Below are 115,343 nucleotides of genomic sequence, written 5' to 3' on the forward strand. Positions count from 1 at the left end.
ATGGGATTTAAAGGGCTATGACCCGTTGCGTACTCCCATCGTACCGAGGCGCTCGTTTTTTTGCAAAGCGGTAATTTAACGCTCTACAGGAATGCTATCGTACCCGTTAGCCATACATGCAGCGCAAGCGCCGCACCACAGATTATAGAAGTTATACCGATCTTCCATGGGAGCTTAACGATGTTCGGCAATATCTGCCTTCTCTAAAATTACTAATGAATAAACAGCGGCACCACAATTTCCACCCATTGAACTTTGTTTTATTACTTTCCAGCCATCTTCAAGTAGTGTATTTAATTCATCGAGATTATTGTTCTTTCCAGCATAGTATACAACGATGGCTTTTTGCATTTTTCAAGTCACCTTCCTTAATAATTGATGGTTACACGTGATATCTTTCTACAATTGAAACCTGCCCGTTACGTTAATGTTTTTCCACTTCCACGGAAACCATTTTCCTCTCAATGACGAAAAGACTGGTTCTTTTATCTTTTAGTGCAAGCAGCAATTCTTCCTTAGTTTGATCACTTAGCGGATTCATATGGATCACCTCAAAATCATTATAACAATGCAGCCTCGACCTGGTGATTATTCAGCTATCGTACCCGTTACTTTAATAAGCCTCTTGTTTTTTTGTTATTTGAGAAACCCTTAAGCTCTGTTCTTAAGAGGCCGATATCGTAATTTGCATCAAGACCATTTTCTCCTCGTAAATCATTTAGCTCTGACAGCTTAATAATAAGTTGCTCAGCAAAGAGTTGGATGTTTCCCTGGAAAATAAATGCTTTTTATATGCAGACTGCTTTGTCCCCAAATCACTCTATCTTTCTTATAATGAACATCAATATAAAATCCCCCGCAACCAAAAATGCCACAAGAGCAAGTGAACATAGGAAACTTCCCACTTCTCGTTAGAGAATTAAAGAACTCCGTGACAACAAATACTTCACCCTCATCTTCATTAAGCCGAACCTCATTGACATAAATGTCCACACACTTCTAACCGCCTTAATATGGTATTCCAATATATTCAAGGCATTTACCACGTTATCCTGCCCGTTACTTCAACGAAAAAGGAACAGTTGCCTGCCGCGGCGATCTGTTCCTTGTCTCTGCACTATAGTACCCGTTAGCGTAACGATATCAATCTAAGTGGTACGGATTATGATTAATTCGTTAAGGTCCTTCTTTGGTTTATGAATTCTTCCCCTCATGATAGTTTTCCCATAGTGGACCGATGTATTTTTCTAATGTATTTACAACGTCATCTCTTCGGCTCTCTTCGACATTTACAGTGTCATTAGAAATATCATTTCTAATTCGTATGAGCACAAATAAAGGGGGTAATGCAGCCTCACGGAGAGCCTTTATCAAGTGTTCTTCTTGTGGAGTTATATCCATAGTGTATCGTTTTCCTTTCTAATTAGATTTCTGCATATAAACTAATTATAAACCCTGGCTCTGTGTCTGGGGCAAGAGGAGGTAAGCTATCCATTCACTATCGTTTCTCATGGACAAAGTCCATTTTAGCTCCTTCAGTTAGAACGGTCAGCACGCGGGCGGTCATCTCGTCCACGCTGATCTCCTCGTAACTTTTGCCCCACTGAACCGCTGCCCCGAAGATCGCCCAACTCGTCATGAGCGCCATCGTATCGACTGGAACTTGCCTGTCGGCTCGAGCCGTCTGGATCTGCACAAGCCAGTGCCTCAGCAATTCAGCCAGCTCGTCTCGGACCGATCGTTCAAACAGCGGATCGACGGTATCGACTGGACTGCAGCGGCCATAAAGCGACCGTACGTGCTCCAGCACCGTTTGAACCAAAATGCTCAAATGCTCCGTACGCCAGCCGGAATCCGCCGGCAGCTTCCGCTCCAGCAGAAGTCGGAACTTATCTCTGATGGACTGTTCCAGCAGCGCGAATTTGTCTGGAAAGTGTGTGTAGAATGTCCCTCGGTGCAAATCCGCCCGATCGGCGATATCCTGGATCGTCATCGCAGTAAATCCCTTCTCCCGCATCAGCTTTTCGAACGACTGCTTTAACAGACGCTGTGAACGATTGCGCCGTCTATCCGTTTCCTTCTTTTCACTTTCCATAGCATGCACCATCCCTTGCTCTACGAATTCGAACAGTTATCCCGGCTGGCCCGACAAAACAGCCGTTTTGTCAGGTAACCGACATTCAGGCACCACTGTCCGTTGTTTCCGGGCTATACTTTTCCTACTATTGTAATGAACGGAGTTGAATTATTCAATTCAACGAAATGAAAAGAAAAGAGGGAGTAAACATGGCAATAGGAATGCCTGAGACAATGAGAGCGATCCGCTATTATTCCTTCGGAGGGCCTGACGTACTGCGTTTGGAAGAAGCGCCCGTTCCGAACGCCGGCATAGGCGAGGCCATCATCCGCGTTCATGCCGTCGGCGTCAATCCCGGCGATTGGCAGATCCGTTCGGGTTTGGCCGGCGATCGGTTCGAACTGCCTTATACCCCCGGCTGGGACGTCTCAGGAATCGTTGTGAGTATAGGGGATGGAGTGACCAGCTTCCGCCCGGGCGACGCCGTCTACGGCATGACCACCAATAGCGGGGGATGCGCGGAATACGTCGCCGTGCCGGCCGGAAATCTAGCACTGAAGCCTAGATCGATCAATTTCGCAGAAGCGGCGGCTTTACCCCAGTCCGGCTTCACAGCTTGGCATGCGTTGTTCGTCCAGGGGAAGCTGGAGTCGGGTCAGACCGTGCTGATCAACGGCGCCGCCGGAGGAGTCGGTCACCTGGCTGTTCAGTTGGCCCGATGGAAGGGCGCGAGCATCATCGGAGCCGCTTCCGCCCGTAACGAGCCGTTCCTGTGCGAATTGGGCGTCGATCGGTTCGTAGACTATGCGGCTGCTCTGCCGACGGCCATCGCACGGAGCGCGGACCTTGTCCTCGACACGGCCGGCGGTAACCAAGGGGATTGGCTGCTCGATACGTTAAAGCCAGGAGGCCAGCTTGTGCCCATTGCATGGGGGAGCTACTCGTCTGAGCAAGCGACGAATGCGTCGGTTACCGTCCACGAAGTGCAGTATCCACTGATAACATCGGCTTATTTGGAGGAGTTGACCCGACTGATTGACACAAAATGGCTTAACGTGACGATCGATTCTATATTTCCTTTTGAGGAGACGGCCAACGCGCACATTAAAAGTGAAAGTCACCGGGCACGCGGCAAAATCGTAATCCGCGTTTTTTCTGAACTGCAATAAAGCAATACGAGCAAAGGCTGCCGGTCATGCCGGCAGCCTTGTCCTGGATCTTTACTCAGCTATCGTACTCATAGCTTAATGACATTGTTCCGACTGCACAATCGCCAAGCGATTCGGACGCTTTCGACAGAAGGCAGGACAATTGTGCTAAATCAGGTATATCCCCTTCACGCAATTTGATCCATTTCCGTTCGGCTGGTCCTTCAAAGCCTTTTGGAAACTCAACGCCAGCTGCATTCATAATCATGAACGCAATTGCATCCTTCGAAGGCGAAATAACCGCTGCAAATTGCCCGTTTTTTAGAAAATGCGGCTTCTTGTATTGAATTTTTTCTTCCACTCCAGGAATCGTCTCATGAACCATCTGCCGCAGCTTGCCGCTCAGTTCAATTTGCCATTGCGGATTCAGATTTTCAATAAATGTGGTCACTTCTTGATTCATTTCATTCATTCTCCATTTGTAAGCTATTGAGCCTGCTGAAGCATTGCCAAGTATTCAGCATAGCGTTCCATGGATGCAATTGCGCCTTGCTCCGCACCGGATGCAATGGAACCTTGAAGGGCTTCAGCAGATGCGTATTCCGTGCGCATAGTCAGTTTGGTTAGGCCCACATCAAGTTGTTCGAACGAGTCGAATATGAGGGATTCATGCTCGTTATACGGGGCCATATCAAAAATCATGGTGTAGTTCAGCCGTTCAGGCTTGGCAATCTCGCGATATGTGCCAGTGAAAGGAAACTCGGTCCCGTCTTGGCCACGCTGAACATATCGATAGGTACCGCCAACGCGCAAATCGATCTCGCAAGCGAAAAGAGGTACTCCGCCATATCCCCACCACCGGGCCACATGCTCCGGCTTTGTCCAGGCATCCCATACCAGCTCTCGCGGCGCTTGAAAAATGCGTTCGACGATCAGTGCTTGACCTTCTACTCGAGTTGTTGCTTTTGCTGCATGTTGATTCATATTAATCTCCTCCTAATAATGGTATGGGTTCTCCAGGGGGAACCGAATACAGCAGAATGAAAACGTAACGGAAGATGTAATGAGCACCGCTCTCTTGGAGCGTTGGAAGTCACGCGTAAGCACCAATTTTTCGACTTAATTTTCTGCCATCAAGTCCTGCTATTCCGGAAATTGAAGTAGTGCCTGAGAATTACTCTTCTTCTTTGGAAGCATCCAGAAATTGGGTGAATATGGCAACAATCAAATCCGTATTCTCCATTAAGGTCACATGAGTCGCACCGGGCAACACAGCCAACTGAGCTTTGGGAAGGCCAGTCAGGTCTCCAGCTACACCACCTCCAAGCAGCTTAAACATCTCCAATGCATGTTCGGGACGAACATTGTCAGAATCCCCAATGACAGTGAGTACGGGAGCTTTAATTGATTTGATCAGAGGTGTCCAATCTAGCTTTACGCTACCCATCGCCTTGATTTTTTCAACCAGCTTGGGGAAATCTTCCGGACGCGGCGCCAGCTTTTTATATTCCTCTTCAATTGGGGTGCCTACGAAAATTTCCGGCGTGATGAAATCCATCATTCCATTAACCTCATCATACATGCCGTCGCTCTTAAACGTCGACGAGGCTACTACAAGCTTTCGAACCTGCTCCGGATGCCGGGCAGCCATTTGAATTCCGACTGCACCACCTAAGGAATGGCCGATTATATCGGCATCCTTAATCCCGATTTGATGCAGGAGCTCAGCCACATCGTCAGCCATCTGCTCGCTGCTTAACGGACGTTCAATGTCAGCGGTACGTCCGTGACCTTGCATTTCGAGGGCAATCACCTGCCGGCTCTCGGAAAGTTTGGGAATGAGTGTGCCAAACGCGGAGTCAATAGACATAAATGCGCCATGGAGCAAGACTACCGGATGCCCGCCCGTGCCATGGATTTCATAATACATGTTGAGCCCATTCACTGTGGCGTAATGACCGCGTTTCTCTTTTAATTGCTGCGACTCGACAAATTGAATGGTTTTATGTAACCACAATGCTGCTTCTCCCCGAGTCATGGCCTCGTTATTTCGGTTCTCGAAGAAGGCGGGATCGCTTAAGTCTAACCCTTTGATGCCAACGGCTTTTTTCAGCAACTCCGCATATAGCTGCCTGGACAAATCAGCGTTTGGATTAACGTCACTCGAAAGCTCCAATCCGTTCACACGTGCGATTACAAAGGAATCGCTATACCATGCGTGATTGGAAATCGTATGAAAGAAATCTGTGGCGACCGGCTTTTTACCCGATCCGGTCTGATCAAGTTTCAGATTCAAGCCTTTCACAATTAAATTGACACCTTGTGCAACACTGGCTTTCTCACGCGGTGCAAACTGGCTACTTGTGATGCCGGATACAATACCTCGATCCTTTAGCTGAAGAATGGCTTCTCGTTCAGCATCATTTAAATCGGTGAAAGCAGACACGGGACTGCTGGCCAATGCTCCAAGCAACACGACGGCAACGATCAGGAATGCCAACCTCTTCAAACCAACTCACTCCTTTTTCATATGTTTTCGGTTCTTGCTTTGAATATACCCGTAAAGGTATATTCCTGTCAAGGAATATTATATATTGAAATTGACCACTCTCGCCTTGAATGCGCCTGAGCGCGAAAGCTGGCCAAGAATTATATATCCTAGGAGCGTACGTCCAGGCTTATGCCATGTTCAATTGGGTCTCGGACGGCTCGACGCGTTGGGTTCTGCCGAATGCGAAGTAATAGAGGCCTAAGCTGACAATTTGCAAAATCGCCAGCACGAGCCACATATTGCTGAAGATCACGCCCCGGGTTGCAGAAATGTAGAACGGATTCCAGGACGGAATCTCCAATCCACTGAGGCCCGCCAGCTTGCCGTAGATCCCAATCGCCACATGCCCCTCTCGGGGCACCACAGAGTAATGAAAATTTTGGTGCGCCATTTTATACTATATTTACGGCGGGGAGCCCAGTACCGCGCATCGCCGCCCGAAAAGGGCGAACAAATCTTAGCCGAAGTTGGGACTGACGTCTGCAGATATTCCCTAATACTGTTATGGGAATTAATTAACCACTTCGGCAATCGGACAATGTTCTTGTCTGACAATTAAAAAAGCCCGCTATTTAAGCGGGCTTCATTCAAACAATGTTCTTCCTTTTCGACAGATTTGCTAGCTGTCGGAAGACAAGAACATAGATGGATTTTCAGAATGGGCTCAAGGCTTATAGATGGTCTTTGTCATAGATAACTACCTCGGTCGTCGGCCACGTGCCGAGCCCTATACTGTCGTCCGGGTTATTGTCCAGCAGCCGAATCTGGAACGATTCCCGGAACTCCTTAAGCGCATCATCGGTGATTGGAATTTCCAATATTTTAATTTTCTCTCCAGCCCCAAACGTGATACTCCCAGTCGTTGCGGACATATAATCACTGCCACCAGCCGTTCCGGGGATAAGCTCGTAATCAATGGTGGCCGGTATGCTTACATCGCCTGAGCGCCTCACCTTGATCTGGGCTTTCCCTTCCTCTTCAATTGCATAGTAAGCACCATCTTCGAATTGAAATTGCATGTGTGGATCGTCACTGTAAATGAACACATCTGTTTCATTAAATTGTCCAAGTGTAGCCCCGCCAGACGGATTACTCAGGGCAAATCTGAAATTTTCGGGATTTTCATATTGCATATCATCCCTAATTGGGATATCGATCCGTTTCGTATGCTCGTCCTCGGCAAACGTCAGCGTTCCTTTCACCGGCGTGTAATCTTCATTCTCTGTAGCCGGTTCAGCATATTTGGAAGCTTTCCCATGCCGGGTTTCATAGTCGACGGTTACGCCTCCTTTTCTCCCGCCTCGATAGACAGTAAGGGAGACATAGCCCGCTTTCTCGTACGCCGAGTCGAAGTAGTAAAAAGGGGCATTCTGATCATCAGCCGGCAGCTGTACGAACTGATCGAAGGGCCATATCGTTACCGAACCTGGAACAGTAACCGAGCCCTGAGTATCATTGTCAAAAATCAATAGAGTTATTATAGACGATTCTTCGCCATTCGAAATAGTAAGACTAGCGGTACCTTCCTCGGTTTCCTCTACGATGGAATCGTCGATAAGAGTTACTGTAACCATCTTCGTTGACTCGCCCTGAGCGAACCTCACGAGTTCCTGTGGATATGTAATGTCCTCTCCCCATTTGCTGCCCCAGATAGACATACCGAACTGGATATAGACTGTATCCTTCGTGTCTTGCCGGGTCAGGATGACGTCGAATGTGCCAGCCCCCTCGTTTACGGCATAAAAGGTATACTTGAAGCTGACTTCTTGATGATGTGCCCATCTCCCGTCAGGAAACTTGTCAGGATAAGAGGACATTTCAGAACTTGCAGATTGAGTTTCTTCCTCCTGTCCGGTGCCTGCTGCGTCACCTTTCGCGGGGAACAGCAGTGTACAGGTGAATAGAAACACCAACATGAGGCAGATACTTCTCATCAGTTTTTCGTTGGTTGACATAGCTACTCCTCCTTTAATTTCGTTTATCTTTTGGATACGATTCGTATCATTATTCATATATTTTCCCTTTGAGGGCAAGTGAACTATAACAAAGCTATATGGACGGGGAAATCCATATTCAAATCTTTATTTAAAGAACCGTTTTAAAGTATTCCATTACATGGTCATGGAACTTGACCATTGTTCAATCACAGGGCTAAATGGGCTCAAGACTTACAAATGGTCCTTGTCATAGATAACTACCTCGGTCTCCTTCCAACCGAGCACTTTACTGTCGTCTGGATCAACGTCTATCAACCGGATCTGGAACGACTCCCGATACTCCTCAAGCGCATCATCGACGATTGGAATTTCCAATATTTTTGTTCTATCTCCATCCTTGAACGTGATGCTTCCTGTTGCAGCGGCCGTATAATCACTGCTCCCAGCCGTGCCCGGGATAAGCTCGTAATTCACTGTTGTCTGACCACTTATTTTAGAGCGAATTACCCTGATCAGAGCTTTCCCTTCTTCTTCAATTACATAGTTGGTTCTATCGGTGAAATGCAATTCCTCATAAGGATCGTCGCTATCATCAATAAATACATCTGTTTGTTTCCATTCACTTATTGTAGCCCCGCCTGTCGGATTGCTCAGGGCAAACCTGAAATTTTCGGGTCCTTCATGCTTCCTATCATCTATAATTGGGATGTCGATCCGTTTAATATACTCGTCTTCGGCAAACGTCAATGTACCTTTAACTGGCGTATAATCCACATACTCCGTAGCCGCTTTCGCATAAGCAGAAGTTAGTCCAGCCTGGGTTTCGTAATCGACGGTTACGCCTCCTCTTCCTCCCATGCCTCGATAAACGCTAAGAGTGACAAAGCCTGCTTTCTCATAGGCTTGGTCAAAGTTGTAAAAAGGGGCCATCAAATCATCAGCTGGCAGCTGCCAGAACTGACGGCTAGGCCATATCGATGTATATCCTGGGTTTGTGCTCCAGCTTGGGTCTTCATTGTCCCAAATGTCGATAATCATACTTTTCGACGATCTAAACTCCTCCCATTCGTTCCCAAGATAAACGAGAACCTCCTCGGTGCGCTCTACGACAGAATCGTCGATAATAGACACGGAAACCGTCTTAGTCTTTTCGCCAGGAGCGAACGTCACTATAAAAGGATGAGTTATGTTGCCGAACATATATAATTGAGCATAGATTGCTTCCGTCGCCTCTTCCCGGGTCAGAATGACGTCGAATGTGCCAATTCCTTCACTTACAGCATCAAAGAGATACTTAAAGCCGATTTCATTTTTACTGGCCCATCTTCCTTCGGTTGGAACGCTCACTGCGGAGCTTGCAGATTGAGTTTCTTGCTCTACCTGCCCGGGGTCTTCCGCATGACCGTACTCGGGAAACAATGTTAGGGCGAATAGAATGGCCATCAACCCGCAGACGTTTCTCATCCGTTTACCATTGAGTGACACGAATTCTCCTCCTCTACTTTTAAAAAATTTGATGGCCCCACTGAATGTCGGGCAGGGACTATACTTCTGCTCCTTCATCTATGGAATCGTTGATAACAGGCACGTCGATCCGCTTCCCACCATTCCCCATCTGCAAAGGTCACAGCACCTTTCACCGGGATAAAAACTTCATTCGCTGTCGCCGGATTCCTGCCATAAACCGGCACGGTTACGGCTGCAGCCTCATAATAGACAGCCACTTCCCCGCGGGAGTTTCCCATCCTTTGAATATACACACTTGCAAAACTATCTCTCTCTCCTACTTCCGGACTTATCGCTATGAGTCACTGCGCTTGATTCCGTTCCATTCTATCATGGATGTCCGCCTCACTTATCTTTAAATTTCTTCTTAGTCTCCACGATTCTTTGTGACTGAACAGAACGGTAATCATTCAAAAAAGGAATTATAACTGATACATTTTGTATCTATCGACACATACATTTCCAGATTTCGGAAGTGCTCCGATATTCCGATTATCCCATGAAGTCCAGTTTTTGTTAACTTACTTTAGCCTCATCTAATTGCAGAATGAAGTCGATTATTGTCTTCTCCCCGCAAGCACAGTGCCAAAGCGAAACTCACAAAGGTTTTGCTTCGCAGTACACGATCACCGACTTTCAGTTCAACCTTCTACTGGCCAGCTTATATGTTTTCACCAATTTAACAGATTGTGCATTTTGTTAACTTCAAGCTAAAAGCATGCTTTCTGACACAAAAAAATGCAGTTCTTTTCCCCGGATATGAATAACTCCATAAATCTCAAACCCCATACTTTCATAATGATCCAATGGCCACTTTGTAAGTTTAAACTTTTCCGTCCTATCATAAAGCGGTCAAAATTGATAGGGGTTATCTGACTTATCTTTTCCCCAGTATAATATAAAGCTGCAGGATGTTCGGTCCTTTTGTCAAGGATCTGAGGTCGTTATCCGGTCGCCGTCGTTGACGGTCAGCACCGGCTCATGCGAGCCGATCGTATTCCAATACCTGCTTGGCGCCAACAGATGTACAGCCATTCAATCACCTCAGTTTCAAATTGTTTTTGATCCTTTAAGTATACTCCCATTAAGAGTAGGCAAAGCCCTACATAATCGGGCTTTGCCTGTTTTAAATATACACACATCTACCTTTATCGTTGATTAGGAAGCTTTTGGATAATATCAGAATAAACATTGATTTTTGTTTTTAACTCTACCGATTTGCCATTTTCATCACCGTAAATAGCTCTTGCTGTCCCGTCTCTATTTTCAATAAACAGGACGTTACTATTGTGATAGGCCTCAAAGAGGGGATCGGTATCAAAAATAAAATTGGGAGGAATATCCCCAGCTGTATGGGATAGATCACCACCCGCATATTGACCGATAGCCGTTGCCTTCTCATCTTTAATTTCAATAAGAGTCCAGAATCGACCGTCCTGTAACATGTATACATCTGCTCTTCCGACAGGAAAAGAATACTCATGGTAGGCCCCAGAGAAACCAAGCGGTTTAAAATCATACGTTATCGGCAAAGAAATGGCTGCTTTACGTGCAGCTTGTAAGTCCTCTTGCGTAATCTGTTTCATATCAAATTTATAACTGTCGGACTTCACAAAAACCATTTTGCGAATGGCTTCATAATCTACATGATAGCCTAAGGCCTCACTCACAAATCGAATAGGGACAAGCACACGTCCATCCTGATTTTTTGCGGCCTGATCCATTTGTATCTGTTTATTACCCTTATATGCCACCTTACTGCCTACAGTAATCTTCAAGTATTCTCCGTTTGTATTCTGTAAAGTCACTACCTTTGAAGAAGGATTCCAGCTGTAATGAATCACTATAGACGCTAAGGATCGGATAGGAATAAACAAGCGGTTATTATCCATAATCGGGTGTACATCCATGGAGATGAATGTACCATTTACATTGACCTCGACTGGCCTCTCCTCATAATCTTTTGGAGCTGCATTAGAAACATGAGGATAGCTCACTAAAATCAAACTTAGTACCATAATAAAGGCTAAAACCATTTTCTTCATTAGTCATTTCTCCTCTTTATACCTCAGCTTCTCAAATAGACGTATTAAGCTGCAATGAAGTTGTGCTAATCTGCCCATTCGTTTATAAACCAAGATGGGCTTAATAGACGTTATTGCCAACGTGCAGATGAAGCCGAAAAAGCCCCAATTGTTATTTTAGAATCCACGGAACACTATCACCAAGCCGTTATCCAGTATTTAGAGGAGCACAGCATCTTATTCTTAGTCGTAAATCCTCTCATTTCACATCAAGCCAAGAAATCATGTCTACGCAAAGTAAAAACAGATGCGGTTGATGCCTTTTCGGCTATGTGAACGGTATGACAAAGAGGAATTTGAGAACCACAAAAAACGTGGCGTTCAATTATTGAATCTCAGACATGTAACACATCAGTACGACTCTCTTACACAAATGTATGTACAAGTAAAACTGCAGTTCCAAGCCGTGTTAGATCAGGTTTTCCCGCACTACAGAGGTATCTTCGGTGATCTCTATTCAAGAGTTTCGCTACTACTTCTTAAGCAATTTATCATTCCTACAGCCTTTGCAAGAAAGCTTTAACGACTTAGCTTAATTAGCATATTTATCATTCAAACGAAAAACCTCCCAGCATTTGCAGAGAAGGTTCTGTAGTACGCCTAATTTTAGTATACTGCCTTCGCCAAATAAATTTAAGAGAAAAATGTAGACAAGATTAGCTGGTTCTAACGCAGTGGATGGACTATTCGTATCCAGGTGCACCGGTGTATTGGGCTGTCCGTGAGCGACCGTAAGTTACTGTCGTTGGCGTTTATTTCCTTCGCTTTGACGGACGATCTCGTCAACGACGTGCTCGATCGGTGCGGTGGCGTCGATTATAATTCCGTTTTTCGGAATGTCTTCTTTCGTTTGGTGCAATCGCGCAATGAGTTCCCGTTCCGTTTTCTTTCCGCCCCACTCATTTTCCGGTCGCTCGTCAAGCCGCCGGTTCAATGTGTCAAGGTCGATCTCGAGGACAAACACGCCGTCAAATAGATCTATGAATTTCGAAAAGTTCCTAGAACCACCGCAGAAAAATGCTACCGCCTCCTCCTGGTTGGCGACCAGCGCTTTTACTTTATCTACATGCCAAATGTGGTGCTCGTGCGTGACGCCATCCGTCCGTGTACCCGTTTCCGGATCGCCTTGATAAGCCAATTCACGGTCACCATTAATGGCATGGTAGCCGCGCCGCTGCAATTCTTTGCAGACCGAGGTTTTGCCGGTACCGGAAACCCCTTCAATCAGATAATTCCTAATGCCCATGGCTAGACCCTCCGCGTTTTAATAAAATGGACAGTAATACAAATACACCCATGCTAAAATAAGAAGATACTGTTTTTGTGAACCCTTGCGGCCCACGCTCAAAGGACTGAAAGTTGGCTACACTATGCACAAGAATGAATACCCCGAGCGGTATGCCCCCAAGCAGTGAATGCAGATTACGCCAGTAGTAAGAGTTCTTGCCATTACTCAATTCCTCATTTTGATAACTGGTATCCGGAGCGAAATAAACCCAGCTTATCCGGGTTCCGGATAATATAAATGTTGTGAATCGTATGTCCTTCGGCATGAATCATCACGACAGATTCCGCTTGCTCTCTTACACGGACAACGACCCCGGCCTGGCCGTTAATCCTACTTACCTCCAATTGAATGCCACCCTCGTAATGGAGCGACTTGCGGAAAAAACCCAAAAGGAATTTGGAGACGGCCTCGCGGTATTCGATCGGGCGAACAGCGGCGAACACTTTCCCTCCCCCGTCTGAGATGAGCGCGACATCGTCCGCAAGCATGGAAACGACCTGCTCTGTGTTATCCTGCTCAAGCGCGGCAACGAATCGGCGGATCCATGCTTCTCTATCGGTCTCGGCATGGACCGGTTCCCCTTCGCCGATTTCCATCTTTCCTTTCGCGCGGCTGAAAAGCTTGCGGCAATTGACCTCGCTTTTACCGATGATCTCGGCTATACCGGCATAATCGAAGCCGAGCGCCTCACGCAAGACGAACACCGCCCGTTCTGCTGGGGACAGTTTTTCCAGCAGTACCAGTGTTGCATAAGACAGCAGCTCGTCTTGTACTATAAAATCGAGCGTTTCGTCTTCCGAGGTCGGGATGGGCTCGGGGAGCCATTCTCCGAAATACCGCTCCCGCCGTTTGCAAGCCGATTTGTATAAATCGCGGCAGCGATTGACGACCATTTTGCACAAATACGCCTTAGGTTCTTCGGCGAGACCAGACGGATGTACATCACACACCTTCAAGAACACGTCCTGCACTACGTCTTCTGCATCAGACCACGTACCTGTCATCTGATAAGCAAGCGTGAGCAACAGTCCCTTATAATGCATGTACAATTCCTCCATCGGTGTACCGTCTCCTTTTCACGTTTTAACCTGTCTTTCATTTCGTCAGCAAGCTTGCCGTGTCCCATGTATACTTTTTGATCTTCCAGCCCAACTTACCCGTGATGACGATATCGAGTCCCCATTTGTTCACCCAGGTTAATCCTTTGTCGGGACCGAGCCCGATGCTGAAAGATTTCATATAGCTTTTATGCACCGGCGCCTGGCGTCCTTCAAGATCGGCCAGCAATATTTTTTGGCAAGTTTGCAACATCGGATTGAGTTGCAGCCCGAGCGTCCATATGCAGAGGGGGACTCGAATTTCCTCATCTGTGACAGCGGGTCTAAACATCAGTACCTTGCGCAGATGAAAAGGGTTTTTGTCAATCAGGACGAGCCGAAGAGGATGCTTGATTGCCTGATCCATGAATAGGTTGCGGTTTCCTTCACGGCGTAAATCCCCGCATAACCGGCGCCAATGACGACGCAAGTCAATGTTTTCATAAGAGCCACTCCTTCTGTTTGTTTGCACCTAGAACGAGGCAGAGGCTTCTGATGGACACCTATCTGAGAAAGTCATAAAAAATCCCTCGAGGGGGATTTTTCGCATCACCATGCAGCGGCAAGCTTGTAAGCTTTCGCTATGGCCGTACGGACGATTTCTTTCGCATTCTCAGGTTTATTTTCATGCCCTTCCACAAACAGAGCTTCTACATCGCTTACCCCAACAATACCCAAAACCATTTTTAAATAAGGATGGCTATGATCCATCACCGTAAAAGGCCCTTCGGAGAAAATGCCGCCGCTCGCTTGAATATGAATCGCTTTTTTGCCTTTTAAGTGTCCGACTGGACCGCTTTCCGTGTAATGGAACGTTTTTCCAACAATGACAAAGGAATCGATAAATGCCTTGAGACGTGGCGGGACTCCCCAATTCCACATGGGAGAGACAACCACATATTTATCGGCACGCGTCACCATTTCGGTTACTTCGTTCAGGGCGTGAAGTTTTTGCTGTTCGACGGGACTCAGCTCGGAGAAGTCCATGTTCAACTTTCGAATTTTTCCCCATGCCATTATGACATCGCCGTCGATCGTCTGAAACGTTTCTTTATAGATATCGAATTCTTTCACTTCATCGTCCGGGTGAGCTTCCCGATAGGCTTGAAGAAAAGACTGGCCTACTTGAAGACCGACTGAATGTTCCGGAGACTTGGGATTCGCGGTAATATATAATAATTGTGCCATGTTGTTTCCTCCTATGCTTATCGTACGCCGACGTTAATCGACAAGGTTTAGTTTTTCCAATGAAAAGTAAAGTAATGTGCGGCCGCTTCCTCGATCCCGATTAGCGCGAGCCAACACTCCATCTCGGCTTAACAAGGCCGTGCTCTGGACCCGCAGGATCTTGTATTTCAAGGCCCAGGTAAAGTGAAGATGGCCTGCAAATGCTATAGCTACCTGATATTTGACGGGCCGAAGAGGCGGCGGATAATATCTCCTACGGCTCCTGACGGCTCGCCCATACGCGGCAAGGGAAGTTTCCGTCATTTTTAACCGTGAGGATGCGAAGCGGCCATTCCTTCGTTCTACAGTTTTACAGTCCGAAGCGCGAACGGAGCAGCTCCTTATAGCGCAAGCCGTCAATGTGCTCCTTCGTCACGGTTCCGTCCTTCCATTCCGTAAATGAATCTTCCGTTAACGTAACGTTACCACCGGCCGTCAATTTCGTGGCGAGCGGACGTTTGTTGAACTTCGATCCGGGATGCTCCGCAACTATCTTCCGAATGTCTTCGCTTTCCGATAGGTCGGTGATCGGCTTCCCGGAATCAAAGGCGTATCCGATATGCCAGTCCGAATCCTTATGCATTATCTTCACTTCGAGTTTGTAATCTCCAAGACTGCCGTCCTCCGGCCGGATCCGAAACGAACCGTTCCCGGAAACGACGGCTTCCCCGGTTAACGGAACGGGCTTCAGCGGCAAATTCGCCCCAAATCCCGTATCGACGAGATAAAGCCGTCCTAAGTGGGCTAGAAGAACGGCGATATGACTCCTTCCCCATGACAAATAGTTTTGTGCTTCCCGGTCATAGATGATCCCTCTTGTCAGCACCACGTTAAATCCGTTTTCGACAAGGAACAGATATAAGAGCGAATTCAGCTCGTAGCAAAGTCCCCCTTCTTTCTCAAGCAGCAGCTTGTTAATCAAATATGGCTTCGTAATCGGAAATGCCAGACCGTTCAGCACGCGCAAATTTTCAAAGGGAAACGTTCTTGCCGTTTTCTCCAGAAGGCGATCCAGCCCATCGAAATCGAGCACTTCGTCCGCCGGCAGTCCGATTCTTTCGCGAAATAACAAATTAATCCCGTTCATAGGTTGTCCTCCGATCAATGAATGCGATTTTCGTTCCATACCTTAAGCATAATGAATACGTAGGAGACGGACCATCGCGAATATCGCGAACTGTACCAATACAGTTTGATGAAGGCGAAGGGAGTCCGGCGCATATAATCTATATCCTTCAAGGGTATATTGAAGTTCCGCAGCGGCATCATAAAGACAAAGATGTACTTTTTGGCCCGCTTAAACTGCTGCAGCACCCTTGGCCGACCCGTACCATAACGCATGAATATTTTCAGAAAATGATAAAACACATTCAGACTGAACTAAGCGGTATCATCGGATGGGTCTTTTCTGGACATTTTTACGCTACAGCCAACATCATTGCGGCGTATGCCGATTGACCTTGTAATTCAATCTCATCCTCTTCACTCCTCAGAATTTTATTTAAATTTGAATTTCCGGGAGGCAGCCGCTCTTTCCCGGTTTTCGTCATCTTAAACGAAATAGGGCCGATGTCTGTGACACGTCGTATCATTCCCAAATCGAATTAGGCGGCATCCGGAACACAGACCAGTGGCATTGCGGCAAGGGAACGTCCGCTGGCGCGGCATTGTCACATATGAGGCGGCTACATCGTTGTATATTCATCAATTCAACAGGAGATGGTGATTAAAGGATATGTCTGATAAGGCAAGCAAACTGGTTTGTCATTGTTATTGGCGCTGGGATTGCCGGTTTGATGGCATTTTGTCCGATTATCCGCTGTCTAGAAATGGAAGCATTCCAGGTGTTAACTCCATTCTGGACAGAGTGGTCTTCCCCCATGATCGGTTGGAACTTTATCAGCTATTGAGGGCAGCACTCATCATTGGAGAAGTATTCGAAATTCATAGCTTGCAAAAAATCAAAAAAACGGAGGTAGATTCAAGTGAAAATTTTAGTGGCGGGAGCAAGCGGGGTCATCGGGAAATCGCTCATTCCGATGCTGGTACAAGCTGGACATGAAGTGACCGGATTAATACGCAATCCGGAACATGCTGCAAGAATGAAGGAAGCTGGGGCTTCATTTATTCTTGCAGATGTATATGATCGCGATGCCCTGTTCGGAGCACTTGCCGGGGCATCTCCGGAGGTAGTCATTCACCAATTAACCGCATTGCAGGCCATGAATATGGAGGACAATGCACGAATCCGCAAGGAGGGAACGAGAAACCTCGTGGACGCTTCGCTCGCAGCTCGCGTTCGCCGAATGATTGCACAAAGCATCTCTTGGACATATGCACCTGGGGAGGGGCCGGCGACGGAGGATTGTCCACTAGATCTTGAGGCGCCCGCGCCACGCATATCAACTGTACGAGGTGCTCATGCACTGGAGACCGCCGTGGCGGAAATGCCGGAGCATGTTATACTTCGGTACGGCTTGCTATACGGTGACGGAACCTGGTATGCTCCGAATGGTTTGATCGCGGAGCAGGTGCGCCGGGGGGGGCTTGCCGCTACAAACGGCGTCAGTTCCTTCGTTTATACGGAAGATGCCGCAGCAGCCGCTGGGCTAGCACTGGGCTGGCCGTCAGGAGTGTACAACATTGTGGACAGCGATCCGGCAGCCGGCACTAAATGGTTGCGCGTCTACTCGGAATGCCTTGGTGCTCCGGAGCCAAGGATAGAGCCGGGAAGTGCAAGAGGCGAACGCGGAGCACTGAATGCAAAAGCACTTCAGCACGGCTGGAAGCCGAGGTTCGCTTCATGGCGCGAAGGATTCCGCCATACTCTTCGAGGGAATTCATAAGCGGCGGTTTCTGTGTAATGAAGCAGCTGTACAAATGAATGGGTTCAAATCAAAGCAGAGGTTTTCGACCTCTGCTTCTTCTTATTAGATATTTGCAAATCCTGTTGTGCAATAGTTTGAACTTCTCCTCGGTTTGCTAGCCGCTTTAATGCCCACCTTATCGTCGGAATTTTGTGCTCGCATTTGAAGATTCTGCCTTGTTCTGATTGTGAAAGGCCGTACCTTATTGGTACGGGCCTTTATGTTATTACGTTACTTAATGGCGTATTCATGCGCTTCAGTCGATCACTGCCTGATAAATCATTGTCCAGAAATCATGAGCGATCAGGCTGGTCTTAGGAAGCTGCGCCCCTCTGAGCTGAATCATTAGCGTCGCCACTAGCTCCTCACGCGGATCTGCGATCCAAGTCGATCCCAGAGCCCCCGGCCAGAAAAACGAGCCTTCGCTAGGACCGATTCCGATTTGCCTGGTCCTGACTGAGACGCCATACCCGTATCCTTTGTTCGTCCACATCATCGACCCGTCGTAATCGGTCTCGTCGAAGAAGGGATGCGCATGCTGTTCGGGAGTGAGATGGTCGGTTATCATCGCCTCCACGGATTTGCGTGACAGAATGCGTACCCTGTCCAGCTCCCCATGGCCAAGCAGCATTCGTCCGAAACGCTGGTAATCATCCGCCGTGGAGAGAAGGCCGGCTCCCCCGGATAGGAAGAGAGGAGCTTCCGCCCAACCAGTCGATTCCGGACGGTCCAGTGCGAGGAGGCCTCCCCCCTCCTTCGGCGCGTATGCGACTGACAGCAGGCCACGTTTTTCCGGCGAAATCGTGAAACTTGTGTCTCTCATCCCAAGGGGTTCAAAAATCCGTTCATGGAAAAACTCATCCAGCGTTTGACCCGTTACCCGGGCAATTAATACGCCAAGAACTTCGTGTGCAATGTGGTAGAGGAAGCGGGTGCCCGGCTGATAGAGGAGCGGCAGCTCGGCCAGCCGTTTCATCCAGGAATCAGGATCGAGATGCTCCTCTGCATTCTGAACCCCCAGCGGCTTTACCAATGGAGCGGGAAGCAGCTTCATCACCTCGGACTGCAGCTGGTGATCCCCCCAGCCGATACCGATACGTGAGGTAAGCAAGTCGTGAAGCGTGATAGGGCGGGACGATGGCAAGACGTCGTCCAACCTTCCGTTCGGATCGCGCAGAACAACCCGGTTGGAAAGCTCCGGAAGCCATTCATTCACCGGATCATAGAGACGAATCTTTCCTTCTTCGATCAGCATCAATGCGGCTGCAGCCGTGATCGGCTTTGTCATCGACATGATTCGGAAGAGCGTCCCGTCGAACGGGAATGCGTGCCTCTTTGTCCTGCCAGCCGATCGCATCGGTATAGGCTTCCTCGCCTTTGCGATGAACAATGGCGACCGCCCCGGCGATCTCTCCGCGATCCACATAACCCTGCAAGACGCCGCTTAGCCGGCGAAGACGTGTTGCGGAAAAGCCCGCTTTTTGCATCGATATCTCTCCTTAGAACAGTATTACTTTGATAAACCATCACAAAAAGTATTCACGCTGTTTTCTATAAATTCCTCTTTGGTGTCACTGATAAATTGAGTATTCCATAATGCATTAGAAGAAAAATAACCGTAATACATGGTTAACAACACCATGGCTTGTTTAGAAGCATCAGTAATGACCATTTTGTTCTGATCCTGCATTACCAAAAAGTAATCTGTTAATAATCTTTGCAATTGCTTTGTATTTTCAGCAATAAGGTTGATTAATTCGGGCATAGTCGTTCGTTCTTGAATGGCAATTAAAAAAATTTCTCTATTATTCTCCATTAAGTCAAGATACGACTTTGCAATAAGTTTTAGGTCTTGTTCCAACTCGTGTATGACTTTTTGTTCAAATATTTTTTTTAAACTAGGGGCATATGAATATTTTTTAACGGCTGCTTCGAGCACCCCTTTTTTGGTCTTAAAATGGCGAAATACCGTCATCTCGCTTACTTCCGAGGCGATGGCAATATCCTTTATTGTTACTGATTTAAATCCCTTTGCTTGCATTAATTGAAGAGCAGCATCAAGAATTCGATCAGAAGTACCTATCTCTTTTTCATGCATAAAGACGCGCCCCCATTCTTTATAATAATTCTCTTTACTCTACTCCTATTCCATATAACTTCCTCCATTTACTGGCGTATACGTACCTGTAGTGAATTGACTGTCATCGCTTGCCAGGAAAGAAATGACCCTTGCCACATCATTGGGTTGAGCCAAGCGACGAAGTGGAGTGAAATTGCTTATCGATTGCTTCATTTCTTCGGACATAAACGCAGTAGCATCTGTTTCAACTACCCCTGGAGCAACCACATTAGAAGTGATCCCATAGGGTCCGAATTCACTGGCGATATACATAGCGAAAGTATCAAGGCCCCCTTTAGCTGTGCCGTGAGCAATCATGTTGGGGGCAATATGCTTGCCTGAGCCAGAGGAGATATAAATAATGCGCCCATATTTTTGTTCGACCATAAAGGGAATAACAGCCTGCGTCATGACAAATACTGATTTTAGTTCATTATTTAACTTTTGGGAAAACTCATCCCATACCATATCAGCAAATGGCTTTGTTACAAAAGACATGTTTGCATTATTCACTAAAATATCAATTCGTACACCAAAAGCTTCTTTCGTTTTCTTTATAAGCTCAGCAACTTGGTTCTCATCACGAATATCTGCCTGAACAGCTATGGCCTCACCGCCATCTGTTCGAATAGCGTCAACCACTGCATGTGCTGCATCATGATTACGAACATAATTCACTACGACTTTTGCTCCGCGTTGTGCTAGTAATTTAGATGTTGCACTTCCAATACCGCGCGCTCCTCCAGTTATAATAGCCACTTTTCCCTGCAAATTCATTTGCACCTCTCCTTTGCATGTATGTTATCGATAACTAACATCATTATAATGATTGCTTAAACTTACTGTCAAATTACAAACATAGCCAATAACCAAGATCACTCCATTTTGCTCAGTTTGCCTCAGGCAACGGCGCCATCCGTCGAGCAATTCCCTGCGCTTCTTATTCTTACAAAAACTTTACCATTCTATGATTTTCCATTTACAGTGCTATGTTATTGTAATGCAGTTACGAACAGAAACTGTTCAAAATCAGAATGAGGAGGGTTTTTATGAAAACTCACACGAATCGCGTAAAAATCGCAGCACTTCTTTTGTCAGGATCGTTTATGTTAGGCGCATTCGGTTTGCCGGCATCTGCTGCGAACGTACAGCAGCCCGCACAGTACGAACAAAGCTACGAAATCACTAATCCTTATGGAAATACGAAAACTGCCAATATCTGGTCGCCAAGGGCAAGCAACCCAGCCTTTGCTCAGCCCGGTCAGTCTTTCGATGTTGAGGTTAGATCTACAGCAGCTTTATCCACTACCGGATGGACAGCTGAATTGCAGAATGACCTGAGATCATGGAACGCTACGGTTACTGTCAAAACAGGGAAAGTTTACTACGGCGGTGAGGATGGCTATATTTTTACGGTTACCGTTCCTGAGGATATTTCTCCTGAGCTTTTCACTCTAGTACTTAAAAACAGCAGCAATGATACTCTTACCTCCAGTCGTTCCATAAAGGTAGAGCAGAATTTAGAGCAGGACTTTTATATTTTACATACATCTGACGAGCATGTTATGAGGGTAGATGCAGTAAAGTCAAGCGGAAAGTCTCATCCTACCGGCGGCAACGGAAGCTTTGATCAGATAAACTGGGCTGCTTCTGTTATCAATATCATTAATCCCCGTATGGTCCTCCACACCGGTGACAATATCCAGTTTTATCATGAAGCGAATCTTCATAACGGAATAGACGCACCTACCTGGGCAGGAGACCTTACCGGACCTCAAATGCTCAGCGGCTATATGCAAGCCAAATCAAATTATACTGTGCCCACAGTTATGGTCGGCGGAAACCATGATACAGGCTACAGCGACTATAAGGATTCCGCGAGATGGTACGACATTTATGAAAGCATTGTGGGTGCGACTGCGTTTTCAATACGTATGGGATCATTCTATCTGTTAGCAAGTGAGTGGACCCGGGATGGCCATTTACAATATTCAAAAGATACATTCAACAACAGCTTTAACGATCCAACCATAAAATATCGTCTATGGGCCTCCCACTTCTATGGTAATGAAGGCAGTCAAACCCTTGACTATAAATATACGATCCCTACGGCAGACAAACCAAGTGATCTTGCACTTGTAGGTCATAACCACACAGCAAAAAAATTGCAAACAACTCCCTTCCCCGTATTTTCTGCAAGCGCCGGACAAAATTACGAAGAGCATGGCTTTTACAATTTCAAAAAGCAGACCGACGGATCCTGGGTATCCCCTCAGGCAAGCCAATCATCAATGGTTATGGGTGTTGACAGGTTCCGGATGTACAATATGAGCGAAACTGCAGATACCTCCGTTCCAACGACCTATGAGCCTACCGAATTTGCTGTTACAGAGTCCTTTGCCAACGCAAATGACGGCACAAAAAACCAAAACAGCGTGGTCGTAACCAATAATATAAAACAAAACTTCTATGACGGCAGGGTGCGTTTCCTTATGCCTAGAGGCGAATATTCTGTAGAAGGTGGTACAATTCTATCACAATACAACTATGATACAGACAAAACTGCCGTTTTAGTTAAAATCGATATAAAGGAAGCTACAACAGAACCATCCAGATTAGAAGTTACTATTAACAAAGAAGCGAGCGTCCAATTCGTATCGGCTGTCACCTATGAATTGGAAGAATCCAAAGGTGTCAACGTCAAGCTGGTCCGGGCGGGCACAAGCAAAGGAGCGGTTACCGTATCCTATTCCACCCAGTCCAAGACGGCAATGAAAGGCAGCGACTTTATTGATTCGTATGGTACAGTGACGTTCGCAGATGGTGAAACCAGCAAGATCATTCGCATTCCTATCGTGGACGATTCTTTGGTGGAGTACCGGGAAACATTCGGGGTTAAACTGAGCAACCAGGGTCCTAATGACAATGCGAACGTGGGAGCCATTGCGGAAACAGAGGTTGTCATTTACGATCAAGACCATCTAAAAACAACAAAGTAAGCTGTTCCGAACACGCCTCAAACGAGAGGCGTGTTTCTTTTTTTTGAGACTCGATACTCTTGGTATTGAAGAATGAGGGTGATGAGAATCTTTAAATTAATCGAATAATTGTTTGGAGTACCTCTCAGCTTCTAATCAGCTACCATCCACTCAACAGACTGCTGTTAAAATTGATTTATGTTCGATGATTTTACTGCTTTCAAAAAATCCTCCGGTGCTTTTGCAAATTGTAACTTTTCAAAATCCTTTTGAAACATATTTGCTTTTAGAAAAGGCAAGCTTTCTTCCAAGTCATTTTGTCTATACCCGATTACTTGATCTGTCAAAAAAGCAAAGCCAAAATCTGAATATAGTTTTATTGCTCGAAAGCTGGGTGGCTGTGTATGAAGATAGACGGGATAATCATTCACTGCAAAACTATTCATGACAATAGAAAGCAACGCTCTGCCTATGCCAAATCCTTCTTCTTTTTTCAGAACCTTAAACCAATGTATCGTAGTGATTTTCTCGTACGATTTCCATCCAAAGCATGTTGCGATAGGAGTATCGTTCTTATCACAGACAAATAAACACTTCTGGAAAAATAAGCTTTCTCTATCTGCATAGACATCATTAAAATAACTTTTCATAAAGCCATAATATTCTTTGGCGGACTTCGCGTCATCAAAAGGCATCTCTTTCCAAATATTTATCTCGTTTCTTCTACATGTTCTTACATGATACTCATTTGACAATTCAGTAAGGGCACTGGGATTCAGTGCTTTGCACATCATAAATAGGCTTTTATCGGCGATTTCTTTTTCCAAAATACAACCTCCTTTATCTGGATTTATTACTACGTACACTTTATTATGACATGAGGAATTTACCTTTTATATCATTGGAATTGGTACAACCAAGATGACTGATAATTAATAACTAGAGGGGAGCTTAACGACGGCTGTACCAGTTGTTTCATTTAGCAGTTGTTTCATTTCATGTAGCGATATTCCAGGAGATTCTTCAAATTTGAGATTTTCTGCAGCAGCTTCTCCCCGACATTGGTTTCCCTCACCAGCTTCCGCTCCAGTTCTTTGTCCACCAGCCTTTTTACAGACAATACGTCCGTTCCGTTACATAATACATCTTCTTTTGAATTAAATTTCTGATGGGCAACGAGCTGCATGCCAAAGGAATTATACAACAAGGTATATCCGGCGATGCCCGTTGTGGATTGATAGGCTTTGGAAAAACCGCCGTCAATGACAACCATTTTCCCGTTAGCTTTAACGGGGTTCTCTCCACGAATTTCTTTAACTGGCGTGTGGCCGTTAATGATATGTCCATGATTCGGATTCATATCAAACTCCAGCATGATTTTCCGGCAGATCTCCTCATTTTCACGCAAATGGTAATAAGGGTTCTTTCTTTCTTTGTAGGTTTCTTTATCTTGGATAAAGTACCGTTCAAAGGTGGTCATTTCTCTCTTTCCAAAGAGCGAGGAACATTCCCCTGTCCAGATGTACCATACCATATCCGTAGCCAGATCATCCGTCTCTTCCGGATGCGCAAAGGCATAACGTAAATAATATTCAAAAACATCGAGCAGCTGACGGCCCGAATACGTCTTGTCTTCAATCTGCATTTCTTCCATGTTTCCTTCTTCATCCAAAGGAATACAGCCGTGAAATAACAAATTCCCGTTGTATTTTAAATAAAGGCTGCCCTTTTTCATAAGAAAATTCATGTGTCTGGCCAGCTTTTCGGAATGCTGAACGGAGAACAGCAGTTTTTCCATCACCTGCTGTTCTTCCTCCAGCAATTGTTCAGGCTGCTGCGGATTTACGGTTGCGAAACAGGTGTTTTCCAGCGGGTAAGTTTTTCCGCCGATCTTGATTTCAGTTTTGTCGTAATCGATCTGCTCAAGCAAAAGCCTTTTAGACATATTAAAGTATGAGCGTCTCTTGATAATCGGGATTTCAAGCTTAAACTGGATCATGGCAATGGCTTGATGAATTTTGGTAATCTGCAGGATTTCCTGCTCCGAACCGTTATGGTCGGTCTGCAGCTTCGGTCTAAAGGCCGGATTGTCATCATAGTATTTCTCCGCCAAGTTGAGCAGTGGGCGAAGATTGATTCCATATACGTCTTCGATGATGTCCATATTGTCGTATCTGGCGCAGATCCGGATAATATTCGCAAGGCAGACCAGGGAACCCGCATAGGCGCCTATCCACAGGACATCATGGTTCCCCCACTGAATGTCTACAGAATGGTAGTTGATCAGCGTATCCATAATTTTATCGGGGTCCGGTCCGCGGTCATAGATATCTCCGACCACATGAAGATGGTCAACCACCAGGCGCTGGGTCGTATAAGCAAGGCCGATAATGAGCTTGTCCGCCTGGCCCAAGGAAATAATTTGCCGGTATATTTCCTCATAATAAGGGTCCTTATTGTTGGTCGAATCCGTCTTGTATAGAAGCTCTTCTATAATATATACAAACTGCTCCGGCAGAGCTTTACGCAATTTCGCGCGCGTATATTTGGAAGAGGCATAAGAAATGAGCTTAAGCATTTGTTCAATCGTTTCTCTGTACCATCGGTTCAAGGCTTGTTTATTGCACAGGTCTCCTTTAACCAGCTGTATTTTTTCTTCCGGATAATAAACTAACGCAGTAAAATCATTGATTTCATGATCCGTCCAAACCTCACGGAACAAGGCTTTGATTTTCTCTTTTACGGTACCCGAACCGTTTCTTAGTACATGCTGAAAAGCCTGGAACTCCCCATGCAAATCACTGACAAAATGCTCAGTTCCCTTGGGAAGATTGGAGACCGCTTCAAGGTTGATGATTTCTGTTACAACTTTTTCTTCCGTATCATATTTCTGGGCCAATAAATCTAGAAACTGCGCATCCAAAACAGATGTCCCCCTTCAAGGAAATATGGTGATGTATAAGAGGTTTTTTTAATGGGACTAGCCGCGTACCTTTAAGCTTAGTGTAAACAGTAAAGGGAAAAACAATTAGGTTTCCGAGGTTCCCTTTGGTACTCTTACTAACAGCTATTATAACTGAAACTTCCCTCGTTATCCTGCCCGTTACTTCAATGAACTAAAAAGAGGAGCTGCCCGAAGCAAACTCCTCCACTATCGTAATCCGTTAGTTCAACAAAAAGCCCTGTACTGATACAAAGAATGAAAAAAGGAAGACAACAACCAGAAGCCAACCATATGTTTTTCGCTCTTTTTGAAATTCCTCTAACCCCATCACCAACATCATTAAACTCAAAAGTAATATCATAAGTGGTTGAAACTCAAAATTCTTTGTAATGAGTCCATAAGCAGCAATTATAACAATAACTGGTGATAAAACAAAACGTAATATCTTTAACAAAAAATACCCCCTTTTTTCTTATTGCACTTATCTGCCCTTTAGCTTGAGGCAGCTGCCGCCGGCAAACTGACCCATGATTCGTTGAACTAACGAACCCGTTAACTTAACGAAGTCGCTTTAATGTTGGCACTTAGTCTATTGGTTTTTTATTTCGTATTAATCGTTGCCATCTTCTTTTCATTATCCCAACTAACTGTTGCCCCTACAGCTTCACTTATGAATCTAAGATTCACATAAACAGTTCCTTCAGGAGAGTCAAACGGACCTTGAGTTAAAGTATATTCCTTTTCATTGACAGTTGCTTTAAAGCTCCCCAGAGTCATTTCAATTGTTAAATCATCTTCTCTTGCTGTGATATTCTTTGTTTTGGAATCCCAATTAACATTCATCTTTAAAGTTTCAAATAGTGGACGGAATGGCACCATCGTATTTCCATTTATCACAATCGGTTTTGCATCAAAGCTAAGGGGTTGTCCATCTACTATAACGGAACCGTTAACAGGAGGTGTTTCTGCATTAGCGATAGAAATTGAAAAACATGCAACAGCCGCCGTGATAACAAAAATTTTGATAAATAATTTTGATTTCAATATTCATCCTCCAATTTGTGGTTATTTGGTTATATAGATACTTCAATAAAATTGACGTTCCTATGCTCCTAAATTGTTGCATTTTCCAAAAACAAATTCGGTTTGCTTCATTGAATTTCATTAATAACCGGATGATTGTATGAAGTTAACCTGCCTATTTGCACGGAATAGGAAGCCGGTTATTTCGACTACCTCAATGTGATTTGTATTGAGCTATCGTACCCGTTAGCCATCCATGCCCCTCTCGGGGCACCACAGAGTAATGAAAATTTTGGTGCGGCGTTTTATACTACATTTACGGCTGGTGTGGAAGGTCGTTATGCTATGGTGTCACGAACCCATCCGTTAGTCTGACTACGACAATCACGGTGCACCACGGTATGTTTTGTCGCTACATAGTTATTAGGGCCTCGCTTATGCGGGGCTTTTTCTATTTTTATTTCGATATCCATAGAAATAGTTAGCATTAATGGCTAGGGCCTTATCTTGAACCACATCTAGATAATACGGACTGCTGAGATCATCGACCTGCTTCTCCAAATCTGCCACTCGCTGCTCCAGCGTTCGATTATCCGTGCCTTCACCGAAAGCAAGGCTTGATGTGACGAGTAATGAAATCGTCAAGACGGTCACCAAAAATTTCTTCTTCTTCAACAACATTCACTCCACCCGCCATTCTTATATGTTGGATTCGAACTGGCCAGTTCCAGTTCCTAACCAAGTATGCAATACCACCGAGAACTTGTTAATCCTGCAAAAGATTCTTTTATTTTGTCGAAATTGAGCGAAACGGCAGCGAAATCCATAAGAATTGCAAGTCAAATAAACAAGTTGCCAATCTGCGATTGAACTGAACGGGATATAGGTTCTGCCACCGATAGCGGCTACGGACTGCGCGGATTGGTAGGTTACGCCATTATGGATCATCTTGGCGCTCCCCATCACCAAGACCAACTTATCCGTGGCGGACGCCGGTTCCATGGGCTCGAGACCCTCCGCCACGCGAAAGCGCGTTTGCCGGCAGTTCATTTTGACTACATTGGCAAGCAAGACGATACACTACTTGTAATAGTTTATAAATACTGGAAAATATTTTTTTTGTATACCCCATACAAGGGGCAACAAATGAAGCACGAAAAAGCCGCTATCCGAAGATACCAGCTACAACTTGATTTTCCGATTAGGCAGATTCGAACGATTTCCGGCTTCAACGTACTGTCCGATTATCCCGTTCAAGTAATTCTATAGTTGAAATTAAAAAACAAGGTAAACGCCATTTGGCAGTAACCGTGTTTTCTGAAAAAGTAGCTGCCGCGCGGCAAGCTCCTCACTAACGTATCTTTTAGCTGTCCTGTAATTGTCCAAGAGGAGTATACTATATCATATTAACGCGAAGACGTGTTAAATTAGATGGACATAGAAACGGCTGTCGAGACACTCTCGACAGCCTGACAAGCAGAAACTGCTTGACTTTTACTTGTTTGAAAAAAAGTATGACCTCAATTTCGTTAGCGTCCTTTTATTACAGGCATTACATTCAGTCCGGGTCACTGCTCGCTCTGAAGATTCAGCTGTTTCCGGTACACGACCTTGGAAATCGCGATGCTGATTTCGTACAGCAAGAACAGCGGTACCGTTACAACCAGATCGGATAAAATATCCGGAGGCGTAATCGCAACAGCGACGATTAGGAGCAAGAAGTAAGCGAGTTTACGCGCTTTAGCAAGGCGATGCGGATTCAGAATGCCAAGACGGGTCAGAAACATAACGACCGCAGGCATTTCAAACAGCAAACCGAACGGCACGGTCATATGAATCATGAACGTAAAATACTTATCCGCTGTATACATCGCATTAAAATCAGCCGCTGCCATCTGATTCATGAAGGAGAGCACCATTGGAAATAGAATAAGATAACCGAAGCTGATGCCAATCATGAACAATAATGTCAATCCTGGAATGAACAAGAGAGTTGCTCGCCGAGCTTGCTCGGAAAGAGCCGGCTTCACAAACTTCCAGATTTGATAAGCGGCTATCGGGATCGTAACCGCGAGTGCAAACACGCCCGCTATCATAAAATAGACCCACATCACATCAGACGGTCCAAGAATAACCAGCTTCTTATCCATTCCGCGCACGAGCCATTGATAGATATCCCGCACATAGAGGAAGGAAGCAACCATTGCGACAAGAAACGCAAGCAAGGTTCGAATAAGCCTCTTCCGCATCTCTTCAAGGTGTTCCATTACATTCATCTGTTTATTGCTGTCCGTACCCATGCTACTTGCCAACCTCAATAGATGTCTTCGAAGACTCGGTATCGCTCTTTCCTTCATCAGCAGAATCGCCATTAACGAGTCCGCGCGTAGCACCTTTAAACTCATTTAGCGTTCTGCCGACAGCTCGTCCAAGCTCAGGAAGTTTGGACGGCCCGAATATAATAAGCGCTATCACCAATATCAAGACAAGACCGCCAATTCCAATGTTTCCAAACGGCATAACCATTCATCTCCTCAGACTATTATAGGTCAGCCACAGCTTTTTTGGATGCTGTGGCTGGCGGTTTTCTAATCGGGCTTAAATCCAGTGCGTTCTCTATACTGTGACCGCAGCATCGTAAATTTTCTGCAATCCCGGTTTGCCCTTTTCCATCAGGAAGGAAGCTCGGGTGAAAATCCCGGCGCCGGGACGGGTAACAAACGGAACAATCTGGTAATCCGCCTGAAAACTTTCATGCGTAGCGGTGCAGCGCACATAACCACGCTGGTTATTATAGAACTTGATATGCGGATTTTCCGCAAGTATGGCTTTTTGGGCATCGGTAATATCGACGCCGTCCCCTCCGGAGGTTATGGAAGTGCCGACAAATTCGGCTCCAAGGATCCCGGAATCCGGATTGTTGAAATCCGCCTTGATATCGCAAGCCCAGTTTGAGTGAACATCCCCGGTCAGGACAACAAGATTGGAAAGGTTCTTCTGTTTGGCGAAGCCTAGAATCCGGTCACGATTGGCGGAATAACCATCCCATCCGTCCATGCTGAACTCTTCCCCCTCTCCAATCAGGTAGTCCCTCTTACAGAAAAACACCTGCTGGGGAATAATGTTCCACTGCGCTTGCGATTGATTGAGCCCTGAAAGCAGCCATTGCTCCTGCTCTTCGCCCATAATCGAGCGTTCCATACTCGTGGATTCGGGTGTTGGGGGTTTGAGTCCGTCTCCACTCGCCTGATCATCACGGAATTGGCGGGTGTCCAGTACATGAACATTAGCCAGGTTACCGTAATTAAAATGTCTGTACAACTGCATGGTGAATCCGCTTGGCAGGGAAGCGCTTCTTAAAGGCATATTTTCATAATAGGCCTGGAATGCCGCAGCCTTGCGGGCCAGGAAAGGTTCGATCGGCTGATTGGCCTCAGGGATCAGACCGGCGTGATTGTTCTCGACTTCATGGTCGTCCATCGCAACTACCCAAGGGAACTTGGCGTGTGCGGCTTGCAAGTCGCTATCACTTTTGTACAACGCGTAGCGGTTGCGGTAATCGTCAAGTGTAATGATTTCGGGACCGTTATGGTACCGTGGGCTTGGAGTATTCTGGTTGGGGCCGGGCCCCTCATAAATGTAATCGCCCAGATGAAAGACGAGGTCCAATTCATCCGCCGCCATATGCCGGTAAGGGGTAAAGTATCCCGTTGGGTAGTTTTGGCAGGAAGCAAAAGCAAATGTCATTTTCGAAACGTGAGATCCGTATGCCGGCAGCGTTTTCGTCCGGCCTGTGGGACTGATTTCCTTTCCGGCTTGAAAGCGGTAGTAATAGACTTGGTTCGGTTTCAGTCCATCCACCTCGACATGCACAGAATGCCCGAGCTGGGCTCTGGCAAAGCCTGCTCCTTCACGCACGACCTTGCGGAATTTGTCGTCGATGGCCACTTCCCATTTGACAGGAACGTCGCTGCCTGTCATGCCTCCGCCATTCAGCGGGTCTGGTGCAAGCCGGGTCCACAGCACAACGCTATCCTGCCAAGGGTCACCGGACGCCACCCCTAAAGTAAATGGGTATGCTGAAAATTTCGGCGCTGCATCGACAAAACCCCCTTGAAGTGAAGCGGCGATCGTCAAACCAAGCGATGCGATTGCGACCTTTCCTGTTGCCTGGAGAAAATCGCGGCGATCCATCTTGCCTTCCCGAAAGCGTTGTTCCAGATCCTTGAATAATTTTTCCTTGCTCATTACATCGACCCCTTTTCATTTGTATTCAATCTTCTTCCCTTGTCCACTTCATCGACTCCTTGAATTAATAACGTTTATGATTTCAATTGTCTGCTTCAGAAATAAAGGTCACGCGTGTTGAACCTCTTTGGCGGTTTCTGCATGACGTATTTTGCCAATCTTTAGAACACGGTTCGGCTCCCGTCCATATCCTTTAATTTCTAACCTGTCTGGGTATACCCTGACTATTGAATACGCATTAGTCTTGGCGGTTTCTACCATACCTTTGAAGTTTACGAAATAGATTCCGTTCTGCTCCGCATAGTTGCCTTCATGATTATGACCATTGAAGTAGGCAACTACATTTCCGGAGGACTCCAGCACCTTGACCAGAGCTTCGTAATTCCAAGCGTTGTGAACATTCAGTGGAGCGATCGGGTGATGACCGATAACGATTACCTTTTCTCCAGCCTTGACAGACTTTGCAAGTATATCCTGCAGCCATATCATTTGAACCGAATCCACACCACCATTCCAAGTCTGGGCGTTGTCCGCTCCACTCCAGGTCAATACATCTAACACCGTCTTGGCCTGTTGGTGTTTCTCAGAATTTACAGGATTTGCGTATAAGCTGAGGTCATTCGTGTCAAGCACCACAAATCGCCAACCCTCATAGCTGAAATCATAATAAAAATTAGGCATGCCTAGCAGGTCGGCCACCTTTTTGGCATCCATTGCATAGTCATGATTTCCAAGCAAATGGTACTTTGGCCCTTTAACCTGATTGTAGACAGGTAGAATTTTTGAAAAACTGGAAGCGTTTTGGTCAATGATGTCGCCGAGATGGATGGTGAACGTGACATCGTTATCGTTGAAGGTTCTAACCGCTTCCGCAAGCTTGCCAAGTGAAGCCCGGTAATAACGTGTTGAACCGGACGGCGTATCGATATCGGCATATTGAGCGTCTGCCACGAGACCAAACTGAAAAATGAACTTCTTTTGGGAAAGAGTATTGGAATGATCGGGATCGTCTGAAGCTGCCAATACACTCCCAATCGGGTTCAACATGGATAAAGCGAAAGCAGCTCCAGCCAGCTTGGTTGTCTTTTGCAAAAAGGTACGGCGATCTATTTCTTGATCAAAGACAAAGACATTTTCAAGCTTTTGCTTTTTCTCTTCCTGTACTTCTCTATCATTTTTCATTTGTTCTCAACACTTCCTGTTCATCGTAGTTTCAAGATTCCCAGGACAAAAGAATAGAATATGCCATTTTAAGGGCTCCTCGCCTATTCCGATTAAGTTATCGATTCCTCCCTTTCAATTATTTTGGTCATAAAAAATCAAGGCGAGTACAAAACAGACGCCCCCCTCCTTCCATCTGGGTAATATGGCTATTCTTTCCTGAGTTGGCTTAATAATAACGTTTGTTTATTTGTACAATTTCAACTCAACTTGTAGATTTTGTAAATATATGCTCGAGTTGGTTTTCATTTTTCTTAGCATCTATCAATTTCTGCCTGCCCTTTGAACATATGCAAGGACCGATTACTTTTTCACAGAACATTTGTCATGAAATAATTGATAGATTTCTGAAACAATTGTTATAGAGAGGCATCTCCGAACAAAATATAATGAATTTAATACAACGTTGTATGTTTCCAATTGACAAGGAGGGCGGCAATTTTGAAAACGTTATCACTTTTGATCGTAACAATTGCTATGACATTGACTCTGGCGGCTTGCAGCAAAAGTGGCAACAAGCCGGTAGACCAGCCTTCAGCGACATCGGACGGCTCGGCGGTAGACGCGGACAACACGGCCTGGGATCCCTACACCCCTTATAAGGAAACCGTTTCCTTTACGAAGGGGGTCATCAAAGGCTCGGAAAACTTCCCGGAAGGCGACGATTTCGCCAACAATGACTTCACCCGTTACGTCAAAGATCAGATGAACATTGAAACGAAGATCGCCTGGGAAGTGGATGCAAACAATTACTCTCAGAAGATCGCACTTTCGATCGCCTCGCAGAATATTCCCGACATGATGGTGGTGGATCGAAAAATATTCAAGCAGCTCATCGACAACGACCTGATTTGGGATATGACGAAAGCGTACAACACCAGCATTTCTCCATTTCTGAAGGAGCAATACGATACCTACGGCGACCGTCTGTTCGATGAAGTGACGGTAGACGGCAAGCTGATGGGCATACCGGCGACGAATATCGGCTATTGTCAAAATGTGCTCTGGATCCGCAAGGACTGGCTGGACAAATTGCATCTCGACGCTCCCAGGACGCTGGACGACGTCATCAATGTCGCCAAACAATTCGTAGAGCAGGATCCCGGGGGCAACGGGCCGGGCAAAACGATCGGCCTGTCCGCGGCAGGCAACGTTTACAGTGGCTACAATTCAAGGTTCGGCCTTGATACGATCTTCTCCGTTTTCGGCGCTTATCCCGGTTCCTGGGTGAACGTGGACGGCAAGCCGGTTTACGGCTCGGTGATGGACGGCATGAAGCCGGCCCTGTCGCTGATGCGCGATCTGTACGTGCAAGGCATTCTGGACAAAGAATTCGCTATCCGCAAAGACAGCGATCGCGACGCCCTGCTCGCTTCCGGACAGCTTGGCATGTATTTCGGTGTCTGGTGGCCGGCGGGCGGGCAGACCGATGCGGTCAAGAACAATCCCGACGCGGACTGGATTGCGGTCTCCGCACCCGTCAACAACGAAGGGAAGCTGACGACAATCGAGAACGATCCACTGGCTGGCATAGTTGTCGTAAGCAAGAAGTTCGCTCATCCGGAAGCGATCGTGAAGGCGCTTAACGCCGGCTACGACAGTCTACGGGGCAACGGCGAGGCCGGCGCTGCATCCTATAAGCAATGGAACGAGCATTCGCCTGGCATGGGCTGGGGTACGATGTTGATTCCGATTGCTGTCGATTATCATAATTCTATCGGTATATTGCTGGCCGATTTGAACAAGGCGCTTAAAGCGGATGATCCCAGCCTCATTTCGCTCAAAGGCTTCGAGGGCGCCTTCGAACGGATCAAGGCAAATAGGGAACAGCCGAAGAAGGATATTAACGCCTATATGGAAGAGCAGGCGCGCATTGTCGGCACGACGGCTGCGGTTGACGGTAACCTGGAAGTTATACCAGCGGCATTTTTCGGCCAAACGGAGACAATGGCAACCAAATGGTCCAACCTTCAGAAGATGGAAACTGAAATGCTGATCAAAATTATTATGGGCGAGCGGCCGGTCGAGGATTTTGACAGCTTTGTCGATCAATGGTACACAGCGGGCGGCCGGGAAATTACAAACGAGGTCGCCTCCGAGATGAAGCCATAGGGAATGACCGAAGGAGGACCGTTATGACGAGACCGAATCGAAAAGCAAGAAATACTGAGGTGCTCAACTACCATTTGATGGTGCTTCCCGGAGTCGTCCTGCTGATCATCTTCAGCATCATTCCCTTGTTCGGGCTTGTTATCGCCTTTCAAAATTATATTCCCGCCAAGGGCATACTCGGTTCGAGGTGGGTCGGTCTGGATAATATCCGGTACATGTTTCAAATTCCCGACGGCATCCGCGTATTGAGCAATACCAGCATTATCGCCGCGGCGAAAATCGTGGCTGGCATTATCGTTCCCGTGGGCTTCGCGCTGCTGCTTAACGAGGTGCGGAACCGCACATATAAGAAAACGATTCAAACTATTGTCTATATGCCGCATTTTCTGTCTTGGGTCATTGTGGGGAGCATCTTCGTCTCGATGTTTTCGATGGACGGCGTCATCAATTCGGCTGTTGCCGCATTCGGCGCCGAGCCAGTTATGTTCATGGCCAGCAACTTCTGGTTCCGCCCCATTCTTGTGGCGACGGACGTCTGGAAGGAATTCGGCTACGGCGCGATTATTTATCTGGCGGCCCTGACCGCCGTCGATGCGAACCTGTACGAGGCTGCCGCCATGGACGGCGCCTCGCGTTTCAGGCAGCTAATCCATATTACGCTGCCCGCGCTTGTTCCCACCGTTATTCTGATGTCGGCACTCAGTCTTGGGAACATATTGAACGCCGGCTTCGACCAGGTATTCAATATGTACAACCCGCTCGTCTATGAGACCAGTGATATTATCGACACGTACGTCTACCGGATGGGACTGGTCGATATGCAGTTCAGCCTCGGTACGGCCGTCGGTTTAATGAAGTCGGTCGTCAGCTTCGTACTGATCTCCGTATCCTATTTTCTGGCAAACAGATTCGCTGGCTATAAAATCTTCTGAGGACAAGGGGGCCGTTCATATGGTGCATTCGGAATCGCTGTCAGAGAAGCTGATGAACGCCGTCGTCTATATCGTGCTGACGATTGTAACGGTGGCTTGCCTCTTCCCGATCGTTCATACGATAGCCGTTTCGTTCTCGGACAAAGCGGCGGCCGTTGCAGGCATGGTTACGGTCTGGCCGGTCCGGTTTACGACTGCCTCCTATCATGCCATACTGGAGGACGAGCAGTTCTTTCGCTCGTTTGGCGTCTCAATCTTCCGGGTTTTGCTTGGAGGAAGCATCAATCTCATCCTGAGCATACTGATGGCTTATCCATTATCCAGAAGCAAGCGGTATTTTCCGCAGCGCAACCTTTATATCTGGTTTCTGGTGTTTGTCATGCTGTTTAATGGCGGCATCATTCCGAATTATTTGCTCATCGACAAGCTGAATATGCTGGACACGATCTGGGCGCTTGTTCTGCCTGGCGCCGTGCCGGTGTTCAGCGTCATTATCCTGATGAATTTCTTCAAAGGATTGCCCGGCGAGCTGGAAGAAGCGGGCCGCATCGATGGCGCCGGCCCATGGAACATGATGATGAAGATTTTCGTTCCGTTGGCCGCGCCTTCGATCGCCACAATTACGCTGTTTTCCATCGTGGGGCATTGGAACGCCTTTTTCGACGGGATCATTTATATCAACACGTCGGCCAATTTGCCACTCCAGTCGTATATGCAGCAGCTCGTTGTCGAGCTCAGGGAAACGAGTATGCTGTCGATGGAAGAGCTGCAGCGCATGAACGAAATTTCCAACAAAACGTTTAATGCCGCCAAGGTGTTCGTGTCCATAATCCCGATCCTGCTCGTCTATCCGTTCCTGCAAAAATATTTTGTTACTGGCCTTGTGATGGGTGCTGTAAAAGGGTAGCATTCCCCGTCCGACCTGCCGGTCCAGCACCGTACCGCTTGCGGTATGCGCAAAGCCGGCTGGAACGGGAAAGCACGACGCGACGTTGGACGCTGCCCGCTATCTGTTTCATTTTTACAACAACCTTTAGCTACAAAAAAAATGCAACTGCCGCGAAATTGCAGTACGCTGGTCTTGAGCGGATTTCGTCATTTTCTCCCGCTGTATGAAAGCGACTTCATTTTTGATTATGAAGTTAAACTATTTTCACAAGGGAGGATGTCTATGTATCGTGTTCTGGTTGTGGACGATGAATGGACGGAACGGGAAGGACTGGCATTTCTGATTAAGCAGCAGGAGCTTTGCTTCGAGATTGACAAGGCGTGCAACGGGCTGGAAGCGTTTGAGCTGCTGCAGCGGTGGCCGGCGGATGTCCTCATTACGGACATTCAAATGCCGCTGATGAATGGGCTGGAGCTGTCGGAGAGAATAAAGGAATTGTACCCGCAAATGATCATCCTGATTTCCAGCGCATACGACGAATTCGAATATATGCACAGAGCGATCAAGGTGAAGGTTGAGGATTATATTTTGAAGCCAGTCGACGTCAATCAATTTGTACCCATCATTTCCCGTGTACGCTCGAAGCTGGACGAACGGAGCCGGGAGCGCGAAAATCGGCGCAAGCTGTTCGAAGATTATAACGGCGCATCCTTCTTCATAAAAGAGAAGCTGATGCTGCAGCTGCTAGACGATATCCCCCCTTCACAGCGATTCAATGATTCCGATACAGGAAAAAGCGAGAAAAAAGCGATTTCCCAGGCTGTTGCCTTAATCGAAAATCATTACTGCGAAGAAATCGGCCTGGAATGGGTTGCTGGGCGAATTTACCTCTCCCCCGGCTATTTAAGCGGTCTGTTTAAGAAGGAAACCGGCAAAAGCATTATCCAATACATCACACTTTGCCGCATGGAGAATGCGAAGAAGCTGCTTCTGGAGACGAATATGAAGATTGTCGACGTATGCCAGAAGGTCGGCTATAACAACGCCTCCTATTTCACGCTGATCTTTCGCAAATATTTTGGTGTTACGCCCAATCATATGAGAGAAAAAGGGGAACGGGCATGAATCCGTTTGTTCGTTTCTTCCTTAATCTCCGCTTCAAAAACAAATTGCTGCTGTCCTACCTCGTCGTTGTGCTCATTCCGGTCGTGACCTGGGTCATCTATTCGTTTATCCAGACGAATCGATTTATTATCGATCAGTCAGAAACAACCTTCCAGAATATTTCGGTCACGACCCGAAGCAATTTGGAGCAAAAGCTAAAAAAAATTGAAAACGCCTTCGAACTGATGACGTCGGACACGACGATGATGAGAATCATCAACGGGAAATACGCCAGTAATTACGATAAATATTATGATATCACCTTTAAATTCGATCCGATGGTCAACGCCTTGAAAATGATGAACAGCGAGATCTTGCAAATCAGCATTTTCACTAACGGCGATATTAAAAATGCCAGGGAAAACTTTATCGATCTGGAGGAATCGATCGATGAATTCGAATTTTTGTCCGTCGTCGATACGATTGATGCCGTCTGGATTTTCAAGGACGGCCATCTGAGCGTGGCGCAGCAGGTGCTGTCGCTGGACGAGCCGGGCCAGTCTGCCATCGTCTCTCTGGACATCGACGCGAACTATATACTCAGCAACAATGTTTCTTCCGAGCTGAAAAATTACGGAATGCTGATTATGGATAGCGACAATGACGTCGTCTATCGGGAAGACCGTCTGGAGCATCCTGTCGCAAACGGCCATGCCACGGTTGCAGAATTAGAGAAAATGAGCCAACGCAATGATGATTTCCTTCTCTTTCATGAAAAGGTAGATCCGGAAGGCTGGGAATTGTATATGTACACCGATACCCGCTCGTCGATGATCTCCTTCGGCAGCGCCTTCCGCTCCACCATAACGATTACCGTTGTTGTCGTTACGCTGATCTTTATCGTCATCATGCTGTTCTCCCGTACGTTCGTCAGGCGCATCGCACGGCTCAACCGTCTGCTTGCCGGAGTCGTATCGGGCGGATTCGAAGCGAGTATCGCTTCCGGCTACCGGGATGAGATCGGGGAGATGACCAATAATATCGGCGCGATGGTGAAGCAGACGAAACAATTGATTGACGAATTGCACGTCAGCCATGCGCAGCAGCGGGAAGCCGAAATCAAAGCGCTGCAATCACAGATCAATCCTCATTTTTTATATAATACGCTGTCAACAATCAACTGGAAGGCGATACAAAGCGGAAACGAGGATATTTCCAAAATAGCCGTCTCCCTCTCGGCTTTTTACCGTTCGACGTTAAACCGCGGGCACATGGTGACAACGGTCAAAAACGAGCTGGCCCATGTCCAGGCTTATCTCGATATCCAGTTAAGTTCGTCTCACCATTCTTTCGATGTAGCTTACACCATCGAAGACAAGATTCTGGAATATCACATGCCCAGCATCGTCCTGCAGCCCATCGTCGAGAATGCCATCGAGCACGGTCTCGCGTCCAGGATCAGCAAGGGTGACCGGGGCGCTATCCTTATCAACATTTACGAGCAGGGAAACGATATTTTGCTCGAGGTGATCGACAACGGCAGCGGCATGAGTGACGAAACCGTGAGTGATGTGCTGGTTAACGGCAAAAAGGGGTACGGCCTCCAAAATGTCGATCATCGGTTGAAACTGTTTTTTGACCGGCAATACGGTCTGACGTTCCATAGCTTGAAGCCATACGGCACAAAGGCTGTCATTCGCATTCCGAAATATGTCCATTTCTAGAGAGATGCGGCAAGCCCGGCACGCAAAGAAATCCAATCATAATCCGAATACGAAAGGAATGGATCATTATGAACCCTCTATTGGCAGGAAACTCACTGGACACGCTGTTCCAATTGAAAGATTGCAAGAGCAAAAGAATTTCAAGCCATGACAAATCGGGTGGGAACAAGGACTGGATCGATATCGCTCCAGGTGAAACGCGAATCTTCGCCGAAATTGATGAAACGGCCATCATTCGTCATCTATGGTGTACAGTAGGAACGAGTGATCCGCTGTATACACGGAAAACGGTTTTGCGAATGTATTGGGATGATGAAGCCGCTCCTAGTGTTGAGGCTCCCTTGGGTGATTTCTTTGGAATCGGTCACGGTCTGATTAAAAATTTCGTCTCCGAGCCGCTGATGATGAGCCCCCAAGGAGGTAAAGGATTTAATTGCTTTTTCCCGATGCCGTTTAAAACATCCGCGCGGCTGGAATTGACGAACGAATGCAAATCATCCGTCAGCCTCTACTTCTATGTGGATTACGAAACTTACGACGACCTGAGCGGAGATGTGGGGTACTTCCATGCCCAGTGGCGCAGAGAGCGGGACACGCAGGGCTGGGCTGATCCCGGCGTCAATATTCTTACCCGGAAAGCGAACAAGCCCGGTTATCCGGACTGGTTCCCCGAGGCGTGGCTGACGCCGAATCTGGACGGCAAGGACAATTACGTCATTCTGGAAGCGGTGGGCAGAGGCCATTATGTCGGCTGCAATTTGAATATAGACTGTACCGAAATGCAGGCTAATGACTGGTACGGTGAAGGGGACGACATGATCTTTATCGACGGCGATTCGTATCCCACCATTGTCGGCACAGGGACGGAAGACTATTTCAATACGGCATTCGGTCCCAGCGAGGAATATAACGCTCCCTGGCATGGCATCACGGTAAACCAGGGCGATGCCGAATGGCGCTGGAGGGGAAAAAACGCCATGTACCGGTTTCATATCAAAGATCCCATCCGCTTCTCCTCATCCATTCGCGTCACCATAGAGCATGGACATGCCAACAAGCTTTCCCATGATTATTCCAGCACGGCTTACTGGTATCAGACGGAGCCGCATAAGCCTTTCGCTACGTTCCCTCTCGCGGCACTACGACTTCCCAAAGATGCGGAAGATATGTGAGAAGAATTCAGGAATGTGAAATCCTTTGCAGACTGGTATAGGGACAATAAGCGGTAATTGCGGTTCCCGGCCTCAGCAGCTAATTTATTCGAAACGTCGGCAAGTATGTGGGTCAGTTTGATTCACGAACTTTGAGTCGTTCGAAGAAGTAAAGGAGCTGCCGCAGCAGCTCCTTCGTCAATATCTTTTAGCAAGCTATCGTGCTCGTTCGTGTATTATTCCTGTATTTTCGCTGATTCGTAATCATCTACTATTATATTAATAATTTTATATGATTCTTCTGCTATTGCCTTGCTTGTATTTTTATTACCATTGTAGGTTATTAAAGCCTTCCATAAAGCCCATCCTCTTGCTCTGTTCCAGGTTTCTTCATCCATCTTTAATACATTCTTGAATATCCTTCTACTATTAGCGTCAAAAAATGTCCATGCCATTGCCGCATCGCAAGCAGGGTCCCCTGCACCCAATATTCCGAAATCAATAACTGCACAGAGTTTCCCATCCTTAACCAGCAGATTTCCTGGTGCTATATCGCCATGAACCCAAACTGGAGCTGATTCCCATTTAGAATCTAATGCCAGTTGCCATATTTCGTTCAATACGTGTTCATTAAAAGTATCTCTATTATTCTCAATTGCATTTCCAGACTCTTCATCGTATACAGCTATAGCTCCACCTCTATAAAAATTATGCTTCCCGGCTAATGGACCTCCACTAGCATCAATAGATTGTAATTCAATTAAAAATGTCCCTAAGTCTCTGGCAAATTGATTTAAATCATTAATATTCTTTTGAGCTGCTGTCTCTCCCTCCAACCACTTGTTGACAGACCAAGGGTATGGATATTCTTCACTTGGATTACCCTTAGCTAAAGGTGCAGGAATGGGTAAAGAGAGTTTTTCAGATAATATTGGCAGCCATGTTTGTTCTTTCTCCACTTGAGGAACATAGGATACTGCACTTGGTAACCTTACACTCATATGTTCGCCTAAATGAAAAGTTCTATTATCATTACCGCTAACTTTTACAGGCCTGACATCTAAATCAGACCATTCTGGAAATTGTTCATTAATTAATTTTACAACCAAATCGACGTTTATATTATTCATTAAACACCTCTCAAACCACCCGAAATTTTATAAGAGTATAAAATTTTATGAAAAAAAAGACATCGTTCATACGTCTAATTAATTGAAGGACAGACATATAGGAATGAGTCGCTACCGGTGATCCTTATAACGGTTCGGTCTGGTCGCAGTCCGTATTGCTTCTCGTTCCTCGACGGACAGCGGTACAGCAGCGGCCGATACGTTGTGCCGCAGCTGCTCCAGACTACTTGCGCCGGGAATTACCACACTCACCGTTGGATCGCTCAGCACATACCGAATGGACGTCTGCGCCAGCGTTCGCGTATCGCCAGCGAGCCCAAGGAGACTCCGGCGCAGGGCGGGCAATTCCTCGCGGCTGTAATCGAGATAGTCCCGGTCCGCCTTGTCCTCCCCGCCCGCTGCGAGGATGCCGCCAGCGAGTGGTCCGCGTGCGATTAAGCCGATCTCGTGCTCTGCAAGCAATGGAAGAACTTCCTCCTCGGCACGCCTGTCAAGCATGCTGTACTGGTTCATTACGCTTACGATGCCGCTGCGCCGGACGTATTCCCTGATTACATTCGGACGTATGGACGATATCCCGTAGTGGCGGATCAGCCCGTCCCGTTTAAGCTCCTCAAACGCTTCGATCGTTTCCCCGATCGGATCCCCAATCGTTCCTCCGTGCAGCTGGTACAGATCGATATAGTCAGTCCCAAGCCTTCTTAGGCTCTCTTTGACCGCTGATTGAATATAAGCTTTGGAAGGGTCCCAGGGCCAACCCTCTTTGCCCGGCTCCCGCCGGTTGCCGACTTTGGTCGCTACGATGACATCGGCGCGGCGGTGCCGGATCGCCCTGCCAACAATCTCCTCATTGCGCCCCTCATCATAGAGGTCGGCGGTGTCGAGGAAATTCACGCCATGCTCCAATGCTTCGTGGATGATGGAGACGGCCTTGGCCTCGTCCGAACCCAGCGACATGCACCCGAGACCGATCTCACTAACGTATAGATCCGACCTCCCCAAGCGATTTCGTTTCATCTGCTTCCCCTCCTTTGTGCGGATATTTCAAGTATACCAATTCAACAGGCTTAACGCCGTTGCCTGGCTGAAATAATATTAAAAAATAGTCGGTACCATTCCCCCATCCATACGGATCGGAGAACCCTTAAACGCGGATGCATATGGACTACATACAAATGCAGCCAGTCTGCCTATTTCAAGAGGCTTGATAAATCGCTGTATTTCAGATTGAGGCAGGTTTGCAGCCATAAATTGTTTTTCTTTTTCTGCAAAAGTCATATCTTCATCAGGGTATATACCCTCGATTATTTGATGCACAATTTCAGAGAGTGTTGGTCCCGGCATGATCGTATTGACTGTGACCTCTCTTCCTGTCGTTAATTTGGATAAGCTTTTTGACAATGATAACAGCATCGATTTTGTCATACCATACTGAGGCATTAGTCCTGAAGGCATAACTGCTTCTTCGCTCGCAATAAAGATAATGCGGCCATAATCATTTTTCAACATTTTAGGCAAATAAAATTTTGATAATCCATTTGCAGCAAGAACATTGGTACGGAAGTATTTTTCCCATACCTCATCGTCAACGTCCTCATATTTCATCATTTCATAAATCCCCATATTATTAACTAAAATATCGATATTGGGATATTTTTCAAATAGTGCTTCTCTTTGCGCAATATCCACAATATCGGCTGCGGCATTTTGAGGAGAGGTAGCCGGAAAATCTGACTTCATTTCATGTACAATTCGTTCTGCCTCTTCATAATTTCGTCCATTTATGAGTACATTAACACCTTCTTTGGCTAGTTCAATGGCAATTGCTTTACCTATCCCTTTTGTTGATCCTGTAACTAAAGCAGTTTTATTGGTTAATTCCATATCCATAATATATTTCTCCTTTATTTGGTATTTAAAACTTTATTACCCTTATTTTGATATAGGGTTAATAAATTTACGTAGGACAGTGATTATATTACCTTCTCCGGATTGTTCAGTAACTAGCATACTGCGCCAAAGTTCTTGTTTGACACGCCAAATGATAAAACTCAGTCAATACGGGTTCTCTGCCGTTTTGGTTAGGTTGTGAATTCTATATTAATGAATGGGCGGCATTCCTTGCCGTCCTTCTGATATTGAGTTTGTACCTGAATGTTCAGTACGGTAATTTGAAGGAGTGTCACCTTCCCAAAGGCGGAAGGCGCGGTAGAACGAGTTCTGGTCTTCATATCCAATCAAGAAAGCCACTTCTTTAATATCGAGCGAGGGGTCTGCCAAGTACTCTCGTGCCTGCTCATGTCTGGCTTCTGTCAACAGCTGCTTGAAGCTCGTATTTTCGTCAGCAAGCCGGCGCTGCAAGGTACGATCGCTCATATTGAGCTCCTTCGCAACAGCCTGAATGTCAGGGCGCCCTCTTGTGAGGCTGCGTTTCATGATCCATTTGACCATCTCGGCAGTTGAGCGGCTGCTCTGCTGTTCATTGAGCGACCGGTCCAGAACGGGAGTCAGGATCTCCAGCAGCTCTTCGTTGTACGAGACAAAGGGGAGGTCCAGATCTCTTCGATGCAGCGTCAACCGGTTACATTTTGCACCAATTCGGATACGGCAGCCGAAGTAAGCTTCAAGAGCCTGCACATCGCCCATGGAGTGCGAAAATTCGACGGACTGAGCCGACAAAGGCTGACCTGTGCCCCGGCGCCCAAGCTCCAGAAGATATGCCAGCGTGATACCAATCAGCATCGGCGGACCGGGTTGCCCGGTATGCAGCCATTCCAGTTCGATTGTACAGTACTCGCCCTCCTCGGTGATACGCAAGCTTTCGGGGGGACATAGTTGTTTGTACCTGACCATTCGGTTTAGAGCGTCGCGATAGTCACGAGCGTGGTAAGTAGCCAAGACAGACGGAGGGTACTTTGCTGTTTCAAAGACAGTCGCAAGCTTGATGATTCCTTTGGCAGTGTCGCCAATGAGATCGGAATATGCCTGCCAGATCGCGAAATATTGGGCGGTGGTGACCAGTGGTTCACTAATAATAGTGAGCGGCAGTCGTGCTTTGCGAGCTACTTCGTGCGCGGAAATCCCTAATTGACATAATCCTGCCCAAAATCCCGGCGGGAATTTAATACGGTCAGAGGTATGAGACTTCATATATACGGGCCTCCTTTAGCTAGTCATTAGTTTTGCCCTTAAAAATGAAAAAACCGCGATTTACGCGGCAATTGATAAGATAATGTTCTGTTCTTGTTTCTTGCGGCGAAGCAGCTTAACATCTTACATATTTGCGTTTGAAGCCAAGCTGTCCTTTATCGACTGCCTTTTGAATATTTTCGGAAGCGAGCAGAAACTTGCTTTTGGTCTTGTCCCGTTTGACTTCTACCGGACCTACTGCCTTTGCAGTCTCGAACGCCTTAGCATGAAGCGGCAAATAGGATACCCCGACTGTATAAATAAAATTATTCATAGCATATTTTGTTCGTTCGGGAGAATCTTGAATCGCAGTTTGCGCGATTTCAAGCATATTGGCAAGCTTGCTCTCGGAAAATTCACCATCGGGTCGATTTCCCAAAAGCCAGCAGTAACAGCTCCAGCCCGCTGACATTCTCAGCTCTTCGCCGCTTGCAATCCATTTATCGGCAACTTGTTGTGCAATATCTGTTTCTGCCAAGGTTACGGCCACCACATAATCGGAAAGCATATAAAAATATGCCGCATCTATCCAACGCTCAAAGTCAGCTTCAGTCATTTCTTTTGGATCGGAAATTACGCTGGCGAAGTACATGGCGTCGTAATTCCCTGTGGCGTAAAGCTGCTCAGCCAAAGACTGATTTTTTTTGATTTTCTTGGCGATGGGCTTCATTTCGCCTGTAGCCACACCAAAAAGCGGTTCGTGCGCGCCATTGGATACGTATATTTTCTTGGTTCGTTCCTTGCTGAGAGCTTCAAGCTCCTGCATAACCATTTCAAAATTCATTGTTTAACACTTCCTTATTTTGAAGGATTTCATCAAGTTTATCATATTCACATACTGCACAGCTATAGTGAAGCAAAACCGGCTGCGTTCGGGAAGCCATCGTATTTGCATTTGCAATCCATCGTCCCTATTGCTGACAAATATAACCGAATGTTGGTTTAGAAATCCGAATCCAATCCGATCAAACAGGGAATAATTAGTTTGGGTTACTCATTCATTTGGAAGAAGGAAGATGTCAATGCCAAATTATGTTTGGTACCTCTCTCTCGTCATTATAAGCATCATCATAGACGTATTTATGGTGATAAAAACAAAGAAAATCCAATTAATCAGTTTACTTTTCGGGATGATTGGAGTCGGTTATTCCGTCGAATTTTTTATCTGTATACTTTTTGACAGCTATCGTTACATCCCCGATATTCTTGATAATTCTTATGACGATAATATTCTTGGCGCATTTGTATCTAATGCGTTTTCTTTGCCTTCTGCTTCGATAGTGATAGCCGGTTTTTATTTAAACTTTGGATGGATTCTGCTGTTCTCCGGAATATTTTTCGGAATAGATTGTCTTTTCCTCAAGCTGGGTATTTATGAGCATCACTGGTGGAAATCTATATATACACTTATTGCCCTCCCGTTTTATTTCGGGTTCGCAAAAATTTGGTTTCGTAAAATAGAAAGGTTCCTCCACCCTCCTCTATACTTTGCAACGCTATTCTTCATCATTTTCAGTCTTCGCGTATCCATGGATTATGTAATCTACGCAATCATAAAGAGTCACCTTTTTTTAACCGGGTGGTTTGAGGACCCCTATCGCGATAATACCGTATTCGCTGCTGTTCAGTGTTTTTTAATTAGTATTTTAATCGTTGTCCTATTTACGCTTAAACTGCACCTATCCGTTAAAATAGTCCTCCTCTCCCTGATAACTGGACTTAATTCTTTAATATTGATTTCGTTGGGTATTTTACATATAAAGTCTTGGGATGTGTATTTTACATTTTTGGAAAATCTGCTTGCATTCCTTATCCTGTTTCCGTTCAGTCGGTTATTATCATATCCTAAAAAGAAGCTCCCGTAATCCGGCATCGGAAAACAAGAACCTGATGTCATTATTGAAATAAAGTACATGCTCCCTGATCCGGAGAACGGACAATAAGACACCTTCTCACATAATGAGACTGTGTCTTATTCGGGTGTGCCGTCAGTTTCCCTTTGATTCTGCTATGGCAGCTTCTCAAATCTATTTTCCTGGGCGTCAATCAACGCCATTTTATAGTTCAGCTTTTCTAATGTTTTCATTAACTTTTGTATTTGTTCTTCTACCTTGTATTTCTGGTGGGCCAGCATGCCTTTCCTTTGCTGCAGCGTGCTGTCCCCAGCCCTATAAAGTTCATTGTATTGTTTGATTTCCGCTAAAGGCAAACCTGTTGAACGCAGGGCTTGCACCGTTTCAATCCAATCGATGTTCGTGTCATTATATACCCGCCCCCCATTCATATCCCGGTCAACATGGGGCAGCACGCCTTCTTTCTCATAAAAACGCAAGGTATGCGGAGTGATGCCCGTTTTATCTGAAACCTCTTTAACTGTATAGAGCATACAATATTTTCACCATCCATATTAGAGTTACTTTAATGTATTTTACATTATGAAGGTCGTTTTTTCAACTAAATACCTGTAATTTATAGGGTTCAAAAAAAAGGTTGACTTAGAGTCACTTCTACCTAGTAAGCTTATATAGAGTTAGGACAAACGCTGCAGCGTTAACAAAGCGGGGTGATTTTAGTTTTCAGTTGACACTTCCTTCATGGGAATGGAAGGGCGAAGCCGTCATTCTGTCGTTGCATTCGCATTTCAGATTTTTTCTATTGTTTCGTCACATCATAACGATATTATACTGTTCTTGACAAGGAGATGCTTCAATGACAAAAACTGTATTCATCACGGGCTGCTCGACTGGATTGGGAAAAACAACAGCCAGAAAGTTTGCTTCCGAGGGATGGAATGTAATTGCGACAATGCGTAAGCCGGACGAAAGTATTGCGGCAGAAAATCCCGATCGGATTTTTGTAACAGCGCTGGACGTAACCGATCCTGTCAGCATTGAGACGGCAATTGCGGCGGGAGTCGCCCGGTTTGGGCGGATAGACGCCGTTGTGAACAACGCCGGTATCAGCGTTGTTTCGATTTTTGAGGCGACACCTATGAAGATGGTGCGCGACATTTTCGAAACCAACGTATTCGGCGTCATGAACGTGATTCAGGCGATCTTACCGCATTTTCGCGAGCAGGGCGGCGGAGCTGTCGTCAATATCAGCTCGGGTGTGGGCTACGCGTCGAGCCCGCTGCTGACGGTCTATACGGCGAGCAAGCATGCGATCGAGGGGTTGTCGGAGTCGCTGTCCTTCGAGCTTGAATCGCAAAACATCACGGTAAAACTTGTTGAGCCGGGAGCCATTAGAACCACAAACTTTACCCCAAGCACTCTGTCTGCCTCCCAGGATGCTCCCACTCCTCCTGAATATAAGGTGTATGTTGACCGGATGATGAATGCCATGATGAATTATCCGTTCGAAGATGCGAATGAGGAACATGTTGCCGCTATTGTCTTTGAAGCAGCAGGCGACGAGTCTGTCCGGCTCCGGTATGTCTCAGGTCCCGACGCAGAAGAGATGGCGAGGCTGAGATGGTCGACGTCGGAAGAAAATTACATGACAGTCATGCGTGACCTGATGGGCCAGACAGCGTGGCGCAACAGTCTTGGCAAGCAAAGCCTTGAACAGCCAAACACTTGAAAGAGGTCTCTTAGATGATTCGGGCCATCTCCCGGTTCAAACGCAATGTCCCATAAGCATTTACAAGAATAAAGCTGAATCCAATTATAGGGTTCAGCTTTATTACATAGAGCGCTTTGAGTATTACAACAAATATTTCATATTCCTCCAATTGTAAACCTTAACTTTTTCCAGTTGATTTTTTGCGGCATTATTCATTGCTTTGGCAATGTTTTTTCCTTCGGTACCTTTATAATGATTCAGTTTCCCAAAGAAAAACGGGTCAATTATCGTCCATATTCTCATTATGATTCTTTCTAACGGGCGATTTTCCTTTCGTTCGCCCATAATCATTGATGGACGAAAAAAGTGCGTATGATCAAAATCCAGCGCTCTAATATCCCGTTCGATTTCGCCTTTGGTTTTTACATAAGAAATCCGCGAATTGACATTTGCCCCGACCGCTGTAACCACGAAAACAGATCTTGCTCCTTTTTCTTTGGCGATTTGTGCCGCTAGAACCGGATAATCGTGCGTTTCGCCAAGTGTAATGAATATTTCATCTGCTTCCATATGTTCTTTCAAGCCAGGCAAAGAATAGTAATCACCGATCAATCTCTTTAATTTGGGATGATTGATATTCAAGTTTCTACGAACAACAGCGGTTACTTGTTCATAATCAGCATTATTTCAACAGCTCATCAAGAAGGTATGAACCTACGAAACCGGTTGCTCCGAAAATAATTGCTTTTTTCATCTTTGTCCTACCTCCTGCTCGCTCCATTCCCATAGTTTGGATGAAAGCTGTTTATCCTGTGCCTGGGAGGAAACAGGAGCAACCTTCTTTTTCTGAAAGTATTTGCCGCTAATTCTCTCGACACCGGGACTGTCCGCTAAAAATATAGCGGTTTGCGCTCCCTTTATGGGGCTTGAGACAAGGGGTTCATTAAACCATGTAGTAATTTTGCCCATGTCCCGTTTTCCCCACTCACGCCGATGTTCCTGGAAACCGTTCCGGAATCCAAACAATTGGCCGCAGCACGACTCCACTTTCAATTGATAAATGAATGCAACGTCACTGGCAATCGCCGTCCCATATTGTACTGGACGGCTATTGCACAGCACCTGTCCAGAGCATTGCCGCGGCGAAAATGCAAGACGCCGGGCGAAGTTCCGGTCGCCCAACAGTCGTTTACTTGAGAGATAAACCCGCCAGCAGAGATAGATCGCTGCCCTCGAAGTCTGTCGACTTGCTGACTTCTTCCCACTCGGCGGCAGCCTTCGCGTGCGATTGCATCCCCATCTCAAAGCCAAAGAGCGCGTCGCTCCCAAGTATGAGATGGCTTGGAAGTTCCTCACGGCGTGACAGGTCAAAGATGACCTTGGCGATCTTAACCGGGTCGCCGATCTCATTCCCCCGGTAATTTCCCAGCATAGTCAGCATGGCGCCGACACTGGCATCATAGTCCGGTATCAGACTAGGCGTGTTGCTCATGGCTGTCTCGGCACACTCTGTCCGCATGCCGCCGGGTTCGACCGAAATAGCCTTGACGCCAAAGGCGGCGACCTCGGCTGCAATAGACTCCGTGAATCCACTAACCGCGAACTTCGCGGCGTTATAGGCAGCCTGGCCGGGACCGCCGATCCGGCCGCCTACAGATGAGATGTTGATGATGTGACCGGACCGCTGTTCACGCATGACGGGGATGGCGGCCCGCATCAGATTGACGACGCCGTAAAAGTTCGTGTCGATCAACGACCTGAATTTCTTTTCAGATACCTGTTCAAAAGGAGCAACATAACTAAAACCCGCATTGTTAACCAATACGTCCAGACCGCCAAAGACATCGACCGCAAGCTGCACGGCATCCTGCGCTGCTTTTGGCTCAGAAACATCAAGCGTTGCCAGCTTGACGCGGTTTCCATAGCCTTCCTTAAGGTCGGCTAGACTTTCGATATTCCTCGCAGTTGCCACCAAGCGATCTCCATTCTTGAGTACAGCTTCCGCAATGGAACGTCCTAATCCGCGACTACTGCCCGTGACCAGCCAGACTTTATCCATATTCATCTAACTCCTTCATTTATTTGAGTGTGTTCTCACTCATTTAAAAGCTAAAAAGAATGCACGCGTTACCGGCGTGCGATGGCCCCCCACAATGCCTCCCAACCCATTGACTTGTATTGATCGAGTTTGACAGAATCCTCCGAGGCCTTCTGCAGAACCATGTCGGCCAAAGCATTGATGACCCCGCCTAAAAAGGAGATAGGCTGCTTCCGGAGAATACCCTCCTTGAAGCCATCCTCCACTACCGTCTCGAGGTTGTAGAACATCTCTTCGCTTTCATTCTGGCTCGCCTCGGTGATTCTCTCCGAGACGCTAAGCTGCCGCAGCGCCTTCCGCTTGTCCGGGCTGTTCGCTCCCCAGTCGATGAAGCTGCTCCAGAGATGCCCGATCTGCTCCCGGATGCTTGCATCAGCCGGATAGTCAGCGGCGAGGAAGCCCATTAGGTCAGACTTCAATTCCAGATAAAGCTGGTTAAGCAGGTCGTCTTTGGTCGGGAAGTAGACAAACAGAGTCCCCTCCGCAACACCTGCATTCTTGGCGATCCTGATCGTGGATGCAGCAACGCCTGACGATGCCACTTCATTCGTCGCAGCTGTCAGTAAAGCCTTTCGTTTCTCTTCGCTAAGGGGGCGGGCCATGGTTGACCTCCTTCATTTCAAATTATTGAGTGAGAACACACTCAATTATAAGACCCGTTAAATCAGTTGTCAAGAATGGCTATCAGAGCCACACTGGGGAATGCTGTTTCGATGAGGGGAATAAAAAAACCGGCCACTCGGGCCGGTTCATGAAAAGTTTTCTACCTGGCATGCCTTCCGGATTACCGGCGGTCGATCAGGATGCTTTGCTGCAGCAGTTGCTGCACGAGAGTCGCGGCTTCCGCTCTCTTCAAGTCGCTCTGTGGCCTGAACATGCCGTCTGCTCCTGCTGCAAGACCACTGAGGACGACGGTGGCGACCGCTTGTCTGGCCCAGCCGCTGATCTGCGCGCTGTCCCCGAAGTCTACAAGCGCTATATCCCCGTCGTCTCCCGCTGTGCCTGTCTCCAGGCCAGTGAGCTTCATCGCTCTGGCCAGCACTGTAACGGCTTCCTCGCGCGTTATCGTCTTTTCCGGCCGAAACAATCCGTCCATGCCACCCTCCATGAGGCCGTACTGCCGCGCCAGACTGACCGCTTCCGCGAACCAGTCGCTCTCTTGTACGTCCTTGTAGCCAGGCGCGCCGGCCTGCCCGGTCAGCCCGAGCGCCCGGACGAGCATCTCCGCATACTGGACGCGGGTTACGGCGGCTTCGGGATGAAACAGTCCATCCGACTTTCCGTTTACGACCAGACGTGAGCCTAGATCGCTGACGGCCGATTCGGCCCAATGCCCCGCCATATCGGGGAATGCGGCATCATGATGAATCAACGAATATGTGCTGCCCGTCATGCTGCTTACTACAGCGAAGGTATGCCCATTGCGGATGATCTTGCGCGTTGGCGCAGGATGGACGGAGCCGTCCGCATCCAGTACGACAGCCGTCGACAGCAGGCTTGGATTCATCCAACCCGGCAGGGCGATTTCCCGCTCTACATAAGCGTCGAAGCTGTCCGCATCTACCGTCTTGCCGCCGTAGGAGGCGGTGACGCGGAAATCAAGCGGCTGGGCGATCGTCATAAAGTTCGCTTCCTTGCCCGCAGCGTTCAACGCCGCGATTTTATCCGCGCTGCTCCTGACAATATCCAGCCGCAGGGCGAATTCCTCCGGCGGCGGCGTTTCCCCGAGCAGAGCGGTCAGCCGCTTGAATGACAGATGCGCCGCCGGCAGCCGATAGCTGCCTTCCTGTGCCCGCAGTTCAAGGATGGCTGCTTTGTCCTCCAACGCCTCAAGCGCTTCTCCCGACAGCTGCAAGGACGCTTGATCCGCTGCCGAATCCAACTCGACGGCCACAAGCGGATTCGCGGCCGTTTCTTTCGCCAAATCGGCGATGAGCTTGGCCGTGTCCAGCATCACGGTGATGATCGCGCGGCCTTCCGAATCCTCTTTCGTTATAGTCGCCGCGCCGCTTGGCCGGCCGTTCACGGTCAGATACGAGAAGGCAGCGGAATTGTCCTCGTCCCTGCTCTCATCTCCTGCGCCTGCGGTATCCGGGCTATCATCTTCAGGCGGCTGCTCTGCCGGTGGAACATCGTACACAGCTGCTCTTGTCACCATGATATTGTACGCTTGCGCCGTACCGTCCTCAGCCAAGACATTCAGCTCGATCCGGCTGCGGCCAAGATCGACCGGCAGCGTTCCGCTTGCCTGCCCGTCAGCCAGCGGGAACGGACCGCTGATAAGTCTCCTGGAATCGTCATACATACTGACGGTCATGCCTGCACGACTCTCATACACCGATGCCGTAACCGTCAATCCGGAGACGGAATTCGGCAGGGAAATTGCATAATCCGTCGTATTTCGCCCAAACGCCGGGCTGATCGGCAGAAATTCCGCTCCCGCGTAAACATTCAGCCCCTTGAGCGTGGCGTCGGCGCCCGGAACCGGGTCAATGGCTTCCCGGGCAGTCGTGAACGTCCACGCCCCCGGGCCGGTAATGCCGGCATAATCGTTGCCCGCTGCGTCCTTGAATGCTCCGGGTTCCACCTTAACGTTATAGGCCGTTCCGTAGGAGAGCCCGGAAGAGAGCCGTATCGTTGCCGTTAGACCGGTTATTGTTACCCGGTCCGGGTTGGAGGCGTCAACGGCTTCCACTGGACTGTCATCCTCTGCTCGGCTGACGACAATCGTCCTGCCCGCCACTGCGGAGATCGGCTCGTCGAATGTCAGCGACAGCTTTGTCCCGTTGCTCACACCTTCGGCACTGCTGCCAGGCACCGTGGAGATCACCTTCGGCGGCTCCGTGTCGGCCGCAGAATTGGGCGTCCACTGCGCGTACAGGGTAATATCAGCGGCATCGAACGTCAGCTGGGAGCCTGGCATATAGGGCGTGCCGCTGCCGTCCGCTGCTGTATTCCAGCCGGCAAACATATACCCGCTCCTGTACAGCAATCCCATATTTCCCTGTATGGTTGTCGACATGCCCTGCTCATAGCTGCTTCCGTCCGAAGGAGCGGCGCCCCCGGTATTCCCGTTGCCGTCATACGTCAGCGTATAGGCCGGAATAGAAGAGGTTTTCACTCGCAGCATCTTATAGGCGCTTTTGTTCCCTGCAAGATCCTCGGCAATGACATTGAAATAATAGGCCGTATCCGGCTGCAGACCCGCCATCTTGAAGGAGCCGCTGTCTACCAGATAGGATCCGGCCGCTTTTCCGTTGCTCTGGGCATGGCTTGCGGTGTCGATGTTGCCGCTGGCGGAGATGTAAGGGATATAGCGGATGCCGATCTGCTTCGTCATATTGTCGGCGGCTCTCGTCCAGCTCAGCGTCACTCCGGACGTCGTAACTCCGGTCGCGGCAAGCATGCCGTCCGAAGGAGCCGGCGCCGTAAGGTCAAAGTTGGCCTTGTTCTTGACGGGATAGGTTTTGGGCGCAGAGGTTCCGTCGCCAAGCATGCCGCCATCGTTGTAACCCCAGGCCCATCCTGATCCGTTGCTGTCCATGGCGATGCTGTGAAATTGCCCCGCTGCTACCGCCGCTATGCTGCTTAACCCGGGTATCTGGGTCGGGGCATTGCGCTTGACATTATCTCCGCCGCCAAGGCCGAGCTGATAGTAATTGTTCAGCCCCCAGCCCCACACCGTGCCGTCCGCTTTCAGCACAAGGTTGTGAAAGAAACCGGCGGAGATGGAGACGACGCCGTCGACTCCGGCGATTTTCACCGGACTTCTCCGTTCCGTATAGGTGCCGTCGCCGACCGCGCCGTTCGTGTTCTGTCCCCAGGCCCAAACGAAGCCGTCGGCATCGAGCGCAAGCGCATGGTTGTATCCGGCGGAAATCGCCACGATGCCGCTCAAGCCCAGGACCGGCGCAGGAGTCTCCCGCTGCTGGTCCGATGTCCCATCGCCCAGCTGGCCCTGCTTGTTCCAGCCCCATGACCATACTTTGCCCTCCTCCGTCAACGCCAGACTGAAGGAGCCGCCCATCGCAGCGGCTTTAATGCCGCTCAAGCCGGGAACCTGAACCGGCGTATTGCGCTGGTCGGTCGTACCGTCACCCAGCTGACCGCCGTCGTTCGCGCCCCAGGCCCAAACGCTGCCGTCGGTACCGACGGCAAGCCCATGAAGACCCGGGCCTCCTGCCACCGCCTTGATATTTTGCAGTCCAGGCACCGTAACCGGCACAAGGCGGTTATTGGTTGTGCCGTCGCCCATCTGGCCGGTGTCGCCCATTCCCCAGGCGCGCACCGTTCCGTCATTCATGACCGCATACGAGCTGTCGTACGTGGAGCCGATCGATTTGGCGCCGGATATGCCGGCGACCTGTACGGGAGAGGCATTGCTTTTGGCCTCTCCATTGCCGAGCTGGCCATCGGCGCCCCTGCCCCAGGACCACACCGTTCCATCGCTGGCGATACCTGCGCTAAAATAATCCCCTGCCGCCAGTTGGGGAATGAGCGTCCCCGTTTCCGCTGCGGCCGCTTTTTCGCCGTAATACTCGAATGCGCCCGATAGCAGCAGTAATACGAGCAATAGGCTGACTCTCCGTTTCATCGTACACTTCCTTCCGTATTGCCGATCTCACCTGCATCTTACCAAACCGGTGCAGAGCGATAAATTAACTAAAGTTAATCGGCGGCAAAATTTACGGAAGGACTTAATTGGTATACAACAAACAGCGAATCCTGCCCATTATTCGAATCAGCCTCCGTCTGACGGGTTAACGAATTTATAATTGAGTCTGCGGCATCTGGATACAGAAAATAAGAAAAAGCCGCAGAAGGTATGCGGCTTTCGGCTTCTGCGGAGTCTGAGTCCTATCCCTGTTTGCCATAGAACGAAGATATCCTTGGTTCTTGCAGGCAGCATCAGGCTGAGGCTTGTCTGTCGGCCATAGCTTCACCGATGGACAAGACATGCTGCATCCAGAAGTTAGGTATCAATTAATGTTGAATTTGACTGGAGGCAGAATGGTTATGCTCAGATATATTGCTTAATGCCTCTCCGGCTTCGTTTACGAATATTTCGCGTATGGCCATGTCTCCCAATGAAATGACACCCAATAAATCTCCATTGGAAACGACCGGCAGCCGGCGAATTTGCTCAGCAGCCATAATCTCGGCTGCCTCATCGACAGTTGCGTCGGGTTTAACCGTTACAAAGTCTTTCGTCAACACTTCTGTAACCGGGATGGTACCGTCTTTCTTGGCTGCATAGCCGCGGATTACCAGGTCCCGGTCCGTAATGACCCCGATCAGTTTATTTTGATCAACGACCGGCAAGAAGCCGATATTATGTTGATCCATTAACCCGGCTGCTTCATAAACCGTATTATCCTTGGAAACAGTTATACAGCTGGATGACATGATTTCTTTTATTTTGCGCATGTTGAACTCTCCTTTGTGATGTGGTGGGAAAAGCGATATAATGCCGCCTTCTATCTGCTCATGTCGACTAATCCCGGACTATGCTCATTCGGCATTTCCGGAAGCTGCGGTACCGGGAATCCCATAGGAGGCTGTGCAACAGTCAAGTCCCCACCGTTTCGGCTCGGAGATTGCCCTTGAAATATCTCGCCAATCCGGGTATTGTCCAGCCTGAAATTGAACTGCATATTATGATATCCCATATCTACATATTTCCGGCATTCCGGATATTTGTTGATATCATAATTCGGTACGGGGAAGAGTTTTCCCCAATTGACTCCCAAAACTTCAAGAGCCTTGGCGAATGCATTTTGATGGGCGTTGTCGCGTACGATCAAAAAGCCAAGGGTTTCCCGGAATGTTTTATTGGAGCTCATTTCGTAAATTCTTGTTTTTTGAAGAACACCGGTCGATTCGAGTACAACATTGTTCAGCATATCGCTGATTAAATTGCCATGACTGTATACCCAAGAACCATTCCATGGGTTTCCTCCGGCATCGACCGGCAGAGCGCTTTGGGCACCCATTATAAAATGATGGGGGTTCGCGTGCTTGACAGCCTCGTCAATCGGCGCATTATCCATGCCTGAACTGCCTGGCATCGATTCTCCCGCCCCATTCAGCAGTTGATTAATCGTCGTTTGGACAAGCTCGACATGAGCGATTTCCTCAAGGAACACGCCACGCAGCAAATCGCGGAATTGCTTCTCCTTGCCTCGAAAATTGGAGCTTTGGAAAAAATACTGCATCATGGTCCGCATCTCGCCGAATTGTCCGCCCAACGTTTCCTGCAGCACCTTTGCGGCAGCGGGATCGGGTTGATCCGGTTGGATAATGTTAATCAGTTCTTCCTTGTAATAATACATCGTTATCTCTCCCTTTATCGTTGCCAAATGGCAACCGGTAATCACGACTGGCGGTTTCAGTTCAGCCAAAGCTTCTACGGAATGGCGGGCCGCTAGGCCTGTCCGTCATACCGACAATGCAGATACTCCCACTTCGAACGGTCGGTATCGATTGACTGACCTAGTATTGCCTTGGACGAATGCATTATGTAAAAAAAGCCCTTGAAATGAATAAGAAAAACTTGCCTGTTTCATACTACATGAGGAAGGAAGTTGTACATTGACAGGGATTTTGAGAATTCAAGGAAAACAGGGTCATTTGGCGGGTTCCAACGCATGGACAGATAAGCTGCCGGGCCGCAAAGGAGGTACAGGCATGAACGAACATAGATCGAACGATAAATATTCACGCAAGCAGTCTCAAACTCCCGGCAAACTGCCGATTGGCAAGAACGAGGATGTCGAGTTCTCCGAGACACTTGCAGATGAAAACGACAAGGAAGCCCAGCAGCGTGCGGCAGAAGCGGATAAGAGGGCTGAACAGGAGTAGGTGGTGTCTTCTGCATGACTTTTGTTGGGCCCAACGGAGGGTTGGGCTGATGATTCAATTAATCGGCCTGTATTCCGGAAGTGCCCATCGATCGAGATACTTTAAAGCGGCAGCAAATAGGGCCGTTATTCTGCAGCCTGGCAGAATAACGGCCCTTTTCCTGCTACGGATTGTTTGTATGCTGCACGTTCTGCAGCTTCTGTGAAGGCTTGCCTTTACCGTTGTTTTCCTTGTTCTTCTGCTGCTTGGACTGCGTATCCTTGACCTTGTTCACGAATTCATTCGTCGATTCCATTCGCGCTTCAATCCTCCTTCGGCTCTGTCTCCCTTAGGTAGGCTTTCCCCACTTTTATCGCGTTATGCAGCCTGCGGCCTCACAGTGCCTGGTCAGATGTTAAGCGATCAGCACACCATTCTTTTATTTCATCGCCAAAACCACTTCTTCCGTTGTCCGGATCTTGCCCATTCTGGGGAAAATGGTCTTGACTACATAATCATGTTCCTCTTGTGCCGTAGCTGTCATGGCTTCTTCCACAAAAACTTGGTTATATCCATGTTGAAAAGCTTCTCTTGCTGTTGTATCCACACCGATGGAAGTGGAAATTCCGCATAACACGACGGTGTCGATTCCGCGGCGGCGCAGCTGCAGATCCAGGTCCGTACCGAAGAAGGCTCCCCACTGCCGTTTCGTCACCACATGGGCATTTTTAAAATCCGACAGTTCAGGAATCAGATTGTCCCAGCCTTCCGGCCACTGCATGGCATTCGGTTTGGCGTCCGTTTTTGGCATTAGCATATCTTTGCCGTCCAAGGTGGAGACTCTGACGAGCACAACGAAAGCGCCTTTTTCCGTGAAAGCTTCAACCAGCTTACTTGCCTGTCCAATCACCTGCTCAACCGAGTTGGGAGCGCACTGGCGACCCGGGGCTGCAATTCCATTTTGCAGGTCTATAACGACCAGCGCTGTTTTCTCCGCATCCAGCACTTCAGTTTCCGCTGTTTTTACATCTGTCATGTTTTTCTCTCCCATTCTGCTTAATTTTTGTATAAGGCCATGTTTATGTTAAGTTTCTTATACACTTTGAAATAAACCCACACCGCATTGAGCAATAACAGGGCGCTCGTAGTAAAAAATACATACCGGATTCCGAGCCAAGCAGCGACTTGTCCTCCAAACACCGAGCCTCCAAAGGCACCTAAATATAAGGCCGATATGTTAAACCCGAACACCCGTCCGGTTAGGGAATCCGGGGTAATTTTCTTAAGCAGGATGTTGATCGACGGGCCAAGCCCGGCCGCCGCAAGTCCAAACAGGAAACGCAGTCCTGTCAGCTGCCAGGGATTAGTAACGAAAGCTTGGGGAATAAATACGATGCCCGCCACGATGAGTGCGACCAGTACGACCTTGTGAGCTCCCACATTATCTGACAGTTTCCCAAGCCCGGGAGCGGCGAGAATATTGGCCAGCCCCGAGGCGGAGAATGCGATCCCGGCGATGAGAGCCACATGGCTGGTAGTCCTGGACAGCTGGGTCACATAGACGGTGATGATCGGTTCAACCGAATACAACGCTACCGTCAGGACAAAAAAGGTAATGAAAAGAGTGATCGTCAAACTTTTTTCAGGTACGCTGGCCCAGATCTCTTTCATACGCAGTACTTTTTTATCTTGACGGGTAAACGATTCTTTGACAAACAGGGCCGTTGTAACAAAGGCAATCAGCATAAGTCCGCCGGTTAAGAAAAATGAATTCTGCAATCCGAAATTTTCGGCTATGAAACCGCCGATCGTTGGCCCGATTAAAGAACCCGAAATATTGGCGGTCGAAAGGGTTCCCAGCGCCCATCCCGAATGCTCCTTATCTGTCTGGGTCGCAATCAAGGTCGTACAAGCGGTGCTGTAGCCCGTGATTACCCCCTGCAGCAGCCGAAGGCCGATCAATACGTAAACATTGTGCGCAAAACCCATGCAGCCTACAACGACCGCCATTCCCAGGCTCGCCCGGAGCAGCATCGGTTTGCGTCCGTATTTATCTGCGGCGATCCCCCATATCGGTGAGAAGATAGCTGAGACGATAAAGGTAACCCCGAATGCAAGTCCCGCTAATTGGGCAATAGATCCGGAATCGTGCACGCCAAGCTGCTTGATGTAAAGCGGCAGGATCGGGGCGATCTGGCTCATCCCAATACCGGTGACGAACATTCCAAACCAGCAAAAGAACAAATTCCGTTTCCACATGGGCATAAAAATAGCCTTCCTTCTGTCATGGTTCCATTACTGTGTTTGTACAAAAGCACTTCACAATAACATCCTCATCATAGCTGCCGGAAAGGCTATATACCATGGAACATATTAATCTCCATGGACATTTTTGCTGTAGAATTCCGAGGGGCTGAGTCCCTCCGTTTTCTTGAATATGCGGCTAAAATAAAATTCATCCGTAAATCCAAGAGCTCCGGCAACTTCTTTGATTTTCCTGTTCCCTTCCAGAATCATCTCTTTGGCTTTGTCCGTCTTCATCTTATTAAAGAACTCGATTATGGAATAACCGGTAATTTCTTTAAATGCTCTGGATAAATAAGCCGGTGACAATTGCACAAGGTCAGACAATTTCGTCAGGGTGATCTTACCATGTACATGTTCATGCATATATTGAATAATTTTCTCTACTTTCAGCGAAGTTGAGAAATTTTGGTTTTCTTTTTTGATGTTTTGGGCAATGGCAATGAGCAGTTGCTGGAACAAGGTTTTGGACATAAACTCATAGCCCGGCAATTTTGCATCCCAGCTCTCCGCCAGTTTTTTGAACACATCCTCAATTTGATAATAATCCTTTAATCCTTGCGCAGCCTGGAGGGGAAGAATTTGCCCTTCCTCTTTAATATTCCATTGGCCTTCCTCTATATTCACACGCGCAAAGCTGAAATGGACGGTAAAGCAGCTAACGGGAACCTCAGGATCCGTTTCGATTTCATGCAGCATGTCAGGCCCAATGTAGAGCAGCATGCCGTCCTTCAGCTCATATTTCTTTTTATCCATTGTAAAACTGCCCTTTGCATGGGCTATAAAAATAAGCTCATGATGCTGAAGGGTTCTCTTGACTTTGACAGGAAGGATTTCTGCTTTGTTGGACAGCCTGAAATTGCAGTAGTGTATATGAAAGAAGAGATTTTTAAATTTCATGAGCGCCTCCAAGGTTTATAATGGCTTAATTATCATCCAGGAACGGCCAAAACTCAAATTTTGCGATGCTGGGGTTGTATGGGATAAGTTGCGAGGGGCAGTAACAACCAAAAAAAAACCACATGGAGTGGTTTTACTCTCATGTGGCTAACATGATCTCTTTGCCAACAGTCCCAGATATGGAAGCGTCAAATTTGAGCGGAACCGCCGTCTACCTGAATGTCGGCACCATTGATGAAGCTGGCTGCATCTGAAGCCAGGAAGGTGACCACCGCGGCGATTTCGGCCGGTTGGCCGTTCCTGCCGAGGGGAATCTGACTGCCGAGGAATTCGTAAAACCCGCTGACGTCTGCGTCAGAGCCCGCCAGGGTGGCAAGGCCCGGTGTTTCGGTAGATCCGGGGCTGATCGCATTCACCCGAATCTTCCTGCCCTTGAGATCAAGCACCCAGCTTCTTGCCAAATTACGGATAGTCGCTTTCGTGGCGGAGTAAATGCTTAGGCCTGCCGTTCCCTTGATCCCGGATACAGAGGCCGTGAGGATAATGGTCGATCCCTCACCCATCAGAGGCAAAGCCTTCTGGACGGTGAACACCATCCCCTTCACATTAATGTCAAAATGGCGATCGAAGTGAGCTTCCGTGATTGCCTCCAGCGGAGATCCTTCTGCGATGGCGGCGTTCGCAAAGAGAATATCAAGTTTGCCTTTCTCCTGCTTCACCACGGAATAGAGCCGGTCCAGATCGGCAAGGTTCGTAACGTCACCCTGGACTGCAATAACGTTCTTGCCAATCTCGGATATGGCCTGATCGAGCTCAGCCTTTCGCCGACCGGTGATATAAACAAACGCACCCTCAGCGACAAATTTCTTGGCGGTTGCCAGGCCGATGCCCGAACTCCCCCCAGTAATAACGGCGATTTTACCTTCCAATTGTTTTAGCATGTTTGGATGCTCCTTTCTCATTTCCGATCGGTCTAAACGATCCAGGATTACCCCCTTAAATCGTGAATATTTCTCTTGTTTGTAAAATGTTCAAGTTAACACGATTCCCGGCGCTATGGGTTAATCGATTCATCATCTCTGGCGTCTGCGTATAGATAGGCGGTTGATGCGCAGCCTTATAATGGATCGGAATAAGCGTTTTGGCCCCAAGGATCTCGGCTGCCGTAACCGCCTGTTCAGGCGTAAGACAAATGGGCTGGTCGCTGTGCGGCGAAACTCCCGGAAATTGCGTTACGGCCCCATTTACAGGCAGACAGGCGGCATCAAACGTGCCGAAGGCTTTAACCAGCTTCCACCAATACCCATGCCATAACGTATCTCCGGCGTGAATCATCTGCTTGCCGTCGCCGCGTACAATCCAGGATACTTGCGGGTCACCCGAGCCGTCCACCGATTGAGCCGCAATTATCGTGAATGGTCCGATGGTGAAGGTGCTGCCAACCGCAGCTCCGGTTACGCGGCTTAATCCGTTGGAAGCCGCCAGATCAACGATTTCCTCGGGGACGAATACCGGAACGTCAGAGCCGTAAGCCGAAATGATCGCTTGCGGGTCATAATGGTCCGCATGTTGGTGCGTGATCAGCACGGCTGCGACAGGCCCGTACGATTCTAAAGGAAAGAAAGGCTCATTAGGCTCACCTAATTTGGCAGGGAAATGATAAAGAGGATCGATGACAATAGCGGAACTTTCTAATTCGACTCGAATGCCGGCCCAAGGAAGCTTCTGAATTTCCAAGAATATCAATCCCTTTCTTTTTTCAAATGGCTTAACAATTTCCATCACAATACCTACGATTTAGCTCTGATTCCGAATTATACTCTTTGGAAGAACTCGATCCATTCCTTCTCAGGTCCATAAATGAAAAAGTAGCGGATTCCGTTCGGCATAGTCGCGATCTCTTGATCGATGAACTCGACATCTTTTTGCTTGAGCCGGTTCCATTCTGCTTGAATATCAGTTACTGAGAGCGCAACGTGATGCACTTTACCTTCGGCTGGCAATTGATCCTTGAAGCCGTGTATCAATTCAATCTCCGTCTCGCCCTCAAAGCCGTAGCCCAGAAAAGCGACTTCAAGTCCATTGTCATGCATGTTTCGATTTTTCACCATGAGTCCAGCCACCTCCGTGTAGAAGAGGATGGATGTATCCATATCATTCACCATGATTCCCACATGATCGACCATTCTTTTCATGGTTATTTACGCCTCCTATATACTCAAGAAATCAATTTCCGGATTCACGGGTACCATCAGGAGATGAAATCTCTAATGGATATTGCAAATTCATCCGGTTTCTCGACATGGCTCATATGTCCGCTCTGATCGAAGACAGCAAGCCGCGATCCGGGAATCGCTCCCCGCATTTCCTCTGCCCATCTCGGACCGCAGATAAAATCGTACTCGCCGACAAGGACCAGCGTCGGAATGCGGATGGAATTCATAACATTCCGAATATCCCACAACTCGGGCTTACGGTGTGGATCGATGGTTGCGTCCAAGTTGGCTTTCCAGACCTCGAATTCCGCCGGAAGATTCTTATAGTCCCCGAAATAAGCAGGCAGCAACCGCTTCAGGACGCCTAGAAACGATTCTCTGTCCCGAAGTGAGACGGCTCCCGTCGCCACATCCATCCAGGCCTGTCCGGCTTCCTGGGCTTCCGGCCGTTCAGGCCAGCGCTGTGTGAATCGCTCTATGCCCCGTGTTGCTTCCATCCCATGATCGGGTCCTGTGCATGGCGCGCCGTCATAGACGATTAGACCTCCAAGTTCATCGGGGTAATCCAAGGCATATTGAAGTCCAACGAAGGCGCCGTGCGAGTGTCCCAGAAAATAAGGGTGCTTGGCTCCAACGTGCTGAAGCACCTTTCGGGCAAAGCCCGCATACCGCGAGACGCTATAATCTCCATCGGGCAGCATCCCCGATTGGCCTGTGCCAACCGGTTCCAGATAGACAGCAGTCATGAACTTTTCCAACAATGGCATGCGCAAATATTCCCAGTGAAACCCCGGGCCTCCGGGATGAATAAGGCAAATCGGTCCGCTGCCGGCAACGTGATAAATCTGCCGAACACCGTCGATCGTCATTTCATGCGCGCCGGGCGCAAGCGGACCGATAGTGTCAGCGCTTGGAAGCTTGGAGGATTTCTCGTTCAAGGGTATGCCTTCTTCCTGTGTTCATAATAGTATTGCTGACAAAATGTTTTCCATCGGATGATCGTCCGATGATGCGCATATTAAATCGAAAATTTCAGTCCGACCAGCTGCTCGGTTGCCTGCCACAAACGCTGAGCCTGCCCGGAATTAACGGCCCACTCAAACACGCCTGGCGCAAACCTCGTATCCGTCAAGCCCGCGATATCCCCATTCTCGCAATAAACGCCGCCTTTGTCGTTCAGCTGAGGGCTGGTTGCGCACCATACGATCGTAGCTGCTCCTTCCGGAATGGTTTTGAACTCATCGTTGAATTCGGGAAAAACAAGTTCCCCATGCTCGTTGAGCACACCCATGGCGCGCTTATCATCATCGGTCAGATAACGCGACAAATCCGTCAAGATCGATCCCGGATGAACCGAGAACGCACGTACGCCATACGCTCGGCCGCGCTTGTCCATCTCGACGGCGAATAAGACGTTGGCTGTCTTAGATTGTCCATAAGCGACAAATTTGTCATAGGGACGGTTATTGAAGTTGAGATCTTCAAAATCGATACCGCTCATTTGGTGAGCGCGCGATGATACCGAAACGATCCTTGCCCCTTTTGCCTTCTCAAGCGCCGGCCACAGTCTTGCGGTCAACTGAAAATGCCCCAGATGATTTGTCGTCAGTTGGGATTCGTAACCGCGGTGGTCGCGGACGAGCGGGTTCGCCATAATACCGGCAGCGTTGATCAGCATATGCAAGGGCCGATTCGACGCAAGGAACTTCTCGGCGAAGGCGTCGATCGATGCAGGATCCATGAGATCCATCCTTTCAAGCTCGACACCTGAAATTTCACTTAGTGCAGCTTGGGCTTTCTCCGCTGTCCGAACCGGCACAATGACCGTTGCCCCTGCAGCGGCCAGGACCCTCGTCGCTTCCAGGCCGAGTCCGGAGTATCCGCCTGTGATGATGGCAATTTTACCGGTCAAATTTTGACCACCCAATACCTGCTGAGCTGTTGTACGCGGTCCGAAACCGGACAAAATAGGTTCTTGTGGCGTTGCATGGTAGTTCGTATTCATGGTAAACCTCCGTCATAGTTGTGATTGTTTAATTGTAGCCCGAACAAGTCGTTAACTTTTAAGTCCTTTAAGGATATATGTTCTTGTCTTCCGACATAATGAGAAGAAGAAACATCAACAAACCGACAGCCATATAGATAAGACCGTTTGTGTCATATTTACAAGCATCCACATTATTGAGTGGACCTTGTTCATTTGTTATAATCATTTATTGTTGCAGCCAAAGTTATGACTTCTAATGAAAAACGAGGTGTTTAAATGATACATTTTAACAATAACACTTACCGCTGCACCTCTGAAATTTTCCTGCACTTGATTAGCGGGAAATGGAAAATACCGATCCTTAATCTGTTATCGAGCGGCACCTTACGGTTTAACGAACTGCAAAGACAGCTGCCCGAAGCCACCCAAAGAATGCTGACCATGCATTTAAGAGACCTTGAACGCGATGGTCTGATCATCCGTAAAGTCTATCCGGTTGCGCCTCCCAAGGTAGAGTATTTCCTTTCTGATTTGGGGAATGAAACGATTCCCATATTGAAGATGCTCTATGATTTTGGCGCGACCTATGTGGAGCAATTCCAACCAGAAGAACATGATTCGAAAATATAAGCGCTGATAATTTTCCTGTATTTCGCTTATGTCGTTACCCGGACCGGATACCAGTGATACCAGTCTTAAAATACCTGTATGCCGACATATTCATTGCACCTCACTTTCTTCTTGTATAGACTAGCAAGTCCTGATTGTTCTGAACAGTACGCACATTTATGTGCTGACGGATGCATTTTGTGCGATAGGATCAATTATGATCCTATATAAACCCGTCAAATTATCCAGCCGTTCCGTCCAACTCTTACATCGGGAATGGACCATGCTTTTTTCCCTTGATCCCATAAAAATGAAAAAAGCCGCTATGCAAGCGGCTTTAAAGGGTAAAAAAGTTCTCGTTCATTAACGGAAGAATGATGACAAATTGGCAAAGAACATATAATTCCTATTTCGACCAGTTCACCGGTTTATCCAGAATGACACCATCAGTCATCACCCATTGGCGGAGACTGTCTGCCTGGACTTGAATAACGATGAAATACAAATCCCCGGTGCCGTTATTGCGGAGCGTGCGTTCGCCTTCAGGTCCTACGCGAATTGCTGATCCTTCCTTGACTTCAAAAATCTGCCCATCCACTTGAAACTGACCGCTGCCGCCGATGAAAAGGTATAGCTCCTCATTCTCGCGATGTGTATGGAGAAACGGAACCGCCCCTCCCTCCGGCATTTGGTTAAGAGAAACTTCCATGCCAGTCAGTCCAAGACTGTCTTTCAGGAAGTACTTGCCTGCTGCAGGACCCTCCGTCACACTCAGAAGACCGCCAAAAGACCCCGCTTCCACAACACTGAAATTTGTTCCATTCAACATAATTAAACAGCTCCTCTTGACTTTCTGTGGTCCATTTTAATTTAACACACAGAGGATGCTATCGTTTCTTCCCAATTGCTAACATTCCGATAGTGGAAGGAATGCCTCCCTCGTAACAACAGCCAGATCTGATCAACTGCATTAGTCCCACCGTCTTGGTTGAGTCGCTGCCGGCCTACGCTCCATACTTCCCCTATATGCGATCGATAAATGGCATTATTTCCGGACGAATTCTTAAAGTACATTAAATTACAGCTACGGAACAACATGCTGTAATAGGAGAAACAGACGCCGGTACTGAGCCGGTGTCTGTTGTGATTATACCCACTGTATCATAGGGTTATTTTGGGATCATCTACTGCGTTCAAGCTGCTCATATTCCAGAAAAGGATCAGGAATCTCGATCTGATAGGCCTCGGCATCGCTTGCCCCTGCATAGAAGTCGGCCAAACCATTGGCTTTGCGGATCAGCCCCCCGCTAAAGATCACATCCGTCAAATCGATCCTCTTGCTGGCTCCCTCAGGGAAATTACTGCGCCGCGCAATGATTTTCACCGGCGTCCGCTCCATGGTATCCGGATTGAAGGCAAATCCCATGGCATGATAGTGACGCAGCCCGTTCTCATCGAAAGAAGCAATATGGCCGAGTACGCCGACAAGACCGTTGGCAAGCACATGCGGTTCGTTGGCCCCTCCCCACTCCTCTTTGATGAACATGTCCGGAAATAACGGAGCAAACGCGATATCTTTCACATTAATCTCTTCCAGGGACTTTACTTTATAAAATCCGATTTGCCCTCTTCCGCCTATAAATCCTTGCGGCCGTGTTAGCACGCCGATCTCGCCGCTTGCCAATTCTATCAGCCGCAAATCCTTCATATGATAGGGTCCCATGAGAAATAACTCCAGGTCGGCAATATCCTTGCCGCGATAGAGCTGGGTAACCCACGACACGATATTCTCCGGGTAGAGAGGATCGGGAATAACCCGTACTCCTCCAAAAATAAGCTCCCCATTAATCCATGTAAAGAATGGATCCTGCAAGTCATATACCTGGTACTCGGGATGAGGAACCCACACGTCATCTTCCTGACGGAAAAACATGACTTGCGAAAATTCAGTATGACGGACTTCTACGCGTCCGGCAATGATGAGTTCGCCCCGGTCCATGAAAGGAGCCGTAATGTTATAAACGTCTCTGCCGTTCGTCCCTTCAAACCGGATACGCTGACCAGTTTGAAGGTTCCGACTATCAAATTGCTGCAATAATTCCGAAGAAGTTTGGATATGAGTTCGATCTAATAGCATAATATGCCTCCGTTACAGGTTTCTGACGAAACCCTTATTGTTGCCTCAGGACTGCCGGTAATCCGCTGCATAGACAGGTCATACCGGCTCCAGGCTGTCGAGAATGTCCTGCAGGCTAAGCTCAGCGCAGGCCATCGACGTATCGGACACGCCGTAATACATGGCTATCGTATCTCCGTGCAAGAGGGCGCCGCAGGAGAATACAACCTCGCCGAAGAATCCCTTCTTTTCGTATTCCGCCTCCGGTTCGAGAACCGGCTCGCCGGATCGGGCAATGACCTTCGAAGGATCGTGCAGATCCAGCAGCACCGCTCCCATGCAGTAGCGGTGGTCTTTCGTCGCCCCGTGGTACAGCTCCAGCCAGCCGCGTTCGGTCTTGATCGGCACGGCCCCGCCGCCGATTCTCCCGCTGTCCCACATATCTGGGCGCAATCCCATCAGATGCTTGTGGTTACCCCAGTACAACAGATTGTCCGACTCGGCCAACCAGACTTCGGGACGGCCACAGCTTTTTGTTGTCGGGCGGTGCAGCGCATAATATTTGCCGTTTATTTTTTCCGGGAAAATAAGCACGTCCTTGTTGTCGGGACCAAAAATCATGCCGTGATGCGTCAGGCTCCTGAAATCTGTCGTCGATACCAGCGATTCCCCGATGCCGACAGGGGATACCGCGGAGTAATAGATATAATACGTCTCCCCGATCTGCGTGATGCGGGGATCTTCGATGCCGAAGGTCTCCAGGCTTTGTGACGGATACACAAAAGGCTGCTCGTCCACCGTAAAATGATGGCCGTCCCGGCTGCGCGCGATTCGCAAATACGACAGGCTTGTCAGGTATTCGAATGCCGGCGCGTTCTCTTTGCGTATGATGACGCGGGGATCGGAAAGATCGTAGCGCTCATCATCCCTGCGGATTTCGATCAGATCGAGATCGGCGCTTTCGACGTTGTAAAACGGAGCCAGCACGATGTCCGGATCGGGACTTATGGGTCGCTCCGCCACACGCAGCAGCATGATGACCTCGCCTTTGTATTCGGCAATGCCGGCGTTGAATGCACCAATGACTTCAAATCCATCCCGGTGCGGCGTTACGTCAGCCGGTGTAATGAGCGGATTCTGTTCATATCGGTCTATCTTCATCTGAGCAGCTCCTTACTTGTGTGAGTTTAGCATGATGTTATCCATTATTTCAGGCTGAACTGCATGCCCTCCTGGAATTTTTTACTGAAAATCAGAAACACGATAATGATCGGCAGCGTCAGAATCGTGGAGGCCGCATAGAGCGGACCAGGATATGATCCATAAGGCCCGAACATTTGCGATAACAGCACGTTCAGCGTCAGCATGCCGTCGCTTTTGACCACGATCATATCCCAGAGCAGCTCCGTCCACCGTTCCATCAGCAGGAACAGGAAGATGACTGTCGTGATTGATCTGGACATTGGCAGCATAATCCGATACATGATTTTCAAGTCGCTCGCTCCGTCCAGCCGCGCCGCTTCGATAAATACGGACGGCACGGCCTTGAAGAAGTTCGTATACATGAAGATCGCCCACAGGCTGACCGCCTTGGGGATGATCATCCCCAGATACGTATCGTACAGTCCCACCCGCTGAACGATCAGAAACGTCGGAATCAGCAAAATAATCGCGGGAAAAAACATATGAAACAGCACGAAGTTATTCATGGCATTGCGTCCGAAAAAATTCAGCTTGGAGAGCGCGTATGCCACCATTATGCCAAAAATCATCATAAGCGCCGTAGAAGCCACCGATACGATAATGCTGTTCATAAACGCGTGCAGCCAGGGCCGCGTCACGCCGGTTTCGCCTCCTGTGAACAGCCATTGGTACGATTTTGCCGAGAACTTGGTTGGAAACAGGCTTTTATCAATTTGCGCCCAATCCGCGAATGAGCTGAGCACCATGTAAAGATAGGGATAAACCATAACGAGCAGCAGCGCAAAAGCCAGAACATAGCGGATCGCAATTCGCAGACGACGGTTCTGTTTAGACCCAACCATAGCGCTTCCCCCACAATTCCAGTAGTTTTCGAATGATAAAGATGGAGATGAACGTGGCAACCGATGCCAGCAGCGCTACCGCGGAAGCATAACCCGCCTGCAGATTGGTGAAGGCCTGTTTGAAAATCTCCATCTGCCACGTATTCGTTGCGTTCTGGGGCCCTCCGCCCGTCAGCTGGTAGACCTCGGTGAAGATGCCGAACGTCACGCCGAACGCCAGAATAAGCGTCGTATAAAGCGCCGGATACAACAGAGGCAGTGTAATACGCCAGAAGCGCTGACTATCCTTGACCCCGTCAATGGCCGCGGCTTCATATACTTCCTTGTCTATGCTGGCAAGGCCCGAGGTCAGAATAAGCGCATAATAGCCCGTAAATTTCCAGGCCAGTATCAGTCCCACAATGAACAGCGCCGAGAATGGCGTACCCAGCCAGTCGATGTTAATGCCGATTCCCCGCAGGGAAGTATTGATCGGACTGTTGTAGGACAGAAGCCCCTTCACGATCAGCGAGGAGACGACGCCTGAAGACAAATACGGCAGAAAAAAGCCGATCAGAAACAAACTCTTGAAGCGTTTCAGTCCATTCACCAGTACGGCTACCGCTATCGCGAGCACGGTGACAAGCGGTACGAAGATCAGCATAAATTTGTAGGTCACCCAGAATGCGGCATGTACTCCGGGCGAACGGATAGCATCCATAAAATTCTCTAATCCGACAAAGTTGAACGTAGGCGCAATCAGATTCCAGTCCGTTACGGACAGGAAGAACGACCAGATCAGCGGCCCGAAGAAGAAGATCAGCGAGTAAATCAGGTAAGGGCTGGTGAACAGCCAGCCCAGCTTGTTATTTCTTTGATCCATAGGGGATAAGCCTCCCTTGCTGCGATTTTCCCGGCTATGGCTCCCTTATTTCAGGGCGCTCTCTATAGCCTTTTTCATATTGGCCCATCCTGCGTCGGGAGTAATGCCGCCTTTGACAACCTTGTTAAACGCCTGTTCCCCGATAATCGTCTGCAGATCATTGTACTTCGCGTTGTCCATGGGAGGAATCGCGTTGGGTACATTTTCAGCATAGGGCTTCAACTCCGGATGCTGGTCCAAAATCGATGTGAAGGCCTCGTTGCTTGTCAGATCGTCGCGTGCCGGAGGCAGCATCGTTTGCTCGAACCAGGCCGCATCATTCTTCGCGTCCGAATACACCCACTTGATAAAATCAACAGCCGCCGCCTGCTGCTCCTTCGTGGCAGAGGCGTAGATGACAAGCCCCTTTGTATCGGCAAATGTCTTGCTGTCCGCCGGGTCGACATCATCCGGTACCGGCGGCATCGTCAGCGTATAGTTGACATTGTATTTCAGCTCCGGATATTTTTCCGCCCAGGTTGTGAAGGTCCATGGTCCCACATCGACGAACGTACCAACACCGTTCTCGAACGGATCCGTTACCTGGCGGGCCAGCAGCCCGTTCTCTTTTCGTAGACTATCGACAAAGGTCAATACATCCAGACCTGCTTTATCAACGCCTGTAAACTTGTCGCCTTCAATGAATTTATTGCCGTTTGAGGCGGCGTCATAGAGCATATAAAAGTCAAACCAGCGTTTCCAGGCCGTCGGATCGGCCAGATCGGCCTTCGCCCACAGAAACTTTTTGTCCCCGTATTTGGCTTTCAGCTTCTTGGTAAGCTCCAGAATCTCGCTGTATGTCTTCGGAGGTTCGCTGTAGCCGAGCTCCTTCAACGTATCCAGACGCCATCCGAACAGCATCGCATTAGAGTAGATGGGCAGCACATATTGATGGCTGTCAGCAAATCTCCACGGCTCAATCGTATTGGTCATACTGCGGCTTTTCACGATATCCTGAAAGCCGTCCAGTGTATCAAGAGGTACGAGCGCTTTACTGTCTGACAGCTGCGCCGCAAAGCCCCGGTTAATGTTCTCCGACATTGTCGGCGCGCTTTTGGCAGCGATCGCTGCCTGGATGCCCGCTTCGGAAGTAGGTGATTCCTTCATCGCACTGACGTTAACCTTAACCTTCGAATTAACCGCTTCGTAATCCTTGGCCATTTTCTGCCAGAACGCCTGCTGCGTCGGATTCGGCGCAGCCCAGAATTCGATTGTTGTAACGCCGCCGGCGCCAGCGTTCGGGGCATTGTTGCCATTTTGCGTCGAGCTTTGGCCTGTCGAGCAGGCGGAGAGCACTCCTGCTGCCATGACAGCGGTCAGCAGCACCGAAATCATTTTCTTTTTCTTCATGATAAGCATGACCTCCAACTTGTATTGTAATCCCGATGAATCCGACAATCATCTTTTTGTAACGTTACTTTGAAGCGGAATAATAGTTTGTAAGCGCTAGCTTCCTCATTATGCTCCTTACTCCTGTTTACTGTCAAGTGATTACTCAATACAATCTACCAGGTTTGCATTACAAAAATATTATATTATAATGTTTGTAACGTTACAATAATAGAAAAGATGGTTGTAAGCCCTATCCCGTCAAGGATTACTTGACAATGATAAGGGAAACATTAAAAATGAAGACAGTCCCCTGTTTCGGGTGATTTATCGGCCTGATCGTCTTCAAGCAATGACCGGAGGTTGAATGTTTATGAAAAATAAAGTGACGATGCAGGATATCGCCGACATGCTGAATGTATCCAAAAACTCCGTTTCCCAGGCACTCACGGGCAAGGATGGCGTCAGTGAGGAAACCCGCCGGTTGATTGCACAAACGGCTGAACGTATGGGTTATGTATACGGCAATGGACGAAGGACCAGGATTGGCGAGACCTCAGGCTTCGGCACCATCGCCCTTATCGCTTCTGACTATGCCTTCTCGATGAAAAGCTTTTTTGGCGAAATCTATTTGAGTATTGAGAAAGAAGTAAAGAACCGCGGCTGCGAGCTGATTATCCAACCCATTGGCAGGGACAATGCCCAGGCTCTCTATTTACCGCCTTTCTTACAGAAACAGTCGGTTGATGGCGTTCTTATTCTTTCCCACATCACGACAAATTATATAAATGCTGTGATAGATACCGGTATCCCTACAGTGCTGATCGATCACCACGATCCCGACATTCAGGCCGACAGCATATTGACCAACAACCGTTTCGCCACTTATGAAGCGGTACGGCATTTAGCGGAGCTGGGCCATCTTCACATTGGATTCATCGGAAATATCGATGTCTCACCCAGCTATTACGAGCGGTTGGAAGGCTTCCGGATGGCGGCTCACCGGTTCGGCCTGGAGATAAGAGACGAATGGATGCTGACCGATGCTCTGGAGGAAAGCGGCTTTGTCTTAGAGAAGATGACAAGCTTGAAGCAGCAGCCAACCGCTTGGCTCTGTGTCAATGATGGACTTGGTTTCATGGTCAATTCCGCACTTCAGCAGCTGGGGCTGAAAGTGCCGCACGATGCCTCGGTTGTCAGCTTCGACAACGGCTACCTCTCGCGTCTGGCAACCCCGCAGATAACCACGGTCGATATCGACCTGCGCCTGTTCGGCGTATACGCAGTCGAGCAGTTATTCAAGCGCATTGCCCAGCCGGAGCAGCTTTGTAAGGAGACGCTGCTGCCGACAAGGCTGCTCGTGCGGGACTCGTCAGCCCCGCCGAAGACTGCCGATAGAGCCGAAGCAGCGGATGAATCCATAGAAGCCGGAGTTGCGAATGATAGAAGCCGGCCTTGAGAAATCAGGCTAAATGAGAGTGGATAAACCCCGAAAAAAGGTTAGGAGTGCCCCCCTCTGGAATAGTCATAGGGTAACCCCCAGGGACCCCGGTGAATGTTGACCAGCCCCCTTTTAACGGACATTGGAAAAACACCCGGCAGCAGCAAACTACTGACGCCGGTCATGAGCCGGCGTCAGCTTGCATGTTCTCTGGGTGTTAATAATGGTCATAAAATTCCACTGGTTAGAATACCCGATTCTGCCATCCGAGCAGTTTGCAGATCGTCTCTACATAAAAATAATCCCCATAAATCAGCGAGACATTGACATTCTGATTGGCTGGCTTATTGCCAGTGCCTTCGCGCAGCAGGCCCTGATAGACAGGCTCATCCAAGGATGTATAATGCTGCGTTAGCGACTTCAAGATATTCTCAGCCGCTTGGCGGTAGATCCTGCCCTCTTCGGCGGACAGCAGGCCGGCGATTTCCAGCAATCCGGAGGCGGCGCAGCTGGCAGCTGAGGTATCCCTCGGCTGGCTCTGCGGGTCCGGCGTGCGGAAGTCCCAATGCGGCACATGATCCTCAGGCAGGCAGCTGAGAAAATAATGCGCTACCCGCTGTGCGGCGCGAAGATAACGGATATCGCCCGTGTACCGGCAGGCTATGGCCATGCCGTATAGTGCCCATGCCTGGCCCCTGCTCCAGGAAGAATACGGCGCATACCCTTGACCGCCCAAATACTCGTCTACCTCACCGGACTCCGGATCGAAAGCCACGATATGATGGACAGAGCCGTCCTCGCGGATGAAATGCTTCAGCACGGTATCCGCGTGAGCGCAGGCGATCTGTCTGAACCGGGGATCGGCGATCTCCTCGGACGCCCAGAAGAGCAGGGATAAATTCATCATCGAATCGATAATGGCCCAACCGGTTTTTTCCTGGTTCCAGGCGCGGAGAAACCTTCCGTTCAGATTAAAGCGTCCCGCGAGAAAGTTGGCAGCGGCCAACGCCCTCCTGCGGGCGTCTTCATCTCCGGTCATTTTATGCTTGATTACCGCTGTGGGCAGGAACTGAAAGCCGACGTCATGATGGAGATTATTGTCAGCAACGAAACATTGCTCAATCCGAGCGTCCCATCCCCAAGCCGTATGGCGATACCGGTCATTTCCGGTCATGTCGTGCAATACCCACAGCATTCCCGGCCAGAAGCCGGATGTCCACCAATCCACCCGCATATCGTCATATACGCCTGCCGCCGACACATGCGGCGATTTATCTCCGATCTCATAAATCATCCGGTCTACCTTGCTTACGGCCTTATTCAGCCATAATGTCAATTGTTCCTGTTGCAAATTAACGGAATCCGTCATTCGAAGCTCCTCCTTTTTGCCCTGCGCGGCCGATAACGCGGTAAGACTTGCCGGGTTCCAGCCGGAATCCCGCCATCTCGGAGCGGGACGCTTCGGCGATCTTTTCCTCTCCGGCGAAAATAACAACCGAGACATTGCCGCATCTCAGAAGGCAGTCGACTTGTTTCTTCGCCGTGATGCGCGCCTCCTTCAGCAGACCCTCCTCCCATTCGAGCTCGAAGGTTAGTCCCCTCCTCGCCCGCAGCCCCGTCACCTTCCCTCCGCTCCAGGCGGATGGCAGCGCCGGAAGCAGTGCGATCTCCCCTCCATGCGACTGCAGCAGCATTTCGGTGATGCCGGCAGCGCCGCCAAAGTTCCCGTCGATCTGGAACGGCGGATGCGCGTCCAGCAGATTCGGATAGGTCGAGTGCGTAAGCAGCTGCTGAAGATGCGAATAGGCTTCATCCCCATCCTCGAGCCGTGCCCAGAAGTTTATGATCCATGCCCTGCTCCAGCCGGTATGCCCTCCGCCGTTTTCCAATCTGCGCACGATCGTCCGTCTCGCCGCTTCCGCGAGCTCCGGTGTCCGCCGCGCATGTATCCGTTCTCCGGGATGCAGAGCGAACAACTGCGAGATGTGACGATGACCGGGATCGGCTTCGTCCCAATCCTCCAGCCACTCCATAATCTGCCCGTGCATGCCGATCTCTGGACGCGGCAGTTTGGCAAGCGCCTTCTCCAGCTCTTGACGGAACTCCTCTTCACGCTCTAACGTCAGCAGCGCCTCGATGCAGGCGCTCCATAGGGCGTGAACAATCTGGCTATCAATCGACGGCCCCATGCACAGCGTGCCGGTTTCGCCGTTAGGTCGAACGAAATTATTTTCCGGCGAGATTGACGGTCCGGATATCAAACGGCCGGAGTCGTCTTCCGTCATGTAGTCGAGTAAAAACAAGGCCGCCTCCTTCATAATCGGATATGCTCGCCGCTCCAGGAACTCCTCGTCCAGACTATACCGGTAATGCTCCCACAGATGCAGGCACAGCCATGCAGCCCCCATCGGCCATATGGAGGAAGAGAGCAAAATACCTTCGATGTTCGTATCGCCCCAGAGATTCGTATTGTGATGGGCCACGAATCCGCGGCAGCCGTATACCTGACGGGCTGTTGCGCGGCCTGCGGGAAGCATGCTCTCAACAAGACCGAACAGCGGCTCATGGCATTCCGGCAGGCTTCCTGTCTCAGCCGGCCAGTAATTCATCTGCGTATTAATATTGATCGTATACTTCGACTCCCATGGAGGCGTGAAGCTGGCGTTCCAGATACCCTGCAGGTTGGCGGCAAGCGTGCCTGGCCGCGAGCATGACAGCAGCAAATATCGTCCGAATTGATAATACAGCGAGAATAACCCCGCGTCCTCCGCGCCTTCCTTCAGTTTCCGCAAGCGGACGTCGGTCGGAAGCTTCACGGCTTCCGCCTCCTGCGCAAGACCGCCTGATCCATGAAGCTCCAGATCTACTCTGCGGTAATAAACCGCATTATCGCTAATATGGCGTTCCCGAAGCGAGGCATAGGATAGTCGGCTTGCGGCTTGCAGCTGCCCCAGGGATGCCTGCTCCGGGTCGGAATGTCTGAATGACGTATTGGCGGCCAGCAGCAAGGTCACCGCGTCGGCTCCTTCGATCGAGAGGAAATCCCCGATAATCCGCACGCTTCCTCCTTCGGCAACCGCTTGTATAGCGGCGGCGAATCGCACGCCCCCGGGGCCGCATTGCCCGCGCATCATGATCGTACGTTCTCCCGCAGCCGTTGTCCCCTCATCGAAAGGCCGCCGCATCAGATTCACGCCGACCGTAATTGCTCCGGGCGTGTCAGCCGTCAGACGGACCGCCAGAACCTGATCGGCGGTGCTGCTGAAGTACTCTCTTTCATACATCGTATGATCCCGGACATAACGGACACGGGCAACGGCTTCTTCCAAACACAGCTCGCGCTCATACTCTTCGACGGGAACTTCATGCTTTTGCATCCACAGCAGCATTTCGCCCAAGGGCTGATAGGGATGAAAGTACTTCGGGCTGGACATGAGCCCCATCCTGGCCAGATGCTCGGCCTCGGCCTGCCTGCCATGCTGCAGCAGCCTCCGAATTTCCGGGATATAAGTCTGCGCGTCCGGATTATCCCCCCGGATTGGACCGCCGTACCAGAGCGAATCCTCGTTCAGCTGGATCGTCTCCTTCGCCACGCCGCCGAACACCATGCCGCCAATACGGCCGTTGCCAATGGGCAGCGCCTCCTCCCATTTGCTTGCGGGCGCTTCATACCACAGCCTGTGGTTCATTCTGTCGTTCTCCCTTCGGGTGCTGCTAATTTTGTCGTACTCCCTTCCGGTGCGACTTGGCTACTTGTCACGGAGATCAAGACCCATCCTGGCAAAGCTCCAGCTCACGGTGCTATAAGATGCCGGAAGCGCCGCCGGACCTGATAATTCGCCTGTATAGATGCCATCTTCCGACTTCGTCACGACTGCCTTCCACCAGCCGCAGGCACCGTGTTCATGATCCAGGGTTACCCCGTCGTCATCGTATAGCTCGCACTCCCCGGCGGCGGCGCCGAAATGAACAAATTCGAGAGGAGCCTGTTCCCCGGAGCGAAGCGCATGCGGCAATGCGGCCGTCATCGGAATGACCGCTCCATCCCGCACGAATACCGGAATCGTCTCAATGCCCGCGCGGACCCGTATAATGCCTCCTCCTTCGTACCGTTCTCCAGTCTCGAAGCCGATCCATGAGCCTGCTGGCAGCAGAACCTCCCGCTCTTCTTCTCCCTCTACGAGCGGGGCGGCAAGCAGCTGATCCCCGATCATGAATTGATCGTCCCATTGCGGAATGCTCCGCTTACCATATGCGCCGTCCGTTGTGTTCATCGTCATCTCAGCCGACCGCCGCTCCTCGGCGCGGACAAGCTCTTCCGGCGAGACGACGAACGGCATTGCCCGGAAGGGAGGAAGCCCCGTTTCCTTATAGCGGGCGAAGGCCGTGTATAGATAGGGCAGCAATCGCATTCGCAGCTTGATGTAGCGGCGAATGACCGGCTCCGCTTCCGGGAACGACCAAGGCTTCGTCCCGTCTCCCCAAGCGTTCAGCATCGCCAGAGGAGAGAAGCAGACGGTCTGCATCCTTCTGATCCAGTCCTCGGCGCTGCGTGCCCGGCGCACCTCCGGCGACCATAGAAGCCCGCTGAACGAAGAATTGCACAGCGCCCTAATGAAATGCTTATGCTCGTACAGATCCGAATAGAGCACATACGGAAGCGAAGAAGCCGCGGCATTGGACGCCCGCACCAGTCCGTAAGTTCTCCGATTGTCCGCCCGGTACAGGTCATTCGTCATCTTCTGAAACATCAGTCCGTACAGCTGTCTCATCTGCTCGCCGTCCAGCCCGGACGGGAAACTCGCATGCTCGGGGAAAATCCAGGCGTTGTTCGTCAGCTCGCTGCCGTCGCATTCGTCCAGCTTATAGCCGGATATGCCGATATCAATATGCTTCTCCTTATGCTGCTTTGCGTACAGCTCGCGGGCTTCGGGTAGCGAATAGTCGGGGACGAGTCCGCCCCATACCGAATAATCGCCGGATAATGGCTTGAGCGGACCATAAAGCCCGCTCTCGGGCGATACATACGGATGCTCCCACAGGTTAACGCGGAAGCCGTTGTCTAACATCCCCCTTACGAAGCCCTCTGGATCCGGGAAGCGCTCCCGGTCCCATTCATATGTTGCCGGATAGCTGCGGGTGTGCCAGCCGGGCTCAAGACCGATCACGTCGCAAGGGTAATCCCGATGGCGGAACTCCAGGGCTTCCGCCATCGCCTCCTCCGCACTGAACAAGGCCGGCACGCGATGCCAGAACCCAAGACCCCACTTCGGCGGAAGAACGCCTCCGCCGCAGAAGAGATTGTACCGGCTTACCGCATCGGCGAGCGCAGGACCGCTGAAGACATAGACGTCGGCGCCTTCCTCAGGCAGGCGGATCTCTGCCCTTGACGAAGGAGGCGTCGCCTTCCAGCCTGCGTCGCGATTGCGATCCCGCACATCTGCCTGGCATGTCTCATCCAGGCGCACGGCCGATCCGAGATGCATCGTAATCGCGCGCGCCGAATCAATGAGCACGCCATATCCGCGGTCGCTGACATAGAAAGGAACCGGCGCGTGCGTCTCGCCGGTATCCTGCTTCGGATCGCTGTTTACGCGGAGATACCGGGTCCTTCCCCGCTGGTTCATGCGCATGAACTGCAGCCCCGTACCATGAAGCTTCTCGTCGGCCGCCAGCGGCAGCACGAGCAGGCGCCGTCCTCCTCCCGCCGCTTCCACGCGAATGTCATTCCACTGGAAGGGCGGAGCGGCCTGCGCCATTCGTTCCAATGCTTTCATCCGCGGAACGGCGCCAACCAGGGCCAGCGGCGAAAGCGCCTGCGGATCTCCAATTCTGGCGCGCCATACACCGGGCGCTGCTTCCGTCCATGTCAATGTCGTCATTAGCTGCTCCTTTCATCTTGAACATCATGTGACTTTCCCCAAGTCCGGCAGTTCGACGGGCATTCTCCCACCTGACTCATTAGACAGATTCGTATAATGCACCAGCGCCTGCGTCAGCAGGTAGTCGCTGCCGCTCGATTCGGCCTCGCGCCCCGTCTCAAGCGATATCAGGAAATCGGTCAGCGTATCCCGTTCAATCACACTGGCGCAGCTTGGGATCAATCGTTCACCGTCATCATCATATAAACGTATTTCCTTTCCCGTCAATACCATCGCGCCGCGCGTGCCCTCGATACGCCAATCTCCGCTCCATAGCGTCTGCGGACCTCTGGACGCAATCGTCGCCGCATAGGCGGCGATTATGCCGCCATCCATCTCTATTATCGCGTTTGCGCTTTGAACTGCCCCTTCCTCTTCCCACCCACCAAGCGGATTATACAGCTTCGCCTGAACAGCCCTGCCTTCTTGTCCGGTCAAATAGCGCAGCATATCGAAGTGATGGACGCCGATATCGTCCAGAATCCGCACCGCATACTTTCGCTGGACCCGATGGTAGCGGCGGAACGAAATGTCTATCGACGAGATTGCGCCGATTGAGTCCTCATCGAGCAATTGCTTCATCTTGCGGACATAGGGAAAACGCCGGTAATTCTCGGCGATCATGAATGGGATGTTCTCCTTCGCCGCCCTTGCCACAATCCCGATTGATTCCGGATAGTCGAACGAAATCGGCTTCTCGCAGAGAACGGGAAGCCCTCTGTCGAACGCCGCATGGTTGACCTGCGTATGCGAGGCCGGCGACGTTACGTTAACGAGGAAGCCAACCTCCTCATGCGCGAGCGCCTCCTCCAAAGAAGTATAGAACGGAAAAGGGTCTCCATTCATCTTGACCTTCATCGCCGGATCCGCCTCAACGACAGCCGCGAGCAGTCCTCTGTCCCTCAGCTTTTTGTACCAGCTGTAACCTACGCTCCCAAGGCCAACCAGTATCGCCTTCATCGCATTATTTTCCTCCCGTCTGTTCCAAAGGAATGGCCATATTCCATGTATGGGCGGCATTGCGGAAGCCTCCCGGCCCATCCGCTGCCGCCATGAAGAGATGCGTCGGCTTCCCGTCCTGGAACAGCAGAAATGGCCGTTCGAGGCTTCCCATCGTCTGCACCGTTCCATCCTCCCAGAGGATGGTGCGCGAGTAAGCCTGCGGTTCGTCGGCAAGCTCCCAATGCAGGCCGTCCCTGGAGACGGCCTGAATGCCGCCGTGCTTCTCCCCGCCAAGCGTCCCGTCCATATCCTTGGCGATCAGCGCGTATCCTCCCCCCATCCTCCAGATGAATGGATCCTCGATATGGAACAGCTCCGGCGGGAAGACCGGCTCCTCCGTCATCACCCGGTACGGCCCGTCCCAATGCTCCGCGGCGGCGGCTCCGATCGTCATCCTGCCATAATCGCAGCCTTCGTAACGGCGGGCTTTGTAGATCAGCAGGACGGAGCCGTCTTGATCCACGCAAGGAGCCGGATTCGACGTCAAATAGCTGTCGAATCGGCCCGGGCGGACCGGCAGCAGCGGCGCATCGCGCCTCTTCCATGGACCGAAGACGCTATCTGCGACCGCAAGTCCGACCCGCTTATTCGAGCGGGCGACGATACAGCGCGCATCCTCGAGATTGAGGCCGCCGCCGGGAACCGGTTCTGGCAGCGGATGCGTAGAGCCCATATAATAAAGCAGATAGATGCCGTTATGCTTGACGATATGCGGATTATGCGTGCTGCGTCCGTCCCAGTACTCGGCTCCCCTGACCGGGAGCACGAGCTCCTGGAAGATATAAGGTCCCTCCGGCGTATCGGATACCGCTCTTACGATTTCCGATGCTACCAGCCACCCCGGATGCATAGGCAGACTTTTCGGCCATCTTGAGGCGAACATATGGAAGCGGCCATCCTCTCCCTGAATGACGGAGCCGCACCAAACCCAATAGCCTTCCATCCGGAAACCGCCGTTCCTCGGCGCCGGCAGTATCTTTCCCACTAAACCGCTTGCTGTCATCGCTGCTCACCCCTTTATTGTTTGGCGTACTTCCTCTACTCCGTATCGCTTAACCGCACTTCCGTACAGCCATTGCTGCGCAGTATGCAGAGCCGTCTCCCGGTCGATCCAGCCTGATTCGAGCCGTTCCCATAGAAATTCCGCCGCCAGCTTCTTTACGAGCAGAATCTTGCCATAGCTCCATTCCATGCACCGGGCATCGGATACGATGACGGAGCTTTTGCTCGCAGGCAGCGCCTCCAGCCGGTATTGCATGCTGTTCCGGTAGGTGCTTGCACGGAAGTTGAACCACCACATACCCCCGATATGGACGTTCGGAAAGTTCCAGGCGGCTTGTACCGCATCGAGATTATTTAATTCCGAGGCGAGCACAAGCTCGAATTCGCAGGCGTAATTCTCGAATAAAGCCGTCAGCTTCAGAATCCGCTCCGTGTCGTTCGCCGGGAACGCGGTCCCGCACCACGAGCGCTCCACGCCCAGGAAGAACTGGATAAGCAGTCTGTTTCTCTCTGCCGCGGCGCATATGATATGGAGCAGTTCCATCATGATATCGCCAGGCGTGCTGTCCGGACCGATTATTTGGCGGAGATGTGCGCTTGATTCGTAACGCGGCAGCGTTGTCATAATGCCGGGCAAGCCGGCCTCTCCATAACCGTTGAGAAGAAGGTCGGCTTCGTCCTTCACCTTCATGAATTCCTGGGCGGGATCCGCCGACTGGACAACCCGTTCGACCCACTGGCCAAGCGCCCCGTCAATCCGCGGTATGAGTACGGCATTCTCCCGCATACCCTCGAAGACGGCGTGTTCCGGACGATTTACGACGAATCGGCGGATGTTCATCCGGTCAGCCGTTCGCTGCGCCCAGCCCTCGTCGGCATAGGAGCGTTTGACCGCCGCATCCGCCTCCCTGACTGAAGCGGCATCCCGAATTTCAATGCCATACAGCTCGCGAATAATTGAAGTGAATACCCAGTTCATCAGTGTACTTCTCGTTGCCCGGTATGATTCCAGAAATGCAGCGATGCGCTCTTCTTCTGGAAGCTTCTCGGCATTTGCGGGATAGCCCCCGGCCTGAAGCTCCCGGAACAGCCAGAAGTAATGGGCAATTTCCCAGAAATCCCCCGCACAGAGCCGGTCGCCTACCAAATGGGTATGGGTATCAAACACCGGCAAAGTCATGATGCGTTCGAAAAATTCGGCTTTTTCGCTGCCATTGCCAATCATGCTCATTTGAATATCTCCTTCATTTGGCTCAAATTTGCCGCTTCCATTTCCCTTATCCGGCAGAGCCACCTTGAGTTCCCTCAACCGCTTCATGCTCCCTATCCCGCCTCTAGCTTGAAACGCCTTCATGATACTCCGCTTGCCGCTTCTTGACATGTCATTTCTTCAGATCAGAATGTGTTTTCCTAAGCTGGCGCGGGACGTTCCGTCTTATTCCTTGTAACCTGGGAGCTCTTCGGCATCAACATCGTGACCTTCATACCCTGCTGCTCCTCGCTCTCGATACGAAGACCAAACCGGTCGCCGAATACCATCTGGATTCGCCTGTGTACATTAAGCACGCCGATGCCGCCCTTGTGGCCGGCGTTGCCCTGATCCTCCTCATCCGCCAACCGGTTTGCACGAAGCTTCTGCCGCAGCCTTGCCAGACTCTCAGGCGGCATGCCGCAGCCATTGTCCTCTACGCTGACCCAGAAGACACCGTTCTCCTCACCGCAATCAATGCGGATAAAGTGGTACTCCTCCACACCTTCGGGGAACGCATGCTGGAATACATTCTCCACGAGCGGCTGCAGGGTAAGGCGGACCATGGCGTGCAGCAGGTACTCGGGCCTGGCGGCGACTTCGATTTCGAACTCCCGGCCGATCCGGTGCTGCATGACCTTCATATAATACATGACATGCTTCAATTCGTTAGCCACCGTAATCTCCTCCAGATTGGTCTGAACGGAGTACCGCAGCATATAAGCCAGCGCTGTGACGATTTCGGTAATATCCTCGGAATCCTGCACCGCAGCATAACAAACGATCGTTTCAAGCGTGTTGTACATGAAATGCGGATTAATCTGCAGCTGCAGGGACTGGAACTCGGCCCGCTGCCGTTCAAGCCGGATTTCCTGGTTGCTCAGCTCCACCTGTACAACCTTGTCCACGGCATCGGAAAGGCGCTTCACCATCAGATTGTACCGCAGAATGAGCTCGGCGACTTCGTCCCGATGCTTCGGCAGCGGTATCGGGGCCCAATTGCCCTTCTCCGTTTCCCGCATCCCCAGTTTCAGCGTCTGGATCGGCCTGGTGATCGATTTGCTGAAGCGGTACGCCAGCAGGATGGCGAGCAGCAATGTGAACATCCCGATGACGAGCGTCGAATTACGGATATTCGTAACCGGCTTTCTCACCTCGTCGACAGGCATGGAGACAATCAGCTTCCAGTGTGAATAGTCCGACGTTTCCGCCATATACATCCGCTTCTCTCCCTCGCTGTCGTCGAAGAACGCGGCATCTCCGGAATGTTCCAGCTTGGTGCGTACGGCATCCGGCAGCACCGTCCCTTCCTTCATCTCCTCCGGGTGATAAATGACGTTCCCGTTCGCGTCCGTGATGAACAGATAGCCGAATTTTCCAAGATCGACGCCTTTCCAGAGGGCTGAGAGATCTGCTGAACGCAGCTCGATTGCAAGCAAACCGCTCAATTCAGGTGAACTGTATCCGCGGATGCGCCGGACGAGCGTTACCATCTGATTCTCCTGGCCCGTCAGAATGCTGTTCTTCAGAATGCTCAGCTGGCCGTGCGGACTTGTATTGCCCATAAAGTAATCCCGCTGCCGGCGGATCTCCTCCGGCGAGAACGACTGCTCGCTTACCTCGTTGAAATAGTAGACGGCGTTGCCTTTGTCACTGATCAGGTAGATGGAAGCGATTTTCGGATTGCGGATGAACAGCGGGTCCGCCACGACCTCGCGTATCATTTTCCGGTAATTATAATAGTCGTATTCCTCCCTGTCGGTCGGCAAATCCATAAACTCCATCACGTAGCGGAATGTCAGCAAAGAAACCATGGACCGTTCGTAATCCTTCAAATACAGATCCGTATGATGGACCGCGTTGCGGACGATCTGCTGCATCTGTTTCTCGGCCAGCTCGTCAAGCTCGCGGGTGGAGGTCGTATAGGAGATGCCTACACCGCTCAGCGTAAGTCCGATTACGACAAGAAAATAGAAAGTCAGCTTTGCATAGAGGCTGCGGAATCTCATTTGATTCCAAGCGCCGCCCGGTATTCCGATGGCGTGATGCCGACGAGCTTCTTGAACGTCTTTGTAAAATGCGGGTAATCGTCATAGCCCACTTCCAGCGCAATGTCGACGATGCGGAAATGCGGTACGGCCAGCAGTTCCTTGGAGCGGTCGATCCGCCTGTTGATCCGGTATTTTACGAACGTCTCGTTCGTCATCTTCTTGAATAATGAGCTGAAGTACGTCGGTGTCAGACCGACCAGCGCCGCCACTTGGTCGAGCATGATTTCCTGCGACAGCTTGCTGTCGATATAACATTTTGCCTCTTCGATCATATCCCGGAAGTTGCCGCTGCGCATCGACGCAAGTCCGTCCCTAATATCGCGAAGTCCCGCTTCGAAGGCTTCGATCGCATCCTTCACGGATCCGGTCTGCATGAAGGAGAGGTTCGTCCTGGGAGAGAATTCCCGGGCCTGCAGCCGTTTCAACAGCATCTCATAGCAGTCATGAAGCAGCTCCTTCAATTGGGCCAGCGACAGATTGGCTGACTGGCAATACTCCCGCAGCCGGCCGCTCAGCTCATCCAATCCGTCCGTCTGGAGGGACCAAATCTGCTGCTCCATATGATCGATCCATTCCACATAACGGGAAGGCGCGACATATCCGGCCGTCTGCTTCTTGAGCAAACGACCCAGCACCTCATGCACATCCACCCTTGTAATCGGTTTCAACAAATAATGCTTCACGCCGTAATCCACACACTTCTGCGCGTAGCTGAAGTCGTTGTATCCGGAGATTACGACCGTCTTGATATGGGGGTAAGCCTCCTGCAGAATCCTGCACAGCTCCAGGCCGTCCAGCTTCGGCATACGGATATCCGTAAGCACGATATCGGGTTCCATCGCCCCTATTCTCTCGAGAGCGGCTTGCCCGTTCTCTGCAGTCGACACTTTGGCGAAGGCGGGCATGTATTGCTCCGCCATCCTGGAGATCCCTCTGCGGATAACGGGTTCATCGTCTACGATAAGCACATGCATGAACGTTCCTCCTGCTCGATAGTGGGTTATGCCTGCAACCTACATCTTACCGTGTAGAAGCGCTTTCATCAATGGACGAATAGAACTGCTGCCTTATCCTCATCATTGCGCATAATGAGCGATCCCGATAGGCTTAATTTCCGGTCTCCTGTGTTTTTTTACGATTTCATAGGCCGATTCGTATTCCACAAGAAGATGCGGCCGCGGCCGTCCTCTGGCGGCAAATTTAGTTTCTTCCCTTAAACCTTATAGAAATGTGTACCGGAGTGAAACTTATACATTCTATCAGGTTAACGAAAGAAAAGCTCGCCTCTATTCGGAGGAGAGCTTTTTCGTTTCAAGTTTCGGGGGAGCCTACTCTCTGTCGATCATGACAGCGCCCTGCTTGTTATTCCAGCGCTCCGTCGCTTCCTTGACAATCTCGTCGCCGCCCTTGGCTTTGTATTCCTCAACAACCTTCGGCCAGTCGGAGATGGGTTCCTTGCCGTAGATCATCCTGACCATATGGTCGATAACAAGCTTTGGTCCTACATCCGGCTGGGGAGCGGCCAGATCGGGATACTTGCTGAAGGTACTCAATTCCGGATAAAAACCGATTCCAGACAGACCTTCCTGGGACAACACATTATCGAAAGCGTCCAGTGTTGCCTGGCCGTCTTCATTAAGCTCCAGCCGCAGTTTATTGTATGTGGAGTCATGCACAGCCCACAGTGTACCGCTCCTCCAGCCCTCTTCCTCCTGCTGCTCCTTGGTCTCCGGGAATTTATAGCTCACAGCACCGCCCGCATCCTTCGTGTAGGTATCGCCTTCGACGCCGAACGTGAAGAACTCCTCTGCTTCCGGGGTGACCATCCAGTCGAAAAATTTCACGATCTCGGCGGCTCGCTCTTCCTCGACATTCTTGTTGATGTAGAACGTGCGGACAACCGGCGAATAGAAGAAGTAACCGCCCTTGCCCTCAGGTCCCTTCGGCGAAGGAATAATGTCGATCTGCGCATCCGGAACGGCGAGCTTCACATTCGCCCTGTAGCCCGGCATTCCGGCTGCGTTCTGCGACCAAATGCCCGGCTTGCCGGCATCAATGCTCTTCGTAAAATCAGTCGATGATATGGTGGCGAACTCCTTCGGAATCAGCCCCTCTTCATACATCGTCTTGTACACCTCAAGTGCCTTCTGCATATTCTCGCTGTCGAAAAACTTGGGGACCACCTGGCCGTCGACCAGTTCAAACTGGTCTTTGTACGGCAGGACATCAAAGGCGCCAAGAACGATATCCGCATACTTGAAGTTCTCGCGCATTTGGTACGGCGTCTCGACTCCAAGCTTCTTGAAGGCGCGGAGCACGTTCAGAAATTCATCGACCGTCTTTGGCGCCTGCAGGCCGGTCTTCTCGAGCAGATCGGTGCGGATGTATGTGGCCCGGCGCGAGGGGCTCTTCAGAAATTCCGGAATGCCGTAGATCTTGCCTTCATAAGAAGCCGTCTCCCATGCGGCTTTCGGAATCAGCTTCATCAGATTTGGCGCGTATTTCTGCAGCAAGTCGTCCAGAGGCATGAAGATGCCGCTCTCGATCGAGCCTGACATCGACTTGCTGCCGGGGCCGCCTATGCTCCCGACCACGTCAGGAATGTCGTTGCTTGCAAACATGACGCCATATTTCGCGTCCTCCATCACCTTGATGTCCAGATCGGTGTTCGTTAATTCCTCCAGCTTCAGCACCCATTTGTCCTTGTTCAGATCCGGCACCCGGGTATGGTAGCCCGAGCTCACTGTCGTCGGCAGCAGGAAGGAGAACTTCGCCCGCTCCTTCTGGCCTTCCGCCGTCTGCTGATTTCCGCCGTTATCCGCCTGCTGATCTGCCGGCTGCTGCTCTGCCGGCTTGTTTGCCGAGCATCCCGCCATCAGGCTCGCTGCCAGCACCAGCGACAATCCCATACCTGTCCATTTCTTCATACGACAACCCTTCTTCCCTCATGATTTGTAAGCGTTTTAGTGTTGAGAGCTGCTGCTTCCCCGTAGAGTCCGGTTGTTATACGTTACGACTTGATGGAGCCTACCAGCATGCCCTGAATGAAATGCTTCTGCAGAAATGGATATACGAGCAAGATCGGAAGCGTCGCGACGACGATGACCGCCATCTTGATGCCTTCCGGCGACAGCATGACGAGCAGCTCCGAGGTGACGTCCGATTGGCCGTATTGATCGGTAAAGACAATTTCGCGCAGGCGGACCTGCAGCGGGATCCACTGCCTGTCGCTGATATAGAACACCGCCTCCGCATACCGGTTCCAGTGTGCGACGGCATAGATGATCCCCATGGTCGCCAGCGCCGGCTTGGAGAGCGGAAGCACGATTTTCCAGAATATCCTGAACTCGCCGCAGCCGTCGATCTTCGCCGAATCGATGAGCTCCCCTGGCAGATTCATGAAGAATGAGCGCATGACAAACAGGTTGAACGCGCTGATCGCCATCGGCAGCATGAGTGCCCACAGCGTATCAAGAAGTCCCAGCTGCTTTACCAGCAGATAGTTCGGAATAAGCGGAGCACTGAACACCAATGTAATCAAAATAAGGATCAGCACGAACTTGCGGTACAGATACTCCGGCCGGGAAAGCGGATAAGCGAGGCTTGACGTCATGATCAGGTTGATAAGCGTACCGAATACGGTAATGATTACGCTATTGCGAAAACCCAACCAGATGGACGGGTCCTGCAGAATGAGCTTATAACTGCCGAATGTGAAACCGACAGGCCAGAAGCTCACCTCTCCCGCGTTGATGGCGACCGAGTTGCTAAGCGACTGCGCGATAATATGAATCAGCGGCAGCACCATACTCAGGCCGATAGCGCCGAGAAATACGATATTGCATGCGTTGAATATTTTCTGGCCTCTCGTCATTATCATATCGATTTTCACCCCGTTTCTCCAATGCCTTAGTACAGCCCGTTGCCGGTTACCTTCTTGCTGAATATGTTGCCGATCATGATGAGCGCAAGTCCCACGATTGACTTGAACAAGCCGATGGCGGTCGTGTAGCTGTATTGACGGTCAACAAGACCCGCCCGATACACATAGGTATCAATAATTTCCCCATTCTCGCTGTTGAGCGGATTAAGGAACACGAATACCCGCTCGAAGCCGAAGTCCAGGAAGTTGCCGATTTGTAGCAGAAACAAGATCGCAATGGTCGGCAGAATAATGGGAACCGTTATGGAGGTTACTTGCCGCAGCCGGCTTGCGCCATCCACCTGTGCCGCTTCGTACAAGTCGGGATTGATGCCGGCGATCGCAGCCAGATAGATAATCGTTCCCCAGCCGCTATCCTTCCATATGCCCGAGCTGATGAGGATCGTGCGGATATATGAATTTTCGCCCAAGAAGTAGATGGGCTCGACGCCAAACAGCGCCAGCAAATGGTTGACGATGCCGGTAGAAGGTGACAATACGCCAACCACGATCCCTCCGACAATGACCCATGAGAGAAAGTGCGGCATATAGACGACCGTCTGAACAATCCGCTTATAAGCCATGATGCGCAGCTCATTGAGCAGAAGCGCCAGAATGATCGGCACTGGGAAAGCGAAGCACAAATCATAGATACCGATCAGAATGGTGTTCTTCAATATCGGGACAAACTCCGCATATTCGATCATTCTCTTGAAATTATCAAGCCCAACCCACGGACTGCCCTTGATGCCTTTGAAGATGTTGTACTCCTGAAACGCGATGACCGATCCGAACATCGGAATGTACCGGAAGATCAAAAAAAAGATAATGCCCGGAATCGACAAGACGTAAAGCGGCCAATACTTCCGCATAAACTTCAACTTGTGGCCAGACGTCGCGAACTGAAACATCATCCGGTCGGAACTCTCCACCTTGCCTGCCATGCTCTCCTCCCCTTCCCGCGCTCGACACAAAAACGGTAAATACGCGCATATCCTCTACGATTGTTTATAGTGGCGGTGCGGACCGGCGTGGCACCAGAGCGTGACGATCGGATCCTCGGCGTCCGAGCAAAGATGATGATTCTCGCCAGGCTCGACGATTACGATATCGCCCGCTCTGACGGGATAATGCTCGCCGTTGATCTCCATCGTTCCAATCCCCTGCAGAATAAGGAACACTTCCCGATCGTCATGAACGTGAAAATCTCTGCCTTCCGGACCGTCGTTCGTATGGCTGCGCTCGCTTCGCCCGGCGAAAGCGAGCCCGCCGGAAGATAGATAGGCGCCGGGCAGCAATTCCCCGAACATATGCCCGTTCTGCTCCGGGTTCAACCGAATCTCTTCTATTCGAGTACGGATCATGACGCCGCCCCTTCCCTGTGATTGTTCTCATTGGCTTCGCCGGTATACACAATCTGTATCCCGCTCAACTTGCCATTAGCAGCCCTCATGAGATTCCTCCCCTTCACCTCACCATTATAGAATTCGGACATCAGTCCCGGTATGGCAAAACTTTAGTTGGGTTGTTGTTTTTTATTGTCGCTCCCGTAAAATAATCCTGCCGGCCAATCTATTTTCGTCAGAATAGCTATTCAACTCAAAAAGGGATAAGTTCAATATCTTCGCCTTTAAGCATATCGAACTCCAATAAAGGGCCTTTTAGTGCTATATTCTTGCCATCCGGTTTGCGCAGTGCAACCACGGCCTCGCCCCAGGGATTCCTTATTCTGCATGCTCCTCCCAGCGTTGAGCTGATTTTGACAAACGGAATGCTTCCCGACCGAATGGCGGAGGTGACATTGAATCCGCCATGGCACCATAGGGATATCTCTGCATTCCAGCCAGCCGGACACGCAGGGAAGACACGAATGACGGATTCCTTGCCCGGACCCGGTGGCCCGCTTTGACAAAGCGCTGCCTGCAGCGCGGAGGCGGCATTGCCTAAACGCTGCACGCTCATACAGTTGACTCCCTCTCTGACTGTCAGCCTGTTTTCAAAAAATTTCACTCTTCCCGTGTCCGTGAAGTAACAATACTCCCGTTCCGCATTCACGCATTCCAATTGTGCCAATACGGCCTGCTTGAACGGTTCCGCGAGTCCCATGTGGGCATGCACACGCGCCGTACTCGACATTTCGGATGCCGCACGGCTCCAGTCATGGTCTAGTGTCGCTTCCTGGTACCTGATCGTGGCCATGGTCGTTTCGAACATTTCCGGATTGTCATATGCCGTTTCCAGTGAGCACAGGCTGCCAAACCTCCCCGGCTTCAAATCGACATTGCTCTTGTTATCCAAAACAGGGCCGAGAGCGCCAACCCATACTGCGGGCTCATTTTCCGGAGTTCTCAACACGGCATCGGGATGATCGCTTCGCGGCAGCGGGGCAAGATTATCGTAAAGCTCCTGCCACACAGGCCGGATATCTTCATCCGCTTCCAATATTTCCGATGCCTTCAGGACAATCGGGAATATGGTGTGCATGCCCGCCATCGAATCCATTGTATTTTTGCCGCCGTAATATTTTTCGTCGCTGGTTGTTTGGTAAATGTGATAGCGGCCGTCCTCATCCTTTTTCAGATTCGGGAAATGGCGGAAAAACTCGGCGACTCCCTTCATAATCGGATATGCCCGTTCCCGCAGCCATGCTTCGTCCTTGGTGTACTCATAGTACATCCAGAAATGACAGGCAATCCCGACCTGGGATGCGAACATATGCGTAGTGAAGCCGAAAGAACCGAAGCCTCTCTCTACATACACTAGTTTGCCGTCCACGTATTTTTCGTGATACTTCCAATTCCATCTGCTTTCATGCGGACGCTTGGAGAAAGCGAAATCGCGGAAACGGTCGGACATTTGATCCCACGGCTTGCGCACCAGATATAAATCTCTCATTTCCGCCGCGATATCCTCCGGCAGCTTCTCCATTCCGTTAAACGTCACAACCTCGGGTATGAAGATACCCTGACTTCCCCACTGCTGCCTGGCAGCTTCAGCACAAGATTCGTACATGGACGAGTACATGTTGAAATACGGATGAAACAGCTCATGATGACCGGACGGAAGCACAGCGTTGTAGTACAGGCTCATGTTATTCCACCAGTGCATGGCTCCCCAGTGTCTGAGATCTCCCCGCGGGCTGAGCAGCATGCCTCCGAAGTTAGGCGGGAATTGCCCTCCCCTGGAGCTTGACGCCATCAGGTACAAATAATACGTGTAATGAAGCTCCACAAACTCGGCGGTTCCATCTTCGCTGCTTAAGCGGATATAGGATTTTTCCCAAAACTGATTCCACCAGGACTTGTGGTCCTGAAGCAGGAGGTCGAGTCCCGCTGCAGCTGCCTGCTCTACGATGTTGACTGCAGCAGCGGCAATATCTTCATTTTCGTCAAAACTGGCCGCGCTTCCTATAAAAATATCGAATACTCCCTGACCCGGCTTCACACATAAACGCATCTCGGTTTCATTCGGCTGACCGATCACTTTGCTCTCCCTGAAGCTGCCTACAGGCGCCCGTCCGCCAAGCTCATCATTCATTCTCGCTTTGGACTCCCGTCCGGAAATTCCAATTGCGACGGCTGAGCTGCAGTAATAGCTGCCCTCCCTGAATTCCTGTGTTAATACAATCATCCCGCCGCGCATGCTTAAACGCGATACAGCCGAATGATTCTTGCATACGGCCTCCGCAGGTCTGAGCATCTTCAGTTTAATGTTGATTACCTGGGGATCCTCTCTATCGTCCTGCACTCTGACTGCGAAAACATCCTGATTGGCCGAAGCAAAAGCCCGGGCTTGCACCCCATCGCCCGAGACCAACGCCGTCCCGTCAAATAAGCTTAAATGCTGCTTTATTCCGCCGTCATGAAAGACGTCCTCGCCATAATCGACAAAATCGATATCGACAAAGCCGCACGCATACGCATAATCCGAATGTCTCTCGTTGAAGCTGTTCGTGCTGCAGTCATTTGCAAATACATCAACCCGGTTGATCTGAAATTTAATGGCGGAAGGGGAAGTCCACAGCAAGCTGCCCATTCTCCCGTTGCCCAGCGGCAATCCGCCTTCACTTCGTTTGACCGTATGCTCATAGTGCAGATCCGCACGCGACACAAGCCCGGCATAATCCATTTTTGAATCGGCAGCCGTGTTTCCATGATCCATCAGAAGCTCTCCTCCCAAGACCGTTGATTTTAATCATTGTATAGAACAACACCGCTTCCAGGGATGTTGAAATTTATGATAAAACTTGTTTTTTTTATTATTTGCGGTCTCTCATCCAGAGGAGGGCAGCGCAGCGAAACAACCCTATGAAGCACTCACTCGCATAGGGTTGTTTGGTTTGATTAAATAATTTCCAGGCTGTTCTTTACTGTCCGGACCAGGCCTTGATCAAGGCGGCCGCATCAGCCTTGAGGACGGACTTCGCGGCTTTGGAGATTTTATCCGCCACCAGTTTGTTATCCAGATGCTTCAGGAAATCCTGCATATGCTTGACCGCTTTGCCTCTGTCGCCTTTGTCCAATTGATGCTGCGCCTGTTTCAGGCTGCTGCGCAGCTGGTCAACCAGCGGTTTCTTCAATTCGCCTGCCTTGACATAACGGTCCATCAAGCTGGATATCCCTTCAAGGGTGGCTTTAATTGTAAAGCGGACAGACTCATCCGTCGTATTGCCCGCCAGGTCGGTGATGACGATCTTCAAGGTATGCAGGCCAAGCTTGCCGGCCAAATCTACGGAAGCGCCGTTCTTCAAACGCATTCCGTCCAGGATGATTTCCTGGTTCGCTATGCCGGAGAGCGCATCGCTTGCGTTCAACTGGAGCGCAATCGGACGGGCGTCGGAGAAGACAGCGCCTCCAGCAAGCGGTTTACCGTTAGCCGCAAGCTCAAAAACAGGCCTCGTCTTGTCAATACGGACGGTAATCTCCTTCGCTTGCTCGATGTTGCCTGCAGAGTCAATTGAGCGGAACTGGATCCGGTATACACCTTCATTCGTGAAGGTAACCGGTCTGGTATAGGTTTCCCACTCCGCAGCATCATCCGATTTATATTCCGTTCTAGCTATTCCGGAATGATCGTCATGAGCCGTCATTGCGGCAGACGCAGCCGTGTTCAGCCAGCCATTCCGCGGAGCTGGTTCGATCTTCGCCTCTGTCTCCGGCGGAACCGTGTCCTTCAATTCTACCGGAAAGGCCGGTGCCGAAATCATAAACTTGCGGGAGTACGGATCTGTTCCCTTCGACCTTACGGCGACTTTGGATATATCAGTCATGCTGCCCGGCAGCGTATAGCTTGCTGTGCCCGCCGGTAGTTCGGCAAGTACCGCTGCGCCATCATACACAATGTAGCCCTCGCTTGAATTATTGGAATCCCACTTCAGAGTTTTTACCGGACCGCCTGCTTCAACCATCAGATTCTGCGGAGGAGTCGGCGCATTGAACACCTGAACCTGCGTAAGGCGCGGCGGCCCTGTCAGATCCGTGCCTGTATTGCCGCCGGATGCGTTCTCAACCGTTACTTTGAGATATCTTGAATGATAGGTCCTGCCAAGATCAATCGGATGCGAGCTATCCTCCGAATCGGTACCGCCATTATCGTTGCCGGTCGCATACGTAAAGCCTTGATCTGTTCGTTTATCCACTTGTTTAAATGCCACTTCATCAAAATCGGCTGCCGATGTGTAGTTTCCGAAATCATCGGATACATAAACGGTTACGCCTTTTAGCCGGGTGGACTTCGCAAACAGCCTTATTTGGCTGAAATCCATTGCCTGGCCAAGGTCCAGTACGAAGCTGCCTTTCCTCTCTCCGTCCGTACCCAGCCAGGAATACTGCCCAATTTGATCCAGACTGGTAACGTTCGTTACATTCCATTTTGTCGGATCCTCCAGCACGCCGCTCGTCAGTTTGTTCGCATTGCCGAATTCATTCGCCGCAGCGGATTGCAGCTGAATCGGGTTGGCGACTTCTGTCCTACCTGCGTTATACGCTTTTTTATGAAGGGCCAGATTTACGGATGATATTCCGGTCGCCACCTTGCTTATGGTGATGTCGGCAAGTTGCAGCCTGGCGTCATATGCGGAATTGGTGCCACCCGCGGAGCTGCGGTAGATGCCCCACTTGGGGCGCAGGTATTGATCGAAAACAGCGGGATACTCTGTCTCGAAGCCGCCGCTTCTTTCCGGTCTTCTCCACAGGTCTTTGACACCGTCGCTTGCGCCTTGATTGGAGAACATCTGATAAACATCCGGGCTGTCAAACGTGTATACCTTGCCGGTTACCATATCCGTGATCCTGATGGTGAGCCAGCCGGAATCCGAAATAAGCGCGTTAAGCTCTACCTTGATCCAGTGGCCGTCGATTTCCTTTAACGGAATTCTCATCAAGTTCTTATCCCCGTCATACCGGTTATGATTGACAACAAGATCTCTGCTGGTTGTTCCGGAAATGGACATCGCAATGATATATGCGCCGTTTTCACCGCCGCTGTTGCCCTCAGCCAGTGTATCTGCCCCTTGTGCATTCACAGCCTTCAACTGAAAGATATGCCTGAAGTTCGGCTGATTCCACTGGTCGCCGTCCGGTATATTCCAGAGCCATTCGTAGGAAACCTGGTCGCCCTCGTAGGCTGTAAAGTCGCCGGTTGAGTCCTCGCTGGGGCGAATTTCGATTCTTTGCCTGTCCGTAATGGCCGCCCCGCCAACCACGTACCCCAAATTCCGGTCAAAAACCCCCTTGTGGCCGTACTCGCCGTCGCGAACCTTATCCATGAACTCATTATTCAAGCCTCTGCCGTTGGCAGTAATCTCGAATACATCCTTTTGCAGTGTGCTGTCCCAAACGCTCTTGATATGGTCGTCGGCCGCAGCCGCCAGGGGCTGATCGCCGTAAAACTCGTGGTACGCGTCTCTTATCCGTTTAGTCACGCCTTCTACCGGTTCATCGGTACCCATTGCGCCGCCCAGGATGTTATAAGGTGATACGCCTTCAATGGCATTCATCCTGATTGTCTTGTCATTCCCGCCATAGCCGCGTGCCGTTACGTCCAGTGCAAATATGGACGGGTCGCCGCTGTTGAAACGAAGCATAAATTCGTTTGTGCCCAGAGGCAGCTTGGCAAGGAATGCAGGTGCAAATGTAACCGTATTTCCTGATAGCGAGTAATCTAAATCCGGACGAAGCGCAGCAGCGCCTTTGCTAATGCCCGCGAGCGTCTGCCCGCTGGCAAGGCTTATATCCACCGATACAGGCTCGGCTTGATCCCAGGTGCTGTAGGCACCCTTGGCCGGCGCCAGTTCAGTCGCGTTGGATACCGGATCTTTGCCGTAAACAGCCAATCCGGACAAGCCCATCATGGAATGGTTATCATCCGCTCGCCTGTCGCCGGGGCCGACCAGAATCATGTTTATCATCACGTACCGGGCTGTAAACGGATACAGGAACGTCTTGGTATCATAACCCCATTGTTGGCCGTTGTACGTTACATAAGACCACAAGCCTTCCGTTTCCGTACCTCCGGCCAGTGTCCAGCCGTTCGACTTCCAGTCGTAATCGGATGCCGAATCGGATGCCGCAGGCGCAGTTGCCCAGGAATTGGAATCATTGGAGTAATAGATCTCGAATCTTCTCGCATTGCTTTGGATATTCGAGATCGTGTTGGGTATTTCGAGGTACAGCTTATCAATTGTTTTTGGAGCGCCCAAATCAAGGGATAATGCCAATGATGATGGAGAAAAGCCGCTCATATATACATTCGGGCTTGAATTGCGCCAATACCCGCTGCCGCCCGACCGTAAGGCGTCTACACCCGGATGATCGGGCGCTTCCGAGCTTGCCTTGAGATTCACGCCTGCCTGCGGCGAGAAACGGGTTGGGTCCAGCAGATTGACAGAACCTGCTGCTGCTGGAGGATAAACCGTATCCGTTACTGCCGGCTTCCATGACTCATCGCCAGTCGAAACGGCATGAACGGTTGGCACAGGAAGAGCGGATAGATTAACAAGTGAAAGTAAAAGCGTTGCTATCAGAACAGAGCTTAATGCCTTTTTTAGAACCTGCTGCTTGATCATCCTTAAACCTCCTCGGATCTCATAGAAATTTGTATATGAATACTTATTTGTTATTTCACGGACCAGGCTGTGATCAAGGCGTTTGCATCAGCCGTGAGGACGAGCTTCGCGGCATCGGAGACGTTACCCGCCATCGGCTTATTGTTCAGATGCTTCAGGAAATCCCGCATATGTTTGGCCGCTTTGTCATTGTCGCCTTTGTCCAATTGATGCCGTGCCTGGTTCAAGCTGCTGCGGAGCTGGTTAACCAGCGCTCCCGTCAATTCTCCGGCTTCGGCATAGCGGTCAATCAAGCTGGATACCCCTTCGGGGGTGACGGCAATTGTAAAACCGGCAGACTCATCCGCCGTATTGCCGGCCAGGTCGGTGACCACGGTCTTCAGGGTATGAGGGCCAAGCTTTCCGGCCAAATCAACGGAAGCGCCATTTTCCACATGAATTCCATCCAGGAAGAGTTCCTGTCTCGTTATGCCGGACAGGGCATCGCTTGCATTCAAGAGCAGCGCAAGCGGGCGGTCGTCGGAGAAGGCTGCGCCATCCGCAAGCGGCTTCCCATTTGCCGTCATTGCCAAGACCGGTTTCGTCTTGTCTATCCGGACGGTCAGCTCCTGCGTCTGCTCGGTCCGGCCTGAAGCGTCGACAGAACGGAATTGCAGCAGGTAAACGCCATCTTTCGTGAAAGCGACCGGTCCGGTATAGGTTTGCCATTGCGCGTTATCTTCCAGCCTATATTCCGTTTTCGCAATACCGGAGGGCTCGCCTTGGGCTGTCAGTGCGACGGACGCATCCGTGTTCAACCATCCGTTCCGCGGCGCCGGTTCGATCCGTGCCTCCGTCTCCGGCGGAGCCGCATCCTTTCGCGCCAGCTTGATATAATCGAAGGTAAGATGATAGCCGGAGCTGCCGGCATTCTTCCCGGTCACCACAAACCGGAACTTATGGCTGCCGGCTTCGAGAATGCTGCTGCCCATATCAGCCGCCGGAAAAGTTTGAGCGGGATGATACTCGTCTACGGGGCTGCCCTGGGAAACCCCATCCACATACAGCTGGGCGATTCCTCTATTGTTGTTCGACTTGTAGCCAAATTCGATATCATAGTTTCCAGTCTCGGGAACATCAACGGTTACTTCAACCCAGTCGCCGGCCACGGGGGCCGAGGAGGTCTGCAAATACCTTCCTGTAGGCGTATTACCGCCTGCCGCCGTATTGATCGACGGTCCGCCGGGGTTGACGGTATAACTGGCGGTCGAAACCGGGATTATCGCAACAGAAGATGAATCTGTCAGCGAAACTACAATATAGGGCTTGATGTTTTTGGTGTTCGTCATACCCGGACTGGCAAATTCGCCAAAAATCTTATAGGTCCCCATGTTATCGGGATTGTAGCCTTCCGGGCTCCATGATACGTTCACCTTCTCTGTCTTGCCGGTGCTCAAAGTGACATCAAGCTGTGCAGGCAGCAGCAATTGGCTGAACGGAGTACCTTTGGAAGCTGTAATCTCTTGCGGCCTTGCCCACGCTGCCATATCCTTAGGCTGCACATTGGGATTCCAGCCATCGGGAAATATATAGCTGTTTTCATCCCTTTTGATTAAGTGCACATCTGCCAAATACATGGTTGCAGACTGGAATTCATCTGCATAAGCCGCATCTCCCGGACCATTGTACATCCCCCTGTAAAGACCCCATTTGGAGCGGTTCTGTTGACCCGGCTCTACAGGCAGATCACCTCTTTCGTCTCTGCCGGTAGCCGGATTGTTTATTTCAGGGCGTCTGTATGTTTCGGCTGTCATACCGCCTTCGAAAAGCACCTCGCCAGTCTCCAGATCGACAAGCTTGCCGTACAAATAACCTTTATCGGCTGTTAAAATCGTTACTTCAAAATCAAGCCAGCGGTCAACGACCCTGTCAAAGGGTATCGTGAACAACGGCTTGATTCTGTCCGCGTAGCTGCCATCGGGGTTGTTCCTGAATTCAAGCTGGCCTTTGCCTCCGCTTGAAACCAGCGAGAGGGTAGCCACGGGCTGGCCGGCCGCATTGCCTGCTACTTCTTTCAGTTGGAATATGTGCCAAAACCTGTGGGGAACGATAAAATCACCGGCATGCTTATCACCGGTATCCTTCTGATATCTTAACGTTTCCGAAGGGAGCATCAGCCTCCAGTGATGGGTCATAATGTCGCCGCCAAAACTATTTGCATCCATATTGGCTGCGCTGGTGCTGCTTTTAATCTCCAGTCTCTGGCGGTCGCTGTTGACTGCGCCGCGATCGCCGTCGTCCCGGCTCACGCCTCCCGGGGCAACAAAAGGCGAAAATTCGTGAAAACGCAAAATATCGGAGTTAAGCTTCCCGGCGCCGGGAATATTTGCAATCCCGTACTTTGTAAGCGCATCCACATTACTTTTGCCAATGGTCTGCAAATACATATTGTCTCCCAGCCATGATTCATCAACAATCGAAGCCATCGGGTAGTCTCCCGAACGGTCGTAGACTGACTCCGGCCATGATTTCCCGCTGTACGACGAAGGCGTGCCCGGACCTTCTATAGAACCCGTAGTACTGCCATTGCCAATTTTGTATGCGCCCATAACATCCCATGCATGTTCATGCGCCTGAATATTGAGCGGCAGGTATTTGTCATTAGATCCCATAGGGCCTGTAATTGGAGGCAAAGACATATCCACGGTGACCGTAATTGTATATCTTCGGATGCTGCTGCTGTCATTCTTATCGGTTACTGCCAAATAATATAACGTGGTTCCGCTTGTTGAAAACTGGTCCATTTTTGCATCGCCATTGTTCATGCCGCTGGCGGCAAAAGAAACGGCAGTCGTTCCATCGCTTCTGTAAAGCGCCGCAGAAGCGCCGGGATTCATTGTTACATTCAGCATCTGGTATAAGGTGCCGTAGGGCAATGATATATGAATGGTTGCATGATCAAGATCAACTTCTGCGTTAACCGGCTTGTTCAATTCAATATCCAATAGTCCCAGGCTGTTTGCCGGTGCTGCATGAACCGTTGAAGCTGGAAGCCCGGACAGATTAATAAATGGAAGGACAAGTGCAAATAAAAGAACAGAGCTTAATGCCTTTTTCAGGACTTGCGGCTTAAACATCTTTAAACCTCCTTTAATTTCGTAAACTTAAGCTTTTAAATAAATAAATCCGGATCCCTTCTTTCCGTTTTTTTTTGGATTTGAATACATGCCTCCAGCTACCTTCATCATAATTAACAATGAAATTTCCTGTATTGGTTAATTTATGGCTCTATGGATTTTTTTACGATTGCATGATTCTTACGCTGGAATCGGCTAATAATTAAAAAAAAAGACCAACGGGATCTCTGCAGTCAGAAGATCACCGTGGTCTTTTTCTCATGAACTGAATTTCAATACTTTCTCCTGTAACAGGCTTACGAACGGCCTGCTAATTGCTGCTCAGCAATTTGTACAAGTGTACGGGTGATGTTGCCGCCAATTGTACCCGCTTCACGGGTAAGAAGTTGTCCGTTGTAGCCATTCGGTTGAAGTTGAATTCCGAATTGCTGTGCAATTTCATATTTCATTTGATCCAGTGCTGCATTTGCTTGAGGAACGACCAATTGGTTGGTTGAAGAAGATTTGCGGCTCATATTGTAAAACCTCCTTTGTAATGTGAGGTTATTATGTGTCGCTAAAATGCTATTATACTCCGATAAAAAATGTAATTATTTCCAATTAATTCGGCGCCCGCTGCCTTCTATATCATTTATGGGAATAGGCTCTCATCCGGGAAAACACATTCCGAAAGCGGCCGGTCCACAAACGCTTGAATGCTTGGCTGACGCAGGGAACGGCCTTCCTGCAGGCGCCATTCGGTGTACATCACTTTGACGGCGAGCGAGGGCTTCACCCATATTGCGTCTTTATGCCGTTCCGGTGTATTGACAAAAGGACACTCCTTTACCGCATCAGGAGCCAGCCGTTCCGTCAAATCCCGCCAATCCGCCCTGCTAAGGCGGCCGGTGCCGGTGTGGCCTATATACCAAAAGCGTCCTTCCCTGTCATATAACCCCAGAATTATCGCATTGATAATGCCGCCGTTCAAGGTAAAACCACCAATCGCGGCAATGACGTCACCGTAATTCTTGACTTTGACCCAACTCGCGGTTTTACCTCCAATTATGTAGGGGCTGTCGAGCCTTTTGCATACAATGCCTTCCATCCCCTGCTGCTTCATTAATTGAAATAGCGCCTGGCCATCAGGATGATAGGTAACGGGTTGAACAGTCTGATTGGGGGTCAGTATGCCATGAAGCAGATCGGTCCGTTCTCGAAGCGGGAGGTCATTCACCCAATTCCCGTTCAGAAACAGCAGATCGAATACCATGTAGTAGATTGGGACTTCCCTCTGCACTTGAGGAACCCGTTCCATTCGCCGCAGCCCGTCTCTGCGCATGACTTCATGAAAGGACGGTTTACCGTCCGAGGCGAGTGCCACGATTTCCCCATCCATGATAAATGATTTCGCTTTGCAGTAAGACGGCACATCGAGAAGCTCCGGATAATGGTGCGTCCTTTCATTCAAACGCCTATTATAGAGGAATATCCCGCTTTCGTCGGCGTACGTTAACACTCTCACCCCATCCCATTTAATTTGGTACACCCAAGGATCTCCAACAGGTATGGTGTCTTGCCTTACAGGTTCGAAGGGCACAATTGGTTTCAACGTAGGTTTCTCCCGACTCTTGTTTTTACATAGTGTTACCGATCTTCAGGAAGAATATGACATATCCAATAAAAGAGCGTACCTTCTTACTTTCGCATAAGGCCAACGCTTCAAAGCGATGAACAGGAGTCACCCTCAATTATTTTGCTGCTTATGATCATATGTTCTGGAAAATCTCCATCAATATTACCCAGCTTATGCATAAGCAATCTGACGGAGTGAACCCCGAGCTCCGAAGACTGCAAATCCATGCCTGTCAATGAAGGCGTTGCCTTATGCATCATAGAGAGATCACCGCAAATAACAAACAAAGAGAGATCTTCCGGTACGCTCAGACCCAAATCCTTGATGGCATTCATAACACTGAATGCGGTGCGGTCATCATCCGCAATAATTGCCGTTACCTGCTCCTTCAACTCGCTCAGCACATGGACCGTCTCATCGTACCCGTAGTTCAAATATTTGCTAGAAGTTAAGGCGGGTTTATAGTGAATCATATGTTCCTGCAAGTCGATCCGGTGATTTGTCAGCACCTCGATGAAAGCCTCTCTTCTTTCGATGGCAACGGTCATAAGCTCATTGGCATTTAGAAACATCATGCTGCGATGGCCCTTGTCTATCAGATAGCTGCATATATCACGGATAATCTGGAAGTTATCGTTGTTTACGGTGGATGCATCCTTGACCTTCGAATTAAAGATTTTACCGATTGTGACGAATGGGATTTGGTTCAGATGCAGTAAATTGATACGCTCATCTTCTTCTGTAGGACCAAGCACAATGGCTCCGTCAATCGGATAACTAGCCAAAGAAGGAGTTTTCACCTTCTCTACCGGGATCATATCGAGCAGCACCCTATACCCGTAATGAGAAGCTTCCAAAATAACTCCATTGATAAACTGATTATGGAAAGTGTTGAAAAAGAAGTTGCCATGCGGGATCGTAAGCCCGATGGCCATTGTTTTTTTGGTCACTAAGCTTCTTGCGATATGATTCGGAACGTAATTTAATTCTCTGGAAGCTTCCAGGACTTTATCCGTTACTTTTTCGCTGGTAGGTCTCTTTTGGCTGAAAACATTGGATACGGTTCCTTTTGAGACACCGGCAAGACGCGCAACATCGTCGATTTTCGCCATTTCTTGTTACATCCTCTCAAAAACGCAGCATCCATAACGGAGCCCAACGCTAATTGACATTCACTGTTATTCAACGGCTGCCGGTTCTTTCGCTGCACCCCTCAGATTTAGTTGTTCCGCATAATGACAAGCCGCATATTGGTTGTCTCCTACCAGGCGCAGCTGTGGTGCCTCCTGCATGCATTTATCGGTCTTGTACGCACACCTTGGGTGGAAATGGCATCCGCTTGGTGGATTCGCAGGATTCGGAACCTCCCCTACCAAGATAATTCTATCTTTCTTCTGATCCGGATCAGGCTGGGGCACCGCCGACATGAGCGCTTCCGTATAGGGGTGTTTGGGTTGACCAAACAACGAATCCACGGTTGCCAATTCTACAATTTTGCCCAGGTGCATCACTGCTACCCTGTCGGAAATATTCTGAACGATCGATAAGTCATGCGAGATGAAAATATACGTAATTTGAAATTGCTCTTGCAGGTCCTTTAAGAGATTTATAATTTGGGCTTGAATTGAAACGTCCAGGGCCGATACCGCTTCATCGCACACGATTAGCCTCGGTTGGGTAATGAGCGCCCTCGCAATGGCGATACGCTGTCTTTGTCCGCCGGAGAAGGCATGAGGGTAGCGTTTAAGGTAACTGACATTTAAGCCGGTTTTTTCTGCAATTGCCGCTACTTTTTCTTCCACTTCCGATTTATTCAGCTTGAAATTGGCGATCAGCGGCTCGGAAATAATGTCGAATACGCTCATTCGCGGACTGAGAGAGGAATAAGGATCCTGAAAGATCATTTGAACATCTCTTCGCAATCTCTTCGATTCTTTACCCTTAAGCTTTAAGAAATCAACGCTCTCTCCGCCTTCGGTATGATAGATGACTTCGCCGGATGAGGCATTCATCCCCCTTACGATGCACCGTCCCAAGGTCGTTTTTCCGCAGCCCGATTCTCCGACAATGCTTAAGGTTTCGCCTTCGAGCAGCTCAAATGAGATATCGTTTAATACTCGAACAGGCGTAGGCTTTGCAAATAAAGCTTTTTTGGACCTGACTTTGAAATCCTTGTTCAGCTTAATGACATCCAGAATAGGTTTGGACATGGTTATTCTCCTTCATGCTGATCCGAATACAGAAAACACCTGACCATATGTTTGTCGGATAGACGGGTTTTTGGTACGGCCTGCACATTGCATACCCCTTCAATCCGATCCTTGCAACGATCGTAAAATCCGCACATAGGAGGCATATTGATAGGAATGGGCACGGATCCTTCAATTGAGTCCAGGCGCTTGCTCTTATTTCCGCCTAATCTTGGCATCGATTTGAGCAAACCCTTCGTATAGGGGTGTTTCGGATTATGAAAAATTTCCTTTACGGGTGCCTGCTCAACAATTTTGCCAAGATACATGACCGCCACTTCATCACACATTTCCGCAATGATGCCAAGATCATGAGTAACCAGCAGAATGGCCATACCGAACTCTTGCTGGAGCGACTTCATCAATTCCAGCACCTGGGCCTGAATCGTCACATCCAGTGCTGTTGTTGGCTCATCGGCAATTAATAATTCCGGATTGCAAGATAAGGCCATCGATATCATCGCCCGCTGCCGCATACCACCGGAGAATTCATGCGGATATTGGTCAAATCGCTTCTCCTGGTCCGATATTCCCACTTTACTCAGCATTTCGAGCGTGATTTTCTTGGCTTCCTTCTTGTTCTTGGTGCGATGGATTAAGATCGCTTCCATGATCTGATTCCCGATCGTATACATCGGTGAGAAAGCCGTCATGGGCTCTTGAAAGATCATGGCGATTTTCCGACCGCGAATCGAACGAATCTGTTTGCCGCTCGGGTCCATGGACAACAGATTCAGCGGGTTTGCCGACTCCCCGGATGAGGATTGGTACATAATGCTTCCTGTCGTTTCGCACTCTTTCGGATTAATGCTGATAATGGCTCTGCTTGTCAGACTTTTCCCACAACCGGACTCGCCTACAAGGCCTAACGTTTTTCCTTTTTGAATGTCAAAGTCTACCCCGTCCACTGCGTTCATTTCCCCGTTATCCATCTGAATCCGAATTTTAAGGTTTTGAACGGAGAGAAGGGGCTGCTGAGCTTGAGCAGCCTGAGCCGTCATATTATCCCCTCGCTATGGCCTCAATTTATTGGTTTATTTCTTGTAAGGGTCCGCGGCATCGCGCAAGCCATCGCCCAGAAAGTTAAAGGTTAATACCGTTAAGATAACCGCACCAAGCGGAATAAGCTTCCATGGATACAGAGCAATATTCTGGATCTGCTGGGCTTCCTGAAGAAGAACACCCCAACTGGTAGCCGGAGAGCGAATCCCTAAGCCGAGAAAGCTCATCGCCGTCTCGCCAAGAATCATCCCTGGAATTGCCAACGTCGTGGCTACAACCAAATAACTGATAAAACCCGGCAACAGATGCCTTGTTATAATTCTCGCATCGCCGACGCCTGCAATCTTGGCCGCAAGAACATAATCTTCATTTTTCATGGAGATGAACTTGCCTCTCACGACCCTCGCCAGACCGGTCCACTCGATAAAAGCAAATATAATAACGATATAAAGATACATTCGGACCACCGGTATTCGCGGAGGAATAGCTGCGGATAACGCCATCCATAACGGAAGAGTCGGGAATGAGCGTATGATGTCGATAATCCGTTGAATCAAGGCATCCAGTCCGCCTCCGAAATATCCGGATATGCCGCCGATAATCAATCCCAATATAAAGCTGATGCCAACCCCTACGAGAGGGATGCTAAGCGATACTTGACTTCCCAGCAAAATTCGGGAGAACATGTCTCTGCCAAGCGCATCGGTGCCTAACAGAAATATTCGTCCGGGTTGTTCCACTCCGAATAAATGCGTTTTTGTTGGAATGAATCCGAGAAATTTATAGCTTTCACCTTTGGCAAACAGCTCGAGCGAATATCGTTTTTCTTTGTTCGGCTCGAATATTTTACGCATCGTTTCCGGATCTCTGCCTGACTTCAATTCATATACAAACGGTCTAATATGGAACTTTCCAGACGCATCTACGAATCGCAGGGTCATTGGAGGCGCATTCACATATTTGCTGTCGTAGCTTTGCAGCCCGTAAGGCGCCAGGAACTGGGCGAATAGCGCGCCGGCGTAGAGAATAGCCAGAACCATTAAGCTGATCCGAGCTAATTTATGTTTCTTGAATCTCAAATACATGAGCCGCCATTGCGAACTATATTGAACATCCTTATTTTCGAGCGGCTTGGATAGGCGCACTTTCTGTTTTCTGAAAATCGGCAATGTTCTCATAGGCTAGTTACCCCTGAACTCTGTACGAATTTTTGGATCTAGCCATGCCAGTAAAATATCCGACAGCAATGTCCCCAGTACCGTTAACAACGCCATGAACAACAACCAACTGCCAGCCAGATACATGTCCTGACCCAGTAACGCATTAAACATAACCGGCCCCTGTATGGGCAAATTCAATACGATAGCGGTAATTGTGGAGCCGGTGAAGATGTGGGTCAATGACCAGCCGAACGTACTGACAATAGGATTTAAAGCTGCGCGCGTCGGATACTTAAAGAGGATTTTCGTCTCCGACAGCCCCTTGGACCTGGCCGTTACCACATTGGGCTTATTCAGTTCGTCCAGCATTTGTCCTCTCATAACCCGAATAAGGTCCGCTGTGCCAGATAGTCCGATGACAATTACGGGGATGATCATATGCTTTGCCAAGTCCATCGCCTTGTCCATCGACCATGGCGCATTCACGTACTCGCCCGAAAATAAACCGAGCAATGGATCGCCGAACCAAGTGTAGGAAAGGAACATTAATATAACGGCGAGCAGGAAGTGAGGTGTAGCCATTCCCAGAAAACTTAAGCCCGAGAAGAAATAATCTCCCTTGGAATATTGCTTTACGGCACAATAGATGCCGACTGGAATCGCCACGGCGTATTGAAAAACCATCGTCACCAGTGAGACGACCAGCGTCAATCCCATGTACTGCTCGATCACGGCTGTAACGGGCTTGTTATAGTTGAAGGAGTATCCGAAATCCCAATGCACAACAATATCTCTAGCCCAAATAAAATACTGTTCGTAAATCGGACGATTCAAGCCCAAATCCGTCCGCATAGCCTCCATGTCCTCCTGCGTAAACACTTCGCCCGCAACGGACATTTGCGCCGAATAATTGGATACATAATCGCCGGGGGGAAGCTGAATGATGTAGAAAACGATAAATGAGATCAATATCACGACAGGTATGGTCAACACGATTCTTTTCAAAGTGTACTGGAGCATCTCTTGTCCTACCCTCTCCTTGACAATTCAGAGATATGAATGCCTTCAAAATCTTTGGAATAAAACCGATAATGGAGAGATCGTTCCCCATTATCGGTTTTACGGTATAATCCGGCTGCTATTGCTTGATATAGAATTGTGCAGGATGGCCTGCGCCCAAGGAGCGGAACTCATCGGCCCATATCATGGATTGCGGTATGTTGCGCATATTGTTCGATGCTGCAATCAACGTCGGCGTCGGGCCTGCATAACCGATCACCCACTGATTTTTCATATGCAATTTAATAATTTCATTACCCCATTGGGTAATTTCTTCTTTTGAACTGGCAGCCTTAAGCTTATCCCAATCCTCCAGGAGCAAAGCAACATCGCCTTCCGGTTTAACTCCCTCTTTGCCGCCCGAAGAGGTATACAATCCGTATTGGCCATACCACGGGGTAAGCACACGGAGCGGTACTAGCGCATCAGGCCGGAATGCCACATTAACAACAGATATGTTTTCTATGTTCGCAGGGACTTGATTCGAATACTTCAACTCCTGCAGAGTTGCCTGATCGACAACCTTCAGATTGGTCTTAATCCCCATCTCCTCATAATACTTCTTGAGCAGCTCCAGGAATTTCGCCGAATCTTCGGAGGAATCCATAATCGTGATCGTCACATCCGAACCGTCCGGGAATAACCGGAAATTGTCCTTGTCCCGTTTGGTTAATCCGAGCTCATCCAACAGCTTATTGGCCTGTTCTGGATCATATTTAGCCCATTGATCTGCCCAGCCCTCCTGATATCCGACGAGACCTTCCGGTACTGAAGCCTGAATCGGGTCGGCAATTCCGTTAGTCACGATCTCTGTGATCTCTGTACGGTCTACTCCGAGAGAAAGCGCTTCCCTAAATTTGATGTCCTGGAACAGCTTTCGCAGGTTAGGATCCTCGATCGTCTGATTTAACTGAATTCCCGATGTTGACCACGCTGGCTGCTGCCATGGAATAACCCGGTAATCCCCCTTCTCCTCATTTTCCTTCAAGACAGTGAAGTCTTGTGCGCCAAACGTGGAGAGATTGAAATCTCCCGCCAATGTGCCGAGCACTCTTTGACTGGGATCCTGAATTTTCGTCGCGATGAGATTATTCATATAGGGGAGCTGGTGACCGTCGACATCCGTTTTCCAATAATAAGGGTTGCGTTCCATAACGAACTGGTCACTCTCGGGATCATTCTTGGCTACCCAAGCCCGAAGTGTCGGGATCTGCGGATAAATCCAGTAATAATAACCCGTTTCCTTCAGGAAAGATGCCGTATCCGCGAAGCCCCATTGTTTGGCGATTTCGAGTGCTTTATCTTCGCCTACAAATTCCGGCAGGATTGTCTTCTGGAAATGTGCCGGTGCAAAGAACCACTTATTGTCGATCGCAACGCGCTCAAGGAACTGGACGCTTGGATATTTATGTGTAATCTTGAACGTGAAGTCATCAATCTTTTCCACTTTGGCCAAAGCTTTTTCTCCACTTACCGGATCAATCGAGTAGTAAGCATCATATATTTTTTTGCCGAAGGTTTCTTTGGTCAGCATATGCTCCCAATAGAACAGGACATCATCTGCTGTAAATGGCACGCCATCCGACCACTTCATGCCTTTCCTGAGGTGAATGGTAAATTCCGTGGAATTTGCATTCACTTCATAACTTTTGGCAACATTAGGTTCAACCCCGCTGCCATCCTTGTTGAAGCGGAACAGCGCTTCTTCCGTTGGCTGCCCAACAGCCCATTTGTCACTGGATCCCATCCAGGCCATTTTCCAATCTCCGCCGTATTGTCCGACCTCATCAACAACAGGCTCAATCATGATATCTGCCGGAGCTGGCATACGATCTGCCAAAGCAGGCAGTTTGCCTGCGGTTACAAGGTCAGTCAGCATAGGAGCCTCTTTGGCATCCGATTCCGTGACTCCGACCGGTGCATCCTTGACCACTGCCGTTTCGTTGGTTTCTTTCACAACATTCGGTTCCGATGCATTATTTGTGCATCCTGCAACAATAATGGCAAAAACGACTAGCAGAACAATAAGGAACCTCTGTTTTTTCAAGTTAACCCCTCCAAAAATCTATTCATTTCCACGCCGCTGCCCTAGCTGTTACCATTGCCGTTTTCTTCTTCACTGGGATCAATGCAAGCCCCGCTGACTCACCTCCACCGTTTATTAAACCGGTTTAATTCGTAGATGTCTATTTTTATTAATTAGGTAAAATAATAGTATGTATTCTGCATTAAACCGGTTTAATGAAACAAGGAATTGTAAGCGCTTTTATTGTATTCGATATATAAACAAAACACAATATTTATTTAGCAATCTTTCCAGTTGCTGTGAGGTCACATGCCAGGCTCTAAGACCTCGGGAGAGCTTTTTCCTTTGCCCCATTGCTTGCAGGCACCGCAAAGAGACAAAAAAAGATCACTCCCGCTAAGAGGAATGACCTTTTTCTCCGTTCCTTGCTGCTGATCGCTTCGCGTTTGCGCCAAACACTTCCCTTTAACCGACCTTCTGAATCGACTCCAAGTGCTCGACCAGTCTGTCCCAGGTATCCGTGATGCCCTCCAGCATGCCCATATCCAGAACCTGCTGCAGTCCTTCAACCGTTGCGTATTCAGAACGGCTAATGATCTTTGTCCCGCCATCCGTCTCGATAAAGGTCATGTCTACGACCGTTGCCGGCATATTTTCCGCCACGTTTCCTTCCGCATCGGAGAAATAATCCACATACCCGATCTTCTCAGGTACGATGATTTCACTATACACACCCTTCCCCCATGATTCCATGCCATAGTATTCGCCCTGGTTCTTGTCCTCGCATTTCATACAATAATGCCAAACTCCCCCAACGCGGAAATCAATATGGCATACCGGGAGCGACCAGCCTCTTGGCCCCCACCAATGCTTCAGATGCTCAGCCTGCGAGAACGCCTCGAACACGAGCTCCCGAGGTGCCTTGAATTCACGCTCCAGAACAAGCACCTTTTCCTCTACCTTGGATACCATTTGATTTGTCATTTTAACATCCTCCTCGATTAAAATAGTTGATCGAAATAGTCCTGCCGCAGCTCTTCTCAAAACTGATCCATCATTCCAAGCTCAGTCCTGCTGCGCTCTCCGAGTTTCCTTGCCCCGCAGCTTCAGCAAATAATCATCCAGGCGGCCGAGCTGTGGCTCTTCCAAGGCTCTCACGACGTCAGCATTCATCGTCATCATCCATTAGTAACTGGAGTTTTTTGCTGAAATAAATATACCACGACAGGAATATTCCTGTAAAGGAATATTTGAGAAAAATGTTCATTGATTTTTTAAACGAAAGATATAACCCTCTATAGGAACCCTAACTCGGAATACAAGACAAGCTGACTTTATGTACTTTACATTTTCCTCAAAATCGGGACAGCTTCAGCTCTTGATGAGGAGTGGCATGAAGCTATTCCCTTTCAATTAGACGAAAATATCCAATTATGGTTGTGCTGTTGCTTTTCCAATAAAATTAAAAAAAAGAGACTTGGAGTCTCTTTTTTTGGTATCCGTATCCTGTCGTGCGGAAGTCTATTCTGCAGATCCGGCACCCGCCCGCCGCTCGCTTGGAGCCTGAACGAGAGTGTCATCCAGCTGCAGCTGCAGGTTCGCGGAAACTACTCCTTCCCTTCCCGCTTCTCGAAGTAGTGGATAGGGCGGACCTCAATGCGCCAGCCGAATTGCTCGCCCGCACCCACTTGCGTGGCTGGATGCAGTGAAGCAATCCGGATTGCATCCTCCATGTCACTTGCTTCAATAAGGAACGCGCTGCCAATCATCTCCTTGGTTTCGATAAAAGGACCGTCGGTAACCTTCACTTTCCCGTTTTCACGCCGCAAGATTTTGTTCTCATGGGCGAGGCCTGCATCGATGATCACTTGGCCGCTCTTGTAGAGTTCCTCGAGATGGGACTCGCATTCGCGCATGACAGCATCGATCTCCTCCTTGGGGCGGGAATCCATTTTCTCTCGATCGAAGTAACCCAAGCACAGGTATCTCATCTTAATTCTCCTTTACATGGTTGGTTTATTTGTGCCTCTATATAAGTCGACGAACAGCATAAAGCAAACTCGACAAATCCTCAAATAAAATTTTCAAGCGCTTCTTGGACTGTTAGTGTCATTTGAATAGATGCATTATATCCATTATTTTGTATTTCAGAAAGCTATGAGGAAAATCTGGTAATCTATCTAGGTTAATGAGTAATGTTATAAAATCCAGAACAGCACAGCTGCGAAATACATATAAATATATTATATTTTGTCATCCATGATAGATATCACCGGGGCAAGTAATGAAGGGATGGGAGCCGAAAAGAGATGAATGAACCGTATATCAGGTTGTTAAGATCTATTTGTGCCGGACGACCTTATGAATGACATTCTATCAATTAAATGGCGAACTGAACTGAATAATACAGTTCATCGAATCTGTGAGCTGCAAACCATATGGCATGTACGATGGTAGCTAAAGTAAGTGCTGGTAACAACGGACAACACAAATCCAAACAATATGGGGGTATCAACAACTACTATGGAACAACATGAAAGCAGTGAGGACCATGAAAGCTATTTAAACAGTAAAATCGGGAAGTTAATTAAAATCAACCGTGGAGGCCCGGAATCGTTTGACGGGGTATTGCTTGGTGTTCAAAGTGATTATGTTGTTTTGCGTACTAAAGCAGGCCTCGTTTATGTCAATACCAGCCATATTAAGAGTACAACCGATCTGCCAGGTCAAAAAAGCGGACGCTCGACTTCCAACAACTTTATCGCAGCCGAAAGCTTTATTGGTGTTCTGCGCAAATTGACTCAGCAATCCGCTCAAATCAACTGGGGCGGACCAGAGAAGATCGACGGTATCATTACTGAAGTTGGCAGTCAATCCCTGCTCCTTATTGTTGGTAAAGAGAAGGTGCGAATCCCGCTATTCCACATTAAAACGGTAAAACCTACTGGCCAGTATATTAGACAAATTGTCCAATACGAGAGCTATTTGAGCAGTAAAATTGGGAAGTTAATTAAAATCAACCGCGGGGGACCGGAGTCGTTCGACGGAGTATTGCTTGGTGTTCAGAGTGATTATATTGTTTTGCGTACTAAAGCAGGCCTCGTTTATATCAATGCCAGCCATATTAAAAGTACTACTGACTTACCCGGTCCAAGAAGCGGACACTCGACTTCTCATAACTTCGTCGCAGCTGAAAGCTTTATCGGCGTTCTGCGCAAATTGACAAAGAAATCCGTTCAAATTAACTGGGGCGGGCCAGAGAAGCTCGCTGGTCTCATAGCTGAAGTTGGTAATCAATCCCTACTCCTCATGGTTGGCAAAGAGAAGGTACGCATTCCGCTATTTCACATTAAAACCATAAAACATAATGGCAGCTCTGGAAACAGCTCGAAAGGCAGCAGCAGCTCAGGAACCAATAAAAACAACTCCAGCAACAACAAAAAAAGTAAAAACAACAATAAAAACAAAAATTCCAGCAACAAAGGGGGAAAATCGAGAACCTCATAGTTCCGCTGAACACCAGCGTTTTTCTAAAAGAATTTCATCCCGGATTGGAATTCCATTTTCAGCGATAAACGGAATGACGGGCTTCAACATTCTCGCTTCATCAACTGCATTTTGTAATATCTTTACAAGGACATAGCCCCTTCTCTGATAAAATCCCAATGCATGCAAATTATCATTTGTTGTGATTAGCTTCATACTCTGACAGCCAATTTCCTTGGCTTTATTTTCTAAACGATGAATTAATGTTGTCCCAATACCCTTATTTTCTTCAATACTATCTAATGAGATAATTTCGCATTCATTGCCTGCAATAATATGTATCGATGCCCCCAAACAGAATTTATACTTATTCTATTGTCATATGTAAGTAAGCTGAATAGCTAAATACAATCACCAGCTGCGTATCTGCCGCTCGCATAGTTCAAAGGCTGCCAATGATGTTGGCAGCCCTGACATTGTGCTATCGTGCACGATTGTCCGATCAAAGATTAGGATTATTGCAATGTTGAGTTATTGCAGGCTCGGCATGTACTTTTCACGTACGACATTCAGGTGATGGAGAGCATGCCCGATAATGAAGTATACGATTGCAGCGGCTGTGGTTGTGCAATTGTTGACCACCCCGGCACGGCGTAATTCGTCCTCGTTCAATCCCTGTACCAGTGACAGGGTAGCTGCCCGAACGGCTTGAAAATCGGCGATCAGTCCGGTATGCGGACGGCGGTCGAAGCTCGTTCCGTTCACGTAGACGTCCTGATGGCGCGGCAATGGCGTCTTGTCTCCCCTGGCGACACAGAGAAGCCGATAACTCATGATCCGTTCAGTGTCGTTAATATGGCCAAGCACTTCTTTAAGGCTCCATTTTCCCTCGCCGTAACGGTACAAACTTTGCTCTTCACTGATGGAGCTGTATAACGATTTAATGTCCTGCTCTTGGTCCTTGAGCAGCTGCGCCAGGTCGCCTTCTTGCACTAAATGGATGTAATTGCCCCAGTGCGGGTTGAAGTCTCCTTCATTCGGTTTGGGCATATGCATGTTTCTGCGCCTCCTAATAGATCAGTTTACAATAGACACATTAGAAATAATAACATATTCCCGATTGCATTGAATTGCCCTATTGCTCAATAATACCTATTTTCTCCAGCGCCGTGAATAGGGCCTTTTAACCGGATCAGGTTTCAGACCCGCGCGTATATCACAGTAGCGTCATCTAAAATGTTTTATGATTTGGGAATGTCGTCAAACCGTTCATTACCAAGGAAGCGGGCCGTATTCGCCAAAGAACCCGCCGCTCGGGCTGTTTTCATCCCATTGAACAAGAAGCGGACCTGCGCAGTCTGGCTCAATTCCGTGCCAGGTATGGCCGTAATACAGAAGACCCTTGGTGGGGAGAATTAGTTGCGGAGTTATCGGGAATCAGCCCTGAGTTTAATCTCCAGGTGCCAGGTCTTGGTTCAGCGGATTATTTTATATCAATCCCCTGCCTTAAATTTAAAACAGCCTTTGCCATCCCGTGGATAGCAAAGGCTGTTTTGTTTCTGCATCTAATGCTTAATAATCAATAAAAAATGAAAAATTATCGTTTATTATTCAAATTGCATGTTTCATAAATCAGCAGAGATCCGCGATCGTCATCGGGCACGGCATAAAGCCGCAGCTCTTGACCCGCACTCTCCATGAATACCGGATTACGGGTAATCACATGCCCTTGAGGAGAAAACTCAGTGATGGGCACTTCATGAATCGTATTCAACGTATTCATATCGATCAGAGCTAATCCGCCCAGCTCGTACGGCTTGGAATTGCCGCTTGAAGAATGGGCCAGCTCAGAGATACCACTCAAAATCATTTTCCCTTCGCCTGCATATTGGCCATCCTGATAATCTACAAAGTGACTCGAATTTTCTTTCACAAGCAGTTGCTGTCCATTTTGGTCCCATTCATAGAACCTGCGCGAACCCCAGCTGTTGCCTATAAGCTTGCCGTCTTGGCCATCGCGGACCATCCCCCCGATATGATCAAGGACTCGAAACGTTTCTTCTGCTTTCATGGTCATGGGATCAACATTGTAAACCATAGACTCGCTGTCAGGCCGGTATTCGGCAACTGGCACCCAAATCCTATTTCCATCAAAATCAATACCGCCCGGGTGATAGATATCCCCCTCCCCAAGAAGAATATCCTGGACCAGCTTCCCCTGTTGATCAAAGACAAACAGATGACCGATTCCTTTTCCTGGAGTACGGTCGTAACCGGACCGAGGCTTGTCATATCTAACGGGCTTTTCAGTAAGTTCTACCGAGGACAAATAGAAGAGATCCCCAATCCGAACCATCCCCTGTGAGTGGTAATTGTTGAATTGCAGATCAATCTTATTGGTTAGCTCCCATTTCGTGCTTCGTGCAAGACTTTGGAATTGGGCAACGAGCTTCTGATTATCCATCACAATTCATTCCCCATTCCTCAATTATATAACGCATCGAATCTTCACTGCCTTCCATTATATAAATACTCTGACTGAAACGGTGATGGGCTGGTTATTGTCTGGATTGAGCCAAACGGATGACATTCCACGATTGATGCGGAAGCTCGGATATCAGGACGCCGTCGCTCAACCGCGAACCCGTATAAGACACCGGACTTACCTGTTCGTCCTTCGCCGTGTTCACCGCCTTCAAATTGTCATGCCGGACAACGAGATGCTCGATTAGACGATAGCCTTCGAAATGGCGAAGATCGCACTCCAATGGGAGCCTCTCCTGCAAATGACGGTTCACGGCGAAGATCGTAAGCTCGTCCTTCTCTTCATTCCAGACGACGGCGGTCTCAAGATACGGCACATCCGTAAATTCCTTGCTGTCATATTTGGGAGAGGAAACCATCGGCCTTAGCGCGATACCCCGGCCATAGACGGAAGCATGCAAATACGGATAGAATATCGTTTGCCTCCAGGCCTTCCCATTGTTCTCCGTCATAATCGGTGCGATGACATTCACTAGTTGTGCCATGCAGGCAACCTTGACCCGATCTGAATGTTTCAGAAGCGTAATCAGAATACAGCCGACAAGCAGCGCATCTTCGAGATTGTACTCGTCTTCCAGAATAGGAGGCGCAATCTTCCAGGGCTCGCGCCGTATCCAGCTTTTATCCTGCTCTTTGGAATGGTACCATACATTCCACTCGTCAAAGCAGAGATTGATCGTTTTTTTGCTTCTTTTTTTGGCTTTTATATAATCGCATGTGGAAATAATGGTATGAATAAAATCATCCATATTCATCGATTTCGCCAGGAAATTGGCGGAATCCTCCTCGTAATTCCCATAATATTGATGCAATGAAAGATAATCCGCATGCTCGTAACTATGGTCCAGTGTTGTCGCTTCCCACTCCGGGAAAGTAGGCATCTTGGAGTTCGAGCTGCCGCAAGCGATCAGCTCGATGCCGGGGTCCACAATTTTCATCACTTTTGCCGTTTCTGCCGCCAGCCGGCCATATTCTTCT

100 protein-coding genes and 1 pseudogene (1 of these 101 running past the window's edge) are annotated in these 115,343 nt (G+C 49.3%); 17 read left to right on the forward strand and 84 right to left on the reverse strand.

The genetic code is table 11. The features are described from left to right. Window positions 1-174 precede the first annotated feature (174 nt). Both AC0YNV_RS24390 and AC0YNV_RS24395 read right to left on the reverse strand, forming a co-directional pair. Window positions 175-351: a hypothetical protein gene (locus AC0YNV_RS24390; RefSeq protein WP_475770346.1), complete on the reverse strand. Its 177-nt coding sequence runs from the start codon at window positions 349-351 to the stop codon at window positions 175-177. A 1,147-nt stretch (window positions 352-1,498) separates the two neighbouring features. Continuing rightward, window positions 1,499-2,095, reverse strand: coding sequence for a TetR/AcrR family transcriptional regulator (locus AC0YNV_RS24395; protein ID WP_475770347.1), 597 nt, complete (start codon window positions 2,093-2,095; stop codon window positions 1,499-1,501). A gap of 191 nt (window positions 2,096-2,286) precedes the next feature. Between AC0YNV_RS24395 and AC0YNV_RS24400 the strand changes: the two genes are divergently transcribed. After that, a complete protein-coding gene (locus tag AC0YNV_RS24400) occupies window positions 2,287-3,246 on the forward strand; it encodes an NADP-dependent oxidoreductase (protein WP_475770348.1) in 960 nt (319 codons plus the stop codon). A gap of 55 nt (window positions 3,247-3,301) precedes the next feature. Here AC0YNV_RS24400 and AC0YNV_RS24405 read toward each other — a convergent pair whose 3' ends face one another. The 7 genes from AC0YNV_RS24405 to AC0YNV_RS24435 form a co-directional block, all read right to left on the reverse strand. Further along, window positions 3,302-3,688 carry a DUF1801 domain-containing protein gene (locus AC0YNV_RS24405; RefSeq protein ID WP_475770651.1) on the reverse strand — a complete coding sequence of 129 codons (387 nt, stop codon included), beginning with the start codon at window positions 3,686-3,688 and terminating at the stop codon, window positions 3,302-3,304. A gap of 23 nt (window positions 3,689-3,711) precedes the next feature. Then, complete coding sequence (locus AC0YNV_RS24410) at window positions 3,712-4,209, reverse strand: SRPBCC domain-containing protein (RefSeq protein WP_475770349.1); 498 nt, start codon at window positions 4,207-4,209, stop codon at window positions 3,712-3,714. A gap of 190 nt (window positions 4,210-4,399) precedes the next feature. Further along, complete coding sequence (locus AC0YNV_RS24415; RefSeq protein WP_475770350.1) at window positions 4,400-5,734, reverse strand: alpha/beta fold hydrolase; 1,335 nt, start codon at window positions 5,732-5,734, stop codon at window positions 4,400-4,402. 169 nt (window positions 5,735-5,903) lie between these two features. Beyond that, a complete protein-coding gene (locus tag AC0YNV_RS24420; protein ID WP_475770351.1) occupies window positions 5,904-6,119 on the reverse strand; it encodes a hypothetical protein in 216 nt (71 codons plus the stop codon). Window positions 6,120-6,447: 328 nt separating this feature from the next. Continuing rightward, the gene (locus AC0YNV_RS24425) at window positions 6,448-7,731 is read right to left on the reverse strand and encodes a Calx-beta domain-containing protein (RefSeq protein WP_475770352.1); all 1,284 of its coding nucleotides are present in this window, start codon (window positions 7,729-7,731) and stop codon (window positions 6,448-6,450) included. A 213-nt stretch (window positions 7,732-7,944) separates the two neighbouring features. After that, entirely contained in the window at window positions 7,945-9,198 is a 1,254-nt protein-coding gene (locus tag AC0YNV_RS24430; protein WP_475770353.1) for a Calx-beta domain-containing protein, read from the reverse strand. A 1,169-nt stretch (window positions 9,199-10,367) separates the two neighbouring features. After that, window positions 10,368-11,264, reverse strand: coding sequence for a copper amine oxidase N-terminal domain-containing protein (locus AC0YNV_RS24435; RefSeq protein ID WP_475770354.1), 897 nt, complete (start codon window positions 11,262-11,264; stop codon window positions 10,368-10,370). 144 nt (window positions 11,265-11,408) lie between these two features. Here AC0YNV_RS24435 and AC0YNV_RS24440 point away from each other — a divergent pair. Beyond that, window positions 11,409-11,793, forward strand: a pseudogene (locus AC0YNV_RS24440) (IS110 family transposase); the annotation flags it as partial. 246 nt (window positions 11,794-12,039) lie between these two features. Here the strand turns inward: AC0YNV_RS24440 and AC0YNV_RS24445 are convergent. From AC0YNV_RS24445 to AC0YNV_RS24465, 5 genes are all read right to left on the reverse strand, one after another. Then, a complete protein-coding gene (locus tag AC0YNV_RS24445) occupies window positions 12,040-12,549 on the reverse strand; it encodes an AAA family ATPase (RefSeq protein ID WP_475770355.1) in 510 nt (169 codons plus the stop codon). 215 nt (window positions 12,550-12,764) lie between these two features. Then, window positions 12,765-13,649: an RNA polymerase sigma factor SigJ gene (gene sigJ / locus AC0YNV_RS24450; protein ID WP_475770356.1), complete on the reverse strand. Its 885-nt coding sequence runs from the start codon at window positions 13,647-13,649 to the stop codon at window positions 12,765-12,767. 37 nt (window positions 13,650-13,686) lie between these two features. Beyond that, window positions 13,687-14,055, reverse strand: coding sequence for a hypothetical protein (locus AC0YNV_RS24455; protein ID WP_475770357.1), 369 nt, complete (start codon window positions 14,053-14,055; stop codon window positions 13,687-13,689). Between the two features lie 182 nt (window positions 14,056-14,237). Beyond that, entirely contained in the window at window positions 14,238-14,876 is a 639-nt protein-coding gene (locus tag AC0YNV_RS24460) for an FMN-dependent NADH-azoreductase (protein ID WP_475770358.1), read from the reverse strand. A 349-nt stretch (window positions 14,877-15,225) separates the two neighbouring features. Beyond that, window positions 15,226-16,002 (reverse strand): arylamine N-acetyltransferase family protein, encoded by a 777-nt coding sequence (locus tag AC0YNV_RS24465; protein WP_475770359.1) that lies wholly within the window; start codon window positions 16,000-16,002, stop codon window positions 15,226-15,228. A gap of 17 nt (window positions 16,003-16,019) precedes the next feature. Between AC0YNV_RS24465 and AC0YNV_RS24470 the strand changes: the two genes are divergently transcribed. Further along, window positions 16,020-16,373: a hypothetical protein gene (locus AC0YNV_RS24470; protein ID WP_475770360.1), complete on the forward strand. Its 354-nt coding sequence runs from the start codon at window positions 16,020-16,022 to the stop codon at window positions 16,371-16,373. A gap of 527 nt (window positions 16,374-16,900) precedes the next feature. After that, entirely contained in the window at window positions 16,901-17,761 is an 861-nt protein-coding gene (locus AC0YNV_RS24475; RefSeq protein ID WP_475770361.1) for an NAD-dependent epimerase/dehydratase family protein, read from the forward strand. Between the two features lie 277 nt (window positions 17,762-18,038). Here the strand turns inward: AC0YNV_RS24475 and AC0YNV_RS24480 are convergent, their stop codons facing one another. The 4 genes from AC0YNV_RS24480 to AC0YNV_RS24495 are packed head-to-tail and all read right to left on the reverse strand — an operon-like array spanning window position 18,039 to window position 20,678. Then, the gene (locus AC0YNV_RS24480) at window positions 18,039-19,076 is read right to left on the reverse strand and encodes a serine hydrolase domain-containing protein (protein WP_475770362.1); all 1,038 of its coding nucleotides are present in this window, start codon (window positions 19,074-19,076) and stop codon (window positions 18,039-18,041) included. Beyond that, window positions 19,003-19,269: a hypothetical protein gene (locus tag AC0YNV_RS24485; protein ID WP_475770363.1), complete on the reverse strand. Its 267-nt coding sequence runs from the start codon at window positions 19,267-19,269 to the stop codon at window positions 19,003-19,005. The genes AC0YNV_RS24480 and AC0YNV_RS24485 overlap by 74 nt, the downstream gene beginning before the upstream one ends. Before the next feature lie 23 nt (window positions 19,270-19,292). After that, the gene (locus AC0YNV_RS24490; protein WP_475770364.1) at window positions 19,293-19,880 is read right to left on the reverse strand and encodes a TetR/AcrR family transcriptional regulator; all 588 of its coding nucleotides are present in this window, start codon (window positions 19,878-19,880) and stop codon (window positions 19,293-19,295) included. Window positions 19,881-19,925: 45 nt separating this feature from the next. Continuing rightward, a complete protein-coding gene (locus tag AC0YNV_RS24495; protein WP_475770365.1) occupies window positions 19,926-20,678 on the reverse strand; it encodes an SDR family NAD(P)-dependent oxidoreductase in 753 nt (250 codons plus the stop codon). A 272-nt stretch (window positions 20,679-20,950) separates the two neighbouring features. Between AC0YNV_RS24495 and AC0YNV_RS24500 the strand changes: the two genes are divergently transcribed. Further along, complete coding sequence (locus tag AC0YNV_RS24500) at window positions 20,951-22,900, forward strand: Calx-beta domain-containing protein (protein ID WP_475770366.1); 1,950 nt, start codon at window positions 20,951-20,953, stop codon at window positions 22,898-22,900. A gap of 164 nt (window positions 22,901-23,064) precedes the next feature. On the opposite strand, the gene AC0YNV_RS24505 is transcribed toward AC0YNV_RS24500, so the two are convergent. The 9 genes from AC0YNV_RS24505 to AC0YNV_RS24545 all read right to left on the reverse strand — a co-directional run bounded on the left by AC0YNV_RS24505 (window position 23,065) and on the right by AC0YNV_RS24545 (window position 32,276). Continuing rightward, complete coding sequence (locus tag AC0YNV_RS24505) at window positions 23,065-23,706, reverse strand: GNAT family N-acetyltransferase (protein ID WP_475770367.1); 642 nt, start codon at window positions 23,704-23,706, stop codon at window positions 23,065-23,067. Window positions 23,707-23,870: 164 nt separating this feature from the next. After that, window positions 23,871-25,802, reverse strand: a complete 1,932-nt coding sequence (locus AC0YNV_RS24510) for a fructose-1,6-bisphosphatase (protein WP_475770368.1) — start codon at window positions 25,800-25,802, stop codon at window positions 23,871-23,873. A 241-nt stretch (window positions 25,803-26,043) separates the two neighbouring features. Next, window positions 26,044-26,277 (reverse strand): DUF3953 domain-containing protein, encoded by a 234-nt coding sequence (locus AC0YNV_RS24515; RefSeq protein ID WP_475770369.1) that lies wholly within the window; start codon window positions 26,275-26,277, stop codon window positions 26,044-26,046. Window positions 26,278-26,423: 146 nt separating this feature from the next. After that, window positions 26,424-26,867, reverse strand: a complete 444-nt coding sequence (locus AC0YNV_RS24520; RefSeq protein WP_475770370.1) for a copper amine oxidase N-terminal domain-containing protein — start codon at window positions 26,865-26,867, stop codon at window positions 26,424-26,426. A 414-nt stretch (window positions 26,868-27,281) separates the two neighbouring features. Next, on the reverse strand, window positions 27,282-27,521 hold the full coding sequence (locus AC0YNV_RS24525; RefSeq protein WP_475770371.1) for a hypothetical protein: 240 nt from the start codon (window positions 27,519-27,521) through the stop codon (window positions 27,282-27,284). Between the two features lie 893 nt (window positions 27,522-28,414). After that, window positions 28,415-29,146, reverse strand: a complete 732-nt coding sequence (gene tatC / locus AC0YNV_RS24530) for a twin-arginine translocase subunit TatC (protein WP_475770372.1) — start codon at window positions 29,144-29,146, stop codon at window positions 28,415-28,417. Window position 29,147: 1 nt separating this feature from the next. Next, window positions 29,148-29,366 carry a twin-arginine translocase TatA/TatE family subunit gene (locus AC0YNV_RS24535; protein WP_475770373.1) on the reverse strand — a complete coding sequence of 73 codons (219 nt, stop codon included), beginning with the start codon at window positions 29,364-29,366 and terminating at the stop codon, window positions 29,148-29,150. Window positions 29,367-29,462: 96 nt separating this feature from the next. After that, window positions 29,463-31,094 (reverse strand): alkaline phosphatase D family protein, encoded by a 1,632-nt coding sequence (locus AC0YNV_RS24540; RefSeq protein WP_475770374.1) that lies wholly within the window; start codon window positions 31,092-31,094, stop codon window positions 29,463-29,465. A gap of 108 nt (window positions 31,095-31,202) precedes the next feature. Continuing rightward, window positions 31,203-32,276, reverse strand: a complete 1,074-nt coding sequence (locus AC0YNV_RS24545) for a metallophosphoesterase (protein WP_475770375.1) — start codon at window positions 32,274-32,276, stop codon at window positions 31,203-31,205. A gap of 480 nt (window positions 32,277-32,756) precedes the next feature. Here AC0YNV_RS24545 and AC0YNV_RS24550 point away from each other — a divergent pair, with 480 nt between their 5' ends. The 6 genes from AC0YNV_RS24550 (at window position 32,757) to AC0YNV_RS24575 (ending at window position 40,248) form a co-directional block, all read left to right on the forward strand. Continuing rightward, on the forward strand, window positions 32,757-34,427 hold the full coding sequence (locus tag AC0YNV_RS24550; RefSeq protein WP_475770376.1) for a type 2 periplasmic-binding domain-containing protein: 1,671 nt from the start codon (window positions 32,757-32,759) through the stop codon (window positions 34,425-34,427). A gap of 23 nt (window positions 34,428-34,450) precedes the next feature. Then, the gene (locus AC0YNV_RS24555) at window positions 34,451-35,359 is read left to right on the forward strand and encodes an ABC transporter permease (protein ID WP_475770377.1); all 909 of its coding nucleotides are present in this window, start codon (window positions 34,451-34,453) and stop codon (window positions 35,357-35,359) included. Between the two features lie 19 nt (window positions 35,360-35,378). Then, window positions 35,379-36,266 (forward strand): carbohydrate ABC transporter permease, encoded by an 888-nt coding sequence (locus AC0YNV_RS24560; RefSeq protein WP_475770378.1) that lies wholly within the window; start codon window positions 35,379-35,381, stop codon window positions 36,264-36,266. Between the two features lie 264 nt (window positions 36,267-36,530). Beyond that, window positions 36,531-37,373, forward strand: coding sequence for a response regulator transcription factor (locus tag AC0YNV_RS24565; protein ID WP_475770379.1), 843 nt, complete (start codon window positions 36,531-36,533; stop codon window positions 37,371-37,373). Then, window positions 37,370-39,076, forward strand: coding sequence for a sensor histidine kinase (locus AC0YNV_RS24570; RefSeq protein WP_475770380.1), 1,707 nt, complete (start codon window positions 37,370-37,372; stop codon window positions 39,074-39,076). Before AC0YNV_RS24565 ends, AC0YNV_RS24570 begins: the two co-directional genes overlap by 4 nt. A gap of 68 nt (window positions 39,077-39,144) precedes the next feature. Then, complete coding sequence (locus tag AC0YNV_RS24575; RefSeq protein ID WP_475770381.1) at window positions 39,145-40,248, forward strand: glycoside hydrolase family 172 protein; 1,104 nt, start codon at window positions 39,145-39,147, stop codon at window positions 40,246-40,248. A 215-nt stretch (window positions 40,249-40,463) separates the two neighbouring features. Here AC0YNV_RS24575 and AC0YNV_RS24580 read toward each other — a convergent pair whose 3' ends face one another. The 6 genes from AC0YNV_RS24580 to AC0YNV_RS24605 form a co-directional block, all read right to left on the reverse strand. Further along, on the reverse strand, window positions 40,464-41,357 hold the full coding sequence (locus tag AC0YNV_RS24580) for an aminoglycoside phosphotransferase family protein (protein ID WP_475770382.1): 894 nt from the start codon (window positions 41,355-41,357) through the stop codon (window positions 40,464-40,466). Between the two features lie 111 nt (window positions 41,358-41,468). Further along, window positions 41,469-42,374, reverse strand: a complete 906-nt coding sequence (locus tag AC0YNV_RS24585; RefSeq protein WP_475770383.1) for an aldo/keto reductase — start codon at window positions 42,372-42,374, stop codon at window positions 41,469-41,471. Window positions 42,375-42,452: 78 nt separating this feature from the next. After that, window positions 42,453-43,247 carry an SDR family NAD(P)-dependent oxidoreductase gene (locus tag AC0YNV_RS24590; protein WP_475770384.1) on the reverse strand — a complete coding sequence of 265 codons (795 nt, stop codon included), beginning with the start codon at window positions 43,245-43,247 and terminating at the stop codon, window positions 42,453-42,455. Window positions 43,248-43,457: 210 nt separating this feature from the next. Continuing rightward, window positions 43,458-44,507: a helix-turn-helix transcriptional regulator gene (locus AC0YNV_RS24595; protein WP_475770385.1), complete on the reverse strand. Its 1,050-nt coding sequence runs from the start codon at window positions 44,505-44,507 to the stop codon at window positions 43,458-43,460. Window positions 44,508-44,622: 115 nt separating this feature from the next. Beyond that, window positions 44,623-45,330 carry a DNA alkylation repair protein gene (locus AC0YNV_RS24600; protein WP_475770386.1) on the reverse strand — a complete coding sequence of 236 codons (708 nt, stop codon included), beginning with the start codon at window positions 45,328-45,330 and terminating at the stop codon, window positions 44,623-44,625. Window positions 45,331-46,554: 1,224 nt separating this feature from the next. Beyond that, window positions 46,555-46,932 (reverse strand): MerR family transcriptional regulator, encoded by a 378-nt coding sequence (locus AC0YNV_RS24605; protein WP_475770387.1) that lies wholly within the window; start codon window positions 46,930-46,932, stop codon window positions 46,555-46,557. Between the two features lie 323 nt (window positions 46,933-47,255). On the opposite strand from AC0YNV_RS24605, the gene AC0YNV_RS24610 reads away from it, so the two are divergent. Further along, window positions 47,256-48,128 (forward strand): SDR family oxidoreductase, encoded by an 873-nt coding sequence (locus AC0YNV_RS24610; protein WP_475770388.1) that lies wholly within the window; start codon window positions 47,256-47,258, stop codon window positions 48,126-48,128. 123 nt (window positions 48,129-48,251) lie between these two features. On the opposite strand, the gene AC0YNV_RS24615 is transcribed toward AC0YNV_RS24610, so the two are convergent. The 7 genes from AC0YNV_RS24615 to AC0YNV_RS24645 form a co-directional block, all read right to left on the reverse strand. After that, a complete protein-coding gene (locus AC0YNV_RS24615) occupies window positions 48,252-48,722 on the reverse strand; it encodes a Rossmann-fold NAD(P)-binding domain-containing protein (RefSeq protein ID WP_475770389.1) in 471 nt (156 codons plus the stop codon). A 138-nt stretch (window positions 48,723-48,860) separates the two neighbouring features. Continuing rightward, on the reverse strand, window positions 48,861-49,079 hold the full coding sequence (locus AC0YNV_RS24620) for a hypothetical protein (RefSeq protein WP_475770390.1): 219 nt from the start codon (window positions 49,077-49,079) through the stop codon (window positions 48,861-48,863). Window positions 49,080-49,299: 220 nt separating this feature from the next. Beyond that, window positions 49,300-50,169 carry an SDR family NAD(P)-dependent oxidoreductase gene (locus tag AC0YNV_RS24625; RefSeq protein ID WP_475770391.1) on the reverse strand — a complete coding sequence of 290 codons (870 nt, stop codon included), beginning with the start codon at window positions 50,167-50,169 and terminating at the stop codon, window positions 49,300-49,302. A gap of 68 nt (window positions 50,170-50,237) precedes the next feature. Continuing rightward, complete coding sequence (locus tag AC0YNV_RS24630) at window positions 50,238-50,810, reverse strand: TetR/AcrR family transcriptional regulator (protein WP_475770392.1); 573 nt, start codon at window positions 50,808-50,810, stop codon at window positions 50,238-50,240. 182 nt (window positions 50,811-50,992) lie between these two features. Beyond that, a complete protein-coding gene (locus tag AC0YNV_RS24635) occupies window positions 50,993-54,802 on the reverse strand; it encodes an RCC1 domain-containing protein (RefSeq protein ID WP_475770393.1) in 3,810 nt (1,269 codons plus the stop codon). Between the two features lie 389 nt (window positions 54,803-55,191). After that, the gene (locus AC0YNV_RS24640; RefSeq protein ID WP_475770394.1) at window positions 55,192-55,635 is read right to left on the reverse strand and encodes a CBS domain-containing protein; all 444 of its coding nucleotides are present in this window, start codon (window positions 55,633-55,635) and stop codon (window positions 55,192-55,194) included. A gap of 50 nt (window positions 55,636-55,685) precedes the next feature. Continuing rightward, complete coding sequence (locus AC0YNV_RS24645; protein WP_475770395.1) at window positions 55,686-56,540, reverse strand: manganese catalase family protein; 855 nt, start codon at window positions 56,538-56,540, stop codon at window positions 55,686-55,688. Window positions 56,541-56,895: 355 nt separating this feature from the next. On the opposite strand from AC0YNV_RS24645, the gene AC0YNV_RS24650 reads away from it, so the two are divergent. Next, window positions 56,896-57,069: a YfhD family protein gene (locus AC0YNV_RS24650; protein ID WP_475770396.1), complete on the forward strand. Its 174-nt coding sequence runs from the start codon at window positions 56,896-56,898 to the stop codon at window positions 57,067-57,069. A 163-nt stretch (window positions 57,070-57,232) separates the two neighbouring features. Here the strand turns inward: AC0YNV_RS24650 and AC0YNV_RS24655 are convergent, their stop codons facing one another. The 9 genes from AC0YNV_RS24655 to AC0YNV_RS24695 form a co-directional block, all read right to left on the reverse strand. Then, a complete protein-coding gene (locus AC0YNV_RS24655; protein ID WP_475770397.1) occupies window positions 57,233-57,364 on the reverse strand; it encodes a DUF4023 domain-containing protein in 132 nt (43 codons plus the stop codon). A 123-nt stretch (window positions 57,365-57,487) separates the two neighbouring features. Beyond that, window positions 57,488-58,084 (reverse strand): isochorismatase family protein, encoded by a 597-nt coding sequence (locus tag AC0YNV_RS24660; RefSeq protein ID WP_210040939.1) that lies wholly within the window; start codon window positions 58,082-58,084, stop codon window positions 57,488-57,490. Between the two features lie 20 nt (window positions 58,085-58,104). Next, window positions 58,105-59,313, reverse strand: a complete 1,209-nt coding sequence (locus AC0YNV_RS24665) for a multidrug efflux MFS transporter (protein ID WP_475770398.1) — start codon at window positions 59,311-59,313, stop codon at window positions 58,105-58,107. Window positions 59,314-59,421: 108 nt separating this feature from the next. Next, on the reverse strand, window positions 59,422-60,252 hold the full coding sequence (locus tag AC0YNV_RS24670; RefSeq protein ID WP_475770399.1) for a helix-turn-helix domain-containing protein: 831 nt from the start codon (window positions 60,250-60,252) through the stop codon (window positions 59,422-59,424). Between the two features lie 188 nt (window positions 60,253-60,440). Further along, complete coding sequence (locus AC0YNV_RS24675; RefSeq protein WP_475770400.1) at window positions 60,441-61,193, reverse strand: SDR family NAD(P)-dependent oxidoreductase; 753 nt, start codon at window positions 61,191-61,193, stop codon at window positions 60,441-60,443. A 55-nt stretch (window positions 61,194-61,248) separates the two neighbouring features. Next, window positions 61,249-61,989 carry an MBL fold metallo-hydrolase gene (locus AC0YNV_RS24680; protein WP_475770401.1) on the reverse strand — a complete coding sequence of 247 codons (741 nt, stop codon included), beginning with the start codon at window positions 61,987-61,989 and terminating at the stop codon, window positions 61,249-61,251. Window positions 61,990-62,066: 77 nt separating this feature from the next. Then, entirely contained in the window at window positions 62,067-62,447 is a 381-nt protein-coding gene (locus tag AC0YNV_RS24685; RefSeq protein WP_475770402.1) for a VOC family protein, read from the reverse strand. 56 nt (window positions 62,448-62,503) lie between these two features. Next, window positions 62,504-63,406 (reverse strand): alpha/beta fold hydrolase, encoded by a 903-nt coding sequence (locus tag AC0YNV_RS24690; RefSeq protein WP_475770403.1) that lies wholly within the window; start codon window positions 63,404-63,406, stop codon window positions 62,504-62,506. A gap of 80 nt (window positions 63,407-63,486) precedes the next feature. Next, window positions 63,487-64,473 (reverse strand): oxidoreductase, encoded by a 987-nt coding sequence (locus AC0YNV_RS24695; protein WP_475770404.1) that lies wholly within the window; start codon window positions 64,471-64,473, stop codon window positions 63,487-63,489. 258 nt (window positions 64,474-64,731) lie between these two features. Between AC0YNV_RS24695 and AC0YNV_RS24700 the strand changes: the two genes are divergently transcribed. Continuing rightward, a complete protein-coding gene (locus tag AC0YNV_RS24700) occupies window positions 64,732-65,085 on the forward strand; it encodes a winged helix-turn-helix transcriptional regulator (RefSeq protein ID WP_475770405.1) in 354 nt (117 codons plus the stop codon). Between the two features lie 385 nt (window positions 65,086-65,470). Here AC0YNV_RS24700 and AC0YNV_RS24705 read toward each other — a convergent pair whose 3' ends face one another. The 6 genes from AC0YNV_RS24705 to AC0YNV_RS24730 all read right to left on the reverse strand — a co-directional run bounded on the left by AC0YNV_RS24705 (window position 65,471) and on the right by AC0YNV_RS24730 (window position 71,476). Next, window positions 65,471-65,893, reverse strand: a complete 423-nt coding sequence (locus AC0YNV_RS24705) for a cupin domain-containing protein (RefSeq protein WP_475770406.1) — start codon at window positions 65,891-65,893, stop codon at window positions 65,471-65,473. Between the two features lie 351 nt (window positions 65,894-66,244). Further along, entirely contained in the window at window positions 66,245-67,201 is a 957-nt protein-coding gene (locus tag AC0YNV_RS24710; protein ID WP_475770407.1) for a DUF1861 family protein, read from the reverse strand. Window positions 67,202-67,279: 78 nt separating this feature from the next. Continuing rightward, window positions 67,280-68,341 carry a BtaManbiosPhlase gene (locus AC0YNV_RS24715; protein ID WP_475770408.1) on the reverse strand — a complete coding sequence of 354 codons (1,062 nt, stop codon included), beginning with the start codon at window positions 68,339-68,341 and terminating at the stop codon, window positions 67,280-67,282. A 44-nt stretch (window positions 68,342-68,385) separates the two neighbouring features. Continuing rightward, entirely contained in the window at window positions 68,386-69,225 is an 840-nt protein-coding gene (locus AC0YNV_RS24720; RefSeq protein WP_475770409.1) for a carbohydrate ABC transporter permease, read from the reverse strand. Next, on the reverse strand, window positions 69,212-70,087 hold the full coding sequence (locus tag AC0YNV_RS24725) for a carbohydrate ABC transporter permease (RefSeq protein ID WP_475770410.1): 876 nt from the start codon (window positions 70,085-70,087) through the stop codon (window positions 69,212-69,214). The genes AC0YNV_RS24720 and AC0YNV_RS24725 overlap by 14 nt, the downstream gene beginning before the upstream one ends. Window positions 70,088-70,132: 45 nt before the next feature. Beyond that, window positions 70,133-71,476: an ABC transporter substrate-binding protein gene (locus AC0YNV_RS24730; protein ID WP_475770411.1), complete on the reverse strand. Its 1,344-nt coding sequence runs from the start codon at window positions 71,474-71,476 to the stop codon at window positions 70,133-70,135. Between the two features lie 352 nt (window positions 71,477-71,828). On the opposite strand from AC0YNV_RS24730, the gene AC0YNV_RS24735 reads away from it, so the two are divergent. Beyond that, window positions 71,829-72,914 (forward strand): LacI family DNA-binding transcriptional regulator, encoded by a 1,086-nt coding sequence (locus AC0YNV_RS24735; protein WP_475770412.1) that lies wholly within the window; start codon window positions 71,829-71,831, stop codon window positions 72,912-72,914. Window positions 72,915-73,140: 226 nt separating this feature from the next. On the opposite strand, the gene AC0YNV_RS24740 is transcribed toward AC0YNV_RS24735, so the two are convergent. From AC0YNV_RS24740 to AC0YNV_RS24860, 25 genes are all read right to left on the reverse strand, one after another. Beyond that, window positions 73,141-74,265, reverse strand: a complete 1,125-nt coding sequence (locus AC0YNV_RS24740; RefSeq protein WP_475770413.1) for a glycoside hydrolase family 88 protein — start codon at window positions 74,263-74,265, stop codon at window positions 73,141-73,143. Continuing rightward, a complete protein-coding gene (locus AC0YNV_RS24745) occupies window positions 74,249-76,585 on the reverse strand; it encodes a glycoside hydrolase family 95 protein (RefSeq protein ID WP_475770414.1) in 2,337 nt (778 codons plus the stop codon). Before AC0YNV_RS24745 ends, AC0YNV_RS24740 begins: the two co-directional genes overlap by 17 nt. A 60-nt stretch (window positions 76,586-76,645) precedes the next feature. Further along, entirely contained in the window at window positions 76,646-78,778 is a 2,133-nt protein-coding gene (locus AC0YNV_RS24750) for a TIM-barrel domain-containing protein (RefSeq protein WP_475770415.1), read from the reverse strand. A gap of 24 nt (window positions 78,779-78,802) precedes the next feature. Next, window positions 78,803-79,777, reverse strand: coding sequence for a Gfo/Idh/MocA family protein (locus AC0YNV_RS24755; protein WP_475770416.1), 975 nt, complete (start codon window positions 79,775-79,777; stop codon window positions 78,803-78,805). 4 nt (window positions 79,778-79,781) lie between these two features. Further along, entirely contained in the window at window positions 79,782-80,822 is a 1,041-nt protein-coding gene (locus AC0YNV_RS24760) for a glycoside hydrolase family protein (RefSeq protein ID WP_475770417.1), read from the reverse strand. A gap of 6 nt (window positions 80,823-80,828) precedes the next feature. After that, a complete protein-coding gene (locus AC0YNV_RS24765) occupies window positions 80,829-82,139 on the reverse strand; it encodes a glucuronate isomerase (RefSeq protein ID WP_475770418.1) in 1,311 nt (436 codons plus the stop codon). A 92-nt stretch (window positions 82,140-82,231) separates the two neighbouring features. After that, complete coding sequence (locus AC0YNV_RS24770; RefSeq protein WP_475770419.1) at window positions 82,232-84,079, reverse strand: sensor histidine kinase; 1,848 nt, start codon at window positions 84,077-84,079, stop codon at window positions 82,232-82,234. Further along, entirely contained in the window at window positions 84,076-85,095 is a 1,020-nt protein-coding gene (locus AC0YNV_RS24775; RefSeq protein ID WP_475770420.1) for a response regulator transcription factor, read from the reverse strand. The genes AC0YNV_RS24770 and AC0YNV_RS24775 overlap by 4 nt, the downstream gene beginning before the upstream one ends. A gap of 354 nt (window positions 85,096-85,449) precedes the next feature. Then, the gene (locus AC0YNV_RS24780; RefSeq protein ID WP_210040896.1) at window positions 85,450-87,048 is read right to left on the reverse strand and encodes an extracellular solute-binding protein; all 1,599 of its coding nucleotides are present in this window, start codon (window positions 87,046-87,048) and stop codon (window positions 85,450-85,452) included. Window positions 87,049-87,131: 83 nt separating this feature from the next. After that, window positions 87,132-88,001, reverse strand: a complete 870-nt coding sequence (locus tag AC0YNV_RS24785) for a carbohydrate ABC transporter permease (protein WP_475770421.1) — start codon at window positions 87,999-88,001, stop codon at window positions 87,132-87,134. A 29-nt stretch (window positions 88,002-88,030) separates the two neighbouring features. Then, a complete protein-coding gene (locus tag AC0YNV_RS24790; RefSeq protein WP_475770652.1) occupies window positions 88,031-88,957 on the reverse strand; it encodes an ABC transporter permease in 927 nt (308 codons plus the stop codon). A gap of 84 nt (window positions 88,958-89,041) precedes the next feature. Next, on the reverse strand, window positions 89,042-89,407 hold the full coding sequence (locus AC0YNV_RS24795) for a cupin domain-containing protein (RefSeq protein ID WP_475770422.1): 366 nt from the start codon (window positions 89,405-89,407) through the stop codon (window positions 89,042-89,044). Window positions 89,408-89,642: 235 nt separating this feature from the next. After that, complete coding sequence (locus tag AC0YNV_RS24800; protein WP_475770423.1) at window positions 89,643-92,204, reverse strand: glycosyl hydrolase family 95 catalytic domain-containing protein; 2,562 nt, start codon at window positions 92,202-92,204, stop codon at window positions 89,643-89,645. A 205-nt stretch (window positions 92,205-92,409) separates the two neighbouring features. Further along, window positions 92,410-96,108: an OmpL47-type beta-barrel domain-containing protein gene (locus AC0YNV_RS24805; protein WP_475770424.1), complete on the reverse strand. Its 3,699-nt coding sequence runs from the start codon at window positions 96,106-96,108 to the stop codon at window positions 92,410-92,412. A 50-nt stretch (window positions 96,109-96,158) separates the two neighbouring features. Then, on the reverse strand, window positions 96,159-99,224 hold the full coding sequence (locus tag AC0YNV_RS24810) for an FIMAH domain-containing protein (protein ID WP_475770425.1): 3,066 nt from the start codon (window positions 99,222-99,224) through the stop codon (window positions 96,159-96,161). A gap of 296 nt (window positions 99,225-99,520) precedes the next feature. Next, the gene (locus AC0YNV_RS24815) at window positions 99,521-99,739 is read right to left on the reverse strand and encodes an alpha/beta-type small acid-soluble spore protein (protein ID WP_210040882.1); all 219 of its coding nucleotides are present in this window, start codon (window positions 99,737-99,739) and stop codon (window positions 99,521-99,523) included. 116 nt (window positions 99,740-99,855) lie between these two features. Further along, window positions 99,856-100,815, reverse strand: a complete 960-nt coding sequence (locus AC0YNV_RS24820; protein WP_475770426.1) for an ATP-dependent DNA ligase — start codon at window positions 100,813-100,815, stop codon at window positions 99,856-99,858. Between the two features lie 110 nt (window positions 100,816-100,925). After that, the gene (locus AC0YNV_RS24825) at window positions 100,926-101,951 is read right to left on the reverse strand and encodes a LacI family DNA-binding transcriptional regulator (RefSeq protein WP_475770427.1); all 1,026 of its coding nucleotides are present in this window, start codon (window positions 101,949-101,951) and stop codon (window positions 100,926-100,928) included. Between the two features lie 66 nt (window positions 101,952-102,017). Beyond that, window positions 102,018-103,049, reverse strand: a complete 1,032-nt coding sequence (locus tag AC0YNV_RS24830) for an ABC transporter ATP-binding protein (RefSeq protein ID WP_475770428.1) — start codon at window positions 103,047-103,049, stop codon at window positions 102,018-102,020. Window positions 103,050-103,051: 2 nt separating this feature from the next. Beyond that, on the reverse strand, window positions 103,052-104,089 hold the full coding sequence (locus tag AC0YNV_RS24835) for an ABC transporter ATP-binding protein (protein WP_475770429.1): 1,038 nt from the start codon (window positions 104,087-104,089) through the stop codon (window positions 103,052-103,054). Window positions 104,090-104,122: 33 nt separating this feature from the next. Further along, entirely contained in the window at window positions 104,123-105,268 is a 1,146-nt protein-coding gene (locus AC0YNV_RS24840) for an ABC transporter permease (protein ID WP_475770430.1), read from the reverse strand. A gap of 3 nt (window positions 105,269-105,271) precedes the next feature. Further along, window positions 105,272-106,270: an ABC transporter permease gene (locus AC0YNV_RS24845; RefSeq protein ID WP_475770431.1), complete on the reverse strand. Its 999-nt coding sequence runs from the start codon at window positions 106,268-106,270 to the stop codon at window positions 105,272-105,274. A 118-nt stretch (window positions 106,271-106,388) separates the two neighbouring features. After that, window positions 106,389-108,356, reverse strand: coding sequence for an ABC transporter substrate-binding protein (locus AC0YNV_RS24850; RefSeq protein WP_475770432.1), 1,968 nt, complete (start codon window positions 108,354-108,356; stop codon window positions 106,389-106,391). Between the two features lie 444 nt (window positions 108,357-108,800). After that, complete coding sequence (locus AC0YNV_RS24855) at window positions 108,801-109,319, reverse strand: SRPBCC domain-containing protein (RefSeq protein ID WP_475770433.1); 519 nt, start codon at window positions 109,317-109,319, stop codon at window positions 108,801-108,803. Between the two features lie 623 nt (window positions 109,320-109,942). After that, entirely contained in the window at window positions 109,943-110,326 is a 384-nt protein-coding gene (locus AC0YNV_RS24860; protein WP_475770434.1) for a YciI family protein, read from the reverse strand. Window positions 110,327-110,858: 532 nt separating this feature from the next. Here AC0YNV_RS24860 and AC0YNV_RS24865 point away from each other — a divergent pair. Then, window positions 110,859-111,842, forward strand: a complete 984-nt coding sequence (locus tag AC0YNV_RS24865) for a hypothetical protein (RefSeq protein ID WP_475770435.1) — start codon at window positions 110,859-110,861, stop codon at window positions 111,840-111,842. Here AC0YNV_RS24865 and AC0YNV_RS24870 read toward each other — a convergent pair. Together AC0YNV_RS24870 and AC0YNV_RS24875 are read right to left on the reverse strand one after the other, a co-directional pair. After that, window positions 111,837-112,175 (reverse strand): GNAT family N-acetyltransferase, encoded by a 339-nt coding sequence (locus AC0YNV_RS24870; RefSeq protein ID WP_475770436.1) that lies wholly within the window; start codon window positions 112,173-112,175, stop codon window positions 111,837-111,839. The genes AC0YNV_RS24865 and AC0YNV_RS24870 overlap by 6 nt on opposite strands. Before the next feature lie 177 nt (window positions 112,176-112,352). After that, window positions 112,353-112,877, reverse strand: a complete 525-nt coding sequence (locus AC0YNV_RS24875; protein ID WP_475770437.1) for a DinB family protein — start codon at window positions 112,875-112,877, stop codon at window positions 112,353-112,355. A 302-nt stretch (window positions 112,878-113,179) separates the two neighbouring features. Between AC0YNV_RS24875 and AC0YNV_RS24880 the strand changes: the two genes are divergently transcribed. Further along, the gene (locus AC0YNV_RS24880; RefSeq protein WP_475770653.1) at window positions 113,180-113,407 is read left to right on the forward strand and encodes an MmyB family transcriptional regulator; all 228 of its coding nucleotides are present in this window, start codon (window positions 113,180-113,182) and stop codon (window positions 113,405-113,407) included. Window positions 113,408-113,418: 11 nt separating this feature from the next. Here the strand turns inward: AC0YNV_RS24880 and AC0YNV_RS24885 are convergent, their stop codons facing one another. Beyond that, window positions 113,419-114,285 carry a DUF6454 family protein gene (locus AC0YNV_RS24885; RefSeq protein ID WP_475770438.1) on the reverse strand — a complete coding sequence of 289 codons (867 nt, stop codon included), beginning with the start codon at window positions 114,283-114,285 and terminating at the stop codon, window positions 113,419-113,421. Window positions 114,286-114,379: 94 nt separating this feature from the next. Then, window positions 114,380-115,343, reverse strand: partial view of an arabinosylfuranosidase ArfA gene (gene arfA, locus AC0YNV_RS24890; RefSeq protein WP_475770439.1) — the 3' portion only. The gene runs 560 nt beyond the window's last position; the window shows 964 of its 1,524 coding nt (coding positions 561-1,524); the start codon falls outside the window, past its right edge; its stop codon occupies window positions 114,380-114,382.

This window comes from Paenibacillus sp. JT31N11 (assembly GCF_056269285.1).

Excerpts from the sequence above, each read along its gene's own strand:
- AC0YNV_RS24640 (WP_475770394.1), bottom strand. The coding sequence starts at position 55,635 with ATGCGCAAAATAAAAGAAATCATGTCATCCAGCTGTATAACTGTTTCC.
- AC0YNV_RS24780 (WP_210040896.1), bottom strand. The coding sequence starts at position 87,048 with ATGAAGAAATGGACAGGTATGGGATTGTCGCTGGTGCTGGCAGCGAGC.
- AC0YNV_RS24645 (WP_475770395.1), bottom strand. The coding sequence starts at position 56,540 with ATGTATTATTACAAGGAAGAACTGATTAACATTATCCAACCGGATCAA.
- AC0YNV_RS24545 (WP_475770375.1), bottom strand. The coding sequence starts at position 32,276 with ATGAAAAATGATAGAGAAGTACAGGAAGAGAAAAAGCAAAAGCTTGAA.
- AC0YNV_RS24585 (WP_475770383.1), bottom strand. The coding sequence starts at position 42,374 with ATGAAACGAAATCGCTTGGGGAGGTCGGATCTATACGTTAGTGAGATC.
- AC0YNV_RS24800 (WP_475770423.1), bottom strand. The coding sequence starts at position 92,204 with ATGGATCATGGAAACACGGCTGCCGATTCAAAAATGGATTATGCCGGG.
- AC0YNV_RS24855 (WP_475770433.1), bottom strand. The coding sequence starts at position 109,319 with ATGACAAATCAAATGGTATCCAAGGTAGAGGAAAAGGTGCTTGTTCTG.
- AC0YNV_RS24635 (WP_475770393.1), bottom strand. The coding sequence starts at position 54,802 with ATGAAACGGAGAGTCAGCCTATTGCTCGTATTACTGCTGCTATCGGGC.
- AC0YNV_RS24595 (WP_475770385.1), bottom strand. The coding sequence starts at position 44,507 with ATGAAGTCTCATACCTCTGACCGTATTAAATTCCCGCCGGGATTTTGG.
- AC0YNV_RS24610 (WP_475770388.1), top strand. The coding sequence starts at position 47,256 with ATGACAAAAACTGTATTCATCACGGGCTGCTCGACTGGATTGGGAAAA.
- AC0YNV_RS24700 (WP_475770405.1), top strand. The coding sequence starts at position 64,732 with ATGATACATTTTAACAATAACACTTACCGCTGCACCTCTGAAATTTTC.
- AC0YNV_RS24885 (WP_475770438.1), bottom strand. The coding sequence starts at position 114,285 with ATGGATAATCAGAAGCTCGTTGCCCAATTCCAAAGTCTTGCACGAAGC.
- AC0YNV_RS24465 (WP_475770359.1), bottom strand. The coding sequence starts at position 16,002 with ATGAACGGGATTAATTTGTTATTTCGCGAAAGAATCGGACTGCCGGCG.
- AC0YNV_RS24660 (WP_210040939.1), bottom strand. The coding sequence starts at position 58,084 with ATGACAGATGTAAAAACAGCGGAAACTGAAGTGCTGGATGCGGAGAAA.
- AC0YNV_RS24555 (WP_475770377.1), top strand. The coding sequence starts at position 34,451 with ATGACGAGACCGAATCGAAAAGCAAGAAATACTGAGGTGCTCAACTAC.
- AC0YNV_RS24390 (WP_475770346.1), bottom strand. The coding sequence starts at position 351 with ATGCAAAAAGCCATCGTTGTATACTATGCTGGAAAGAACAATAATCTC.
- AC0YNV_RS24695 (WP_475770404.1), bottom strand. The coding sequence starts at position 64,473 with ATGAATACGAACTACCATGCAACGCCACAAGAACCTATTTTGTCCGGT.
- AC0YNV_RS24810 (WP_475770425.1), bottom strand. The coding sequence starts at position 99,224 with ATGTTTAAGCCGCAAGTCCTGAAAAAGGCATTAAGCTCTGTTCTTTTA.
- AC0YNV_RS24740 (WP_475770413.1), bottom strand. The coding sequence starts at position 74,265 with ATGACGGATTCCGTTAATTTGCAACAGGAACAATTGACATTATGGCTG.
- AC0YNV_RS24725 (WP_475770410.1), bottom strand. The coding sequence starts at position 70,087 with ATGGATCAAAGAAATAACAAGCTGGGCTGGCTGTTCACCAGCCCTTAC.
- AC0YNV_RS24795 (WP_475770422.1), bottom strand. The coding sequence starts at position 89,407 with ATGATCCGTACTCGAATAGAAGAGATTCGGTTGAACCCGGAGCAGAAC.
- AC0YNV_RS24395 (WP_475770347.1), bottom strand. The coding sequence starts at position 2,095 with ATGGAAAGTGAAAAGAAGGAAACGGATAGACGGCGCAATCGTTCACAG.
- AC0YNV_RS24755 (WP_475770416.1), bottom strand. The coding sequence starts at position 79,777 with ATGAAGGCGATACTGGTTGGCCTTGGGAGCGTAGGTTACAGCTGGTAC.
- AC0YNV_RS24790 (WP_475770652.1), bottom strand. The coding sequence starts at position 88,957 with ATGATGTTTCAGTTCGCGACGTCTGGCCACAAGTTGAAGTTTATGCGG.
- AC0YNV_RS24730 (WP_475770411.1), bottom strand. The coding sequence starts at position 71,476 with ATGAAGAAAAAGAAAATGATTTCGGTGCTGCTGACCGCTGTCATGGCA.
- AC0YNV_RS24750 (WP_475770415.1), bottom strand. The coding sequence starts at position 78,778 with ATGACGACATTGACATGGACGGAAGCAGCGCCCGGTGTATGGCGCGCC.
- AC0YNV_RS24410 (WP_475770349.1), bottom strand. The coding sequence starts at position 4,209 with ATGAATCAACATGCAGCAAAAGCAACAACTCGAGTAGAAGGTCAAGCA.
- AC0YNV_RS24445 (WP_475770355.1), bottom strand. The coding sequence starts at position 12,549 with ATGGGCATTAGGAATTATCTGATTGAAGGGGTTTCCGGTACCGGCAAA.
- AC0YNV_RS24535 (WP_475770373.1), bottom strand. The coding sequence starts at position 29,366 with ATGCCGTTTGGAAACATTGGAATTGGCGGTCTTGTCTTGATATTGGTG.
- AC0YNV_RS24715 (WP_475770408.1), bottom strand. The coding sequence starts at position 68,341 with ATGAAGATAGACCGATATGAACAGAATCCGCTCATTACACCGGCTGAC.
- AC0YNV_RS24500 (WP_475770366.1), top strand. The coding sequence starts at position 20,951 with ATGAAAACTCACACGAATCGCGTAAAAATCGCAGCACTTCTTTTGTCA.
- AC0YNV_RS24830 (WP_475770428.1), bottom strand. The coding sequence starts at position 103,049 with ATGTCCAAACCTATTCTGGATGTCATTAAGCTGAACAAGGATTTCAAA.
- AC0YNV_RS24805 (WP_475770424.1), bottom strand. The coding sequence starts at position 96,108 with ATGATCAAGCAGCAGGTTCTAAAAAAGGCATTAAGCTCTGTTCTGATA.
- AC0YNV_RS24625 (WP_475770391.1), bottom strand. The coding sequence starts at position 50,169 with ATGGATAAAGTCTGGCTGGTCACGGGCAGTAGTCGCGGATTAGGACGT.
- AC0YNV_RS24485 (WP_475770363.1), bottom strand. The coding sequence starts at position 19,269 with ATGCAAAAAGCGGGCTTTTCCGCAACACGTCTTCGCCGGCTAAGCGGC.
- AC0YNV_RS24540 (WP_475770374.1), bottom strand. The coding sequence starts at position 31,094 with ATGAGCAAGGAAAAATTATTCAAGGATCTGGAACAACGCTTTCGGGAA.
- AC0YNV_RS24470 (WP_475770360.1), top strand. The coding sequence starts at position 16,020 with ATGAATGCGATTTTCGTTCCATACCTTAAGCATAATGAATACGTAGGA.
- AC0YNV_RS24665 (WP_475770398.1), bottom strand. The coding sequence starts at position 59,313 with ATGCCCATGTGGAAACGGAATTTGTTCTTTTGCTGGTTTGGAATGTTC.
- AC0YNV_RS24675 (WP_475770400.1), bottom strand. The coding sequence starts at position 61,193 with ATGCTAAAACAATTGGAAGGTAAAATCGCCGTTATTACTGGGGGGAGT.
- AC0YNV_RS24425 (WP_475770352.1), bottom strand. The coding sequence starts at position 7,731 with ATGTCAACCAACGAAAAACTGATGAGAAGTATCTGCCTCATGTTGGTG.
- AC0YNV_RS24590 (WP_475770384.1), bottom strand. The coding sequence starts at position 43,247 with ATGGATATGGAATTAACCAATAAAACTGCTTTAGTTACAGGATCAACA.
- AC0YNV_RS24575 (WP_475770381.1), top strand. The coding sequence starts at position 39,145 with ATGAACCCTCTATTGGCAGGAAACTCACTGGACACGCTGTTCCAATTG.
- AC0YNV_RS24860 (WP_475770434.1), bottom strand. The coding sequence starts at position 110,326 with ATGAGATACCTGTGCTTGGGTTACTTCGATCGAGAGAAAATGGATTCC.
- AC0YNV_RS24655 (WP_475770397.1), bottom strand. The coding sequence starts at position 57,364 with ATGGAATCGACGAATGAATTCGTGAACAAGGTCAAGGATACGCAGTCC.
- AC0YNV_RS24455 (WP_475770357.1), bottom strand. The coding sequence starts at position 14,055 with ATGGATCAGGCAATCAAGCATCCTCTTCGGCTCGTCCTGATTGACAAA.
- AC0YNV_RS24570 (WP_475770380.1), top strand. The coding sequence starts at position 37,370 with ATGAATCCGTTTGTTCGTTTCTTCCTTAATCTCCGCTTCAAAAACAAA.
- AC0YNV_RS24815 (WP_210040882.1), bottom strand. The coding sequence starts at position 99,739 with ATGAGCCGCAAATCTTCTTCAACCAACCAATTGGTCGTTCCTCAAGCA.
- AC0YNV_RS24785 (WP_475770421.1), bottom strand. The coding sequence starts at position 88,001 with ATGATAATGACGAGAGGCCAGAAAATATTCAACGCATGCAATATCGTA.
- AC0YNV_RS24480 (WP_475770362.1), bottom strand. The coding sequence starts at position 19,076 with ATGTCGATGACAAAGCCGATCACGGCTGCAGCCGCATTGATGCTGATC.
- AC0YNV_RS24865 (WP_475770435.1), top strand. The coding sequence starts at position 110,859 with ATGGAACAACATGAAAGCAGTGAGGACCATGAAAGCTATTTAAACAGT.
- AC0YNV_RS24605 (WP_475770387.1), bottom strand. The coding sequence starts at position 46,932 with ATGCTCTATACAGTTAAAGAGGTTTCAGATAAAACGGGCATCACTCCG.
- tatC (WP_475770372.1), bottom strand. The coding sequence starts at position 29,146 with ATGGGTACGGACAGCAATAAACAGATGAATGTAATGGAACACCTTGAA.
- AC0YNV_RS24775 (WP_475770420.1), bottom strand. The coding sequence starts at position 85,095 with ATGCATGTGCTTATCGTAGACGATGAACCCGTTATCCGCAGAGGGATC.
- AC0YNV_RS24435 (WP_475770354.1), bottom strand. The coding sequence starts at position 11,264 with ATGAAGAAAATGGTTTTAGCCTTTATTATGGTACTAAGTTTGATTTTA.
- AC0YNV_RS24705 (WP_475770406.1), bottom strand. The coding sequence starts at position 65,893 with ATGTTGAATGGAACAAATTTCAGTGTTGTGGAAGCGGGGTCTTTTGGC.
- AC0YNV_RS24460 (WP_475770358.1), bottom strand. The coding sequence starts at position 14,876 with ATGGCACAATTATTATATATTACCGCGAATCCCAAGTCTCCGGAACAT.
- AC0YNV_RS24745 (WP_475770414.1), bottom strand. The coding sequence starts at position 76,585 with ATGAACCACAGGCTGTGGTATGAAGCGCCCGCAAGCAAATGGGAGGAG.
- AC0YNV_RS24490 (WP_475770364.1), bottom strand. The coding sequence starts at position 19,880 with ATGCATGAAAAAGAGATAGGTACTTCTGATCGAATTCTTGATGCTGCT.
- AC0YNV_RS24495 (WP_475770365.1), bottom strand. The coding sequence starts at position 20,678 with ATGAATTTGCAGGGAAAAGTGGCTATTATAACTGGAGGAGCGCGCGGT.
- AC0YNV_RS24845 (WP_475770431.1), bottom strand. The coding sequence starts at position 106,270 with ATGCTCCAGTACACTTTGAAAAGAATCGTGTTGACCATACCTGTCGTG.
- AC0YNV_RS24560 (WP_475770378.1), top strand. The coding sequence starts at position 35,379 with ATGGTGCATTCGGAATCGCTGTCAGAGAAGCTGATGAACGCCGTCGTC.
- sigJ (WP_475770356.1), bottom strand. The coding sequence starts at position 13,649 with ATGGAGGAATTGTACATGCATTATAAGGGACTGTTGCTCACGCTTGCT.
- AC0YNV_RS24685 (WP_475770402.1), bottom strand. The coding sequence starts at position 62,447 with ATGAAAAGAATGGTCGATCATGTGGGAATCATGGTGAATGATATGGAT.
- AC0YNV_RS24600 (WP_475770386.1), bottom strand. The coding sequence starts at position 45,330 with ATGAATTTTGAAATGGTTATGCAGGAGCTTGAAGCTCTCAGCAAGGAA.
- AC0YNV_RS24835 (WP_475770429.1), bottom strand. The coding sequence starts at position 104,089 with ATGACGGCTCAGGCTGCTCAAGCTCAGCAGCCCCTTCTCTCCGTTCAA.
- AC0YNV_RS24765 (WP_475770418.1), bottom strand. The coding sequence starts at position 82,139 with ATGAAGCGGTTGAGGGAACTCAAGGTGGCTCTGCCGGATAAGGGAAAT.
- AC0YNV_RS24760 (WP_475770417.1), bottom strand. The coding sequence starts at position 80,822 with ATGACAGCAAGCGGTTTAGTGGGAAAGATACTGCCGGCGCCGAGGAAC.
- AC0YNV_RS24735 (WP_475770412.1), top strand. The coding sequence starts at position 71,829 with ATGAAAAATAAAGTGACGATGCAGGATATCGCCGACATGCTGAATGTA.
- AC0YNV_RS24565 (WP_475770379.1), top strand. The coding sequence starts at position 36,531 with ATGTATCGTGTTCTGGTTGTGGACGATGAATGGACGGAACGGGAAGGA.
- AC0YNV_RS24400 (WP_475770348.1), top strand. The coding sequence starts at position 2,287 with ATGGCAATAGGAATGCCTGAGACAATGAGAGCGATCCGCTATTATTCC.
- AC0YNV_RS24875 (WP_475770437.1), bottom strand. The coding sequence starts at position 112,877 with ATGCATATGCCCAAACCGAATGAAGGAGACTTCAACCCGCACTGGGGC.
- AC0YNV_RS24405 (WP_475770651.1), bottom strand. The coding sequence starts at position 3,688 with ATGAATCAAGAAGTGACCACATTTATTGAAAATCTGAATCCGCAATGG.
- AC0YNV_RS24630 (WP_475770392.1), bottom strand. The coding sequence starts at position 50,810 with ATGGCCCGCCCCCTTAGCGAAGAGAAACGAAAGGCTTTACTGACAGCT.
- AC0YNV_RS24770 (WP_475770419.1), bottom strand. The coding sequence starts at position 84,079 with ATGAGATTCCGCAGCCTCTATGCAAAGCTGACTTTCTATTTTCTTGTC.
- AC0YNV_RS24720 (WP_475770409.1), bottom strand. The coding sequence starts at position 69,225 with ATGGTTGGGTCTAAACAGAACCGTCGTCTGCGAATTGCGATCCGCTAT.
- AC0YNV_RS24620 (WP_475770390.1), bottom strand. The coding sequence starts at position 49,079 with ATGGGCAAAATTACTACATGGTTTAATGAACCCCTTGTCTCAAGCCCC.
- AC0YNV_RS24580 (WP_475770382.1), bottom strand. The coding sequence starts at position 41,357 with ATGAATAATATAAACGTCGATTTGGTTGTAAAATTAATTAATGAACAA.
- AC0YNV_RS24825 (WP_475770427.1), bottom strand. The coding sequence starts at position 101,951 with ATGGCGAAAATCGACGATGTTGCGCGTCTTGCCGGTGTCTCAAAAGGA.
- AC0YNV_RS24650 (WP_475770396.1), top strand. The coding sequence starts at position 56,896 with ATGAACGAACATAGATCGAACGATAAATATTCACGCAAGCAGTCTCAA.
- AC0YNV_RS24670 (WP_475770399.1), bottom strand. The coding sequence starts at position 60,252 with ATGAAATTTAAAAATCTCTTCTTTCATATACACTACTGCAATTTCAGG.
- AC0YNV_RS24840 (WP_475770430.1), bottom strand. The coding sequence starts at position 105,268 with ATGAGAACATTGCCGATTTTCAGAAAACAGAAAGTGCGCCTATCCAAG.
- AC0YNV_RS24710 (WP_475770407.1), bottom strand. The coding sequence starts at position 67,201 with ATGCTATTAGATCGAACTCATATCCAAACTTCTTCGGAATTATTGCAG.